The sequence below is a fragment of the Deltaproteobacteria bacterium genome (assembly GCA_016177765.1).
GTDB lineage: Bacteria > UBA10199 > UBA10199 > JACPAL01 > JACOUP01 > JACOUP01.
On sequence record JACOUP010000002.1, the window covers coordinates 1 to 110,044 of the forward strand.

The 110,044-nt window shown below is 52.8% G+C and carries 130 protein-coding genes and 1 tRNA gene (1 of these 131 cut by a window edge); 100 read left to right on the plus strand and 31 right to left on the minus strand.

Annotated features, from left to right (window positions below; genetic code table 11):
* The 48 genes from tuf to recO all read left to right on the plus strand — a co-directional run.
* On the plus strand, positions 1-142 hold a 142-nt coding region (gene tuf, locus HYS22_00710), incomplete at its 5' end, for an elongation factor Tu (protein ID MBI1908678.1).
* A 39-nt stretch (positions 143-181) separates the two neighbouring features.
* Positions 182-517, plus strand: a complete 336-nt coding sequence (gene rpsJ, locus HYS22_00715) for a 30S ribosomal protein S10 (protein MBI1908679.1) — start codon at positions 182-184, stop codon at positions 515-517.
* Positions 514-1,236 (plus strand): 50S ribosomal protein L3, encoded by a 723-nt coding sequence (rplC, locus tag HYS22_00720; GenBank protein MBI1908680.1) that lies wholly within the window; start codon positions 514-516, stop codon positions 1,234-1,236. The genes rpsJ and rplC overlap by 4 nt, the downstream gene beginning before the upstream one ends.
* 2 nt (positions 1,237-1,238) lie before the next feature.
* Complete coding sequence (rplD, locus tag HYS22_00725) at positions 1,239-1,853, plus strand: 50S ribosomal protein L4 (GenBank protein MBI1908681.1); 615 nt, start codon at positions 1,239-1,241, stop codon at positions 1,851-1,853.
* Positions 1,841-2,131, plus strand: coding sequence for a 50S ribosomal protein L23 (locus HYS22_00730; protein MBI1908682.1), 291 nt, complete (start codon positions 1,841-1,843; stop codon positions 2,129-2,131). The genes rplD and HYS22_00730 overlap by 13 nt, the downstream gene beginning before the upstream one ends.
* Positions 2,131-2,964 carry a 50S ribosomal protein L2 gene (gene rplB / locus HYS22_00735; protein ID MBI1908683.1) on the plus strand — a complete coding sequence of 278 codons (834 nt, stop codon included), beginning with the start codon at positions 2,131-2,133 and terminating at the stop codon, positions 2,962-2,964. The genes HYS22_00730 and rplB overlap by 1 nt, the downstream gene beginning before the upstream one ends.
* Positions 2,961-3,317, plus strand: a complete 357-nt coding sequence (gene rpsS, locus HYS22_00740) for a 30S ribosomal protein S19 (GenBank protein MBI1908684.1) — start codon at positions 2,961-2,963, stop codon at positions 3,315-3,317. Before rplB ends, rpsS begins: the two co-directional genes overlap by 4 nt.
* A gap of 22 nt (positions 3,318-3,339) precedes the next feature.
* Complete coding sequence (rplV, locus tag HYS22_00745) at positions 3,340-3,675, plus strand: 50S ribosomal protein L22 (GenBank protein ID MBI1908685.1); 336 nt, start codon at positions 3,340-3,342, stop codon at positions 3,673-3,675.
* Between the two features lie 82 nt (positions 3,676-3,757).
* Positions 3,758-4,429 carry a 30S ribosomal protein S3 gene (gene rpsC, locus HYS22_00750; protein ID MBI1908686.1) on the plus strand — a complete coding sequence of 224 codons (672 nt, stop codon included), beginning with the start codon at positions 3,758-3,760 and terminating at the stop codon, positions 4,427-4,429.
* Positions 4,430-4,870: a 50S ribosomal protein L16 gene (gene rplP, locus HYS22_00755; protein MBI1908687.1), complete on the plus strand. Its 441-nt coding sequence runs from the start codon at positions 4,430-4,432 to the stop codon at positions 4,868-4,870.
* Positions 4,860-5,048, plus strand: coding sequence for a 50S ribosomal protein L29 (gene rpmC, locus HYS22_00760; protein MBI1908688.1), 189 nt, complete (start codon positions 4,860-4,862; stop codon positions 5,046-5,048). Before rplP ends, rpmC begins: the two co-directional genes overlap by 11 nt.
* Complete coding sequence (gene rpsQ, locus HYS22_00765) at positions 5,041-5,328, plus strand: 30S ribosomal protein S17 (GenBank protein ID MBI1908689.1); 288 nt, start codon at positions 5,041-5,043, stop codon at positions 5,326-5,328. The genes rpmC and rpsQ overlap by 8 nt, the downstream gene beginning before the upstream one ends.
* On the plus strand, positions 5,325-5,693 hold the full coding sequence (gene rplN, locus HYS22_00770) for a 50S ribosomal protein L14 (GenBank protein ID MBI1908690.1): 369 nt from the start codon (positions 5,325-5,327) through the stop codon (positions 5,691-5,693). The genes rpsQ and rplN overlap by 4 nt, the downstream gene beginning before the upstream one ends.
* Entirely contained in the window at positions 5,672-6,001 is a 330-nt protein-coding gene (locus HYS22_00775; GenBank protein ID MBI1908691.1) for a 50S ribosomal protein L24, read from the plus strand. The genes rplN and HYS22_00775 overlap by 22 nt, the downstream gene beginning before the upstream one ends.
* On the plus strand, positions 5,998-6,555 hold the full coding sequence (gene rplE, locus HYS22_00780; GenBank protein MBI1908692.1) for a 50S ribosomal protein L5: 558 nt from the start codon (positions 5,998-6,000) through the stop codon (positions 6,553-6,555). The genes HYS22_00775 and rplE overlap by 4 nt, the downstream gene beginning before the upstream one ends.
* Before the next feature lie 33 nt (positions 6,556-6,588).
* Positions 6,589-6,774 carry a type Z 30S ribosomal protein S14 gene (locus HYS22_00785; protein ID MBI1908693.1) on the plus strand — a complete coding sequence of 62 codons (186 nt, stop codon included), beginning with the start codon at positions 6,589-6,591 and terminating at the stop codon, positions 6,772-6,774.
* 12 nt (positions 6,775-6,786) lie between these two features.
* Positions 6,787-7,179: a 30S ribosomal protein S8 gene (gene rpsH / locus HYS22_00790; protein MBI1908694.1), complete on the plus strand. Its 393-nt coding sequence runs from the start codon at positions 6,787-6,789 to the stop codon at positions 7,177-7,179.
* Positions 7,180-7,186: 7 nt separating this feature from the next.
* Entirely contained in the window at positions 7,187-7,744 is a 558-nt protein-coding gene (gene rplF / locus HYS22_00795) for a 50S ribosomal protein L6 (protein ID MBI1908695.1), read from the plus strand.
* Between the two features lie 3 nt (positions 7,745-7,747).
* On the plus strand, positions 7,748-8,131 hold the full coding sequence (locus HYS22_00800) for a 50S ribosomal protein L18 (GenBank protein ID MBI1908696.1): 384 nt from the start codon (positions 7,748-7,750) through the stop codon (positions 8,129-8,131).
* Positions 8,131-8,601, plus strand: coding sequence for a 30S ribosomal protein S5 (gene rpsE, locus HYS22_00805; GenBank protein MBI1908697.1), 471 nt, complete (start codon positions 8,131-8,133; stop codon positions 8,599-8,601). The genes HYS22_00800 and rpsE overlap by 1 nt, the downstream gene beginning before the upstream one ends.
* 25 nt (positions 8,602-8,626) lie before the next feature.
* Positions 8,627-9,088, plus strand: a complete 462-nt coding sequence (rplO, locus tag HYS22_00810) for a 50S ribosomal protein L15 (GenBank protein MBI1908698.1) — start codon at positions 8,627-8,629, stop codon at positions 9,086-9,088.
* Positions 9,081-10,382 carry a preprotein translocase subunit SecY gene (secY, locus tag HYS22_00815; GenBank protein MBI1908699.1) on the plus strand — a complete coding sequence of 434 codons (1,302 nt, stop codon included), beginning with the start codon at positions 9,081-9,083 and terminating at the stop codon, positions 10,380-10,382. The genes rplO and secY overlap by 8 nt, the downstream gene beginning before the upstream one ends.
* A complete protein-coding gene (locus tag HYS22_00820) occupies positions 10,379-10,924 on the plus strand; it encodes an adenylate kinase (GenBank protein ID MBI1908700.1) in 546 nt (181 codons plus the stop codon). Before secY ends, HYS22_00820 begins: the two co-directional genes overlap by 4 nt.
* Positions 10,921-11,667, plus strand: a complete 747-nt coding sequence (gene map / locus HYS22_00825) for a type I methionyl aminopeptidase (GenBank protein ID MBI1908701.1) — start codon at positions 10,921-10,923, stop codon at positions 11,665-11,667. The genes HYS22_00820 and map overlap by 4 nt, the downstream gene beginning before the upstream one ends.
* Positions 11,668-11,685: 18 nt before the next feature.
* A complete protein-coding gene (infA, locus tag HYS22_00830; protein MBI1908702.1) occupies positions 11,686-11,904 on the plus strand; it encodes a translation initiation factor IF-1 in 219 nt (72 codons plus the stop codon).
* A 6-nt stretch (positions 11,905-11,910) separates the two neighbouring features.
* Positions 11,911-12,024, plus strand: a complete 114-nt coding sequence (gene rpmJ, locus HYS22_00835) for a 50S ribosomal protein L36 (GenBank protein ID MBI1908703.1) — start codon at positions 11,911-11,913, stop codon at positions 12,022-12,024.
* 22 nt (positions 12,025-12,046) lie between these two features.
* On the plus strand, positions 12,047-12,433 hold the full coding sequence (rpsM, locus tag HYS22_00840) for a 30S ribosomal protein S13 (GenBank protein ID MBI1908704.1): 387 nt from the start codon (positions 12,047-12,049) through the stop codon (positions 12,431-12,433).
* A 17-nt stretch (positions 12,434-12,450) separates the two neighbouring features.
* Entirely contained in the window at positions 12,451-12,927 is a 477-nt protein-coding gene (rpsK, locus tag HYS22_00845) for a 30S ribosomal protein S11 (GenBank protein MBI1908705.1), read from the plus strand.
* A 3-nt stretch (positions 12,928-12,930) separates the two neighbouring features.
* Positions 12,931-13,557: a 30S ribosomal protein S4 gene (gene rpsD, locus HYS22_00850; protein MBI1908706.1), complete on the plus strand. Its 627-nt coding sequence runs from the start codon at positions 12,931-12,933 to the stop codon at positions 13,555-13,557.
* A gap of 60 nt (positions 13,558-13,617) precedes the next feature.
* Positions 13,618-14,628, plus strand: coding sequence for a DNA-directed RNA polymerase subunit alpha (locus HYS22_00855; GenBank protein MBI1908707.1), 1,011 nt, complete (start codon positions 13,618-13,620; stop codon positions 14,626-14,628).
* A 1-nt stretch (position 14,629) separates the two neighbouring features.
* A complete protein-coding gene (gene rplQ, locus HYS22_00860) occupies positions 14,630-15,148 on the plus strand; it encodes a 50S ribosomal protein L17 (protein ID MBI1908708.1) in 519 nt (172 codons plus the stop codon).
* Entirely contained in the window at positions 15,145-15,663 is a 519-nt protein-coding gene (locus tag HYS22_00865) for a TlpA family protein disulfide reductase (GenBank protein MBI1908709.1), read from the plus strand. The genes rplQ and HYS22_00865 overlap by 4 nt, the downstream gene beginning before the upstream one ends.
* 18 nt (positions 15,664-15,681) lie before the next feature.
* Complete coding sequence (locus HYS22_00870; protein ID MBI1908710.1) at positions 15,682-16,122, plus strand: transcriptional repressor; 441 nt, start codon at positions 15,682-15,684, stop codon at positions 16,120-16,122.
* Positions 16,123-16,181: 59 nt separating this feature from the next.
* Positions 16,182-17,063, plus strand: coding sequence for a hypothetical protein (locus tag HYS22_00875; GenBank protein ID MBI1908711.1), 882 nt, complete (start codon positions 16,182-16,184; stop codon positions 17,061-17,063).
* A 50-nt stretch (positions 17,064-17,113) separates the two neighbouring features.
* Positions 17,114-18,334 (plus strand): hypothetical protein, encoded by a 1,221-nt coding sequence (locus HYS22_00880; protein ID MBI1908712.1) that lies wholly within the window; start codon positions 17,114-17,116, stop codon positions 18,332-18,334.
* A 41-nt stretch (positions 18,335-18,375) separates the two neighbouring features.
* Positions 18,376-19,323 carry a cytochrome c gene (locus tag HYS22_00885; protein ID MBI1908713.1) on the plus strand — a complete coding sequence of 316 codons (948 nt, stop codon included), beginning with the start codon at positions 18,376-18,378 and terminating at the stop codon, positions 19,321-19,323.
* Between the two features lie 11 nt (positions 19,324-19,334).
* A complete protein-coding gene (locus tag HYS22_00890) occupies positions 19,335-19,583 on the plus strand; it encodes a hypothetical protein (GenBank protein ID MBI1908714.1) in 249 nt (82 codons plus the stop codon).
* Positions 19,580-19,981 carry a heme-binding domain-containing protein gene (locus HYS22_00895; GenBank protein ID MBI1908715.1) on the plus strand — a complete coding sequence of 134 codons (402 nt, stop codon included), beginning with the start codon at positions 19,580-19,582 and terminating at the stop codon, positions 19,979-19,981. Before HYS22_00890 ends, HYS22_00895 begins: the two co-directional genes overlap by 4 nt.
* 1 nt (position 19,982) lies before the next feature.
* Entirely contained in the window at positions 19,983-20,528 is a 546-nt protein-coding gene (locus HYS22_00900; GenBank protein ID MBI1908716.1) for an FMN-binding protein, read from the plus strand.
* Positions 20,525-21,016 carry a hypothetical protein gene (locus HYS22_00905; protein MBI1908717.1) on the plus strand — a complete coding sequence of 164 codons (492 nt, stop codon included), beginning with the start codon at positions 20,525-20,527 and terminating at the stop codon, positions 21,014-21,016. Before HYS22_00900 ends, HYS22_00905 begins: the two co-directional genes overlap by 4 nt.
* Positions 20,997-21,629 carry a MotA/TolQ/ExbB proton channel family protein gene (locus tag HYS22_00910; GenBank protein ID MBI1908718.1) on the plus strand — a complete coding sequence of 211 codons (633 nt, stop codon included), beginning with the start codon at positions 20,997-20,999 and terminating at the stop codon, positions 21,627-21,629. The genes HYS22_00905 and HYS22_00910 overlap by 20 nt, the downstream gene beginning before the upstream one ends.
* Positions 21,630-22,031 (plus strand): biopolymer transporter ExbD, encoded by a 402-nt coding sequence (locus HYS22_00915; protein ID MBI1908719.1) that lies wholly within the window; start codon positions 21,630-21,632, stop codon positions 22,029-22,031.
* 30 nt (positions 22,032-22,061) lie between these two features.
* Positions 22,062-22,134, plus strand: a tRNA-Ala gene (locus HYS22_00920).
* 25 nt (positions 22,135-22,159) lie between these two features.
* Positions 22,160-23,185 carry a 23S rRNA (adenine(2503)-C(2))-methyltransferase RlmN gene (gene rlmN, locus HYS22_00925; GenBank protein ID MBI1908720.1) on the plus strand — a complete coding sequence of 342 codons (1,026 nt, stop codon included), beginning with the start codon at positions 22,160-22,162 and terminating at the stop codon, positions 23,183-23,185.
* A gap of 47 nt (positions 23,186-23,232) precedes the next feature.
* Positions 23,233-24,099, plus strand: coding sequence for an S-methyl-5'-thioadenosine phosphorylase (gene mtnP, locus HYS22_00930; GenBank protein MBI1908721.1), 867 nt, complete (start codon positions 23,233-23,235; stop codon positions 24,097-24,099).
* Positions 24,096-25,010 carry a sugar kinase gene (locus HYS22_00935; GenBank protein MBI1908722.1) on the plus strand — a complete coding sequence of 305 codons (915 nt, stop codon included), beginning with the start codon at positions 24,096-24,098 and terminating at the stop codon, positions 25,008-25,010. The genes mtnP and HYS22_00935 overlap by 4 nt, the downstream gene beginning before the upstream one ends.
* Entirely contained in the window at positions 25,011-25,379 is a 369-nt protein-coding gene (locus tag HYS22_00940) for a helix-turn-helix domain-containing protein (protein MBI1908723.1), read from the plus strand.
* 10 nt (positions 25,380-25,389) lie between these two features.
* Positions 25,390-25,953, plus strand: coding sequence for a DNA repair protein RecO (gene recO / locus HYS22_00945; protein MBI1908724.1), 564 nt, complete (start codon positions 25,390-25,392; stop codon positions 25,951-25,953).
* Here the strand turns inward: recO and HYS22_00950 are convergent.
* Both HYS22_00950 and HYS22_00955 read right to left on the minus strand, forming a co-directional pair.
* A complete protein-coding gene (locus tag HYS22_00950; GenBank protein ID MBI1908725.1) occupies positions 25,928-28,348 on the minus strand; it encodes a hypothetical protein in 2,421 nt (806 codons plus the stop codon). The genes recO and HYS22_00950 overlap by 26 nt on opposite strands.
* A gap of 5 nt (positions 28,349-28,353) precedes the next feature.
* Positions 28,354-30,549: a hypothetical protein gene (locus HYS22_00955; GenBank protein MBI1908726.1), complete on the minus strand. Its 2,196-nt coding sequence runs from the start codon at positions 30,547-30,549 to the stop codon at positions 28,354-28,356.
* A 296-nt stretch (positions 30,550-30,845) separates the two neighbouring features.
* On the opposite strand from HYS22_00955, the gene HYS22_00960 reads away from it, so the two are divergent.
* The 3 genes from HYS22_00960 to gcvP are packed head-to-tail and all read left to right on the plus strand — an operon-like array spanning position 30,846 to position 36,165.
* Positions 30,846-32,486 carry an AarF/ABC1/UbiB kinase family protein gene (locus HYS22_00960; GenBank protein MBI1908727.1) on the plus strand — a complete coding sequence of 547 codons (1,641 nt, stop codon included), beginning with the start codon at positions 30,846-30,848 and terminating at the stop codon, positions 32,484-32,486.
* A 26-nt stretch (positions 32,487-32,512) separates the two neighbouring features.
* Entirely contained in the window at positions 32,513-33,298 is a 786-nt protein-coding gene (locus tag HYS22_00965; GenBank protein MBI1908728.1) for an energy transducer TonB, read from the plus strand.
* A gap of 14 nt (positions 33,299-33,312) precedes the next feature.
* Positions 33,313-36,165: an aminomethyl-transferring glycine dehydrogenase gene (gene gcvP / locus HYS22_00970; protein ID MBI1908729.1), complete on the plus strand. Its 2,853-nt coding sequence runs from the start codon at positions 33,313-33,315 to the stop codon at positions 36,163-36,165.
* Here gcvP and gcvH read toward each other — a convergent pair.
* From gcvH to HYS22_00995, 5 genes are read right to left on the minus strand one after another with little or no spacing between them, the layout of a single operon-like run.
* A complete protein-coding gene (gene gcvH / locus HYS22_00975) occupies positions 36,157-36,546 on the minus strand; it encodes a glycine cleavage system protein GcvH (protein MBI1908730.1) in 390 nt (129 codons plus the stop codon). The two genes, gcvP and gcvH, sit on opposite strands and share 9 nt — an antisense overlap.
* A complete protein-coding gene (gcvT, locus tag HYS22_00980; protein MBI1908731.1) occupies positions 36,546-37,664 on the minus strand; it encodes a glycine cleavage system aminomethyltransferase GcvT in 1,119 nt (372 codons plus the stop codon). Before gcvT ends, gcvH begins: the two co-directional genes overlap by 1 nt.
* Complete coding sequence (folD, locus tag HYS22_00985) at positions 37,661-38,512, minus strand: bifunctional methylenetetrahydrofolate dehydrogenase/methenyltetrahydrofolate cyclohydrolase FolD (GenBank protein ID MBI1908732.1); 852 nt, start codon at positions 38,510-38,512, stop codon at positions 37,661-37,663. Before folD ends, gcvT begins: the two co-directional genes overlap by 4 nt.
* A gap of 33 nt (positions 38,513-38,545) precedes the next feature.
* Positions 38,546-39,442, minus strand: a complete 897-nt coding sequence (locus HYS22_00990; GenBank protein MBI1908733.1) for a GGDEF domain-containing protein — start codon at positions 39,440-39,442, stop codon at positions 38,546-38,548.
* Between the two features lie 13 nt (positions 39,443-39,455).
* Positions 39,456-41,234: a serine/threonine protein kinase gene (locus HYS22_00995; GenBank protein MBI1908734.1), complete on the minus strand. Its 1,779-nt coding sequence runs from the start codon at positions 41,232-41,234 to the stop codon at positions 39,456-39,458.
* A gap of 82 nt (positions 41,235-41,316) precedes the next feature.
* Between HYS22_00995 and sctU the strand changes: the two genes are divergently transcribed.
* The 11 genes from sctU (at position 41,317) to tsaB (ending at position 51,258) form a co-directional block, all read left to right on the plus strand.
* Positions 41,317-42,411 (plus strand): type III secretion system export apparatus subunit SctU, encoded by a 1,095-nt coding sequence (gene sctU / locus HYS22_01000; protein ID MBI1908735.1) that lies wholly within the window; start codon positions 41,317-41,319, stop codon positions 42,409-42,411.
* A gap of 66 nt (positions 42,412-42,477) precedes the next feature.
* Positions 42,478-43,359, plus strand: a complete 882-nt coding sequence (locus HYS22_01005) for a hypothetical protein (GenBank protein ID MBI1908736.1) — start codon at positions 42,478-42,480, stop codon at positions 43,357-43,359.
* Between the two features lie 81 nt (positions 43,360-43,440).
* Positions 43,441-44,343, plus strand: coding sequence for a 30S ribosomal protein S2 (gene rpsB, locus HYS22_01010; protein ID MBI1908737.1), 903 nt, complete (start codon positions 43,441-43,443; stop codon positions 44,341-44,343).
* The gene (locus HYS22_01015) at positions 44,343-45,209 is read left to right on the plus strand and encodes an elongation factor Ts (protein MBI1908738.1); all 867 of its coding nucleotides are present in this window, start codon (positions 44,343-44,345) and stop codon (positions 45,207-45,209) included. The genes rpsB and HYS22_01015 overlap by 1 nt, the downstream gene beginning before the upstream one ends.
* On the plus strand, positions 45,206-45,943 hold the full coding sequence (locus tag HYS22_01020; GenBank protein ID MBI1908739.1) for a UMP kinase: 738 nt from the start codon (positions 45,206-45,208) through the stop codon (positions 45,941-45,943). Before HYS22_01015 ends, HYS22_01020 begins: the two co-directional genes overlap by 4 nt.
* 6 nt (positions 45,944-45,949) lie before the next feature.
* Entirely contained in the window at positions 45,950-46,504 is a 555-nt protein-coding gene (gene frr, locus HYS22_01025; protein ID MBI1908740.1) for a ribosome recycling factor, read from the plus strand.
* Positions 46,504-47,238 carry an isoprenyl transferase gene (locus HYS22_01030; protein MBI1908741.1) on the plus strand — a complete coding sequence of 245 codons (735 nt, stop codon included), beginning with the start codon at positions 46,504-46,506 and terminating at the stop codon, positions 47,236-47,238. The genes frr and HYS22_01030 overlap by 1 nt, the downstream gene beginning before the upstream one ends.
* Positions 47,238-48,047 carry a phosphatidate cytidylyltransferase gene (locus tag HYS22_01035; GenBank protein ID MBI1908742.1) on the plus strand — a complete coding sequence of 270 codons (810 nt, stop codon included), beginning with the start codon at positions 47,238-47,240 and terminating at the stop codon, positions 48,045-48,047. Before HYS22_01030 ends, HYS22_01035 begins: the two co-directional genes overlap by 1 nt.
* Positions 48,044-49,180, plus strand: a complete 1,137-nt coding sequence (locus HYS22_01040; GenBank protein ID MBI1908743.1) for a 1-deoxy-D-xylulose-5-phosphate reductoisomerase — start codon at positions 48,044-48,046, stop codon at positions 49,178-49,180. Before HYS22_01035 ends, HYS22_01040 begins: the two co-directional genes overlap by 4 nt.
* Positions 49,181-50,542 (plus strand): RIP metalloprotease RseP, encoded by a 1,362-nt coding sequence (rseP, locus tag HYS22_01045; protein ID MBI1908744.1) that lies wholly within the window; start codon positions 49,181-49,183, stop codon positions 50,540-50,542.
* Positions 50,542-51,258 carry a tRNA (adenosine(37)-N6)-threonylcarbamoyltransferase complex dimerization subunit type 1 TsaB gene (gene tsaB / locus HYS22_01050; protein ID MBI1908745.1) on the plus strand — a complete coding sequence of 239 codons (717 nt, stop codon included), beginning with the start codon at positions 50,542-50,544 and terminating at the stop codon, positions 51,256-51,258. The genes rseP and tsaB overlap by 1 nt, the downstream gene beginning before the upstream one ends.
* 1 nt (position 51,259) lies before the next feature.
* On the opposite strand, the gene HYS22_01055 is transcribed toward tsaB, so the two are convergent.
* Positions 51,260-52,726, minus strand: a complete 1,467-nt coding sequence (locus HYS22_01055; GenBank protein MBI1908746.1) for a hypothetical protein — start codon at positions 52,724-52,726, stop codon at positions 51,260-51,262.
* Between the two features lie 131 nt (positions 52,727-52,857).
* Between HYS22_01055 and ilvB the strand changes: the two genes are divergently transcribed.
* Genes ilvB through murD form a run of 12 tightly spaced genes read left to right on the plus strand, consistent with a single transcriptional unit; the run spans position 52,858 to position 64,852 of the window.
* On the plus strand, positions 52,858-54,558 hold the full coding sequence (ilvB, locus tag HYS22_01060) for a biosynthetic-type acetolactate synthase large subunit (protein MBI1908747.1): 1,701 nt from the start codon (positions 52,858-52,860) through the stop codon (positions 54,556-54,558).
* A 4-nt stretch (positions 54,559-54,562) separates the two neighbouring features.
* Positions 54,563-54,808 (plus strand): acetolactate synthase small subunit, encoded by a 246-nt coding sequence (ilvN, locus tag HYS22_01065; protein MBI1908748.1) that lies wholly within the window; start codon positions 54,563-54,565, stop codon positions 54,806-54,808.
* Between the two features lie 2 nt (positions 54,809-54,810).
* Positions 54,811-55,440: a phosphatidylserine decarboxylase family protein gene (locus HYS22_01070; GenBank protein ID MBI1908749.1), complete on the plus strand. Its 630-nt coding sequence runs from the start codon at positions 54,811-54,813 to the stop codon at positions 55,438-55,440.
* Entirely contained in the window at positions 55,437-56,237 is an 801-nt protein-coding gene (gene pssA, locus HYS22_01075; GenBank protein MBI1908750.1) for a CDP-diacylglycerol--serine O-phosphatidyltransferase, read from the plus strand. The genes HYS22_01070 and pssA overlap by 4 nt, the downstream gene beginning before the upstream one ends.
* The gene (locus tag HYS22_01080) at positions 56,221-57,765 is read left to right on the plus strand and encodes a 2-isopropylmalate synthase (protein MBI1908751.1); all 1,545 of its coding nucleotides are present in this window, start codon (positions 56,221-56,223) and stop codon (positions 57,763-57,765) included. The genes pssA and HYS22_01080 overlap by 17 nt, the downstream gene beginning before the upstream one ends.
* Positions 57,765-57,980, plus strand: a complete 216-nt coding sequence (locus HYS22_01085; GenBank protein ID MBI1908752.1) for a hypothetical protein — start codon at positions 57,765-57,767, stop codon at positions 57,978-57,980. Before HYS22_01080 ends, HYS22_01085 begins: the two co-directional genes overlap by 1 nt.
* A complete protein-coding gene (leuB, locus tag HYS22_01090) occupies positions 57,977-59,083 on the plus strand; it encodes a 3-isopropylmalate dehydrogenase (protein MBI1908753.1) in 1,107 nt (368 codons plus the stop codon). Before HYS22_01085 ends, leuB begins: the two co-directional genes overlap by 4 nt.
* Positions 59,080-60,096: an aspartate-semialdehyde dehydrogenase gene (locus HYS22_01095; protein ID MBI1908754.1), complete on the plus strand. Its 1,017-nt coding sequence runs from the start codon at positions 59,080-59,082 to the stop codon at positions 60,094-60,096. The genes leuB and HYS22_01095 overlap by 4 nt, the downstream gene beginning before the upstream one ends.
* A 34-nt stretch (positions 60,097-60,130) precedes the next feature.
* Entirely contained in the window at positions 60,131-61,963 is a 1,833-nt protein-coding gene (locus tag HYS22_01100; GenBank protein MBI1908755.1) for a hypothetical protein, read from the plus strand.
* The gene (locus HYS22_01105) at positions 61,942-62,589 is read left to right on the plus strand and encodes a hypothetical protein (protein MBI1908756.1); all 648 of its coding nucleotides are present in this window, start codon (positions 61,942-61,944) and stop codon (positions 62,587-62,589) included. Before HYS22_01100 ends, HYS22_01105 begins: the two co-directional genes overlap by 22 nt.
* Positions 62,590-62,648: 59 nt before the next feature.
* A complete protein-coding gene (truA, locus tag HYS22_01110) occupies positions 62,649-63,446 on the plus strand; it encodes a tRNA pseudouridine(38-40) synthase TruA (protein MBI1908757.1) in 798 nt (265 codons plus the stop codon).
* The gene (gene murD / locus HYS22_01115; GenBank protein ID MBI1908758.1) at positions 63,446-64,852 is read left to right on the plus strand and encodes a UDP-N-acetylmuramoyl-L-alanine--D-glutamate ligase; all 1,407 of its coding nucleotides are present in this window, start codon (positions 63,446-63,448) and stop codon (positions 64,850-64,852) included. The genes truA and murD overlap by 1 nt, the downstream gene beginning before the upstream one ends.
* Here the strand turns inward: murD and HYS22_01120 are convergent.
* The 3 genes from HYS22_01120 to HYS22_01130 all read right to left on the minus strand — a co-directional run bounded on the left by HYS22_01120 (position 64,849) and on the right by HYS22_01130 (position 67,996).
* Positions 64,849-66,417 carry a hypothetical protein gene (locus HYS22_01120; GenBank protein MBI1908759.1) on the minus strand — a complete coding sequence of 523 codons (1,569 nt, stop codon included), beginning with the start codon at positions 66,415-66,417 and terminating at the stop codon, positions 64,849-64,851. The genes murD and HYS22_01120 overlap by 4 nt on opposite strands.
* 192 nt (positions 66,418-66,609) lie before the next feature.
* A complete protein-coding gene (locus tag HYS22_01125) occupies positions 66,610-67,443 on the minus strand; it encodes a nucleotidyl transferase AbiEii/AbiGii toxin family protein (protein ID MBI1908760.1) in 834 nt (277 codons plus the stop codon).
* Entirely contained in the window at positions 67,430-67,996 is a 567-nt protein-coding gene (locus tag HYS22_01130; GenBank protein ID MBI1908761.1) for a hypothetical protein, read from the minus strand. Before HYS22_01130 ends, HYS22_01125 begins: the two co-directional genes overlap by 14 nt.
* 125 nt (positions 67,997-68,121) lie before the next feature.
* On the opposite strand from HYS22_01130, the gene HYS22_01135 reads away from it, so the two are divergent.
* Positions 68,122-68,265, plus strand: a complete 144-nt coding sequence (locus tag HYS22_01135; protein ID MBI1908762.1) for a hypothetical protein — start codon at positions 68,122-68,124, stop codon at positions 68,263-68,265.
* Between the two features lie 68 nt (positions 68,266-68,333).
* Positions 68,334-68,582 carry a hypothetical protein gene (locus HYS22_01140; GenBank protein ID MBI1908763.1) on the plus strand — a complete coding sequence of 83 codons (249 nt, stop codon included), beginning with the start codon at positions 68,334-68,336 and terminating at the stop codon, positions 68,580-68,582.
* Positions 68,583-68,602: 20 nt separating this feature from the next.
* On the opposite strand, the gene HYS22_01145 is transcribed toward HYS22_01140, so the two are convergent.
* Together HYS22_01145 and HYS22_01150 are read right to left on the minus strand one after the other, a co-directional pair.
* Positions 68,603-69,244, minus strand: coding sequence for a hypothetical protein (locus HYS22_01145; protein ID MBI1908764.1), 642 nt, complete (start codon positions 69,242-69,244; stop codon positions 68,603-68,605).
* Between the two features lie 194 nt (positions 69,245-69,438).
* Complete coding sequence (locus tag HYS22_01150; GenBank protein MBI1908765.1) at positions 69,439-70,917, minus strand: hypothetical protein; 1,479 nt, start codon at positions 70,915-70,917, stop codon at positions 69,439-69,441.
* 274 nt (positions 70,918-71,191) lie between these two features.
* Here HYS22_01150 and HYS22_01155 point away from each other — a divergent pair, with 274 nt between their 5' ends.
* Both HYS22_01155 and HYS22_01160 read left to right on the plus strand, forming a co-directional pair.
* Positions 71,192-72,454 carry an ATP-binding protein gene (locus HYS22_01155; GenBank protein MBI1908766.1) on the plus strand — a complete coding sequence of 421 codons (1,263 nt, stop codon included), beginning with the start codon at positions 71,192-71,194 and terminating at the stop codon, positions 72,452-72,454.
* 78 nt (positions 72,455-72,532) lie between these two features.
* Entirely contained in the window at positions 72,533-73,393 is an 861-nt protein-coding gene (locus HYS22_01160) for a tetratricopeptide repeat protein (protein ID MBI1908767.1), read from the plus strand.
* A 2-nt stretch (positions 73,394-73,395) separates the two neighbouring features.
* Here the strand turns inward: HYS22_01160 and HYS22_01165 are convergent, their stop codons facing one another.
* The 3 genes from HYS22_01165 to HYS22_01175 are packed head-to-tail and all read right to left on the minus strand — an operon-like array spanning position 73,396 to position 76,449.
* The gene (locus tag HYS22_01165; protein ID MBI1908768.1) at positions 73,396-73,950 is read right to left on the minus strand and encodes a response regulator; all 555 of its coding nucleotides are present in this window, start codon (positions 73,948-73,950) and stop codon (positions 73,396-73,398) included.
* The gene (locus HYS22_01170; GenBank protein ID MBI1908769.1) at positions 73,937-75,199 is read right to left on the minus strand and encodes an adenosylhomocysteinase; all 1,263 of its coding nucleotides are present in this window, start codon (positions 75,197-75,199) and stop codon (positions 73,937-73,939) included. The genes HYS22_01165 and HYS22_01170 overlap by 14 nt, the downstream gene beginning before the upstream one ends.
* Entirely contained in the window at positions 75,196-76,449 is a 1,254-nt protein-coding gene (locus HYS22_01175) for a methionine adenosyltransferase (protein MBI1908770.1), read from the minus strand. Before HYS22_01175 ends, HYS22_01170 begins: the two co-directional genes overlap by 4 nt.
* 132 nt (positions 76,450-76,581) lie before the next feature.
* Here HYS22_01175 and HYS22_01180 point away from each other — a divergent pair, with 132 nt between their 5' ends.
* Genes HYS22_01180 through HYS22_01190 form a run of 3 tightly spaced genes read left to right on the plus strand, consistent with a single transcriptional unit; the run spans position 76,582 to position 78,854 of the window.
* Positions 76,582-77,538 (plus strand): heme A synthase, encoded by a 957-nt coding sequence (locus tag HYS22_01180; protein ID MBI1908771.1) that lies wholly within the window; start codon positions 76,582-76,584, stop codon positions 77,536-77,538.
* Positions 77,539-77,547: 9 nt separating this feature from the next.
* A complete protein-coding gene (gene cyoE, locus HYS22_01185) occupies positions 77,548-78,426 on the plus strand; it encodes a protoheme IX farnesyltransferase (protein MBI1908772.1) in 879 nt (292 codons plus the stop codon).
* A complete protein-coding gene (locus tag HYS22_01190; protein MBI1908773.1) occupies positions 78,426-78,854 on the plus strand; it encodes a DUF420 domain-containing protein in 429 nt (142 codons plus the stop codon). Before cyoE ends, HYS22_01190 begins: the two co-directional genes overlap by 1 nt.
* Here the strand turns inward: HYS22_01190 and HYS22_01195 are convergent.
* A complete protein-coding gene (locus HYS22_01195; protein ID MBI1908774.1) occupies positions 78,832-79,962 on the minus strand; it encodes an MFS transporter in 1,131 nt (376 codons plus the stop codon). The genes HYS22_01190 and HYS22_01195 overlap by 23 nt on opposite strands.
* 55 nt (positions 79,963-80,017) lie before the next feature.
* On the opposite strand from HYS22_01195, the gene HYS22_01200 reads away from it, so the two are divergent.
* Genes HYS22_01200 through hpnD form a run of 4 tightly spaced genes read left to right on the plus strand, consistent with a single transcriptional unit; the run spans position 80,018 to position 82,941 of the window.
* On the plus strand, positions 80,018-80,614 hold the full coding sequence (locus tag HYS22_01200; protein ID MBI1908775.1) for a MarR family transcriptional regulator: 597 nt from the start codon (positions 80,018-80,020) through the stop codon (positions 80,612-80,614).
* Between the two features lie 4 nt (positions 80,615-80,618).
* On the plus strand, positions 80,619-81,662 hold the full coding sequence (locus HYS22_01205) for an HAD-IB family hydrolase (GenBank protein MBI1908776.1): 1,044 nt from the start codon (positions 80,619-80,621) through the stop codon (positions 81,660-81,662).
* Positions 81,659-82,063, plus strand: coding sequence for a hypothetical protein (locus tag HYS22_01210; GenBank protein MBI1908777.1), 405 nt, complete (start codon positions 81,659-81,661; stop codon positions 82,061-82,063). Before HYS22_01205 ends, HYS22_01210 begins: the two co-directional genes overlap by 4 nt.
* Positions 82,033-82,941 carry a presqualene diphosphate synthase HpnD gene (hpnD, locus tag HYS22_01215; protein MBI1908778.1) on the plus strand — a complete coding sequence of 303 codons (909 nt, stop codon included), beginning with the start codon at positions 82,033-82,035 and terminating at the stop codon, positions 82,939-82,941. The genes HYS22_01210 and hpnD overlap by 31 nt, the downstream gene beginning before the upstream one ends.
* Here the strand turns inward: hpnD and HYS22_01220 are convergent.
* Positions 82,873-83,808, minus strand: coding sequence for a squalene/phytoene synthase family protein (locus HYS22_01220; GenBank protein ID MBI1908779.1), 936 nt, complete (start codon positions 83,806-83,808; stop codon positions 82,873-82,875). The genes hpnD and HYS22_01220 overlap by 69 nt on opposite strands.
* A gap of 77 nt (positions 83,809-83,885) precedes the next feature.
* On the opposite strand from HYS22_01220, the gene HYS22_01225 reads away from it, so the two are divergent.
* From HYS22_01225 to HYS22_01235, 3 genes are read left to right on the plus strand one after another with little or no spacing between them, the layout of a single operon-like run.
* Positions 83,886-84,461 (plus strand): cob(I)yrinic acid a,c-diamide adenosyltransferase, encoded by a 576-nt coding sequence (locus HYS22_01225; GenBank protein ID MBI1908780.1) that lies wholly within the window; start codon positions 83,886-83,888, stop codon positions 84,459-84,461.
* A gap of 27 nt (positions 84,462-84,488) precedes the next feature.
* The gene (gene greA, locus HYS22_01230; protein MBI1908781.1) at positions 84,489-84,947 is read left to right on the plus strand and encodes a transcription elongation factor GreA; all 459 of its coding nucleotides are present in this window, start codon (positions 84,489-84,491) and stop codon (positions 84,945-84,947) included.
* The gene (locus HYS22_01235; GenBank protein MBI1908782.1) at positions 84,940-85,662 is read left to right on the plus strand and encodes an HAD family phosphatase; all 723 of its coding nucleotides are present in this window, start codon (positions 84,940-84,942) and stop codon (positions 85,660-85,662) included. The genes greA and HYS22_01235 overlap by 8 nt, the downstream gene beginning before the upstream one ends.
* Here HYS22_01235 and HYS22_01240 read toward each other — a convergent pair.
* Entirely contained in the window at positions 85,654-86,298 is a 645-nt protein-coding gene (locus tag HYS22_01240; protein ID MBI1908783.1) for an MBL fold metallo-hydrolase, read from the minus strand. The genes HYS22_01235 and HYS22_01240 overlap by 9 nt on opposite strands.
* Before the next feature lie 162 nt (positions 86,299-86,460).
* Here HYS22_01240 and HYS22_01245 point away from each other — a divergent pair, with 162 nt between their 5' ends.
* Complete coding sequence (locus tag HYS22_01245; GenBank protein ID MBI1908784.1) at positions 86,461-88,398, plus strand: radical SAM protein; 1,938 nt, start codon at positions 86,461-86,463, stop codon at positions 88,396-88,398.
* Here the strand turns inward: HYS22_01245 and HYS22_01250 are convergent.
* On the minus strand, positions 88,395-89,255 hold the full coding sequence (locus HYS22_01250; protein MBI1908785.1) for a CDP-alcohol phosphatidyltransferase family protein: 861 nt from the start codon (positions 89,253-89,255) through the stop codon (positions 88,395-88,397). The two genes, HYS22_01245 and HYS22_01250, sit on opposite strands and share 4 nt — an antisense overlap.
* A 151-nt stretch (positions 89,256-89,406) precedes the next feature.
* Between HYS22_01250 and HYS22_01255 the strand changes: the two genes are divergently transcribed.
* The gene (locus tag HYS22_01255) at positions 89,407-89,577 is read left to right on the plus strand and encodes a hypothetical protein (protein ID MBI1908786.1); all 171 of its coding nucleotides are present in this window, start codon (positions 89,407-89,409) and stop codon (positions 89,575-89,577) included.
* A gap of 38 nt (positions 89,578-89,615) precedes the next feature.
* Entirely contained in the window at positions 89,616-91,472 is a 1,857-nt protein-coding gene (locus HYS22_01260) for an OmpA family protein (GenBank protein MBI1908787.1), read from the plus strand.
* Here the strand turns inward: HYS22_01260 and HYS22_01265 are convergent.
* Together HYS22_01265 and HYS22_01270 are read right to left on the minus strand one after the other, a co-directional pair.
* A complete protein-coding gene (locus HYS22_01265; GenBank protein ID MBI1908788.1) occupies positions 91,378-91,860 on the minus strand; it encodes a restriction endonuclease in 483 nt (160 codons plus the stop codon). The genes HYS22_01260 and HYS22_01265 overlap by 95 nt on opposite strands.
* A gap of 16 nt (positions 91,861-91,876) precedes the next feature.
* Positions 91,877-92,944, minus strand: a complete 1,068-nt coding sequence (locus HYS22_01270) for a TIGR04552 family protein (GenBank protein MBI1908789.1) — start codon at positions 92,942-92,944, stop codon at positions 91,877-91,879.
* A gap of 90 nt (positions 92,945-93,034) precedes the next feature.
* On the opposite strand from HYS22_01270, the gene eno reads away from it, so the two are divergent.
* Positions 93,035-94,276 carry a phosphopyruvate hydratase gene (eno, locus tag HYS22_01275; protein ID MBI1908790.1) on the plus strand — a complete coding sequence of 414 codons (1,242 nt, stop codon included), beginning with the start codon at positions 93,035-93,037 and terminating at the stop codon, positions 94,274-94,276.
* 26 nt (positions 94,277-94,302) lie between these two features.
* Entirely contained in the window at positions 94,303-94,773 is a 471-nt protein-coding gene (gene rimI / locus HYS22_01280; GenBank protein MBI1908791.1) for a ribosomal protein S18-alanine N-acetyltransferase, read from the plus strand.
* On the opposite strand, the gene HYS22_01285 is transcribed toward rimI, so the two are convergent.
* Positions 94,712-95,575: a hypothetical protein gene (locus HYS22_01285; protein ID MBI1908792.1), complete on the minus strand. Its 864-nt coding sequence runs from the start codon at positions 95,573-95,575 to the stop codon at positions 94,712-94,714. The two genes, rimI and HYS22_01285, sit on opposite strands and share 62 nt — an antisense overlap.
* Before the next feature lie 45 nt (positions 95,576-95,620).
* On the opposite strand from HYS22_01285, the gene HYS22_01290 reads away from it, so the two are divergent.
* The 3 genes from HYS22_01290 to pgeF are packed head-to-tail and all read left to right on the plus strand — an operon-like array spanning position 95,621 to position 97,812.
* Positions 95,621-96,220, plus strand: a complete 600-nt coding sequence (locus HYS22_01290; GenBank protein ID MBI1908793.1) for an HNH endonuclease — start codon at positions 95,621-95,623, stop codon at positions 96,218-96,220.
* An 18-nt stretch (positions 96,221-96,238) separates the two neighbouring features.
* On the plus strand, positions 96,239-97,141 hold the full coding sequence (locus tag HYS22_01295; GenBank protein ID MBI1908794.1) for an RluA family pseudouridine synthase: 903 nt from the start codon (positions 96,239-96,241) through the stop codon (positions 97,139-97,141).
* Entirely contained in the window at positions 97,141-97,812 is a 672-nt protein-coding gene (pgeF, locus tag HYS22_01300) for a peptidoglycan editing factor PgeF (protein ID MBI1908795.1), read from the plus strand. Before HYS22_01295 ends, pgeF begins: the two co-directional genes overlap by 1 nt.
* On the opposite strand, the gene grxD is transcribed toward pgeF, so the two are convergent.
* The 5 genes from grxD to HYS22_01325 form a co-directional block, all read right to left on the minus strand.
* Complete coding sequence (gene grxD / locus HYS22_01305; GenBank protein MBI1908796.1) at positions 97,809-98,129, minus strand: Grx4 family monothiol glutaredoxin; 321 nt, start codon at positions 98,127-98,129, stop codon at positions 97,809-97,811. The two genes, pgeF and grxD, sit on opposite strands and share 4 nt — an antisense overlap.
* 10 nt (positions 98,130-98,139) lie before the next feature.
* Positions 98,140-98,391 carry a BolA family transcriptional regulator gene (locus HYS22_01310; protein ID MBI1908797.1) on the minus strand — a complete coding sequence of 84 codons (252 nt, stop codon included), beginning with the start codon at positions 98,389-98,391 and terminating at the stop codon, positions 98,140-98,142.
* 138 nt (positions 98,392-98,529) lie between these two features.
* Positions 98,530-99,747: a hypothetical protein gene (locus HYS22_01315; GenBank protein ID MBI1908798.1), complete on the minus strand. Its 1,218-nt coding sequence runs from the start codon at positions 99,745-99,747 to the stop codon at positions 98,530-98,532.
* Positions 99,748-99,784: 37 nt separating this feature from the next.
* The gene (locus HYS22_01320) at positions 99,785-101,173 is read right to left on the minus strand and encodes a TldD/PmbA family protein (GenBank protein ID MBI1908799.1); all 1,389 of its coding nucleotides are present in this window, start codon (positions 101,171-101,173) and stop codon (positions 99,785-99,787) included.
* Positions 101,173-102,441 carry a radical SAM protein gene (locus tag HYS22_01325; GenBank protein MBI1908800.1) on the minus strand — a complete coding sequence of 423 codons (1,269 nt, stop codon included), beginning with the start codon at positions 102,439-102,441 and terminating at the stop codon, positions 101,173-101,175. The genes HYS22_01320 and HYS22_01325 overlap by 1 nt, the downstream gene beginning before the upstream one ends.
* Positions 102,442-102,536: 95 nt before the next feature.
* On the opposite strand from HYS22_01325, the gene HYS22_01330 reads away from it, so the two are divergent.
* Positions 102,537-102,860: a hypothetical protein gene (locus HYS22_01330; protein ID MBI1908801.1), complete on the plus strand. Its 324-nt coding sequence runs from the start codon at positions 102,537-102,539 to the stop codon at positions 102,858-102,860.
* On the opposite strand, the gene HYS22_01335 is transcribed toward HYS22_01330, so the two are convergent.
* The gene (locus tag HYS22_01335) at positions 102,831-103,514 is read right to left on the minus strand and encodes a DUF3047 domain-containing protein (GenBank protein MBI1908802.1); all 684 of its coding nucleotides are present in this window, start codon (positions 103,512-103,514) and stop codon (positions 102,831-102,833) included. The two genes, HYS22_01330 and HYS22_01335, sit on opposite strands and share 30 nt — an antisense overlap.
* Positions 103,515-103,666: 152 nt before the next feature.
* Between HYS22_01335 and HYS22_01340 the strand changes: the two genes are divergently transcribed.
* Genes HYS22_01340 through HYS22_01350 form a run of 3 tightly spaced genes read left to right on the plus strand, consistent with a single transcriptional unit; the run spans position 103,667 to position 108,055 of the window.
* A complete protein-coding gene (locus HYS22_01340) occupies positions 103,667-104,818 on the plus strand; it encodes a glycosyltransferase family 4 protein (protein ID MBI1908803.1) in 1,152 nt (383 codons plus the stop codon).
* On the plus strand, positions 104,811-105,653 hold the full coding sequence (locus HYS22_01345; protein MBI1908804.1) for a polysaccharide deacetylase family protein: 843 nt from the start codon (positions 104,811-104,813) through the stop codon (positions 105,651-105,653). Before HYS22_01340 ends, HYS22_01345 begins: the two co-directional genes overlap by 8 nt.
* Positions 105,650-108,055 carry an MMPL family transporter gene (locus HYS22_01350; protein MBI1908805.1) on the plus strand — a complete coding sequence of 802 codons (2,406 nt, stop codon included), beginning with the start codon at positions 105,650-105,652 and terminating at the stop codon, positions 108,053-108,055. The genes HYS22_01345 and HYS22_01350 overlap by 4 nt, the downstream gene beginning before the upstream one ends.
* Here the strand turns inward: HYS22_01350 and HYS22_01355 are convergent.
* Together HYS22_01355 and HYS22_01360 are read right to left on the minus strand one after the other, a co-directional pair.
* A complete protein-coding gene (locus HYS22_01355) occupies positions 108,018-109,166 on the minus strand; it encodes a phosphatase PAP2 family protein (protein ID MBI1908806.1) in 1,149 nt (382 codons plus the stop codon). The genes HYS22_01350 and HYS22_01355 overlap by 38 nt on opposite strands.
* Positions 109,167-109,211: 45 nt before the next feature.
* A protein-coding gene (locus HYS22_01360) for a flippase-like domain-containing protein (protein MBI1908807.1) crosses the window boundary here: on the minus strand, positions 109,212-110,044 show its 3' portion. The gene runs 58 nt beyond the window's last position; only the last 833 of its 891 coding nucleotides appear in the window; the start codon falls outside the window, past its right edge — the gene reads right to left on this strand; the stop codon is at positions 109,212-109,214.

Below are 110,044 nucleotides of genomic sequence, written 5' to 3' on the forward strand. Positions count from 1 at the left end.
GGAGATGGTGATGCCTGGGGACCGTGTGGACATTGATGTGGAGTTGATCACGCCGATTGCGATGGAGAAGGAGCTCAGGTTTGCGATTCGTGAGGGGGGTCATACGGTCGGCGCCGGAGTCATCTCCCAGGTGGTGGAATAGGGATGTAGGGGCGAGGTCACCTCGCCCGTACGAAAAAATATGGCGACACACACAACATCTTACGAGCAGGGGCAGAAGATCCGGATTCGACTCAAAGGATTCGATCACAAGCTGTTGGACCAGTCGACCCAGGAGATTGTCGAGACGGTGAAAAGGACCGGCGCCCGTATTGCCGGACCGATCCCGTTGCCGACAAAGATTGAGAAATACTGTGTCCTCCGCTCGCCGCATGTGGACAAAAGATCCCGGGAGCATTTTGAGATCCGGACACATAAAAGGTTTATCGATATTTTGGAGCCGACTCAAGCGACGATTGATTCACTCATGAAACTGGAGCTCTCGGCAGGGATCGATGTCGAGATTAAAATGATATGATGGGATTGTTAGGAAAAAAATTAGGAATGACCCAGATCTTTGATACCCAGGGGAATGAGATCCCGGTGACTGTCATCCAGGCCGGCCCTTGTGTGGTGACTCAAAAGAAGCTCACCGCCAAGGAAGGGTACGATGCCGTTCAGGTTGGTTTTGAAGAGGTGCCTGAAAAGAAAACGGCCCGGTTGGGAAAACCGCGGGTGGGTCATTTCAAAAAGAACAACCTGAAGGCCCATCGGGTTCTTAAAGAGTTCCGGACAACCGCTGAACCCTACCTCATCGGCCAGGTCCTGACGGTCGGTCATTTTAAGGTTGGGGATGCGGTTGATGTCATCGGGGTTAGCAAGGGGAAGGGGTTCCAGGGGGTCATTAAAAGGCATGGCAAGCACGGTGGACCGGCTTCCCACGGTTCAACCCTCCACCGTTCGACAGGGTCCATCGGTCAAAGGACCTCTCCTGGAGAGGTTTTTAAAAACATGAAACTGCCGGGGCATATGGGGGACGATCAGGTAACGGTCCGCAATCTCAAGGTGGTTCAACTCCGCCCCGAAGAAAATCTCCTCTTCGTCAGGGGAGCCGTCCCAGGGGCCAACAAAGGGTTATTGGTCGTCAAGAATAGGGCGGCTGATTTTGAAAAGAGACTGGTTATTGAGAAAAAAGAGGAGAGCAAGGATGTTTCACCCAAGAGCGATTCGCTCAAGGGTGATTCACCCAAGGCCTAAAAATGTCGAACCCGGTTTATAATCTGCAGAAAAAGAAAGTGGGTGAGCTGGAGCTCCTTTCTGCTGTCTTTGACAAGCCGCTCAAATCGGTCCTGCATCAGGTGATTCTCGGCTATCAGACAAATCAACGACAGGGGACCTCTTCGGTCCTGACACGGCACTTTGTGACCGGAAGTACACGAAAGATTTATCGGCAAAAGGGGACCGGACAGGCACGGCATGGGGATATCAAGGCGCCGATCTTTGTGGGAGGGGGGAACGCCTTTGGGCCTCACCCGCGCGATTGGTCTTCCCCGATACCAGTTAAACTGCGGCATGAGGCACTCCGTGAGGCCCTTTCGCTGAAGAAAAAACAGGAGCAATTAATGATTGTCGATAAGTTTGAACTTTCAAAGGTCAAGACCAAAGAGGCCTTTAAGACCCTCAAAGGGCTTGGGCTAGACAACGCCCTGGTTGTCCTCGATGAGGTGACGCCGGAGGCGGTCAAGTCGGTCAGAAACCTGGCCCATTTCAAGGTTTGCCGATCGACCGATCTGAATGCCCTGGAAGTGATGCGGTATGACAATCTCTTGATGACAGTGGGCGCTGTCGGAAAGGTGCAGAAATGGCTGTCTTGAAGAGACCGCTTGTGACGGAGAAGTCGACCCAGGAGAGGGAGACGGGAAACCTCTACTCTTTTGAAGTCGATTTGAGGGCGACCAAGGGACAGATCCAAAGCGCCGTTCAACAGGTCTTTAAAGTGAAGGTCAAAGATGTCAAAACGATGGTCGTACGCGGCAAGACAAGACGGGTTGGCCGTTATCAGGGTCAGCGCCCCAATTGGAAAAAGGCGATGGTTCGTCTTCAACCCGGGAACACGATCGAATTTGGGGCGCATTCGCCCGAGGCGAAATAATGGGAATAAAAACCTTTAGACCATTGACACCGTCCCTTCGTTACACGACGAGGCTCGACTTCTCGGAGCTGAGCAAAAAGAAAGATCCGGAGAAGAGTCTGCTTCGTTCACTTCGGAAGTCAGGTGGGCGCAACAACAGCGGCCGTGTCACGATGCGATTTATCGGCGGTGGGCACAAGCGCCGGTATCGCATCATCGACTTCAGGCGGGACAAACGGGGTGTCCCTGGACGTATTGATTCCATCCAGTATGACCCGAACCGGTCTTGTTTTATTGCCCTGGTTTTTTACAAGGATGGGGAAAAGAGATACATCCTGGCCCCTCTTGGCTTAAAGGTTGGGGATGAAGTGGTGGCCTCAGCGGAGGCGGAGATTCGTATCGGTAATTCACTCCCTCTGCAGAATATCCCGGTCGGCACAGAGATCCATAATCTGGAACTCTCCGAGGGACGAGGGGGGCAGGTTGTCCGTTCCGCCGGTTCTTTTGCACAGCTTCTGGCCAAGGAGGGGGAATGGGCACAGGTCAAACTCCCTTCAGGTGAGGTCAGGGCGGTCTCCATCAAATGTCAGGCAACGATTGGCCAGTTGGGAAATCTGGATCATGAAAATATCTCGTTTGGAAAAGCGGGAAGGAGTCGTTGGTTGGGGATCCTGCCGCATAACCGTGGCGTGGCAATGAACCCTGTCGATCATCCCCACGGTGGGGGTGAAGGGAAGTCCAAGGGGGGGAATCATCCAACCTCTCCCTGGGGGTTACCAACTAAGGGGTACAAGACGCGTCAAAACAAGAGGACTGAACGTTTCATTGTGAAGGATCGAAGGGCGAAACTATGAGATCGATAAAAAAGGGGCCGTGTGTTGATGAGTCGCTGACAAAAAAGGTGACTGAGGCGATCAACTCCAAGAGCAAGAAGGTGATCAAGACCTGGTCACGAAAATCCACGGTGACCCCCGATTTTGTCGGCATGACCTTCGCCGTTCATAATGGACGGAAGTTCATCCCTGTCTATGTGACGGAGAATATGGTGGGTCATCGGCTGGGAGAGTTCGCCCCGACGAGAACATTCAAAGGGCACTCCGGAATTCGTAAAGAAGCAGCGGCCCCGGGAGGTGCCCCGGTAGCGGGAGCGGTCGGGGCAACGGCAGCAGCACCGGCAGGAGCGGCGCCCGCGGCGGCCGCAAAATAAAAGATATTTTAAGGAGTGAAAAATGGCAGAGGTGAAGGCAAAATTAAATTACTTGAGAGTCGCCCCGAGAAAGGTTCGGTTGGTGGCCGATATGGTCCGTGGCCGGAGGGTTCAGGAGGCGCTGGATCTCCTCCACTTTGCCCAGAAGTCATCGGCGGTGGATGTTTATAAATTGCTCCGTTCAGCGGTCTCCAATGCGACGGTTAAAGGGGGCATTGATGTTGATAATCTCTATGTGAAAAAGATTACTGTCGATCAGGGGCCGACGCTCCGCCGTTTTATGGCACGGGCACGAGGGCGGGCCGACCGGGTCAATAAAAAATCGAGCCATATAAAGGTAGTACTTTCAGAAAGGTAAAGAACGCAAGCCTTGGCAAAGCCTAAGGCGCGCAGAAAAACCGAAGGGTGAATTCACCCAAGGTTTTGCGGAGTAAAAAGATATGGGTCAAAAGACACACCCGACAGGTTTTAGACTGGGAATCACCAAGCCGTGGATTTCTCGCTGGTATGCCCGTGCGGATTACCCCAAGTATGTGGAGGAAGATTTTTACTTGAGACGTCTTGTCAAGGAAAAGCTGGCTCATGCCGGTGTTTCCAAAGTGGAGATTGAGAGAACGGCTGGTGTCATCAAGGTGAACATCTTTACAGCCCGTCCCGGTCTCGTGATCGGAAAGAAAGGGACAGGGATTGATTCATTGAAGGGTGATCTTTCCAAGTTTGCTTCCAAAGAGGTGACGGTGAATATTCATGAGGTGAGGAAGCCGGAACTGGATGCCCAGCTGGTTTGTGAAAATATTGCCCTTCAGCTGGAACGACGTATCGCCTTTCGTCGGGCGATGAAAAAGGCGGTCCAGTCCGCCCGGAAGTTTGGAGCCTTGGGGATCAAGATCCGTTGTGGCGGGCGTTTGGCAGGATCCGAAATTGCCCGTTCGGAGTGGTATCGTGAAGGGCGGGTTCCTTTGCACACCCTTCGGGCCGATATCGATTACGGTCAGGCCGAATCGCTGACGACTTATGGCAAGATTGGGGTGAAATGCTGGATTTACAGGGGAGAGATTTTGACCTCCTCGGCTTTGAGTGAACTTCCTTCGAAAAAAGGGACGGTGGACTAAATGTTACAGCCGGCAAAGACAAAGTACCGCAAGGTTCAGAAAGGGCGCATTCGCGGCAAGGCCTATCGCGGTTGTAACTTGACAACGGGGGAGTTTGGATTGCAGGCCCTGGAATCAGGGTTGGTGACCTCCCGGCAGATTGAGGCCTCCCGTATCGCCATGGCCCGTTTTATCAAGAGGGGGGGAAAGATCTTGATCCGTATTTTTCCTGACCGTCCGGTGACGAAAAAACCGGCGGAAACCCGGATGGGGAAGGGAAAAGGTCCGGTTGAATACTATGCCGCTGTGGTGAAAACAGGACGGATTCTTTTTGAGATGGAAGGGGTAACCTCCGAGATTGGTCGTGAGGCGCTGATGCTGGCGGCCCATAAGTTGCCGGTTCGTACGCAGATTGTTTCACGGGAAAGGGATTTGCACAGAGGAGTTTACCGTGACGCCTAAAGAACTGAGAGAGAAAAAACCGGAGGAGTTGGAGGATTTGGAGAAACAATTCCGGGTGGAGAGGGATGCCCTTGCCTTACAACACAGGATGGGGCAACTCAAGGATACGTCGAGGCTGACAAAGATGAAAAAAGATATCGCCAGGATTTTAACTATTCGTGGGGTTAAAAATGGATAAGGTTATCAAGAAGTTTATCGGGATCGTCGTCAGCAACAAGATGCAGAAAACGGTTGTGGTTGAGGTTCGTTCGCGCGTCCGGGATCGTGTTTTTGGGAAATATGTGACCCACCGCGAAAAGTTCCATGCCCACGACGAAAAAGGGGAATGTCGGCAGGGGGACCAGGTTTCGATTGCCGAGTGCCGGCCTCTTTCCCGGTTAAAGAGGTGGCGTGTGGAACGGGTTGTTGCCAAGTCAGTCGGTGGAAATGATCTGATTACTGAAGAGGTTCCGTCATGATCCAGCCCCGGACCATTTTTGATTCGGCCGACAATTCCGGCGCCCGGAAATTGATGTGCATTCGTGTGCTGGGAGGTTCCAAGCGGAAGTACGGCACGCTGGGGGATATCGTTGTTGTCGCGGTCAAGGAGGCGTTGCCAAACTCCAAGGTGAAAAAGGGGGATGTCAAAAAGGGGGTTGTGGTCCGGACGGTCAAGGAAGTCCGCCGCCACGACGGTTCTTACATTCGGTTTGACGATAACTCGGTGGTGTTGATCAATGAACAGGGGGAGCCGGTTGGGACCCGTATCTTCGGACCGGTGGCCCGGGAACTGCGCGCCAAAAAGTTTATGAAGATTATTTCATTAGCCCCGGAGGTATTGTGATTCGTAAGAATGACACAGTCATGGTGATCGCCGGAAGAGAGAAGGGAAAGACCGGAAAGGTTATTTCGGTGCTGGTCCAGGAAGGACGGGCCCTTGTTGAGAAGCTCAATATTGTCAAAAAGCACCAGAAGCCGACACCGAAAATGAAACAGGGGGGGATTGTCGAAAAGGAGGCCTCGATTCATCTCTCCAACCTGATGATTTATTGTTCCAAGTGTATGAAGCCGGTCAGAACGGGGCTTAAAATTTCTAAAGATGGGAAAAAGACAAGGGTTTGCAAGAAATGTAGGGGGGAGATCGGTCAATGAAGTTTCAAGAACAGTTTCAAAAAAAGTTGATCCCCGAGGTGATGAAAGAATTGGGGATCACGAACCCGATGCGGGCCCCCCGCATTGAAAAGGTTGTCGTTTCTTCATCGTTGAAAGAGGCGGTTCAGGATGTCAAAGTCCTGGATCGTGCGGCCGACGAAATTGCCCAGATTACCGGTCAGAAGCCGGTGATCACCAGGGCGAAGAAATCGATTGCCGCTTTTAAGCTAAGGAAGGGGATCCCGATCGGTTGCAAGGTGACCCTTCGCCGGAGGAGAATGTACGAGTTTCTAAATCGTCTGATCAATATTGCCCTACCGCGCGTGCGTGATTTCAAAGGAGTCCCCGATAGAGGATTCGATGGGCGAGGAAATTATACGCTGGGGATCACCGAACAGATTGTCTTTTCGGAGATCCAGTTTGATAAAGTGGACAAGGTCCGCGGCATGAATGTCACCATTGTGACAACGGCGCATGATGATCAGGAAGCCAAGGTCTTGCTCAAGGCGATTGGGATGCCTTTTTCCGCCAAAGGCGGATCAGCCTCCGGCTGAAGAAGGGGTGGAGGTTTAACAAAGGATTATACTATGGCGAAGAAATCATTGATTGCGAAGGCCAAGCGGAAGCCAAAATTCAAGGTGAGGGGGTATAAACGATGTCCTCTTTGCGGCCGGCCGAGGGCCTTTATTCGCCGCTTTGGGCTTTGCCGGCTCTGTTTCCGTGGTATGGCACTCCGGGGAGAGCTCCCGGGAGTCATGAAGTCTAGTTGGTAGAATGGAGATATTATGGTGACTGACCCGATAGCCGATATGTTGACCCGTTTGCGGAACGGGATGATGGCACGTCACGATAACGTGTTGGTGCCCTATTCCAAGCTGAAGGAGAGCCTGCTCAGCTGCCTGAAGAAGAGCGGGTATATCCAAGGGTATGAAAAAACCGGTGAAAAGGCGAGCAAAATGGTCGTTCATTTGAGGTACACCCACGACAAGCGGCCGATTGTTACCGGGATTGCTCGCGTGAGCACGCCCGGACGAAGAGTTTATAAGGGGTACAGCGAGATTAAACCGGTGATGAGCGGGCTGGGCGTTCTCCTTCTCTCGACACCCCAGGGGATTTTGACCGATCGCGAGGCCCGGGAGAAAAAGGTGGGGGGCGAGGTCCTCTGCAAGATTTGGTAAAAAGGTTATGTCACGAATAGGAAAACAAATTATTAAGGTTCCGGATAAGGTGAAGGTCAACCTTTCTGGTTCAGAGATGAAGGTTCAAGGGCCGTTGGGCGAACTCAAGCTCACCGTGGACCCTCTCTTGGAGGTTATGGTGACCCAGGGACAAATCACGGTGAAACGGCGTGAAGAAACGGATCTGGCCCGCGCCCGCCACGGACTGGGACGGACCCTGATCGCGAATATCGTCCATGGTGTTTCCGAGGGGTTCAAGAAGGAGTTGGAAATCACCGGTGTCGGTTATCGGGCGGAAGTTAAAGGGCAAACCCTGGTCTTGGCCCTGGGGCATTCCCACCCGATTCTCTTTCCCCTCCCTCAGGGGATCAAGGCCCAGGTGGAAAAACAGACCCGGATTACGTTGACCGGTTATTCGAAAGCCGTGGTTGGAGAGGCGGCGGCCACATTGAGAAGGAAATACCGTCCTGTCGAGCCGTACAAGGGCAAAGGGGTCCGGTATGTGGGTGAGGTTGTCATCCGCAAGGTCGGCAAGGCGGCGGTCGGTTCAGGAGGAGGAAAGTAAACTATGGATAAGTTGGAAGCACGACTAAGGAGGAAAGAGAGGATTCGAAAAAAGGTGTCCGGCTCCGCGGAACGTCCGCGGCTTTCGGTCTATCGGAGCCTCTCCAATATCTTTGCCCAGCTGATCGACGATCAGGCCGGACGGACAATTTTAGCCGCCTCGACCCTCTCCAAAGATTTTAAGGGTGGTTCACCCAAGGGTGCTTCACCCAAGAATAAAAAAGATGCCGGAAATCTGAAAGGGGCCAAGCTTTTGGGAACGTTGGTGGCCAAGAAGGCAAAGGCTCAAGGGATTGAAAGGGTGGTTTTTGACCGTGGTGGATTTTTGTTCCACGGGAGAATCAAGGCGTTTGCCGACGGGGCTCGTGAAGGAGGGTTGAAATTCTAATGGCTACAGAAGAATCAGGACTCAAAGAACGAATTGTCAGTATCAGCCGCGTGGCCAAGGTGGTCAAGGGAGGGCGGAGGTTCAGCTTTTCAGCCCTCGCGGTGGTTGGGAACGGGGCCGGTTCGGTCGGTTTTGGGCTCGGCAAGGCGGCCGAGGTGCCGGATGCGATCCGCAAGGCCACCGATCGGGCCAAAAAGAATCTGAAAACAGTTTCCTTAAGAAACCGGACGATCCCGCATGAAGTGGTGGGTCATTTTGGTGCTGGCATGGTCTTTTTGAAGCCGGCCTCTGAAGGGACCGGGGTGATCGCGGGTGGCGCCGTCCGGGCGGTGGTTGAATCGGCGGGGATTCATAATATTTTGACCAAGTGCCTCGGAACCCATAACCCCCACAACGCGGTGAAGGCGACCATGGATGCATTGGAACAATTACGGAACCCGGAAGAATTTACTAAAAAGAGGATGAGTTAAGATAATGCCAACAGCGAAGAAAAAGATGGAAATAGGTTTGGGGAATTTTCCCTCATTTCCCGGGACCCGTTTTAAACGGAAACGGCTCGGGCGCGGGGATGCCTCGGGTCAAGGAAGCACCTCTGGAAAAGGGCACAAGGGACAAAAGGCCCGTGCCGGTGGTTACCACAAGGTTGGTTTTGAAGGGGGACAAATGCCTCTTTCCAGAAGGGTGCCCAAGAGGGGCTTTACCAATATTTTCAGGAAGGAATTTGCCATTGTCAATCTTGGGGATTTTGACAAGATTCCGGCCAACACCGTTGTGGATGCCCAGTTTCTTAAAAAAGAGGGGAAGATTCGCAAGAATTCGGCAAAACTGAAGGTGTTGGGGGGAGGGGAGCTCAAGAAAAAGTTGACGATTCGTGCCGATAGTTTCAGTGCGTCGGCAAGGAAAAAGATTGCAACGGCCGGCGGCAAGGCTGAAACGATTCAGGGCACCAATGGCTGAAGGATCTGTTTTAAATATTGCGAGGGTCCCTGAACTTCGCAAGAGGATTTTGTTTACGTTGGCCCTCTTGGCGATCTACCGGATCGGTGTTTTTGTTCCGACGCCGGGGATCAATGTAGAGGCCCTTCAGAAGTTTATTTCTGGAGGAACGGTCTTTGAAATTTTTAATCTCTTTTCCGGTGGCGCCTTGGAACGGTTTTCCGTGTTTGCCCTGGGGATCATGCCGTATATCTCCGCTTCGATCATTCTCCAGTTATTGACGGTTGTTTTGCCGGGCCTGGAGAGGCTTTCGAAGGAAGGGGCCGCGGGAAGACATAAGATCACCCAGTACACGCGGTATGGGACGGTAATCCTCTGCTTTGTTCAGGGGTTTGGGATCAGCTTTGGTCTGGAGAGTCAGGGGATTCTCCTTCCGGGGGTTGGCGGTCTTTCGTTTTTCGTCGTGACGGTGCTGACTTTGACGGCAGGAACGGTCTTTGTCATGTGGCTTGGAGAACAGATCTCGGAGAGGGGGATCGGTAACGGGATCTCTCTCATCATCTTTGCCGGGATTGTGACTCGGATTCCGAGTTCCTTCCGCGATGCCTGGGGAACCAAAGAGCAGTTTGGAGGCTTTTTCGGTTTTCTGCTGTTGCTCGGGTTTATCTGTGTGGTGATCGGGGTGATCCTTTTCTGTGAACGGGGTCAAAGGAAGATCCCGATACAGTACGCCAAGAGGGTTATCGGGCGGAAACTGTACGGGGGTCAAAGCACGCATCTTCCGCTAAAGATCAACTCAGCGGGGGTTATCCCTCCGATCTTTGCCTCTTCCCTGATCCTCTTTCCGGCCACCATCGGGCAGTTTGTTCATGGGGGGGTGGTCCAGCAACTGGCCAATATCCTGACTACCGGCTGGCTTCATACCGGGCTTTACGTGGCGCTGATCATTTTCTTCACCTATTTTTACACAGCGGTGACGTTTAACCCGGTGGATGTCTCGCAGAATATCCAGAAGTATGGGGGATTCATCCCCGGGATACGACCGGGTCAGAGTACCTCGGATTATCTGGACCGGATCTTGTCGCGGATTACCTTGGGAGGGGCGATTTATATTGCGACGATTTGCATCCTCCCGGAGATTTTGATCACCCGGTTTGGTATTCCCTCGTCACTGGCCTCCACATTTGGAGGAACGTCGCTTCTGATTGTCATCGGTGTGGCGATGGATACGCTGGCCCAGGTTGAGGCGCACCTCCTGACCCGGAATTATGACGGGCTCTTGGGGGACAAGGCCGGAAAGTTCAGGGGGCGGTGATGAATCTGATTCTCTTGGGTCCCCCCGGTTCCGGCAAAGGGACTCAAGGGGCCAGGTTGGCCAAGGTTTTAAAAATCCCCCAGATTTCGACGGGGGAGATCCTCCGTCGGGCATTGGCGGAGAAGACAACGCTGGGACTGGAGGCTGAGAAGTATATGAAGCAGGGGGCCTTGGTCCCTGATGCCGTGATTGTCGGTGTGATGGCGGAAAGGCTGAAGGCCGCCGATTGTCGGGATGGTTATCTGTTGGATGGATTCCCAAGGACGGTGCCCCAGGCCCAGGCCTTGGGGGAGATCCTTGGAGAGACCGGTCGGGTAATGGTTCTCTCCCTGGTGGTTCCGCAGAATGAGTTGGTCAACCGGATGATTCATCGGGGACGGGATGATGACAAGGAGGAGGTGGTACGGCAACGATTGAAGGTTTACGAAGCCGAGACCGCTCCCCTGATTGAGTATTATCGAAAAAAGGGGATTTTAAAAATGGTGGAGGGGACAGGGACGGTTGAAGAGATTACGGAGCGTCTTCTGAAGAGTTTGCGATGATTGAACTAAAGTCACCGCAGGAAATTGAGAAGATGCGCCGTGCCGGCAGGATTGTGGCGGAGATCCTTGAAATTTTGAAAGAAAAGGTGGTTCCTGGCGTTACGACCAGTGAGCTGGACAAGATTGCCGAGGAGTTAATGACCCAGAGAGGGGCAAAGCCGGCATTCAAGGGGTACCGTGGTTATCGACACTCCCTTTGTACCTCGGTGAATGAGGAGGTGGTTCACGGTATCCCCGGGAAGAGGGCCCTGAAAGAGGGGGATATTATCGGTCTTGATTGTGGCGTCATCGTCGACGGTTTTTATGGGGATGCCGCCAGAACCTGCCCGGTCGGGAAGGTGGATGCCGACCGAAATGACTTGATTGAAGTGACCCGGGAGTCTCTGAATAAAGGGCTTGCCCAGGTGGTCATGGGGAACAGGATTCATGATATCTCCTGGGCTGTCCAGTCGTATGCCGAGAAAGAAGGGTACTCGGTCGTGCGTGACTTTGTAGGGCATGGGATCGGCCGGCAATTACACGAGGACCCGCAGGTGCCTAACTTTGGAGAACCCCACACGGGACCGCGGCTCGGTGTCGGGATAGTTTTAGCGATTGAGCCGATGGTGAACCAGGGAGGGCCGGAGGTCAAGATTTTGGAGGATGGTTGGACGGCAGTGACGGTTGACAGCCGTTTCTCAGCCCATTTTGAGGATACGATAGCGTTAACAGAAAAAGGACCAGAAATACTAACGCGAGTTTGAAAAGGAGTTTATTTTTTAATGGCAAAAGAAGGTTCAATTGAGGTTGAAGGGACAGTGATTGAGCCGTTGCCGAATGCCATGTTTCGGGTGCAGTTGGAGAATGGGCACAAGATTTTGGCCCATATTTCAGGAAAAATGAGGATGCATTTTATTAAAATTTTACCGGGAGACAAGGTCAAGGTGGAATTATCCCCCTATGACCTGACCCGCGGAAGGATTACGTTTAGGGCGAAGTGATCTTTTATGAAAATACGATCATCGGTTAAAAAAATATGTGCCAAATGCAGGATCATCCGCCGGCAGGGGATTGTCCGTGTGATTTGCAAGAACCCGAAGCACAAGCAGAAACAAGGATGAGGGTTTTTTAAAGGAGGATTTTATGCCGCGTATTGCGGGAGTCGACATTCCGGCGAAGAAAAGGATCGAGGTGGCACTGACCTATATCTATGGGATCGGTCGGCCGATCTCCAATGATATTTTATCACGGGCCGGGATCGATCCGAATACCCGGGCAGAGGCGCTGTCGGATGCGCAGCTGGCCAAGATCCGCGAGTTAATTGATAGCACCTTCAAGGTGGAAGGGGATCTCCGTAAAGAGATTTCGATGAATATCAAACGGCTGATTGATCTTGGGGCTTATCGCGGGTTGCGTCACAAGGCAAACCTCCCGGTTCGCGGGCAAAGGACACACACGAACGCCCGCACCAGAAAAGGAAAGCCGCGCATTGCGATTGCGGGTAAGAAACAGGCACCGACATCTAAATAAGGAGAGGGCAAGGTTTTATGGCTAAAGAGACAGTAACCAAAGTAGAAAAACCAGGGACCCCCGAGGTTGCCGCATCGGCAACAGCCAAGGGTGATTCCCCCAAGACAGAGGCTCCTGCCAAAAAGGTGAAGAAAAAGGTGAAGAAGAATGTGGCTATTGGGGTTGTCCATATCCATGCCTCGTTTAATAACACCGTGGTGACTATTTCAGATCCTGTGGGGAACACCCTTTCCTGGTCCTCAGCGGGGGCATGTGGTTTTAAGGGATCCCGGAAAGGGACCCCTTTTGCTGCCCAGGTTGCCTCCGAGGGGGCGGCCCGCAAGGCGATGGAGCACGGTGTTCGGACAGTTTCCGTTTTCATCAAGGGACCAGGCGCTGGCCGAGAATCAGCCTTGAGGGCTCTTTCAGTGACAGGGATTCGGGTGACGCAGATTCAGGATGTGACGCCGATCCCCCACAATGGCTGTCGCCCTGCAAAAAGGAGGAGAGTGTAATTTATGGCACGTTATCTAGAATCAGCCTGTCGACTCTGCCGCAGGGAAGGGATCAAACTCTTTCTAAAGGGGGGGCGTTGTTACACCGAAAAGTGTGCTATTGAGCGGAGGGCCTACGCCCCAGGCCAGCATGGCCAGAGGCGGACCAAAAACTCTGAGTATGCTACGCAGCTTCGTGAAAAACAGAAGATGAAGAGACTCTATGGCCTTCTGGAGAGGCAATTCCGTCATTACTTCAGGAGGGCCGAGAGGATGAGGGGGATTTCCGGCGAAAATCTTCTCCTCCTTCTGGAACGCCGTCTGGATAATATGGTTTACCGTTTTGGGTTTGCCAGTTCCCGGGCCGAGGCGAGGCAATTGATCAACCATGGTCATTTTCAGGTGAACGGGAAAAAGGTCGATATCGCCTCTTACCTCGTGGATGTAGGGGACAAGATTCAGGTCAAGGAGCGGAGTCGTTCCGTTGTTCCCATTGTTCAGTCGATGGAGGCGGTCGAACGGCGCGGCGTTCCGGCCTGGCTACAGTTGGACAGGGAGAATTTTATCGGTGTGATACAGAGTTTCCCAGCACGGGAAGAGTTGACAATGCCGATGCAGGAACAGTTGGTGGTTGAATTGTATTCGAAATGACCCCGAAGGGGTCATCCCGAGCGTAAGCGAGGGATCTCTATTTTATAAGGAGGATGTTATATGCATCGCAATTGGCGCAATCTGATCAAACCGAAGGGCCTGGAGTTCGAGAGGGAAGGAGGGACTCCCCATTATGGAAAGTTTGTGGCCAGGCCTCTTGAGCGTGGTTTTGGGCTTACCTTGGGGAATGCTCTTCGACGAGTTCTCCTGTCGTCTCTTCAAGGGGCGGCGATTACCTCAGTCAAGATTGAAGGGGTCCTTCATGAATTTGCGACGATCCCCGGTGTCGTTGAGGATGTTGCCGACTTCCTTCTTAACCTGAAACAGGTTCGCCTCAAACTTCACTCGGGCGACCAAGATACGATACGGATTGACCTGAAGGGAGAGAGGGAGATCAAGGCGGGAGATATCATTACCGGGGAGAATGTTACTATCCTGAACCCGGATCTGGTCATTGCCCATCTTTCTCATGACGGGAAGCTGAAGGTGGAGATGACTGTCAAGATGAACAAGGGGTATGTCCCCTCGGAACGGAACAAGTCCGAGAAGGATGCCATTGGCACAATTCCCGTTGATTCGATCCATTCTCCGATCGTTCGGGTGAATTATACGGTGACCAACGCCCGTGTCGGGCAGATGACCGACTATGATCGTCTGACCCTGGAGATCTGGACGGACGGTTCGATCCAGTCGGTGGATGCCTTGGCCTTTGCCGCCAAGATTTTAAAGGAACAGCTCCAGATCTTTATCAATTTTGAGGAGCTTCCGGAACCGGTTATTGAGGAGATTGTGGAGGAAAGACCTCAGTGGAACGAAAATCTCAATCGTCGTGTCGATGAACTGGAACTCTCTGTCCGTTCCGCCAACTGCCTGCAAAATGCCGCTATTCGCTATATTGGTGAACTGTGCCAGAAAACGGAGGCGGAGATGCTCAAGACAAAAAACTTTGGGCGCAAATCCTTGAATGAGATCAAAGAAATCCTGTCTGAAATGGGGCTGGCCCTCGGGATGAAGCTGGAGGGTTGGATGCCGCCGCCCCAGGACGTGAAACCCAAGGAAGAAATCGAATAATATGCGCCACCTTGTTGACAACAAAAAATTTGGCCGGATGGGTTCTCACCGGAAGGCCCTTTTCCGGAATCTGGCAACATCGCTGATTTTGCACGAGCGAATTGAGACAACCCTGCCCAAGGCGAAGGAGTTGCGCCGCACCGCCGACCGGATGATCACCCTCGGCAAGAAGGGGTCCCTTCACGCCCGAAGACAGGCGCTGGCCTACCTCCAAACGCCTGAGGCGGTGGCCAAGCTGTTTGATGGTCTCTCGGCACGGTTCAAGGACCGTCACGGGGGGTATACCCGGATTTTTAAACTGGGTTTTCGCCGCGGTGACGCGGCCCCGATGGCGATGATCGAATACCTGCCTGGCCCGGAGGGGCGTCTCAAGGGTGGTTCACCCAAGGGTGCGTCACACAATGGTGTGTCACCCAAGGCGGCGCCAAAGCCGGAAAAAGCCAAAAAGGTTAAAAAGAAGGCTGGGAAAAAGGAAGGCTTCTTTTCCCGACTGACAGGGCACAAAAAGAAAGAAGATTGAAGAAACTCCTTGTTTCAGCCTTGGTCCTGATTGCCGGTGTTTTTCTCGTTTATCTTTCAAGTCATTCGACAGGAATCAAGGCCGGTCAGCCGGCACCGGACTGGTCTTTAGTCAATAACAGGGGGAACACCGAAAAATTGTCGGATTACCAGGGGCAGGTGGTCCTGCTCAACTTCTGGGCGACCTGGTGCCCTCCCTGCGTCTTTGAAATGCCCTCAATGCAACGCCTTTACCGCCGGTTTGAGGGGAAAAAATTTAGGGTGCTGGCCGTTGCCGTTGATGAAGGAGGGTGGGGGGCTATCCGCTCTTTTCTGAAGAGGATCCCTGTCGAATTTCCTCTCTTTTGGGATCAGACAGGCTCTGTTGCTGATTTATACGGTGTTTCCCGTCTTCCAGAATCCTATCTTATTGACTCGAAGGGGATTGTGGTGAGGCGTTTTTCCGGCCCTGTGGAGTGGGATTCCCCGGAAATAGTTCGCTTGATTGAACAATTGACAGGACCGTTGCGAAATTGATAACTGTTTTCAAGATCTATGTCGCTCACTGCGGATAAAAAGAGAATTCTTGCCTCCTACCTGAAGGAAAAGGGGCTTCATGCAACACGCCAACGGGACCTGATCATCAAGGAGTTTTTTAAAAAACACCGCCACCTCACGATCGAGGAGTGGCTTGGCCTCTTTCGAAAGAGCGATCCCAAGATCGGTTATGCGACCGTTTACCGGACCCTCAAGCTCCTGGGGGAGTGTGGCCTGGCCCACAAAAGGGAGTTTGGGGGGCAGGTGCGGTATGAGCATGTCACCGATCACCACCATGACCATCTCATCTGTCTTAAGTGCGGGAAAATAATAGAATTTGAGGATGATCGCATTGAGGCACTCCAGAAAACCGTCTGCCGATCCCATCAGTTCCGTCTGATCAATCACAAAATGGAACTCTACGGCTACTGCGCCCGTTGTTCCCATTCAAAAAAGTAGTCCACCTGATTAAAATCATCTTGACAACGTCACTCTTGGTCGGTTAGTCCCTATCAAATATGAAAATGAAAACTATTTTCATTATCGTATTATCTCTTGCCTCCCTTATACGGACACGAACGGTGGAGGCCGGAAACAATGGTTACTTTGTGACCTACAACTCGGAGGTTGAAAAAGGGGAGTTGGAATTGATGCTGATGAATGATATCACGGCCCCTTCCCATTTTCGACGGGAGGAGGGATTTGGAAACTACCTCTCCCATATGATCGAACTGGAGTACGGGATCACCCATCAACTGGCGACGGAATTCATGATTGAGTGGTTTGAAGACCTCGAGACCAGCGATGCCGCCTTTACCGGTTTTCGGTGGGAGAACCGCTTTCGCCTCTTCCGGAGGGAGGTTCCTTTAAATCCGATGATCTATGCAGAATACGAGGATCTCGATCCCAAGACTCGATACAAGATGGAGGTTTCCGGATGGATCAACCCTCCTTATACGGACACGGGAGGGGAACCCGATCGGGAAAGGATCATTGAGAGCCGGCTGGTCCTTTCCGAAGATTTTGGCCCCGTCAATGTTGCCTTTAACTGGATCAACGAGACCGATCTCGGTTCCGGGGGGGCTACGGCCTTCGGGTACGCCCTTGGGACCATCTGGATGCTTCATGGTGGGCATTCTGAGGAATCTCTCGAGTCCTCAGAGGGGGGGCAAGAGAAAGAAGCAGATCACGGGAAAGGGGTTGGGGTCGGGCTGGAGATGTATGGTGCCCTCGGGGATACGAAATCGTTTGGTTTCAAACCGGGTCGACAGGAGCACTACCTCGGGCCGATTATCATGGTCCATTTCAACAAACATTGGATGGCCCATACCCAGCTGGCGATTGGGTTATCGAAGGCCAGTGACAATCTGGTGCGTCTCAATTTCGGGTATGAATTTTGAAAAGAGAGAAAAAATAACACGGTTTCTTAAATAAAAAAGGAGGGAGAATCATGAAGAGGAATCTAGGGTTGCCGGTCCTGATCGGCCTGTTGGTCTTGATGACGGGTTCGGTGTCAGCCGGGGAGAAGAAGGGAGAGGGGCCGGAGATTCAGGTTCCCGAGGCGGAACTGGAATCGGTGGTGAGGGATGAGGAGGGGCTTGAACGGCACGGGAAGTTCGGACCTTTGAGCCTCTTTGGTTACGGGGAGCTTCATTACAACAATCCGATCGGCAGTAGCAACGACCAGATTGACTTTCACCGGATGGTGGTCGGCGTTGGTTATGAATTTACAAAGACAATTCGTTTGAGAATGGAGCTTGATTTTGAGCATGCCTTTAAAGAACCAGAGCTAGAATACGCTTATATTGAATGGCAACCGAAGGAACAGTTCGGGTTGAGAGGGGGGGCGCTCCTTGTGCCGATGGGGGTGATTAATGAGCATCATGAACCGCCGCTCTTCTACAGTGTGGAACGACCGGAACTCTACCGGGTCATTATCCCGACGACATGGCAGGAGGGAGGGGGTGGCTTCTTTGGGAAACTTCCCTTCGGACTCTCGTATCAGGCCTATGCGATCTCGATGCCAACAGCCCTTCAGGTTAGTGGGACGACGGTGACCAGTTTCAACGGTTCCACCGGGATCCGAAGCGGCCGTGGTCATGTCGGGGGGGCACCGGGACGGGACTTTGGCGGAGCGGTCAGGCTCGAGCACAAAGGCCTCCCCGGTCTGAGGGTTGGGACCTCGGCCGTTGTTGGCAACACCGGTCAGGGGAATGGGGCAGTCGGCGGCGGTCTCCTTTCGATGATGGAGGCGGATGCTAAATACAGTATTGAAGGGATTGATCTTGAGGGGATCTTTGCCTTTTCTCATCTCAAGGATGCTGGGAACATCAATGCGGCAGTTGTGGCCGCCAGCCCTACCTTCACCAATTTTGTAGCCAGTCAGATGCTAGGCTTTTATTTTGAGGGGGCGTACCATCTGTTCCATCACCTGATGCCGGAGACCAGGCATGACCTTGTCCTTTTTGGCCGTTACGAAAAATTGGATACCCAGTTCAGCATGCCGGCAGGGTATGCCAAGAATTATGCCAATAAGCGGCAGGTGATTACAGCAGGCCTCTCTTATCTGCCGATCCCCCAGGTGGCGATCAAAGCAGATTACACCTTTAACAAGAATGCCGCCAATACCGGCACGGATCAGTTCAACATGGGTCTCGGTTTCTATTACTAGAGCATTTTGACTCTCAGTTTCAAAATAAAAGGAGGAGTTCCGTGGCCAGTATTGCTTTAGGAGTGTTTTTACAAAGGTTTGATTCTCATCCTGCCGATGGGAGGTTCGACCTTGTGGAGATCAACACCCGTTTTGCGAGGGAGTTTGAAAAACTTCCGATGGCCGATCAGAACAGGCTTCAAGACTACTTTGCCGGAAAAGAGGAAAAGGATTATTTTCAGGCCCTGCAGAGGGCCATTCATCTTAAGGAAAACCCGCCCGCAACCACTGATGCGCGTCGCTTTGCGGCAACCTGTTCCGCCTGTCATTCATTGAGCATCCCTTTGGGTTTCCGCTGGGAGAGTGGAGAAACTGCTCGGGATATCGTTAAAGAGATGACCGCTTTCGCCCAACGGACACTCGTTTATGAGGAAGGTGAGATTACCGAGGAAGATCGTCAGGCTATCGTCCGTTTTCTTCTGACCCTAAAGGACCCGAAGCTGCCTGTTCTCGTGGAGGAAGAGGAGAAAGAGGGAGAATCGAATGAAGTGCCGGAAGGGAAGGAGAGGGCAACTCCTCTAGAAAGAGAGCGGATCCGGGCCACCTGCCGTGAACTGGCCAAAGCCTATACGGACCTTGTCACAAACTTTCCCAAGGTGGCCTGTGGCCAACCCTTGAATTTTAACTATCCGGTGAATAACCGTTGCGATATCCGCGGGTCCGATCTGAAGGTTCAGCAACAGGCCGTCGTCAGGGCCGCCGGACAAATGGCCGAACTGGCGTCAAGGCTTGCTTTTTACCGCCCCTCCCATCATGCGGATGATTATAAAGTCTATCAGGCCTTTTCCAACAATCTGGAGCACCTCGCTCTTTTGGTCGCCGAGAGGATTGAAGCCAACAACTGGATTGGAGGTTACAATATGATTGTCCAGATTGCGCGCCATATGCGAGGCGCCCACGAGGTCTTTCAGCGCGGTTTGTCCCCGGATGACCCGAATCCAAAACCCTAAAGGAGGATTTGATGAACCCAAGCCCCACTCATTCCGCCGGCAGGATAACCACTGAAGACGAGTTTCTTATTCAACTTGCTGAAGCGGCCTATCTGGTTGTTTCAAAATCCGGTTTCCGAGGCTCGTTTCTGGCCTTTTTGTGTGATTTTAAAAAGGCGCTGGATGAGATTCTTTGCAGAAACATCGAAGGGTTGTTCAACCCTCTCCCGCACTCTGATTTTGACATTCCAAAAAATTCTGATAGTCCTTGTCAGGGATGAAGATTCTTGCACTTTTGGGAGGGCTTCTTTTTTTCATGATGCCGTTCAAACTCTCCTTAGCCAACCAGCTCTATAGGCAAAACGTCAGACCGATTTTTGAGACCAAATGTTTCGACTGTCATTCCGATCAAACGCGGTATCCGTGGTATTACCGTTTGCCGGGGGTTCGGCAATTGATGGATCATGATATTGAAGAGGCACGGGAACATATAGACCTTTCCCATGATTTTCCGTTCGGTGGGCATCACCCCCTCAAGGAACAGCTCAAGGATCTGAAAGAGGTTGTTGAGGAGAATGAAATGCCGCTTTGGCGTTACCGACTCCTCCACTGGAATTCTGGGCTCACCGACGAGGAAAGAAGAATCATTCTGGAGTGGCTTGAAAAAAGCCAATTCTAAAGTGAGAAAAAGACCGCTTTTCTTCTTGTGGTTCTTCTTCGTCTGTCCGCTGGGACTCCGGGCTGAAACGGTTTATTTGACCCCCAAGGATGCCTTAAAGTTATTCTTTAAGGATTCTGAGAAAGTGACCAGTGAAAAAAAGGAAATTACCGGTGATCTTAAAGTAAAAGTGGAAAAGGCCTTGGGGGTTTCTCTCCCCAAAGAGAACTACACTTTTTATATTGGTTCCACGAAAGGGGGGACCGATGGGTATGCCCTGATTGACAATCAGATCGGAAAGACCGAGCCTATCACCTTTATGACGATTCTGGATCCTCAAGGAAAAGTTAGAGCAGTTGAAATTTTGGTTTATCGGGAGAGTCACGGAGGGGAAGTGCAATCGAGGCGGTTCTTGAAACAGTTTGATAAAAAGACGGTCAGAGACCCGATCCGGGTTGGCCAAGATATTGATAACATCAGTGGCGCTACTCTTTCCGCCCGTGCCCTGGCTACCGGTGTGAAAAGGGCCGTGATCCTCTGGCAGGCGTTGTATGGAGGGGGGGTATGAAACTTAATCGCCAGCCTCTGGCTGTCAAAGTTTTGATCAGTGGCTTCCTTTTTTCCCTTTTGGTCGGTTTTGGTATCTCTGTTTTTCAGATCCATGACCGGACCGGTTTTAGCGTTGCCAAGACGGTGGTGCATTATCGGGGAGTGGAAGGAGGGTCGCTCGACGGCGAGCTTCACCTCCCTCCGACTTATCAAACCCTCCTTTCGGTGGCCCATGTCCACACGATGAGCCAGCCGGTCATGTTTTTTCTGGTCGGTTTCCTCTTTGTCGGAACCGCTCTTTCCGAAAGACTCAAGATCTTTTTCATCGTTCTTTTATTTGGCTCAAGCCTCTTGTCCAACGCCTCCCCCTGGCTGGTTCGTTATCTGTCCGTCAAGACAGTTGTCCTTTTCCCGTTATCGGCAAGTCTGATGATCGGTTTGTTTCTTTTGATGTCCGGCGTCATTTTTTATGATCTCTGGAGGAGCGATGATGACAGCACTCTTTGAAAGGGTTTTTTATTATTTCCAGGTCGGTGGCTGGACGATGGGGGCCATTTTGGCCTGTTCTGTTTTAGGACTGGCCGTTTCCTTAGAAAGGCTTTGGACCCTCCGGTGGCCAGTGGTGGTCCCCAAGGGGTTGCCGGTAGAGGTGGAGGATCTGATCGGACGCGGGAAGATACCGGAAGCGGTAACCCTGTGCAAAAAGGATGGTTCTCCCCTGGCGGCGGTTATCCGTGCCGGAGTTGACTGTACCGGCAAGAGCCGGGAACAGATCAAGGAGATCATCAATGAGGTAGGGCGGGTGGAGACCGCCTCCCTGGAAAAGGGGCTGACAATCCTGCATACGATTATCGTTTTGTCCCCGATGCTTGGGTTCCTGGGGACGGTCCTGGGGATGGTCGACCTTTTTTCCTCCATCGCCTCTGCCGGTGAGGTTGCCAATATTGGCGTCGTGGCGGATGGTGTCTATAAGGCGCTTTACACCACGGTCTTTGGTTTGACGGTGGCGATCCCGATCACGATTTTCTACAAAATGATCAGCTCCAAAGTGGACCGGTTGGTACTGGCAATGGAGGAGATTTCTCTCCGGATCGTCGATCTGGTTCAGGAGAAAAAATAAATGGCCTTTGGGCAGAAAAAGAAGAGGGAGGTGTTGGAATCCAACACGATCTCCCTCATGGATATCATGTTCAACCTTCTGATCTTTGTCCTCGTGACTGCCCAGTACAGCAATGTGAGCGCCCTCAAGGTAAATCTTCCCAAGGCCCAGAGCGGGATGAGTGTTGAAAAGACAGACAACATCGTGATTGCCGTGACCCCTTCCGAAGAATTGTTCTTGAACGGAAAACCGGTCTCGTTTGAAGGCTTGCAGGCCTCCTTGGCCGAAGCTGGAAAACGGAAAAAGCAACCGTTCGTCCTGATCCAAGCGGATGAAAAGACTTCAACCGGGCAGTTGGTCAAGCTGATGGACACCGCCTCCAAATCGGGGCTTGCAAAAATCTCAATTGAAACCAAGAAATAAACCTGATACACCAAGCTCGTTTAAGGGGATGGGGACGTAGCTCAGCTGGGAGAGCGCCTGCATGGCATGCAGGAGGTCAGGGGTTCGATCCCCCTCGTCTCCACAAATTTTTTTCCTGAAATCTCTGCATGTCACTCCCCAACATCAAAAACCTCTCACTCCCCGCGCTTGAAGAAAAAATTCTCTCCTGGGGGGTCAAGTCGTATGTGCGCGATCAAATTTTGATTTGGCTCTACCGGGAACGGGTGACCTCGTTTGATGAGATGACTAACCTCTCCAAGGAGCTCCGGAGGCGATTGGCCGAGACGTTTGTCATCGACCGGATGGAGGTTGAAAGAACACTCCATTCAGTGGATGGCTCCCAGAAATTTCTTTTTAAACTTGCCGACGGGCAGAAGATCGAAAGCGTCCTGATGCCGCAGAAGAACGACCGGCTTACTCTTTGCATCTCCAGTCAGGTCGGTTGTGCGATCGGTTGTTGCTTTTGTAAAACGGCGGAGATGGGTTTAATGCGCAACCTCACACAGGGTGAAATTTTGGGCCAGGTCCTTGAGGTCCAACAGACCCTTCCTCACAAGAAGCGGATCTCGAACATCGTCTTCATGGGGATGGGGGAGCCGTTCCATAATTATGAAACGGTGATCAGCGCCCTGAAGCTCCTCAGGGACCCACGCTGTTTTAATTTTGGCAAACGGAAAATTACCGTTTCCACCTCCGGGTTGGCGCCGGAGATTGAAAAATTTGGCAAGGATGCCGATGTGAAGCTTGCCCTTTCGCTCAATGCCACGACTGATCCTTCGCGAACTGAGATCATGCCGATCAACAAGGCTTTCCCGATGGAACGATTGCAAAAGGCCTGCCGAACCTACAATGACCTGACCGGCCTCACGATCACGATTGAGTACGTCCTGTTTGCCGGCCTCAACGATTCCAGGGAGGATGCCAAAAGACTCGTCCGGTTTCTCTCTCCCCTGAATACCAAGATCAATGTCATCCCTTACAATGAATATCCCGGTTCCCCCTTCAAGAGACCTTCCGATGAAAAGATCCGCGACTTTCATCACACCTTGGCCGATCACAATTTTCAGGTGAATATCCGGTATTCGAAAGGGCTGGATATCATGGGGGCCTGTGGGCAGTTAGCTACCGCTTAAAAACCGATTGCACTGAGATCCGTGCAATGCTAATCAGTCCCCCCATCATGAAAGACGAAATTATCGGTGTCATCGGAGGCAGTGGCCTGTACGGGATGAAGGATCTGAAAGTCCTGGAAGAGGTAAACCTGGAGACGCCGTTCGGCAAGCCCTCCGATGCCTATCTTGTTGGGGAGTTAGAGGGGAGAAGGGTGATCTTCCTGCCGCGGCATGGCCGGGGACACCGGATCAGTCCCTCGGAACTCAACTTTCGTGCGAACATCTGGGGGATGAAAAAACTGGGGGTTTCCGCCATTGTGGCGGTCTCCGCGGTGGGGAGTCTTAAAGAAGAGATCCACCCGGGAGAGATTGTCGTTGTCGACCAGTTCATCGACCGGACCCGCGGCCGGATCTCCACCTTTTTTGAAAAAGGGATTGTCGCCCATCTCTCTTTTGCCGATCCCCTTTGCCCTTCCTTGAGACAATCCCTGATTCCTTCGGCACGGGAGTCAGGAGCGACCGTGCATGAAAAGGGGACCTATATTTGCATGGAGGGGCCCCAGTTTTCTACCAAGGCGGAATCCCGTCTCTACCGTGCTTGGGGGGCGGACGTGATCGGTATGACCAACCTACAGGAGGCCAAACTGGCCCGTGAGGCGGAGGTCTGTTACGCGACACTGGCCCTCTCCACCGATTATGATTGCTGGCATGAGGGGCACGACTCGGTAACCATTGAAGCGATTATTGCCGTCTTGAACCAGAATGTGACGATGGCCCAGTCAATCATTCGGAAGGTTGTTCGAAAAATTGCCCCGGGAAGGGAATGTGGTTGTCGGGAGGCACTCAAGAACGCCATACTGACTGATCGCCAGAAGATCCCGCAGGGAGTCAAGGAACGTCTCTCTGTGATTGCCGGCAGGTACTTGGAAAAATGAGTCTCCTGGTTGTTGGCACAGTGGCCTTAGACGATCTCAAGACCCCTTTCGGGGAGAGGGCCAATGTCCTGGGAGGCTCGGCCACCCATTTTGCCATTGCCGCCAGTTTTTTCACCGACGTCGCCATCTCTGGCGTGATCGGCGAAGATTTTCCGGAAGAGCACCAAACCTACCTCCGTTCACGCGGGATCAATCTCGATGCCGTTGAAAAGAAAAATGGCAAGACCTTTCACTGGAAGGGGGAGTACGGGTTTGACCTGAACACCGCGATCACGCGGGGGACGGAACTGGGTGTTTTAGAGGCTTTTCATCCCAGGGTTCCCGCCACTCTTCAGGCAACGCCGTTTGTCTTTCTGGCCAATGTGGCTCCAGGAGTTCAAAACGAGTTTTTAACGCAGATCCGTCAACCAAAATTTCTGGCCCTCGATTCGATGAACCTCTGGATCAAAAACTGCAAGGAAGAGTTGATCCAGGTGATCCGAAAGGTGGATGCGGTCTTCCTGAACGAGGGGGAGACGCGCCAATTGACAGAAGAGCCGATTTTGGCCAAGGCGGCCCGAAAGATCCTTTCCTGGGGGCCGAAGGCCCTTTTTGTCAAACAGGGGGAATATGGGGCGCTTCTTTTTCAGGGGAGTCGTGTTTTTTCGGCACCGGGACTTCCTTTGGAATCGGTTTTTGATCCGACCGGGGCGGGGGACAGTTTTGCCGGTGGGGCGATGGGGTATCTCGCACGAACCGGAGACCTCTCTTTTGAAAATCTGCAGAAGGCGGTGATTGTGGGGAGTGTGATGGCCTCTTTTAATGTGGAGGATTTTGGACCGGATCGCTTGCGAACCGTTTCGCTTGCTGAAATCCGAAAACGGGCCGGTGATTTTAGGGAACTCGCCCATTTTGAAGAAGTGGTTTTATAAATGGAAACACTGGGTCAGTATTTAAAAAGGGAAAGAGAGTTTCGCAAGATCACACCGCAAGAGGTAGCGACGGCAACGCGGATCAAGGTTGGTTATCTGGAAGCGCTGGAGGCCGACCGTTTTGCCGAATTGCCGGGGTCTGTTTTTATCAAGGGGTTTTTGAGGTCCTATGCCTGTTTTGTGGGGCTCAATGTGGATGAGGTCCTTCTGCGATACGAAGACCAGTTGCAACATGGCGAGGAGCAGCCTTCGGACAGACCCCCGAGCTACAAGAAGTTTGCCGGCCTCAAACCCAGGAGGAAGGCCCTGGCTATCACCGTTATCCTTTTTCTGCTACTTCTCGTTGCGATTTATGTCGCTTCCAGATAATCCTTAAGTCATGTTGCCTTCGATCACCGAGGCGATTGTCCTCAGGAGCCGCGAATTTCAGGAGGCCGATCGTTTGGTAACCCTTTTTTCACCGGATATTGGAAAGTTTACGGGGATTGCCAAACATGCCAAAAAAAGCGTCAGACGATTTGGCCCTCTTCTGGAATCACCCTTGCTTCTCCAGGTTCATTTTAAGGAGAAAAGGAACCACGCGCTGTTTTTTTTGGAAAAGGTGGCCTTGCAACAGGGGTTCCCCGGGCTCTTTCAGGATCTTAAGAGGATAGCCACTGCCTGGTATTTTTTGGAAATGGTTGATCTGTTGACGGTGGAGAAAGATCCCTCTCCGGGAATATTCGGCCTTTTAAAAACCGGTATTCTTTCCCTGGAGAAAGAAGGATCCTCTTCCATTCTTGTCGGTGCTTTTCAGTACGAGTTATTGAAACTGGCCGGTTTTGCCCCCACTCCCGATCACTGTCTGCACTGTCATCTCCGGGAGCATTTGCCAAGACCTTCCAAGAGTGCCATTTTTCTAGCCCGTTGGCCTGAACTTATTCCCTCCCATCAAAAAAATTGAACGGGTAGATCTGGAGGTCTCCCTCTCCCAGAAACCATCTCCAGAAGGATTGGGGAGAATTGCCCTCCGTTCCCTCTTCGATAATCAATCTTTTGTAGCCATCTCTGTCTTCCACCAAACGGACCCGATTGAAGAAAAGGCGGAAATTTTGGGTCACCTCGGGGGCCACCAGGACGCCGACCGGGCTTCGCCGCCTGCCAATGAAGAGTTCGTTATCGGTACTCCCTGTTTGTGCCGCCATCCTGAGATTGGAACAGTCGAGGTACGGCTCCTCCCCCTTTTTATCGTTGGGTGAATCACCCTTGAGTGAAAAGGAGCAATGATCGATGGAGACATTCAGGGTTGAATTGGCACCGATCTCTGTTTTCAGACGACCCGGCATGGAGAGACCGAATCGGGTTCCGGAAAGATGGATCCCATTCCATTGGGCGCGGGAGAGTGTTCCATGAGGCATGTCCAGTTCTGTGAAGTGATCAATCCCCAGACGACTGGTCATTTCAATGATATCGTCGTTGGGCCGTTTAACCGTTGTAATGTTCTGCGCCTTGACGCGGATGTCGCCGGAGAACCGGAGTCCATGGTTGTTGAAGACGAGGCTTTCGAAACGGCCGGCATACTCGGCATCCACCATTCTGTTGTCAATGGCAACGGGGAACTGGAAGAGCTGTTGGAGGAAGAGGATGCTGAACCAGACCTTTGTCCGGCCTTCCCCCTTCAGTTCGAATCCCCCCTCAGGCAAAGGGTTCAAAACAACGTGTGTGAAAGAGGTTTCTTCCAGGCTGAGTGCCCTTTGGGTCGGTCTCTTGTCGAAATAGAGCACCCCCTTGCCGATGTTGAGGGAGGCGGCTTCGATTCGGGGGAGTTCGGAAGAGAGATCAACAACGACAGGGCCAAGAGAGGCTTCAGAGGCCTCCATGTGAAAATCGGACCCTTTCACAAGAACTCGCGACCCCCGGATCTCCCTCACAGAAAGGACGGAGGTGTCTGTGTCGGAGAGGACGATAGGGTTGTTAAAAACTATCGGCGGGCTCCCCTCAGGTGGTCTGAAGGTGAATCGGGTAGGCTCTTGGCCTTCCGGTTTTTTCTTGAGACTGATTGAATTGGCAGAGAGACTCTCTGCCTGCAGGCGAAAACCAGAGGGACCGAAATGGAAAAAGGCGTTGGAGAATCTCCCTTTGAGTTCGGTCTCAAAATTTTCATCCCTGTCACGATAAGCAAGATTACCAACGGCAACCGAGGGGGCTTGGCCGACCATCCCTTCCTCATTCAGGCTCACCTGTAATTCCGGTGCTTGAGCCTCCCGGATCTTCATGAAGAGGCGGCCTCCTGATTTGCCGATCTGGAGATCCTTGGCGGTCAGTTCCTCGAACCTGAACAAAAGGCCTTCCTGGGGGATTCTTGAGGGGGGATGGGTGAACGGAAGGGTGAGCGAGAGGGAGGAGAAAGAGATCTCTTCCGCCGCCAACGTCGGAAGGACTCCTGTCCCTTCTATACGGACGGATGAGGCGTGGATCTTTTGGCCGTTAGCCGACTTGAGGGTGAACGCCTCACCGGATCGTTCGAACAGAAATTTTTGGTCAGGGGCCGGTTGAATGGTTAAGGCACCAAAACGGATCGGTTTGTCCCGCGTGGTAAAGGTAATCCTTAGTTTCATCTCTCCCCATTCGATGAGGGAGAGCCACTTTTTGAGAGGGTTTTCCTCCACACGGTCCATTCTGGCAAGTACCCACGGGGCTAGCTCGTCCAGCTTTAGGGGAAGTGGTTCCCCGAGAAATTTCTCGGTAAGGTCACGGTCAAACCAGAGGGAGATCCGGATGATAAGCCTTCCGGTTTGGCCGGAGGGGTCTGGCACCAGCTCGATCCCCTTGACGAGGGGGAGACAGAGACACCCGAGACAGGCCCCGAGGGGGTCATGGTACACCGACTCCAATCTTTGAAGATGATCATTGGCCACGGATCCCGAAAGGTGCATATGGGTCGGTTTGGATGGTCCACCCGAGGGTGAACCACCCTCGTCAGAAAACGGTGGGACATGGATCGAGAAGAGCTCTTCAGGGATGTCATGGTGACCTGGTTTCAGAGGGATCTCGACGTCGATCAATTCGGCATTCTCCAGGAGATCGGGATTCTCTTTGAGAAAGGAGACGAGAAACCGGATCATCAGGAGGATCAGATCGTCATTCCCTTTCGGTTTCGTGAAGGCATCCGGGAAGAGGCCGAGAAAGAGGGGAGAGGGGGAGAATGGAGAAAAAGAACCCTTGGGTGACACACCATTGTGTGACGCACCCTTGGGTGGAGCACCCTCGGGTGGAGGGGGAGCTAAGACCGGCTCATCGGTTGTTCCTGTCTGGGCGATGACCGATTGCATGAATTCTTGCAGACCAACAGGGATCATGGTGGCTATTTCTCTCCCGGGGTTCTGATCATTCTTCCTGAGGCCCGGCTTCCTTTTTTGATCCTGATCGGCGGGATTCCGGGTCCTGGTCTTTGCAAAACCACGCCGGTGGCGGTACCACACCAGAGAAAATCAAGGGGCTGGCTCTGATAACCGGATGTCCCTGGGTGAACCACTCTCGGGTGGACCACCCGCCGGAGATCGACAATGATTTTGCTCCTGGCCCTTTCTGTCGCCGACAGGATGGAATCGTGACTGACGCGGAAGCAGCCGTTCATCTCTGAGGTGATGTCCAGGAGGGGAGGGTTGATGCCCCCCCGGACTTCAGTGGTGTTGAAGGAGCCGCTGAAGGTTGTGGTGATCCCCCCGGCGCAGACGTTTCCTTCCTCCACCCGGGAACGGGCAAAGACCTCTGTGGTTTTTAGGTTTGTCTCTTGAGGACCCAAGTGGAAGGAACGGTCTTTTCGGACAACGAGCCTCGCCTTTTTGATTTGGTCAATCCTTCCTTTCATATGGTGGCTGGCCAGGATTGAACCACTGGCATGGTTCGGCTTCAGATAGAGGGCATGCTCCACGGCGACCGGCTGTGCCTCGTTCAAATCCACGATGAACAGGGGATCGGTGGCCCCCGAGGCAAAATGGAGTCCTCCCAGATCGAGAGAGGGGTAGCCTGAAGCGGTCGGAAAAAAACGGACGAGGTCGTTAAAGGCCCCTCCCAGATGGGGAAGGTGGAAATACCCCTCTCCGTAGATGGCTGTCCTTTGGAAATTCCATTCAAAACGGGGCTGGTCTTGGGTGTAAATTCCGTTCATCCCCAGGAATTCTACCCGTCCCCGATCCTCGGTTTCCCGGGCCTCTCGGATTCCGGCGGCAAAGAGGAGACGTCGGTCTGCATTATAGACCTTGAGGGCCCCTCCAAAGATTGTGCAGTCACCATTGAACTGAATGACTTCTCCTTTGGCACTGACTTGAAGGGTCCCGTTGTTACAGGCCGTTTCTGCCCCATCGATGTGGTAGTGCTCGAATCGTCCCTCGTGGATCTTGAGACCCAGATGACCAAAACGGATAGTGTTGTTGTCCCCTTCACGGGCCCACTCAATCTGAACCAGATGAGGATCTTCTACGAGTGACTCGATCCCTTGCGGACCGTTGGGGAGGCGAATGAGGGAGGAGAGTGCCATATGAGGTATTTCCACCAAACTCCTCCCGGTTCCTGTTCCTTTTATAGTGAATGAGGGGAGAGAGACAGGAAGGGGACTGATGCTGGATAGATTATCGTTCAAGGCCCCCTCCGGTGAGAATTCAAATCGGGCCTCGTAGACAGCTTGATCCCACTCAGTCGCCTTCAAAAGGGAGGGACGGTCAGGGTCATCGGCAAGAAACTCCTCGTGTCGTCTGTCCGTCCAGAGTCCAACCAGAAGTGTGAAGAGACTGTCATACCGGAGCGGGATTTCATCGATCCCCTCTTTGAGGAGGGAACCGGTGATCGTTCGTGTGACAATGTGAGGAGGAGATTTTCGATCAGATCTCGTGAAAAACCGGGTGACACCCCTGACCAGCTGATGGGCTCCGTTGATCCAGGAATAAGGGAACCGGTGATCGTCCGGCTCCAGTGAAAAATCAAAAAAGTAGGGAGGGTGAAAGGCAACCTGGACCACCACTGTTCCATCTTCCCGGAGATGGGCATGCCGGATAGTGGCATCCAGCCATAAAAAGGCATCTTCCCGGACCAGGGTTCCCTCGACAGTGACGGTTGCCTTTCTGACTGCCCCCGGTTTTGTCTCCAGGTTAAGGCTGACAACCGCATTTTCATTCCTGACAAAAATGCCGCTCGCCAATTCTCCTGCCTTGAGAGGAACCTCTCCATTCAAGGTCAGACGCTGGAGGTCATTCTGGAGAAAACGGTCCGGGTGAAAATAGACGGTTTTGGGGCCGGAGACGGTCTCCATCTTTCCTATCGGGACCGGGTTCATCCCATTGATGATCTGGTTGAGGAGACTCGCCTCCGATCGGAATCGTTTCCTGACCTCTTCGGACAGTTCTGCGAATTCTTCCGGTTCCACCCTCAGGACCGGTTTTCCATGAGTCGCCTCGACCGGTTTCGGAAAATCGGGAGAGAAAAGCGGTTCGGTATTAGGTCGGAGTGGAGAAGGGATAGGGCAGACGCGCAGGGCGTGGTTGGCGGGACTTGGAGGAGCCATGGCTTTGGCCCCCTTATCGCAGTTAACTAATTGAGGTTGCTTTAAAAACTAGGCCCAAAGGGCCGTTGATTAGAAAGCTCGTAAAAGAGGACCCCCACCCAAAACTGGTAGCTGTTGATCAGAATCGCAAGGGCTAGGTATCGGAGGGCTATTTTGACGATCTTAAATCTCATCTTCTGAACCTATTATCGGCTTCTTGATACAAAAGTTGCTTTTGACGCAATAACTAAAAAATAACCTGAAAACAATAACTTACCAGTTGATTTGGTCTTGACAATAAGGTATCTTTCACCCCCATGTCGACTTCCCAATCTCTTTCCAGTTTCAGGTTTGTCAGGGCCTACCGGGCGACATTCCGGATACTTTCTTCCTACCTTTGGCTTTGGGCCAAGAAGGGGCTTTTTGGAGACCGGATCTCCCCTGAAAAGGTGAGGGAGACCCATCGGCGGAACGCCCTTCGGATTGAAAAGACCGTTTTGGAGCTCAAGGGGATCTTTATCAAGGTCGGTCAGATGATCTCGATCATGACCAATTTTCTCCCTGAAGAGCTGACCCAGGGGCTCGAAAAACTTCAGGATGCAGTTCCTCCCCATCCGTATGGGGCTATTGAAGAGCGGTTCGTTCAGGAGTTTGGCAAGAAGCCGTCAGAGATTTTTGAAAAGTTTGAATCGGTTCCGATCGCCTCCGCCTCCCTCGGTCAGGTGCATACCGCCTTTCTTAAAGAGGGCACAAAGGTTGCGGTGAAGATTCAATACCCGGAGATAGACCGGATCGTTCAGATTGACCTGAAGATTTTGAGGAGGATCTTTGGACTCTTCCATCTCTTCTTTCCCTCCTACGGTTTGAGAGATGTTTTTAGGGAAATTGCCGTCGTGATCAATCAAGAGCTTGATTACCAGTATGAGGGAAAGAATCTTGAGTTGATCAAGAAAAATTTTATTGAGGAAACCGGCTTTCTCTTTCCCACCGTTTGTTGGAATTTCTCCACCAGAAAAATCCTGACGCTCCATTTCATGGAGGGGATCAAGATTTCTTCCCTGGAAACACTGCGGAAGGCCGGCGTTGATACGACTGAAATAGCGACGCGTCTGATTCATGCCTATTGCAAACAGATCTTTCTGGATGGGGTTTATCACGCCGATCCACACCCTGGAAACTTGTTAGTTCAGGTAGGGGCGGACAAGAAAGCCAGGCTCGTCCTTGTCGATTTTGGGGCGACCGCCCGGATCTCGCCGGCGATGCAGCAGGGGATTGTCCAATTTGCCGAAGGGCTGATCAAGAAGGATACCCGGCTTCTCTCCTCCGCCATGCGCCAGATGGGGTTTGTCGCCAAGAAGGGGGACTTTGAGGCGTTCGATAAATTGGTGGATTACTTCTACGAGAAGCTCCGGAATCTGAAGATCGAAAATTTCAAGAATCTGGAAAATTTGCAGAACATTGAAAACCTGTTTGAACTCAAAAAGCTGAACATCAGTTTTCGTGACCTGATGACCTCGTTTCATGTCCCGCAGGACTGGATTTTACTGGAAAGGACCCTCCTTCTGGTGATGGGGCTTTGTGCCCACCTGGACCCCCAGTTGAATCCGGTTCATACGATCCTGCCGTATGTGGAGAAGTTCGTCCTCAAAGACAAATCGTTTACCGATTACTTTGTGGAACTAACCAAGGAGATCGGGATTTCCTACCTTCAACTCCCGCATGAGATCCACAAAACGCTGAAAAAACTAAATGATGGCCGGATTGAGGTCCGACTAGCCGGGCTTAATCATCACACCGAGCGGCTCACCCTTTTAGTCCACCAGCTGATCTATTCCGCCTTTGCGCTTACTGGAACGACCCTTTGGTTTCTCGGGTATGGGGTGGTTCCGGGGTACGGGGCGTTTTTCTTTGGTTGCCTACTTTTTATTTCAATGATTAAAAATCGCCGCCAGTCATGATCAATCACGAGCCCCAACAAAGGAAGGTGGAGATTTTTTTAGTTGTTTCCCTTCTCCTTCATCTTCTTTTTCTGTTCCTCTTCAGTGCCGGCATCTCTCTGCCGGTAGCCAAAAAGCCGCCAGAACTGGAGGTGATCCTTCAAAGGCCGTATCAAATTGCCGATATCGCCCCTCCCTTGAAAGAGGAGAGGCCGGATAAGGCCAAATTTGCCGGGCTTTATGACAGCCGTGTGGAAGAGGAAAAAGTAGCGGTTTCGCCACCTCAAGTGCAGTCTACTCCTTCAAAACCAGCGGGAGAGAAACAGCAAGAAAGGCCGGTCCGGGACAAAGCAAGGGGCGATTCACCCAGGGCCAAAAAAGGGGAGCTGGCGATGAAATCCCCGACGGAAGAAGAAAGCCTTGAGGAAAAACTAAAGAGGGCGGGGGCCGCTGAGTTAGAAATTCCGGAGGATTTTTACCCCAACACTAAAGTCGGGGATCACACTTACCTGAATGTCCTCCGCTTCCCGAATGTCTCTTACTTTGTCCGGTTGAAAAAGATTTTTAAAACTACCTTCAATCCTGTCGCCGCTCTTCGGGCCAGTTCTTTTCAGATCAGTCGGGGGCAGATTGAGGTCGTGTTGGGGGTGGCTGTCGACAGGGGAGGGCAGTTGGCCAAACTTTTTGTGATCCGTTCCTCAGGAGTCTCTGACTATGACCAGGAGGCGCTTCGGACAATCCGTGATTCAGCCCCTTTTTCCGCCCCTCCAGAGGAATTTCTGGATCCTGAGGGTCAGTTACGGATGAGCTGGACATTTACGGTCTATTTGTGATCTAAGAGTCCGCCATGTCCGGTCCCGCGAGTGCCTTAGAAAACAATATTGTCACCAGTGACCAAGGAGAGCAGGCGATGACCAGCGAACTATTTTCTTCTCGTCATATCGGCCCGAATGAACAAGAGATTGAAGAGATGCTCAAGCTCCTTGGGCTCGGCTCTCTGGATGAGTTAATAGACCAGACGGTCCCGAAGCAGATCCGGATGAAAGGGGTTCTCTCGTTGCCCCCGGCTCAAACAGAATTTGAATGGCTTGCCAGCGCCCGGAAGATTGCTGAAGAGAACAAGGTTTTAAAATCGCTCCTCGGTTTGGGTTATTACAACACGGTAACCCCTCCCGTCATTCAGCGCAATGTTTTGGAAAACCCCGGATGGTATACTGCCTACACGCCGTACCAACCTGAAATTTCCCAAGGGAGACTAGAGGCGTTGCTGAATTTTCAGACGATGGTGATGGAGATGACCGGCATGCCGATTGCCAACGCCTCGCTTCTCGATGAAGCGACGGCCGCCGCGGAGGCGATGACAATGGCTCTTGCCGTCCAGACGAAGGAAAACCGGTCCCGTTCCTTTTTTGTCTCAAGTGACCTGTTCCCCCAGACGATTGAGGTCCTCAAGACAAGGGGTGAACCGCTGGGCCTGAAGCTAATCATCGGGGACCCCCAGAGTTTTAATTTCAAGGAGGACTGTTTTGGGGCGATTGTCCAATACCCCAATCGGGACGGGTTTGTTGTTGATTACGAGAATTTTATCCAGAAGGCGCATGCCCGGAAGACCCTTGTGGTGGTTGCCGCGGATATCTTGAGTCTTGCCTTGCTGAAACCTCCGGGAGAGATGGGGGCCGACGTTGTCGTTGGTTCCACGCAACGGTTCGGGGTGCCGGTCGGTTTTGGAGGGCCTCATGCCGCCTACTTTGCGACTCGCCTGGAATACAAACGTCAGATGCCGGGGCGGATTGTTGGCGTCTCGAAGGATCATGAGGGACGCCCCGCCCTCCGTTTGTCCCTGCAGACGCGAGAGCAACATATCCGTCGGGAGAAGGCGACAAGCAATATTTGCACCTCTCAGGTCTTGCTCGCGGTGATGGCCAGCATGTACGCGATCTATCATGGGCCTGAAGGGATCAGGAGGATCGCCACCCGCGTCCACCAGCTCGCCTGCCGATTTGCCGAAGGGTTGAAGCGTCTCGGCATCCCGGTCAAGGGGATTTTCTTTGATACACTTCTTGTTCCACTTCAGAAAGAGGCTACTTTCATCATTCAGAAGGCGAGAGAGTGTGGTTTTAATCTGCGCCGGGCTGATGAGAAAACAGTTTCGATCTCCTTTGACGAAACCTGCACGGAGGTGGAGGTGGAAACCCTGCTAAAGGTTTTTGGTTCTTTGTGTCGGTGGGCCGATTTAAAAGGAATGGATCTCATCCCCTCGTCGCTCCAACGCCGGTCTGATTATCTCACCTCTCCAGTTTTCAACAGTTACCATTCAGAAACAGAGATGCTCCGGTACCTTTTCCGTCTCCAGAACAAGGATTTGACCTTGGCCCAATCGATGATCCCGCTCGGTTCCTGCACGATGAAACTCAACGCGACGACGGAGATGCTTCCGATCACATGGCCGGAATTTTCTCAAATTCACCCGTTTGCCCCAGAAGACCAGACAAAGGGTTATGAAACAATGATCCGGCAGTTGGGGGAGTGGCTTTGCACCATCACCGGATTTGATGCCGTTTCTTTGCAACCGAATGCCGGTTCTCAAGGGGAATACGCCGGTCTTCTGGCGATCCGTGAGTATCACAAAAGTCGGGGGGAGGGAGGTCGCAAGGTCTGTCTTATCCCAAGTTCAGCCCATGGGACAAACCCGGCGAGTGCTGTAATGAGTGGATTTCAGGTCGTGGTTGTCGGTTGTGATGATAACGGCAATGTCGATCTCCATGACTTGAAGGAAAAGGCGTTGGCCCATTCCAAGGATCTGGCGGCCTTGATGATCACCTACCCCTCAACCCACGGGGTTTTTGAAGAGGGGATTCGTGAAATTTGCGAAGTTGTTCATCACCAGGGCGGGCAGGTCTATATGGATGGCGCCAATATGAATGCCCTGGTCGGTCTCTGTCGGCCGGGGGAGTTTGGGCCGGATGTCGCCCATCTCAATTTGCACAAGACCTTTTGCATCCCGCACGGGGGAGGCGGCCCCGGGGTAGGACCGATTGTGGTGAAGAGTCATCTCTCCGGGTTTCTTCCTGGTCCTTCCAGATCTATTTCGGCGGCTCCTTTCGGGAGTGCCGGCATCTTGCCGATCTCCTGGACCTATATCGCCTTGATGGGGGGGGATGGGTTGAAGAAGGCGACCGAGGTGGCGATCCTCAATGCCAACTACATTGCCCAACGACTGGAACGGCATTACCCGGTCCTCTATCAGGGGAAAAATGGCCGGGTCGCCCATGAGTGCATCATTGACCTGCGCGAATTTAAAAAAACCTCCGGTGTGGCTGTGGATGATGTGGCCAAGAGATTAATGGACTTTGGCTTCCATGCCCCGACGATGTCGTTTCCGGTGGCGGGGACACTGATGATCGAGCCGACGGAGTCTGAATCCAAGGCTGAACTTGACCGGTTCTGTGAGGTGATGATTACGATTCGGGAGGAGATCCGGGAGATCGAACAGGGAAAGATGCCGCAGGATAATAATCCCCTCAAGAATGCACCGCACACCTCTCACGATCTGGTACGTGAAAACTGGGACCGTCCTTATTCCCGTGAGAAGGCCCTCTTTCCCCTACCTTGGGTCCGAGAGAACAAATACTGGGTTCCGGTCGGTCGTGTGGACAACGCGTATGGGGACAAGAACCTTGTCTGTTCTTGTTTATTCTGACTCTTCCTTGATGAAGGCCTCGTACTGCTTGGCGGTCATGAGGTCTTTGAGTTCTTTAGCATCGGCAACCTCCATCCGGATCAGCCAACCTTCACCGTAAGAATCCTCGTTGATGATCTCCGGACCGTCGCTCAGAGGATCGTTGACCTCAATAACCTTGCCGCCGATCGGGGCGTAGACATCGTTCACTGATTTTACCGATTCGACGACGCCAAAGACATCTTCCTTACCGAATTCTTCCCCCTCACTAGGGAGTTCCACGAAGACGATCTCTCCCAACTGGTCCTGGGCATAATCGGTGATGCCGATGGTGGCAACACTACCCTCTACCTTGACCCATTCATGCTCCTTGGAATATTTAAGATCATCGGGGAATGTCATCAGCTTTTCTTCCTTATGAAAGGGGCGGTGACGATCTCAGCCCTCTTTTTTTGCCCACGAATATCAACGGCAATTTGGGTCCCTGTCTTGGCCCGTGAGAGTGTGACATAGCCGATCCCAATCGGTTTCTCCAGACTGGGAGAAAAGGTACCGCTGGTGACAACCCCAATGGGTGAAGCTTCCGAGTGAAGAGAGTAACCTTGTCGCGGAATACCGGTTTCTTTCATGAGAAAACAGACCAACTTTCTTTCAATTCCTTTTTGTTTAGAAACTAATTCCTCTTTACCGATAAAATCACCTTTGTCAAGTTTTACTACCCATCCCAGACCAGCCTCAAAAGGGTTCGTCGATTCATTGATTTCATGCCCATACAGACAGTATTTCATCTCAATCCGGAGGGTGTCTCTGGCGGCAAGGCCGATCGGCCGGAGGTCTTCCTTTCTCCCCGATTCCATCAGTAAATTCCACAGGTCTACCGTTTTTTCCCAAGGGGTAAAGATTTCGAACCCATCTTCACCAGTGTAACCGGTTCGTGATAAAAGAACCGGAATTCCCCCAGGGGAACCACCCTTGGGTGAACCACCCCTCAAGGACAATTCAATAAAGGAAAACGGTTTCATGGCGGAGGGCTCGACAGGACTGATCTTCTCCATAATGGAGAGTGCGAGAGGCCCTTGGATTGCAAGCAGGCCGTAGGAGGAACTCTTGTCTTCGATGGTGACGCCTTCGAATCTTGAGGCCGCTATCTTTTTCATCCATTCAAAATCTTTGATGGTATTAGAGGCATTCACACAAAGAAAAAAATCTTCGGGACCGCGACGATAAACGATCAGGTCGTCGAGGGTATTCCCCTCGTGGTTGAGAAGGAGTGTGTATTGGGCGTCGCCATCTTTGAGCGTCCTCACGTCGTTAGTGGTGAGGAACTGGATCGCTTCGAGGGCTTTTTTACCTTTGATCGTGATCTCCCCCATATGGCTGACATCGAAGAGGCCGGCCTTCTCACGGACATGGCGGTGTTCCTCCATGATGCTGGTGTACTGGACCGGCATCTCCCAGCCGGCAAAGTCAACGATCCTGGCCTTCAGCGATTTGTGGATTTCGTAGAGAGGCGTTTTCATGAGGTCTGTTTCCTGGCCGCTTCCAGTGTGTTGGCGAGTAGCATCGCAATGGTCATCGGGCCGACGCCACCGGGGACCGGGGTGATGAAAGAGGCCTTCCCGCCCGCCGACTTTTCTACATCACCAACCAGGGATCCATCAGGCCTGCGGTTCATCCCGACATCGATAACCACCGCCCCCGGTTTGATCCAGTCCCCCTTGATGAATTCGGACTGGCCGATGGCGGCAACCACGAGATCGGCCTGACGGATTTTTTCCGCCAGATTTTTCGTCTTTGAATGGCAAATGGTGACGGTGGCATGCCGCATCAGAAGAAGAACGGCCATCGGCTTTCCGACGATGGTACTCCTTCCGATAACCACAGCTTCTTTTCCGGCGGGGTCGAATGAGATTGATTCGAGCAGACGGATTACCCCGAGGGGGGTGCAAGGGAGAATTTCGGGGTTTCCAGCCAGCAGTTTCCCCAGATTGATCGGATGGAAACCGTCAACATCCTTTTCTGGAGCGACGGCGGAGAGGATCTTTTGCGTATTTAGGAAAGGGGGAAGGGGGAGCTGAATCAGGATACCATGGATCAACGGGTCGAGGTTGAGGTTGTTGATCAGTTCCAGGAGTTCTTCTTCCCGGGTGGAACCTGGTAATTTTTTCTCAATGCTGTAGATCCCGACCTTCTCGCAGGCGATCCGTTTGTTCCGAACGTAGATCTTTGAGGCCGCGTTATCTCCGACCAGGACGGCGGCCAACCCCGGGGTTATCCTTTTCTCTTTTTTGAGCCGTTCAACCCCTTGGGTGATTTCCGCCATCACCTTTTGGGCCACCGCCTTGCCATCGATTATTCTTCCTGACATCCGGAAGGGCTTAACAGGAAATGAAAACGGCTGTCAACCCGCAGTCGTTACCCTATTGCGGCCGCCATTTTTAGATTGATAGAGAAGGGTGTCGGTCAACTTCATCATCGCCTCAGAATCCGCAAAATTCTGCCCCTTGAGGGTGGTGACGCCGATGCTGATGGTGACCCTGATAATTTTGTCATCAAAGGTGAAGTCACATTCTTCAATCAAACGCCTGAGGCGTTCCGCCAGTATGGCGGCGCCTGTCTCTTCGGTTCCTTTGAGGAGGACGCAAAATTCCTCACCACCATAGCGGCAGTAGATATCTTCCTGGCGGATGATGGAACGGGTCAGTGTGGAAATATGGGTTAGGACGAAATCCCCGGCCCGGTGACCGTGGGTATCGTTGATCTGCTTGAAAAAGTCGATATCGAACATCAGGAGAGAGAGGGAGACTTTGTTCCGGAGGCAATAGCTGAACTCCTCCTTGAGACGTCCCTCGAAGAAACGTTTGTTGTAGGCACCGGTCAAGGCATCGACGACCGCCATCTTGTACAGTTCCTTGTGAAAAATATTTTCAATGCTGTCCTGGTGAGCAAACTTGATGATGGTGGAACTGGAAATCTGGATCTTGTCCCCATCCTGCAGGACCTGTTCCTTGACCTTGTGGCCGTTCACGTAGGTCCCGTTGGTACTCCCCATATCCTGGACGGTAACGACCCCCTTTTTACAGTGGAGTGTGATGTGGTGGCGTGAGATCCCGAGGTCGGCGATGGTGATACTGACATCCGTTCCTCGTCCCAAGGTGACATTCCCTTCTTCAAGGAGATGGATCTTACCGACGAGGGGCCCCGAAAGAAAGATAATGTAGGCCTGTTTTTCTTTGTAGGCGCCGGAGGTCTCCGGGATATTGGTGACAACCGTCTGTTCTTTAAATTCTTCTGCCATTCCCTTTAGTTTATCACAGCCTTTCCCCCTTTTGAACCTTTTTGAGGCTTGTATTGATGACCGTTTGCCTTCCAGAAAACACCTTTATATTACTTGAGAAATCATCATATCCTTCAAGTTTTAGTTTAATACTAAAAGTGCTTTCCGGAATCAATTTTTCGTGGACCCAGGGAGTCTTGCCGACCAGGACGTCATTCAAGTAAACGGAGGCCCCTTCCGGGAGGCTTTGAACCGAAAGACCGCCGTAGTTGATTTCCAGTTCGGCCTTCAATTCGTTCTTGGCCCCCTCCTTATAAGGGATCTCTTTTTCCCAGAATTTATACCCTTCTAAATGGAGACCGATCTTGTGGCGGGCCTCTTTTAAGTTTTCAATCATCGTTGGGGTTCGCCACTCCGTTTCCGCCTCGTCGATAAAAACCTTTGCCCCCGGAGGGTTCGATTGAACGACAAGCCCGGTGATGATCGGAGAAGGGGCAGGCGGGGAGGGTGAAGGAGGGGGTGAGGGAGGGGAGAAGGGAGCCGCCACCCGCCCGACAGGTTCCAGGGGAGGTGGTCCTTCTTTTTTTTCTAAGGGATGGTTTCCCCAAGGGTTCGGTCCAAAGAGGAACCAGAGGACCAATCCAAGAATGGAAACGAGTCCGATGGATTTTAACCACTTTTGTCTTTTGTAGGGTGGTGGCAGTACAGAAATTTCGGAAGAAATGCTCAGTTCCTTGACAACTGAGGCAGAGGGTTCTAATTCCTTTAGTTCCCCCATCTCCCTTCGGATGACCGAAGAATCGGCCTGCCCGGTTTCCTCCCCCTCCTTTCTCAGGCGTTCTTCTTCCCCATTGGCAGAGAGGGAGACGCTAGTGGGGGTTTCTTCGGCGAAGAGGCGGCTGACAAAGTTGACCAGGTCCTGCGGTTTGAAATCAGGATAATGGGTGATGAGGAGCCGGGTCAGGTCCTCGCGGAGGAGGCCGGCCTGCTGGTACCGTTTTTCACGGTCCCGGGCCAGGGCCTTGAGCACAATCTCGTCCAGTTCCGGTGGGATCTCGGGCCGGTCCAGAGAAGGGGGGCGGACCTTTGCCTTTTTGACCTTCCGGATCGTCTCCGCGTTGTTTTTCCCCTTGAAGAGGCGCTGACCCACCAGGAGTTCGTCAAGGATGATCCCCAGGGAAAAAATGTCAGACCGGTAATCCAGTTTTTCCCCCTCGGCATGTTCGGGGGACATGTAGGCAAATTTCCCCTTTACCACACCGGAATCGGTAGTGGTCACCTTTGTCTTGGCCTTGGCGATGCCGAAATCAATGATCTTGATCGTTGCCGATTCGGAGACGATGATATTTTGCGGTGAAATGTCCCGGTGGATGATCCCGAGTGGGTTTCCTTCTTCATCCCTTTTACGGTGCATGTAATCAAGCCCCGCCGCCACCTCGCTCACGATGAAACAGGCAACCGGCAGGGGACACGGTCTGACCAGATGCCGAAGGCGACGGGCGATCTGGCTCACACTCTTGCCCGCGACATACTCCATCACAATGAAGTAGTCTTCGCCGACCTTTCCCAGGTCGTAGATCTGGGCGATATTACCGTGGGAAAGCTGGACGGCGATCTTCGCCTCGTCGACCAGCATCGCTATAAATTCGGTGCTGGCGGCGATATGGGGCAGAATCCTCTTGATGACGACGGTCTTTTCCAGGCCGTTCGCATCCACGGTCCGCCCCTTAAAGATCTCGGCCATCCCCCCCTGGGCGATCTTTTCGGTCAGGTGATACTGCCCAAAGGGTGCTCCACCCGAGGGTGCTTCCATGGGAACAATCTACTTGAGAAGGTGGCATAAAATCAATCGATATGGTAACTTGGCAGGGGAGAAAGGACGATAATACCCTTATATGGCCCAGGGTGGCAGTGACAAGGGGAGTCAGGAAAAGACCGAAGAGGCGACGCCAAAACGGCTCCGGGACGCCCGCAAGAAGGGACAAGTCTGGCAAAGCCGTGACTTGACCACCTTGGCGGTGATGATTCTTTCTTTTATGGCCTTCGGGTTTTCCGTTTCCTTCCTCTCCTCTGAAATCAAAAGAATCATGAGAATGACCTTTGAGGCGATCGCCCGGCCAGAGATCCCGATAGAGACACTCTTCAAACTGGCCGAGGCCTCTTTTGTTGTCCTGATCACTGTCTCAGCCCCCGTTGTGGCGGCGGCGGTCCTGGGAGGCCTCGTGGTCGGGTATCTCCAGGTCGGGCCTGTTTTTGCGATGGAGCCCCTGAAACCGGACATCAACAAACTGAACGCCGTTGAAGGGCTGAAGAACATGTTCAAGATGAAGACCTTTGTGGAGCTGGTGAAAAACATCCTTAAGATCAGTTTCATCTTCTTTATTGCCTACTGGTTGATCAAGGGGATTTTAAGTGATTTTCTGATGACGGTGACCCTTCCGCTCGAGCAATCGATCCAGGTCGGTTCCGTTTTGGTGACCCGTTTTCTGATCCGGGTCTTCATCCTGTTCTTGATCCTGGCGATCATGGATATGTATATTCAGCGGCGGGATTTCATGAAACAGCTCAAGATGACGAAGGAAGAGGTCAAGCGGGAATACAAGGAAGACGAAGGGGATCCGCTGATCAAGAGCGCCCGTAAACAGATCCATATGGAGATGGCGATGGGGGATACGCGCCAAGCGGTCAAGACGGCCGATGTGGTGGTGACCAACCCGACCCATCTGGCGGTGGTGATTAAGTACGACGGCCAGGAGATGGCGGCTCCCCAGATTGTGGCCAAAGGACAGCGGCTCTTTGCCGAATATATCCGGGAACTGGCCAAAGAATTCAACGTGCCGGTCATGCAAAACATCCCGCTTGCCTGGTCGCTCATCGAACTGGAAATTGGGGACGAAATCCCAGAAAATCTCTATCAGGCAGTGGCCGAGATCCTGACGTTTGTCTACCAGATGCGGGAAAAGAACCCATTGCCCAGGACCCAAAATTAAGTCATAATAGACCTCATCATGTCATCCGGACTGGTACAAGGCGCGAGGTTTATAGGGGATGGAGTGGTGGCCGGTACCCCGCGGGATGGGGAATCGATGACGGAAGAGGGGGCCCCTTCGAGTTTTAACCGCGTAGATCTGGATCACTATACCAACTCCCCTGATCCCCGTTATGTGATCTGCAAGACCTATTTTGAAAGAATGATTCGCCCAAAAGCGGCTGATCGTAAGGACGGCGGTCCGACCGGTATCGAGGAAGTAGAGGGGCCGTCGATTGAGGTCTTAAGAGGGGAGATCCCTTCTCTGGTTGCGCGATTTGTACAGGGAGGGGAGAGGATGGTAAGCATGCAAAATCTGGACCCCTGGGAGTGGCGCCCCGCGGTTCGGGATCCGTCGAGGGGGCCGAATGGGCAAACAATCTCGATTACCCGGGAGTCTTTGCCCCGTCAATTTGAACACCTCCCAACCCTTACCGATATCCGGGCCTACAAAACCAGTGATTTCTACGCTACCACGCGCCTGTTGAAAACCTGGTTGGAAGATGCCGAGATTCTTCAATTGAGTGCCGACAATCCGGATGATCAGCCTCTCATCGATCAACAGGATCAAGTCCTCGCCCGGTATGAGGCGCTTCGGGTTCAAAAGGATTTTATCGAGGGATTGAGCTACCTCCAGAATCAGTGGATGGAGAGGCTTGATCGTTTATCAGCGAGGCCGGCGATGATGGTCCCGAATGAGGTTACGCCAGAGGAAAAAGATGATTTTAGGAGGGAAGCGGTAGACCTTCTGGAAGCCCTTAAGGCGTTGTCCGATTTCAAAAAGAAGAATCGTATTACAACCCCCATCGATCTGGATGCGGATGGGATAGAGGATACCCGGAGGCTGACGACCAAGATTACCGATCTGATGATCCGGGTGGCCAATATCTCCCCCAAACTCCCCAAATAACCGCTTGCATTTGCAGGGCCTGTCTGCTAAACCCGCCCAGTTTTAAGTGGTTTAAATTCAGATAGTTAAGGAGGCATTTTTATGGTCGAAGGACCAATGAAGCAGATGCTGGAAGCGGGCGCCCACTTCGGGCATCAGAAGGGGCGATGGAATCCGAAGATGAAACCGTACATCTTCGGTGTTCGCGGTGGGATCCATATCATTGACCTGCAAAAAACGGTGCCGATGGCCCACGAGGCCTGCCAATTCATCAGCCGCACGGTGGCCCACGGGGGGGAGATCCTCTTTGTCGGCACCAAGAAACAGGCCCAGGAGATCGTTGAGGCCGGCGCCAAAAGGTGCGGTGCCTTTTATGTCAACAACCGCTGGCTCGGTGGGACCCTGACGAACTTCAAGACGATCAAGAGTTCCATCGACCGCCTGAAGGAGATGGAGAAGAAGCGGGACGAAGGGAAACTGGAAGGGCTGACGAAAAAGGAAAAACTCTGGATCGAAAGGGAGATTATCAAGCTGACCAAGGCGCTGGGGGGGATCAAGGAGATGAACAAGGTCCCGTCCTGCCTCTTTGTGGTAGATCCGAAGAAGGAACATATCGCGCTGATGGAGGCCAAAAGACTGAACATCCCTGTCGTGGCGTTGGCGGATACCAATTGTGACCCTGACGGGATCGATTACCTGATCCCGGCCAATGACGATGCGCTCAAGGCGATCCGCTACTTTGTGGAAAGGGTTGCGGAGGCCTGTCAGGAAGGTCACGAACAGCGGGACCAGGTTTTACGTTCAAAGATAACCCAGGAAATGGAAGACAAGGCGGGCAAAAAGGAGACAGTCATCGGCGGGCGCGGCGTTGCCTACGTTTCCAAACCGGATGAGTATGAAGAAGAGGCCAAGGGGACCTTTAGCTCAGAGGGTGCTTCACCCGAGGGTGATTCACCCAAGGGTGAGTCACACAATGGTGTGTCACCCACGGGGGAGGTTAAGTAATGGTGACCCCCGGATTGATCAGGGAGTTGCGAGAGAGGACCGGCGCCGGCCTGATGGATTGCAAGAAGGCGCTGGGGGAGTCGGCAGGCGATATCGACAAGGCGATCGATTTCCTGCGCCGGGAAGGGATTCTCAAGGCGGCCAAGAAGGCGACCCGCATTACCAAGGAAGGACTGGTGATGGAGGCCCACTCACCGGATGGGGCTGTCGCGGCGCTGGTTGAGGTGAATTGCGAGACCGACTTTGTCGCCCGGACGGATGATTTTAAAAACTTTTGTTTCGTGTTGGCGGAACAGGCGTTCAAGGGGCAGCCGGCCACATTGGAGGCTTTGAAAGAGGAAAAACTTGGTTCCGGGGAGCCCGGTTCCAAAAAAATTGCCGATCTCTTGACCGAGCTTGTCGCCCGCCTTGGTGAAAATATCTCTATCCGTCGTTATCAGCTCTTTCGCGCGAATGGTGGCAAGGAGAAGGTGGGGGTCTATGTCCACCCCGGGAACAAGATCGGTGTGATGGTCCGGATGGCAGGAGAGCCTTCCAAAATGGCCGGTATCCTTAAGGATATCTCCATGCATGTGGCAGCGATGCACCCGCTCTACCTCTCCGGTGAGCAGGTTCCGGCGGCGGTGGCTGAGCAGGAGAGGGGACGGTTGAAGGAATCCCCGGAACTGGTCTCTAAACCAGAGGCTATTGCTGAGAAAATTGTGGCAGGGAAGTACGCCCGGTTTTTGAGTGAGATCTGTCTCTTAGATCAGGTCTTCATCCGGGATATGACCGGGAAGGGGACGGTTCGGGAGACCCTGAAAAAGGTGGACCCCAGTCTCAAGATTCTGGAATTTGTCCGTTACCAGGTGGGGGAATCGGCATGACAAAACCCAAGGGTGAGTCACCCAAGGGTGGTTCACCCAAGTTTAAGAGGATCTTGCTCAAGCTCTCGGGCGAGGCTTTTGTGAAGAAGGCCTGTTTCGGCATTGAGCCGGACGTGATTGCCGGTGTTGCCGAAGAGATCCGGGAAGTCCACGATCTTGGGGTCGAAGTGGCCCTGGTGATCGGCGGCGGCAATATCTTCAGGGGTTCCAGGGAGACCTGGATCGACCGGGCGACGGCCGACTATATCGGAATGTTGGCTACCGTCATCAATGCCCTTATTCTCCAGAGCGCCCTTGAGAAGGAAAAGATTTTCACGCGTGTGTTGACAGCGATCCAAATGGAACAACTGGCGGAGCCGTATATCCGTCGTCGGGCGATTCGACACCTGGAAAAGGGAAGGGTTGTCATTTTTGGTGGGGGGACCGGTAATCCCTATTTTTCCACCGATACCGCCGCGGCCCTGCGTGCCATGGAAATCCACGCCGATGTCATCCTGAAAGGGACCAAGGTGGACGGGGTCTACAGCGCCGATCCGATGAAAGAAAAAGGGGCCACGAGGTTCAAGGAGCTTCCCTACATTGATGTCCTTCAAAAAAAGCTGGGGGTGATGGATGCGACGGCGATCTCCCTCTGCATGGATAACAGCCTGCCGATCATTGTTTTTGATCTCTTTCAGCGGGGCAATATCAAAAGGGTTGTTTTGGGAGAAAAAATCGGGACCCAAGTGAGGTGAACCAAGGTGACTAAAATCCTGTCCGACCTTAAGGTCAAAATGGCCAAAAGTCTGGAGTCGCTCCAGGTGGAGATGGGGAAGCTACGTACCGGCCGTGCCAGTGTGGCGATTTTAGACGAAATCCGGGTGGAGTGTTATGGAAGTGCGATGCCTTTAAATCAGGTGGCGACCCTTTCCGTGCCGGAGAGTCGGCTGATTACCATTTCCCCATGGGACAAGGGGTTGATCCAGGAGATTGAGAAGGCGATCATGAAGTCCGGCCTCGGTCTCCAGCCGGCCAACGATGGCAAACTGATCCGCCTCCCGATCCCGACCCTGACTGAAGAAAGACGGAAGGACCTGGTCAAGCTGGTCAAGAAGGGGGCTGAGGAATCCCGGGTCAGTCTCCGTAACCTCCGTCGTGAGGCGAACGAAACGCTCAAGAAGAATCAGAAGGAGGGGATTATCTCCGAAGACGACCTTCGTAAGGGGGAGACCGAGGTTCAGAAGATGACGGATGAGTTCATTGCCAGGGTCGATCAGACCGTTGCCCACAAGGAAAAAGAGATCATGGAGGTCTGATGGACCTCGATTTCAAAAAACTCCCCCAACATATCGCGATTATCATGGATGGGAACGGCCGTTGGGCCAAGAGGCGGGACCTTCCCCGGATTGAAGGCCACCGGCGCGGGGTCAATGCCGTTGACGAGATTGTCACCGACTGCCGCGAACTGGGGGTCCGGTATTTGACCCTTTATTCTTTTTCGATGGAAAACTGGGGCCGGCCGAGGGATGAGATCGAGGCCCTGATGGAACTTCTGAAAGAGTTTCTTATCGGCAAGCGCGAAAAGATGATCAAAAATGAAATCCGGTTTGAGACGATCGGCGACATCGCCCGTCTCCCCGATTTTATCCGGAGAGAAATCTCGATCACCAAAGAAGCGACGGCGTCGCTGAACAAGATGGTTTTGACCCTGGCCCTTTCTTACAGTGCCCGGGATGAAATTATCCGGGCGGTGAATGCCCTGATCAAGGAGAAAGGTTCGGGGAGGTTCAAGGACGATTTTATCTCGCAGGAACGGTTTGCCTCTTATCTGGATACACGGGAGATGCCTGATCCGGATCTTCTGATCCGAACGAGCGGGGAAAAGAGGATCAGCAATTTCCTGCTCTGGCAGACCGCTTACACGGAACTCTATTTTTCGGATGTTTTATGGCCTGATTTTAACCGTGAAGAACTCCGACGGATCCTTGAGGTCTACCAGACGAGAGAAAGGCGGTTCGGCAAGACCTCCGAGCAGGTGGGAGAGGCCTGATGCTTTTCAAAAGGATTGTGAGTTTTGTGATCGGGGCGCCGGTTCTGCTGGCCACCCTTTTCTATCCTGAACCGGTTCTCTTCAAGGTTTTGGTTGGCCTCTCTTCTCTTTTCGCCCTGAACGAATTTTATACAATGACTTTTGCCGTACGCAGCAAGAGGTTTTTTGGACTGGTCTTGGGGGCCTTTTACGGTCTCACCGTTCTTTTTTCAGCCCGTGGGGAACTGTTTTTCATGGTCCCGGTGGCGTTGGTGATTGTCAGCTCCTTTGCCTACACCCTTCTCGAGGCCCAATCCCCCTCAGAACCGTTGGCCGAGAGTACCCACCAGGTGGCCCTCTACCTGTTGGGGACGTTTTATGTGACCGGTTTTACGCTCTACATTGGCTTGCTTCGAGAACTCCCGATGGGGATTTTTTGGGTTCTTGCGCTACTGGTCGGGACCTGGATGAATGACAGTTGTGCTTTTTTTGTCGGAAAGGGGATCGGCCGCCATAAATTGTCGCCGCGAGTCAGCCCCGGCAAGACCGTTGAGGGTTTTATCGGTGGTCTCCTGGGGACGGCCGCGGGGCTCTTTATCTTGAGAGGCCTGTTTCACGAACCGATTTCGTTTCAACAGACAATCCTTCTTGCGTTGATCATCGGATTTTTGGGGCCGGCCGGTGATCTGGCAGAGTCTCTCATCAAACGAAGTTACCAGGTCAAAGATTCCGGCAGTCTGATCCCCGGGCATGGCGGGGTATTAGACCGGATTGACGCCTTGATTTTTAACGCCCCATTTGTCTACACTCTGGCTCTTATATTAAAATGACCTCTAAACGTCTCGTCATTCTCGGCAGTACCGGCTCTATCGGCACGCAGGCGCTCGATTTTGTGGCGCGCCATCCGGACCGGTTTAAAGTGGCTGGGCTTGTGGCCGGCAAGAATTTAGGCCTTTTGAAAAAGCAGATTCATCTCTTTCATCCCCGCCTTGTTTCTGTTGCCGGAGAGAAAGAGGCCTTGTCCCTGCAAAAAGAAACAAAAGGGGTAGAGATTCTTTTTGGTCAGAAGGGGGCCTGTCAGGTCGCCTCGATGGAAGGGGTCGATCTGGTCCTTTCTGCAATCGTCGGGGCCGCCGGTCTTCTGCCGACTTATGAGGCTTTGAAGAAGGGACGTCCTGTGGCCTTGGCCAACAAGGAGAGTTTGGTCATTGCCGGTGAGGTAATGACCTCGATCGCACGGCAAAAAAAGGTTCCGATTTTCCCTGTCGACAGTGAGCACAGCGCCATTTTCCAATCGATGGTTGGTAATAACAAGGGAGACGTGAAGAGGATCATCCTGACCGCCTCCGGGGGTCCGTTCCTGAAGAAGAGCCGATCGGAGCTTGCCTCCGTGACCGTGGAAGAGGCGCTGAAACACCCCAACTGGAACATGGGGGCGAAGGTAACGATCGACAGCGCCACTTTGATGAACAAGGGGTTGGAGGTGATTGAGGCCTCCTGGCTCTTTGACCTGCCGCCGGAAAAGGTGGCGATTCATATCCACCCGCAAAGCATCGTTCACTCCATGGTGGAATACCGGGATGGTTCTGTGATGGCGCAGATGGGGGTGCCGGATATGCGGTGCGCGATCGGCTATGCCTTGTCTTACCCGGAACGGATCGAGACCGGCGTCGCCTCTCTCGATCTTTTGGCCCTTGAGAATTTGTCTTTTTACAAACCGGACCCCGTCCGGTTTCGTTGCCTGGATCTCGCCTATCAGGCGGCCAAGACGGGAGGCTCGTTGCCGGCGGTCCTTAATGCCGCCAATGAAATTGCCGTGGAAAAGTTTTTGAAGAAAGAGATCGGTTTCTTAGATATTGCGGACCTCATTGAAAAAACCCTCTCCCGTCACTCGGTATCCCCCGTCAGGACTCTCGATGATGTCCTGGAGGCGGATCGCTGGGCCAGAAAGGCGGCTTCTTAAATGATGACTATTGTCTATTTTATCATTTCCCTCGGGCTCCTTGTTTTTATCCACGAGTTTGGTCATTTCCTCGTGGCCAAGTTGTCGGGGATCCGTGTTGAAAAATTTTCCCTGGGCTTCGGACCGAAACTCATCAGTTTTCGAAAAGGGGAGACGGAGTACCTATTGTCTCTCTTACCCCTCGGTGGTTATGTCAAGCTGACCGGAGAGGACCCGGACTCCCCGGAGGCGTCGGCGGCCGATTCCTACAGCCAGAAATCGATTGCCCAAAGGCTTCGGGTGGTTGTCGCCGGGCCGTTTATGAATCTCCTCCTGGCCCTCTTCTTCATGCCGCTGGTTTTCATGATCGGCAAGATGGAGCCGATCTACCTGGACCAAAAACCGGTAGTGCTCGGGGTTTTGGCCGACTCCGCTGCGGCCAAGGCTGGTCTTCAAAAAGGGGACGAGTTTCTCCGAGTCAACGGCAGGGGTTATTCCCGGTGGCGTGATCTGCTGGATTACATCCTTTTGCATCCCGAAGAGGAGGTTGTTGTTGATATTCAACGTGCCGGCGGGACCGTGCAGAAAAAAATTGTTATTGAATCACACCCCTCCAACAGAAGTGGCTTCCTGGGGGTGGAGCCCGGTCAGTTTGTCGGGAATGACCCGGTGGTGGATGAGGTCAGTCCTGATTCTCCGGCGGCAGAGGCCGGATTCCGAAAGGGGGATCGTGTCCTTTCGATTAATGGAAAGTCGGTGATGACCTGGACGGAGATGTCCCAGATTGTCTCCGCCTCGGAAGGAAGGCCGTTGGCAGTTGTGGTGGGACGGTCAGAAGGTCCGAAGGACCTTTCACTCACCCCTTTTCAGGATCAAGCCTCCAGGAAGTGGCTGATGGGGGTCAGGAAGGAGGCCTCGGCTTCCAGCGAAACGATGGTTCTCAAGAAGTACCCGATGGGTCAGGCGGTCGTGAAGGGGATGGAGGAGAACTGGAAGCTGACCAAACTGACCTTTGGCGTCCTCTACCGGCTTGTCTCGCTCAAACTTTCTTACAAGGCGCTGGGGGGACCGATCCGGATAGCCCAGGGGGCGGCGATGGCGGCGGAATCAGGGGTTGCCTATTTCCTCTATTTTATCGCTTTCTTAAGCCTTCAGCTGGCGGTGTTGAATATCCTGCCGATCCCGGTTTTGGACGGCGGGCATGTCTTGTACCTCTTTCTGGAGAAGGTCCGTCGCCGGCCGGTCTCGATGCGGGTTCGTTCCATTGCCGACCAGACCGGGATGGGGCTTCTGCTCCTTCTGATGTTTTTCGTCACCTTCAATGATATTGATGCGGTCTGGGGTCTGAAGAGTTTATTCGAGAAGGTCCGCGGGATTTTCTAATGAAAATCCTGGCCCTGGAGTCCGCTACCCTGACCGGCAGTGTTGCCCTTGTCGACGTAGGGGCGCAGGGCGGTGCGCCCTTACACGTTGAAAAAACCCTGGATGCCTCTCTCCAACACTCCGAGAAATTGTTGCCTGCCGTGATGGAGATTGTCGGTGATCGGTTGTCATCGATCGACCTATTCGCCGTTGATATCGGCCCTGGTTCCTTTACCGGCCTGCGCGTCGGGGTGGCGTTGATGAAAGGGTTGGCATTTGCGACCGGAAAACCGCTGGTCGGTGTTTCGTCACTGGAAGCATTGGCGATGAATGCTGTAGGGGCGCAATTAATTGCGCCCCTACATATCGTTCCGATGCTCGATGCCTATCGCGGTGAAGTGTATACGGCGGTCTATAATGTAGGGGCGGGGTTTCCCCGCCCGGGCGCGGTGACCGCGCCCCTACAACAGATTGAACCGGAACAGGCGACCCCACCGGAGAAATGGTTGAAATATCTTGTAGGGGTCGTTCGCGAACGACCCCTACAATTCATCGGCGATGGCGCTGTGAAATATCAGGATTTAATTCAAAAAATTGTAGGGGCGCGATTCATCGCGCCCGTCAACGATCACCAGATCCATGCTACTAATGTCGCCTTTTTGGCAAAAAAAACAGGGGCGGTGGATCTACCGCCCCTGCATGAATTAAAACCGAGATACTTGAGACCTGGCGTTTGACTTAAGGCGTACAACTACTCGAGACCTCAAAGACAAGGTAGTGCAAGACCCTTTCCTGCGGCCAGAAGCCGGTTGTTGGGCAACTGTGGGAGTTGTGGTAAGAACTGTAGAGGAGACACCCGCCGCTGGAACCAACCTTGCGGCTGGCGGTCAGGGGACGACTGTCCCCGTTGGTGGTGTCGGTGGCGCCGGAAAACTTCACCTTTCCGGTGATCCAGACAAAGGTATCGGCATCATACGCCGCCTTCATCACCCCCCACCCGGAGAGGAAGTCGCCGATCCGGATCGTTCCGTCACTGTTGAGATTTTGACTCCCGGAATTTCCGTTGGCCGTTGTTGTGCAGGCGCTTGAGTTGGGTGATGTCGTGCTGTTGATCGTGTTGGTCTTGATGGACGAACCGGAGACCCAGGATTTCATCGCGGCGTTGTTGAGGGTGGCGTCCGACTTGATGCCGGAGGTCCCGTCCTGAGCGGCATCCTCTGTTTCGGCCGTCGTTGAACTGCCGTCACCGCCATCCTGAAAGTCCATAAAGCCGGGGAAGGTCTGCTCAACGAAGTCGTAGGCCAGGTCGGTGGCATACATCTTCCCGCCGGCATTGACGTAATCCTTGATGTTACTGACGACGGAGCTGTTCATCAGTTTGGTTTTGAGGTATTTATGATATTCCGCATGGGAGAGCTTGGGTGAATCACCCTTGGCGGTCAGCGCCGGTGATTCGGAGGAAGAAGGGGAAACATCTTCATTAGAACCGCAGTTGATGAAGATAATGTCGTATTTTTTCATCTCCGTCAGGCTCCCGAAGAGGGCGGAGCTGGCCTTGTATTTTGTCGTATCCGTGTAACCGCTATAATCCCGGCTTCCACCACCGCGGAAGATGGTGAACTTCTCCGTCCCGATCTTGAGAACCCCTGTCGATGTCTCAAGCTCTCCGAGGCCCAGCTTGGCCAGGGTGTTTTCGATCTCATCGTAGGCGCCGGTCACGACGGCGATGGCGAGGTTCTTGTCCGTTGCGACTTTGAATTTATCAGCGAGTGTACAAACCCCGCTGGTCGTGTTACTGGCGCAATCCAGGGTCTGCTCGCCTGTAAAAGTCCCCTTCTTGAATTTGAGCTTTGTAGAACCGCAGGTCGAGGGGTCCCCGGGGGTCAGCGTGAATTTACCGTTCTCGTCGGTACAGACCGAGCCGCAGGAGGTTTCCGACGGCTCCTCGCAGGTGGCGCTGGCAGACTTGCTGACGATGGCGCTCAGACTGGAACTCTCCGAGGAGTCCTCCGTCGGGATATAAACGACCGCCCCGGAGATCGGGTCAGTCCCGTTGGCGGCATAGACGGTCCCTTCAACCGATGTGGCGTCTCCCAGGCCGCCGCTACTGCTACTCCCCCCTCCACCGCAACTGCTGAACTGTGTCGTGAGAAGGGCCATCAGGCCAAAAACAAACAACTTTCCTGCGGTGAGCTGTTTCTTCATAAGATTATCCCCCTTTTGATCGGGCCAATATCTCACGGTTCGGAGAGAAGATCAACACGATTTTTGAAAAACCGTATCCTGGTCGAACCGCTTGACAAATCGTGCCATTTCCCTCAGCCTCAAAGGCTCCAATGAAAATGACCGGGGCCCAGATTTTTATCAAAACGATGGAAGACCTTGGGGTCGAGTACCTCTTTGGCTATCCGGGCGGGGTTGTCCTCTACCTTTACGACGAACTGTACCAACAGAAAAAATTGAAACACATCCTTGTCCGCCACGAACAGGGGGCGACCCATATGGCGGATGGTTACGCCCGGGTGACCGGCAAGCCGGGGGTGGTTTTAGTAACCTCAGGACCAGGGGCGACCAATACGGTGACCGGCCTTGCGACCGCGATGATGGATTCGATCCCGATGGTTTGTATCACCGGTCAGGTCCCGGTCCATCTGATCGGGAATGACGCCTTTCAGGAGGCGGATATTGTCGGGATCACCCGTCCCTGCACCAAGCACAATTATCTGGTGAAAGAGGTGAACGACCTGGAAAGGATCTTGAGGCAGGCGTTTTATATTGCGACGACCGGCCGGCCGGGACCGGTATTGGTGGATATCCCCAAGGATGTGACGACCGCCACGGGAGAGTATCAGGGGACGAGGAAGGTGGAACTGCGCGGCTACAAACCGCCGGTCCCCCCGAAACCGGAGAATCTGGAGAAGGCGCTCGAACTGATCTATGCCTCCCGAAAGCCGGTCCTTTATATGGGGGGAGGAGTCGTGGCGGCCGGTGCGGGTGACGGGGTCCGCCAGTTTGCCGAAAAATTGGGTTTGCCGGTCGGGATTACCCTGATGGGTTTGGGCGGTTTTCCCGGGAATCATTCACAGTCCCTCGGGATGATCGGGATGCATGGCGGTTACTGGGCCAATATGGCGTTAAACTCCGCGGACCTTTTGGTCGCCCTTGGCCCCCGGTTTGATGACCGGGTGACCGGTGACGTCAAAAAGTTTTCCGTCAAATCCAAAAAAATCCACCTCGACATCGATGCCACCTCCATCGGTAAAAACGTGAATGTCGATCTCCCCTTGATCGGTGATGCCAAAGAGGTCTTGGGCCGATTGAACGACTTGGTCGACAAGGATCCGGCGAGGGCCAAAAAATATCGTGAAATGATCAAACCATGGCATGACCAGATCCGGGAGTGGAAGGAAAAACACCCGATCTATTATGACCAGGATTTCAGCAAACTCCTCCGACCTCAGTATGTCATCCAGAAGATCTATGATGTGACGGAGGGGGAGGCGATTATCACGACCGATGTCGGCCAGCACCAGATGTGGGCGGCCCAGATTTTTCAATTTAACAAGCCACGCCATTGGTGCACGTCGGGAGGGTTGGGGACGATGGGGTACGGCTTTCCAGCGGCGATCGGCGCTCAGCTGGCCCACCCCAAAGAGACGGTTTTCTGCATCTCCGGCGATGGCAGTATCCAGATGAACATCCAGGAGATGGCGACAGCGGTCCAGTACAAACTCCCTGTCAAGACGGCGATCATCAACAATCGTTGTTTGGGGATGGTCCGCCAGTGGCAACAGTTTTTTTATGAGCGGCGGTATTCGGAGTCAGAAATGACAATACTGCCTGATTTTGTCAAACTGGCCGAGGCCTACGGCGCCGTCGGTTTTGCCACCAACAAGCCCTCCGAGGTGGAGCCGATCCTGAAGGAATCGCTCAAGGTAAAAGGTCCTGTGTTGATTGATTTTCAGGTGATTCAAGAGGAGAACGTCCTCCCGATGGTCCCGGCCGGGAAGGGACTCGATGAGATGTTGTTGGCGTAGAAAAATGAAACACACGATTTCCATCCTTGTTGAAAATGAATTCGGCGTCCTGGCCCGAATTGCGAATCTTTTTGCGGCAAAGGGGTATAATATTGACAGCCTCTCAGTGGCACCGACCGCTGACCCGACGCTCTCCCAGATGACGATCGTTACCCACGGGACTGATTCGGTGATCGAGCAGATCCTGAAACAATTAAATAAGCTCATTAACGTCATCAAGGTCGAGAGTCTGAAAGAAGGGGGAGTTTGAAAATGACTATTGCCAAGGAAGGATTCCCCTTTATTGGTGGGGGAGCCTTGCTCACGATTTTTTCCTTTGGACTGATCCATTGGGGTTTGGGCCTCGTTTTTCTCGCACCCACCCTTTTTGCCCTTTTTTTCTTTCGAAACCCGGCAAGGGTTATCCCTCAGGAGCCGGGACTGATTGTCTCACCGGCTGATGGCAAAATCCTGGCGGTGGCAGAGGTGGACGAGACAAGGTACCTCCAGGAGCGGAGGAGAAAGATCAGCATCTTCATGTCCCCGCTGAATGTTCATGTTAATCGGTCACCCCTTGCCGGCAGGGTCAGGGATCTCCATTACAGCCCGGGGAAATACCTGATGGCCTTTCATGAAAAGTCATCCTTGGAAAACGAACAGAACGCCATCATTGTGGATGGTGAAAAATCGGCATCGGTTCTTTTTATCCAGATTGCCGGTTTTATCGCCCGGAGGATCGTTTGTTATCTTAAAAAAGGGGACCCTGTGGAAAGAGGGGCCCTTTGCGGCCTCATCCGTTTTGGTTCGCGTGTGGATGTTTATCTCCCCCTCTCGATTGCTGTTACCGTGAAAGTGGGTGACCGGGTCAGGGGAGGGGAGACTATTTTAGGGAGGGTTCCATGAGACGGCCAGCTCAGTTGCAAAAAGGGGTTTACCTCTTGCCTAATCTTTGTACCACCGCGAGTCTCTTCTGCGGCTTCTATTCCGTTGTTAAATCACTCTCCGGCGATTTTTTCCACGCCACCTGGGCGATCCTTGTCGCTGGCCTCCTGGATTTTCTGGACGGGCGGATTGCCCGGCTGACAAAAACTCAGAGTGCCTTTGGAATCCAGTACGATTCCCTGGTCGATCTGGTCTCCTTCGGTTTTGCGCCGGGGTTGTTGGTCTATACCTGGAGCCTCTATCAATTCAAGAGGGTCGGTTGGCTGGCCGCTTTTCTTTTTGTGGCGTGCGGGGCGCTTAGGCTCGCTCGCTTCAATGTCCAGACCGGCACCATGGAAAAAAGATATTTTCAGGGACTCCCGATCCCGTCAGCCGCCTATACCCTTGTGGGGCTGGTCCTTTTTTACCAGTTCCTCTATGGAGAGGTGGAGGTGAGAGGCTGGTTTCCCCTTTTTCTCACGATCACTCTGGCCCTCCTGATGGTCAGCAAGGTTCGTTACCGGAGTTTCAAGGATATCGACTGGGGAAGCCGCCAGTCCTTTTATTATCTGGTCTTTGGTCTGGCCCTGCTCACGCTGGTGGCACTGGCGCCGGATATTGTCATCTTTTTTGGGGGGATAGTCTTTGCCTCCTCCGGTCCTGTCCTTGAAATTTTAAATCTGAGGAAAAAGGTTGCGGAAGCAGAACAACGGCGGAAGGGAAAAGCCCGGCGTTTTCAGGTTCTGTCGCTTGAGGAAAAACATGACGGAACGGGTTAAGATCTTTGACACCACCCTCCGGGATGGGGAGCAATCCCCCGGGTATTCGATGGACCTGGCGGAAAAGGTGAGAATGGCAGAACAACTCGCCCGGTTGAATGTTGATGTCATTGAGGCCGGTTTTCCGGTCGCCTCGCGCGGCGATTTTGAAGCGGTTAAAGGAGTGGCCGAGAAGGTAAAGGGTGGGGTGGTGGTTGCCGGTCTTTCGCGTGCGAACGCGAAGGATATTGATGTCTGCTGGGAGGCGGTTCGGTCAGCCGTTCAGCCGCGGATTCATACCTTTATTGCGACCTCGGATATTCACCTTCAATACAAACTGCGAAAATCCCGGGAACAGGTTTTGGAAGAGGCGGTCGCGGCGGTTCGCTATGCCAGGAAGTACACGCCTGATGTCGAGTTTTCTGCGGAGGATGCGACACGGAGCGACCCTGATTATTTGGCCCAAGTGATTCAAGCGGTGATTGCGGCCGGGGCGACCACCGTGAATATTCCGGACACCGTCGGTTACACCATCCCTTCTGAATACGCCCGTCTGATCGCCCATCTCAAAAAAGAGGTTCCCGACATCCACAAGGCGGTCATCAGTGTCCATTGTCACAACGATCTGGGGCTGGCTGTCGCCAATTCTTTGGTGGCCGTGGAACAGGGGGCGCGTCAAGTGGAGTGCACCATTAACGGTATTGGGGAGAGGGCGGGCAACGCCTCGTTGGAAGAGATTGTGATGGCCTTCAAGGTGCGCGAAGAAAAACTCGGTCTGGTTACCCGCATCGTGACGGAGCAGATCGTTCCCTCCAGTCGTCTGCTGACGCACATCACCGGCGTGGGGGTTCAGCCGAACAAGGCGATCGTCGGGGCGAATGCGTTTGCCCACGAGTCGGGGATCCACCAGGACGGCCTGCTCAAATCGGAGCTGACCTATTCGATCATGACGCCGGCCCAGGTTGGTCTGACCCGACACCAGTATGTTTTGGGCAAGCATTCCGGCCGTCATGCCCTGCGCAAGCAGCTGGAACAGATGGGACACAAACCCTCCGAAGAGGATCTGGGTAAAATTTTCGTTCGGTTCAAGGAACTGGCGGACAAAAAGAAGCAGGTCTTTGATGAGGACCTGGAGGTGTTGGTGGCTGGTCTCCTTTCTCAGGGACCGGAGAAATTTCATCTGCAGGATGTCATCTTTCAAAGTGGCACGAAAAAAACACCGAAGGCTTATGTGACTCTCCATATCGAGGGAAAGAAGAAAAAAGCCAGTGAAACTGGCTCAGGCCCGGTGGACGCGATTTTCAAGGCGATCCAGAAACTGGCCGGTTTTAAAGGGGCCCTCTCCAAGTTTAGCATCAACGCGATTACCGGCGGGATGGATGCGCAAGGAGAAGTCATGGTGGCGATTACGGAGGAAGGGGGGAGGACGGTCCGCGGGACCGGATCGCATACCGATATTGTCATCGCCTCGGCCCTCGCCTATGTGAACGCCCTGAACCGGTTGGAGTTGTTTAAGAAATTACCTAAAGGGCCCAAACAGGGGGTTTGATGAAGGGGAGTTGTTTTTCCTGCGGCCGGGAAATTGAGTCCAGTGACCGGATTGGCCGTTCAGAATCATGCCCTGGTTGTCATGCGGATCTTCACTGTTGCCGGAATTGCGAGTTTTATGACCCCTCCGCCTACAACGAATGCCATGAACCGGTGGCGGAGAGGGTTTTGGACAAGGAGAGGTCGAATTTTTGCGACTGTTTTAAATTAAAATGACCTACAACATTCTTATTCTCCCTGGTGATGGCATTGGCCCCGAAGTTGTCGGGGAGGCGGTGGCAACGCTCAAACAGGTGGCGTCTTTAAAGGGGTCCGCCTCAGGCGGACCCCTACCGGAATTTGTTTTTGAAGAGGCGTTGGTCGGTGGTGCCGCGATTGAGGCAACCGGCGTACCGATTACCGGAAAGACCCTCGATCTGGCCAAAAAGAGCGATGCCGTTTTGTTGGGAGCGGTCGGGGGACCTGCCTGGGACAATCTCCCCCACGACAAGAGACCGGAACAGGCGCTTCTGAAACTGAGGAGTTACCTCGGGCTTTATGCCAATCTCCGCCCGGTGAAGGTTTATACACCGCTCGTCAAGGCCTCGACCCTCAAAGAAGATGTCGTTCTCGGGACCGATATCCTCGTTGTTCGGGAACTGACCGGTGGGATCTATTTTGGTGAACCTCGCGGCAAGGAAGCAAAAAAAGGGTACAATACGGAAATTTATAGCACGGAGGAGGTGGAAAGAATCGCCTACCGTGCCTTTGAGGCGGCGTTGAAGCGGCGTAAAAAAGTCACCTCGGTCGATAAGGCGAACATTCTGGAGTCTTCCATCCTCTGGCGTGAGGTGGTGACGGAGGTTCACAAGGAGTTTCCCGAGGTGGAACTCTCCCATCTGTATGTCGATAACTGTGCCATGCAACTCATCAGAAATCCCCGCCAGTTTGATGTCATCGTGACGACGAACCTGTTCGGCGATATCCTGTCGGACGAGGCCTCCATGCTGACCGGATCGATCGGGATGTTGCCTTCAGCCTCCGTTGGAGGATTCAGGAACAAGGCCGGCCGCCCTTCCGGCCTGTATGAACCGATTCATGGATCGGCCCCGGATATTGCCGGCAAGGGGATCGCGAATCCGATGGCCACTATCCTTTCGATCGCCATGATGCTGGAGTACTCTTTCGGCCTTTCAGAGGCGGCTGGAAAAGTGGAAAAAGCGGTTGAAAATGTCCTCCATCAGGGGTATCGAACGGCGGATATTTTTGAGGACGGAAAGAAACAGGTGGGGACTCAGGCGATGGGAGAATTAATCCGTCGGGAACTGGAGAAGGGATGAAGAAGGAAAAATACAACATTGCGATTATCGGGGCAACCGGTGTGGTCGGCCGGGAGATGGTCGAAATCCTGGGACAAAGGAAATTCCCTGTGGGGGAATTGCGCCTCTTGGCCTCGGAGCGGTCGGTTGGCCAGGAGATCGGATGGAAGGGAAAACAGATCAAGGTCCGTCTGGCGGAGGAAAAGGAGTTTATCGGGATGGACCTCGTGATGGGAGATACGCCGTCGGAGGTCTCCCGAAAATTTGTCCCGATGGCGGTCAAAAAAGGGGCCATCGCCATTGATTGTTCCAGCGCCTACCGCGCCGATCCGAAGATCCCGCTCATTGTCCCTGAGGTGAACGCCCATGCGATCGCGCGTCACCAAGGGATCATCGCCGGTCCCAACTGTTCGGCGATTCCCGTGGCAGTCGCGGCCAAACCGATCCATGAACGGTATGGAATCAAAAGGATGGTGATTGCCACCTACCAATCGGCCTCCGGTGCCGGCAAGGGGGGAACGGACGAGTTGGCCGAGCAGACCCGTGCCCTGTTTAATCAGGAAGAGGTGGTGATCAAGACGTTCCCGCACCGGCTCGCCTTCAATGTGATTCCCCAGATCGATTCGTTCCTGCCCAACGGTTACACCAAGGAAGAGTCGAAGATCATGGAGGAGCTTCGAAAGATGCTAGAACTGCCGAATCTCGGTCTTGCGGTGACGGCGGTGCGCGTCCCGGTCTTTTGTGGTCATTCAGCGGCGGTGGCGATCGAGACAGAAAAAAAGATCAATGCCGAAGAGGTGCGTCGTCTCCTGAAAGAGTCGCCGGGGATTATTGTGCAAGACAACCCGTCCAAAAAGGAATACCCGCTCCCCTCTCAGGTGGCAGGGACTGATGCTGTCTATGTCGGCCGGATCCGTCAGGACGATTCTGTTCCAAACGGGATTGTCTTGTGGGCGGTTGCCGACAACCTCCGCAAAGGGGCCTCCCTCAACGCGGTCCAGATTGCCGAGATCCTCATTCAAAAATATTTGTAATTTGGTGGGACATAGGTAGAATGGGCCCGCCTTCATGAATCGGACCCTTCTCTTTTTCTCCATTATTTCCCTTTTTGCCGCGGCTGTTTTCGCCTTTCCCAATAGGGAAAAGGCGGCCCTCAATCTTGTCTCGGCACAGGGTGCCTCGCTCCTTGTCTCCGAGGATGACCGGTATCTGTATGTCGGGTTTACCAGTGCCATCAAGAGGATCGATACCGAGACCTGGTTGTTGACCGGTGATCAGGTTCCCGATCTGACGGAGAGTAAAGAGAAAGAGGCCGATCTTGCCGGCAACCTCAAGGGGCTGGCCCTGAGGGGGGGGTTCCTCTTTGCGAGCCAGGATGACGGGGATCTGGTCAAGGTGGACCTCTCGAAGATTGGTGACAAGCCGGTGGTCTACCCGGTCGGTCAGGGGGAGCTGGGGCCTCTGGTGGCCGATCCGGAGACCGGTGGCGAAGATGGCAAGGTTTATGTCGCCGACAAGACGGGAAACAAGATCCAGGTTTTTGATATCAGCGCGGGCAAGGCGACGGCGGTAGAACTCAAAGATTCGCAGAACAAGCCGGTTTCTCCCGTAGCGATCGCCTTTGTCCCGTTCCCGACAACCGCCGGAGAGGGGGGGGAGGCCGACAAGATTTTTGTGACCAGCAACGAGGGACTGGTCTTTGTGATCGGGGAAGGGGGAACCACACCGGCCCTGATTGATGTCGATTTTGCCCATCGCGACGATCTCTCTTCAATCGCGGTGACTCCGGACGGAAACTTTGTCCTGGTGACCAACAGCTCCGATGCCACAGTGCACGTGATCAGCACCTTGACCAACAATCTGGTGGATACAGACGGGAATGCTGCTAACGGGATCACGCCGATCTCCCTGGCCAAAAACGGGTCGCCTGTCGGGGTTGCCGTGGCTTCGGTTTCCAACCCTGAGGATACCTACGCCTTTGTGACAGGGACCAATGGTGTTTCAGTCATTGATCTTGATCTGAGCGGGACCACCTTTGTGAAGGCTGTTGTCACCGACAGGAACGATCAGGGGGCGAGTGACACCGAGGATGACCCCTTGGCTGTTTCGTCAACCCCGGGGCCTGTTGTTGCCAGTTCCGATGGCTACGTTTACACCTCCAACATCAACGGATCAATTTCGGTCATTACCGAAAAACCGTTTCTCACCATCGCCAAGGCGACGATTCTGGATTCCGCCGGGGCGGAAACCGACAAGCTCAAAAGGGGAGGGAGTTTTACGCTGACCTTTTCATCGAGCGATACCGGCAATTATTCTATCAAGGTGGGGGGAAACAGATCAGGAAACGGGACAGAAATCGTCACCGGTACGGTGGACACGGCGGCGACCGATCTGACAACGGCTTCGATCCCGTATGACGCCAATTCGTCAAAATTTGCGGAAGGGGTCAACCGGGTTTTTGTCTTTCAGGCCGGTTCGGGCAACAAATCGGGGTGGGACGGGATCGATATGACCGTGGATACCCCTCCTGCGGTGGTTACCATAACCGGTGTCGATTTTGGGAACGAGAGTATTTACGTCAAATTTACGAGGCTTGATCTGGCGGACATGGATCATTACAACATCACTGTGGACCGTGACCCTGCGGTTGTTTTGACCAAGACCGACGTGGCCTCGGCTGTTTCTCAACCGTCTAGCGGGGATGTTTCGGAAAAGATCCAGTACCTGACTAACGGCGTTGTTTATTACGCGGCTGTCGAAGGGGTGGACAAGGCGGGGAATGTCGGGGCTCGGACCAATACCCTGGCCGATGGGACCCTCGCCTTTAATACCCCGGAGGAGACAGTCGGGCTTGCCGGGGCGAGCGGGGAGGACGGGGGATGCGCATTAATACCCGAATAAAACGGTTTTTGTTTTTTTCCCTCTTCTTTTTTCCGCTTGTCCTCCATGCCGAAGAACGGACCCCCCAGTGGTTTTCCCTGGAGCTGAAAGGGGGGTTCTGGCTCCCGCAGGACAAGACGACAGACTCGCTACTGGGGCTCTGTTGTCATGGGACGATCGGGACGGAGTTCGGATTCTTGTGGCAATCCAAATTCGGGGCTGAAATCGGCGTCGGTTTTCTCAAAGATGGCGGCCATGCCCTTGGGAAGGGCAGCGGTCGTGTTTCCGGCGACACCTTTGATCTTCTTTTGCTCCCGATGAAGAACAATTTCACCTTCCGCGCCGATTTTCAGGAGAACCAGATCGTCGTTCCCTACGTGAAGAGTGGTTTTGATTACGTCTATTATCGCGAGAACCTGGAGGGAAAGGTCACCCAGGGGCTCAAGACCGGTTATCACGGGACGGCGGGGGTCCAGTTCCTGATGGAGTTTGCGGAATCGCTGACCCATGAGATGGAGCAGGAGATGGGGATTAACGACCTTTACCTGACCCTGGAGGGACAGTTTGCCAAGGTGGATAGTTTCGGCAAAACGGGGCTGGATCTTTCCGGCTGGACCTTACAGGCGGGACTCCTCTTTGAATTTTAATGTACGGGCGGCCCCATGTGGCCGCCCTGGGCAGACACGTAGGTCTGCCCCTACAACCAATGGAAAAAACATTCAGGATGATTCTGGAATACGATGGCACCGACTTCAACGGCTGGCAGTCCCAGGCCAGGGGGCGGACCGTCCAGCAGGTTCTGGAGAAAGGGTTGCATCGGCTCCTCCGGCAAAAAATAAAGGTGGTCGGGGCCAGCCGGACCGATTCCGGGGTTCATGCCTTGGGACAGGTGGCGCATTTCAAGGTCAATTGGAGCGGGTCCTGTCTCGGGTTCCGCCCAGCCGTGCTCACCCGTTCCGCTCGGCTGGGCGCCCGACCCTCGCCACCCGCTCCAATGTCTCGCCTCCGCCACTCCCTCAACGCCGTCTTGCCCGACGACGTTGTCGTCAGACAGATTGAAGAAATGGGGGCTTCTTTTCACGCCATCCGGTTGGCCAGGGAAAAGACCTATCTCTACCGGATCTGGAACCACTGGTCTCGCCCGGTCCTGGAAAAGGATTTTGTCTGGCATGTTCGAGAACCTCTGGATTCACGGGCGATGAGGAAGGGGGCAAGGTATTTGGTTGGGCGGCATGATTTCTCGGCATTTAAAGGAAGGAACAGCGAAACCAAAACAAAAGTGAGAACAATTTATAAAATTAAAATATCCCCTTCCCTGATTCAAATCACCGGCAACGGTTTTTTAAAATATATGGTTCGCAATATTGTCGGGACTTTGGTAGAGGTAGGAAAGGGGAGGCGGTTGCCAGCCGAGGTGGGCAAAATTTTGTCGTCGAAGGATCGCAGAAAAGCGGGGATGACTGCTCCCGCCCACGGGCTATTTTTGAAGGAGGTGGTTTACTGATGGAGCTGGCAGGGAAAAGGGTATTTATTTTAGGACTCGACCAAGGGGTTGTTTCTGCGGCTCAGTTCCTGACGGATCAGAAAGTTCGTGTGACTGTTTTTGCCAGAACGCCGCGTAGCATCCATGAAAAGGTCCTCGCTTCGTTAAAAAAGATCTCTTGCGATGTCCAATGGGGAGAGGTGGAGGAAAAGAGATTGTGTGAGGCGGGTCTCTTGGTTGCCGCCCCCGGTTATCGGTTTTACCGCTGGCCGCTTTCATTGGCCCGCCGCAAGGGAGTTCCGATCTGCAGTCTTTTGGAACTGGCCGGCTCCTTTTACAAAAAACCGGTGATTGCCGTGACCGGTTCGAATGGAAAAACAAGCACCATTGTCCTTTTACAGGCCTTTCTTAAAAAAGGGGGGGTCTCCCATGCCGTGGCGGGGGGTAGCTTTGCCTCTTATTTTGATCTTCTGCAGGAAAAGGGGAATGTTGATTATTTTGTTCTGGAAACGGGGAGTTTTGAACTGGAAGGGACGCAGAAGTTCCATCCCTGGATTGCCGTTTTTCTGAATGTCGGCGCCGAACACCGGGACCGGCACGGGACGCTGAAAAAATACCTGGAGGCCAAAGGGAAAATTTTTGCCAATCAGCAAAAAGGGGATTTTATTGTCTACCGCCATGACAGCAAGCTGATTGCCGCCATGCTTTCGGAGAAAAAGGCGGTTGTGACGACGGTCCCTTTTTGTTCGTCAAAAAAGATTTCACCCGGAATTTATCGGGATGGAAAGAAGTTGGTTTATGGTGACAAGGGGAAAGAGGAATCGTATTCACTCGAAGATTTTCAGCTGAAAGGGGTTCATAATATTGAAAACCTGATGGCGGCGATTGTGGTTGCCCGTCTCTGCGGCGTTTCCGCCGGCACGATCCGGGAGACGATCGGTGATCTCCGGTGGTTGCCGCATCGGCTGGAAAGGACGGATGAGATCCAGGGGGTCACCTTTTACAACGACGCCAAATCGACCAATACGGTGGCTACTGCCTGGGCGTTGGGGAGTTTTACCGACAAAGTCATTCTGATCATGGGGGGGCGTTGGCGGGGTGGCTCCGATCTGGAGGGGTTAACTCCATTCATTCGGAGCAAGGTTAAGATTCTTGTCATTATTGGTTCGAATCGGATGGTTTTTCACAAAAATCTGGGGGATCTGGTCCCTACCTTTGTCGTTCCTAAAATAGCCGATGCGGTTGAACTGGCCTACAAGAAGGCGATAACGGGAGATACCGTTCTTTTCTCCCCGGCGGCCCCCACCGAATTTTCGGTTCATCCGGACTTCAGGGCGCGGGGGGAAGATTTCAAAAAGGCGGTCAATTCTCTCAAGGAATCACTGGTCAAGAAGCGTCTGCGGAGTTCCAGGCAGGAAAGGGTCTAAACGTTAGCCACTTCCTCAGTGGGGTAATCCAGTTTTTTGGCAAAATCGATCTGGTCATCCTTGCCGTCACGGGCATCGTCGTTGATCGGCATCGCCCCCGGATTGATAAACTGGTCGTCGCTGGTCTCAACATATTTGATTGTCTCACTCTCATCCTGGCTGTGGTCCAGGTAGCGTGTCCCCGCCCGTTGTAGCTCAAAATTTGGGTCCTCCCAGGTGAGGGAGCCATCTTCCCTGTTGTAGATATCGAATGTTTGCCCGTTAAACGAGATCAGATCGGCACTCCAGTAGTCCTTGTTGGCATTGCCGTCCCGACCACTTCCGCCAGGAAGATCGGCATCGGCTGTCCTGACGTTGGCGCCCGGATAGAGGGTCTTCAGGTAGTCGATGACGGTATCACGGATATCTTGCATCGCCTCCTGTCTTCGATTCGAATTATTATCCTTTCGGTTGATATGGTCCATGGCATCTTCGAAGAGGGCCTTTTCCAGATTGTGCTGGGCCAATTCGGAACTGTCGGCAATGCGCGTTGCATAATCTTCGATTTCGGTCTGGATCTCCTCCATGTCTCCTTCGTAGGCGCCCTTGGCCGCTTGGTCCTTGCCAACGGCCCCCTCTATTTTGGGAGAGTTGCTTTCGGCATCGATGGCCGCAATAAAATCGAGAACCTTCTGATTGGGTGTGGCGGGAAGTTCTCCACGAGGGTCAAGACCCGCCTGCTCCGCAAGTCCGGCGATTGTCTCCTCATCCAATCCTGTCTTTTGCGCCATCGCACCGACCCAGTCGGAATAATAGCTGTTGTTGAAGACCCGTTCCTCGATGGTTTGAAGCTCTGTGACCAGATCCGAGATCCGATCGGGGGCCGATTCGGCCAGCCCGACCAACCGGTCGACATCCGCTTTGAGCTCGTTCTTCATCTCATCCGACATCTCGGAGGTGTCAATACGGCCTTTGATCTCTTCCGCCCTCGCCCGAAACTCTTCCGGCGTATCGATATTCTCGTCACTCGCTACTTCTTCCGCTTCGTCGGCCGCGGCCGCGGTCCTTTCGGCCTCCCGTTCAGCCCGTTCGATCTGAAGACTGATTCTCGCCTTTTCCCTTTCAAGGGAGCTGGCTTCATTCTGGAATTCAGAAAGGCGGGCCTCAATCTGTCGCATCAGCTCTTCCCCCTGGGCCCGTTGGGAACTGGCGGGATCCAAACTATCCAGAAATGCCTGAAGGTTCGCCTTGGTCTCGTTTAATCCTTGGAGTTCAATGTCAATCTCACCGAGCCGGTAATCGATCTCTTCAATTCGCGCGTAGAGGGCATCCAGTTCTTCTGAAGTGGCCGGGGCACCGGCAGTCTCACCGGCTTCCCCATCCTCTTCCGGAGGGGGAACATCACTCGACATCGCGGTGACGCTGACAGAGTTTCCAGTAGAACCTTCGATATAACCGGTCTGATCTGCGGCGATTTCAAGGTCATTGGAGACCTGCGGCCGGGACTCTTCCGTTTTCGGCCGGCTATTGGCGGTCTCGGCAGGCGGCGGTGTCGGACGGGACGAATTGTTGACTCGGATATTCATTTTATCATTCTCTCCCTATTATCGTTTTCTGAGAGCCCCCAAGTTGCTCTTCGAAAGGCCCTTATTGGGTTATCCCCGATAGGTTATTAAGCAAACGGTGTGCCAACTTTTTAGTTAATAAGTATATAATATTATTATACTTTTTAGATAGGGGAGAGGGGTTTTGGGGTTTGAAGACCCCGATTTGAGGGGTCATGTGGTGTGCAGGTTGGTTTTTAGCTGTTCAAAGACTTCCCCGTATCGCTGGATCCAGTTTTCTTCCGCGGGATCTTCCAGAAAGTGTCCGATATCCTTGAGAATCATTTTGGCATCGAAAGAGGCGACCTTTTCTTCCAGCGCCACTGATACTGCTTGGGAATCGACCAACTTTTTTTCTCTTAATCCCCTATTGAGATAATCCAAATCAAGCGGCGTTTTGCGGCCGAGGTACCAAATCAGGTCGTAATAATCCCGGCCGCGCGTGAAAGGTCTTTGCAAAATGGCCAGTACCTTGCCGGCAAACAGGGTGGGGAGTGTCTGTTTGAGAATGGGATAAATTTCGGAATACCGGTTGACAAAAAAGCTCTCCCGCCCCAGTTTTTTAAGATGCGGCGGGTGTGTATCGACCTCCAGTTTGATGTGGAGTTTTTGCTCCCTCCGGAACCCTTTCAGTTGAAGCCCTTCCCCCAGGTCGGAAATTTTTAAAAAGCCCTTCTGCACCGTTTTTTCTTCTTTGGCCGTGGCACGGACTGAAAAACCGAGTAGTCCTGTCTCTCTTTCCAGCAGACGCATCAGATCGGGAAAACGGTAGTCTTTTGACGGCAGGTCGAGGCAGAAGTCGAGATCTTCCGAATAGCGTTTGAGGTCATAGCAGAGCCTGAGGCAGGTCCCCCCCATGAAGGAGAGGGCCGCCCCCTGTCTGGACTGGTAGATCATTTTGAGAATGAGGATTTGCAGATATTCCCTGGCGACATTGAGAATTTCATCTTCCGTTGCCAATTGACGCGAGGCCCTGAACGTCGCAATAATTTTTTTAAGTTTTTCCATGATTTTTTAAAAAGGCAATAAGTGCCTCCACTTTTTTAACGCCTGTTTTTTTCCCGTAACCCGCCAATTTTTTAAAATCAAGGTTTTCCAGATTTTGCCACCGCAGTTCATTAAAACAGTCCGGCGTAAGGGAGAGACGCCCGCTTTCCAGGTAGAAAAAATCGGCCACCGCTTTTTCCTTTTCGGCCATGAGCGTATCGGGGTCGAAGCCAAAAAAGAGCTTGGGCTGGATGTGCCGATAGATAAATTGGCCCAGCGGTGTTTTAAAACGGCGGGTTGTTTTGGGGGTCACCAGCGTCATGGCAAAGACGACATCGGGGATGAGACCATGAAAATGCAGGGCGCTCTCCAGGCTGATGTAGGCCGGTGCATAAAGGGCTCGTGCGGCCTCGGATTGTTCCAGAACGCGGTCCGGAAAGGCATAAATGCCCCTCTTCAGACGAAGGATCTGCCCGGCTTGGCTCCATTGATGGAGTTGCAGGCGCACGGTTGTGTCTTTTGTCACCCACGCCAGCCGCAAGGCCTCCGCCGTACGGAAAACCGCCTTGGGCATCTTTTTTTGAAATTCATTATATTTCATTTAATTATACTTTATTATAATCTAATGAAATTATAGTGCAAGGGAAATTTTTACAAAGGGTTGCTAAAAAAGTGGGTCCGTGTTACCGCAAAGTTAAAGTGGATCTCGCAGGAAAGAAAATTTTTGTACTCGGCCTCGAGGAACAGGCCCTCTCCCTGATTCGGTTTCTCGTTTCCCAAAAGGCCCATGTCACCGCCTTCGACAAGGTATCGGAAGCGGCCGCCCTTGAAAAAGTCCTTTAGGCCGCCGACCTTTATGGAACCACTCCCTTGTGGAAGGCGATCCTTGGCCATTTACGGGGGGGTTTTTCGTGAAAAAAAAGACGGGTCAGCTCCCCGCATGGGAGGAATTGCTCTCGGCACAAGCCGTTTTTCAATCTCGTTTTCCGGAATCCGTTCTTGTTGGCGGAACCGCCGCGGCGCTTCATGCCGGTCATCGCGTTTCGATGGATGCCGATCATGTTTTGCCCGATCTTAAAAAACGATTTGCCAAAATTTTGGCCCAAGTCGAAAAAGAAGCGGGTTGGAAAACAAGCCGGCATTTCGCCCGAAGAATTTAACAACCTCTGATTGTGTCCGGCTATAACTTCATGCCGACGGTCAACACCGCCCCGTTAAGGTTTGCCGTCGGGGCGAACCCTAGCGATAAGTTTCCGGTATCAACATCTTGATAAAGGCCTAATGTGCTGTTGGGATTATCGTGGATACTACCTGTTTCTTGTCCCCGAAGAAGTTGGATTTTTGCTTTGGCGGCATCAAGCTCGCTCTGTGAAGGGTAAACGAGGGCCCCGCTTATAAATGATCCTGCACTGGCAACGCTAAAGCTGGCACCCACGATTGGAATAGAAATGGGTGTTACGTCGTCACCAATCCAGTAGATCAGCAAAGCAGCAGCCGGTATGAGAAAGACTCCGCTTGCAACATAGAGAATCGTACCCGTTGTTTTGGCTCGCTCAAGTCCTGCGAGCTCTTGTTCAGCCTTGATAAGTTGAAGAGAAAATGTAAGCGACTGTCTACCGGAAGTAGCTTCGTCGTGCAAACCTGGGACGCTGTTCGTTTCAACGCAAGAACCTTCCTCACATACCCTTGTGCCCTTGCAATCCGTATCCTTAGTACATCCTTCTGCGGCTGCTAATCTTAAGCGAAACTCTGGAACTTCTGCTTCATGATTTGGGGGAACCCCCGCTGGAAAAAGGGTTGGTAAAGAAAGAGTAAGGGCCATATTTTGCCTCCTTTTTCAGCCTTCCTCGGCGGGGTTGATCAGAAGGTTGCGTAAAAAAGTTTAAAAAAGGGAATCTTTTGAACTTCAGGGGTGGAGGGGGGTTGGAAACAAGTCAATAAGTCAAGTCTGACCCCAAAGGTTTTTTACGTTTAAGAAGAAGGGGAGGGGATTTTTAAAGGGGGTCTTCTAGTGACTTAATCAGTTTCAAATTCATTGGTTGGGACGTTGTTATCCTCTGCCGTATCAGATAATTCACCAGCAAATTCACCGTCGCGTTCATGATCAATATCGACATCAATTGTATTCATATAGTGATCATCATCGACGATAGTGACAGGCTTTGAGTCCCCTCCCTCGACATCACCCCATGTATCTTCAGGAGTGTCCCATTCAGTATATTCGGTATACTTGGAAGTTGTTGGTTCGGCAAAGCGCAATTGGGCCTTGTCGTTGTGGACAACATCGTAGGTCTTGCCGTTAAATTCGATCAGGTCGGCGTTAATCCAATTTTTGTTGATATTTTCTGAGTCAAGGCTTCCCTTTTCGATAGTCGCTCCAGGGTAGAGTATCTTGAGCCCCTCAATAAGACTATCGCGGATCTGTTCTCTGCTTTCTATGTGCTCCTTATCTTTTTCAGTATTTCTTGAAATAACCCTTCCCGCCTCGCGAACCAGTCCTAGATCATAGGAATAGTCATCAGGATCGCTGGCAACATTGCCATTTTCTGATTGAATTCTGTCGTTAACACCATTTCGTTGGTCTTCTAATTCTCCGTTAAGCCGCTTGATGTCGGCCATCTCCGATTTAAACCCTTCTTTTAACTCAGCCAGGAAGAGGATCACTTTTTCAGTCGGAGGATTGGGAATATTTTTAAGGTCGATGTTCTGTTTTTGAGCCGCCTTCACGACTTCTTCGGGATCAACATCGGCCCACTCCGCCAGTTCCCTCGCCTTTTGGGGGAACTCTTTCGTGCCGTCATAATCCACTTTAACTTCGTCCAGCTTGCCGAGCAGTTCGTCCATTTTTTCAGGGTTCGGGTTTCTCCCCAGTTCGGCCAACAGAAGGTCCAGTTTACGGACCTTTTCCTCTTTCTCGTCATCAGAGAGGTTGGCATCGCCCTGGATTTCGGTCCTTAACTGGGCGATGTCTGCGGCGACGGTGGCGGCGGAAGGACCTTGGTCCTCCGTAGTTGCACCCTCTTCCCCGGCTGTTTCCGCTTCAAACGCAATATCCTCCATCCGTTCCTGGATCGCCGTCTGTCGGTCTTCCAGTTCCCGGATCTTGCCGTCCAGTTTGGCGGAGACCGCCTGGTAGACCGGGTTGTTGGAATCCAGACCGGCCGAGTCGAGACGATCCCGGAGCTGATGCAACTTATTCAATTCCTTTTCGACTTGTCTCTGTTCCTTTACCAGGCCTTTTTGTTCTTCATGCAAGGCCCGCGGGTCAGAAGGGGTCGGGTCGCTCCCCGGTTCCATCGGGGGGGGGAGGTCCCCGGGGGCCGAAACATCAAGACCATTGGCCCGCCCTGAAAGACGGTTGTTTAGGGAACCACTATCAACTCGAATCTGCCGACCGGCCACCGTCAGCTCATTTTTTCCCTTCCGTTCAGGGGCTGGCTGTGAGGTACCGGCAGTTCCCGTAACTCGAATCGAAGTCGGTTTGTTCACATTCATAGAGATACCCTTTTCACTTCTATTATCGGGCAACCGGATCAGCCCAGTTGCGCCGCAGGGTGTATTAAAAATCCTCCCACCCTCTCTAAAGCAAGAGACATGCCATGGTTAATAGATTGAATTTATTGTATTATTTTGACACTCCTGAGGTCTATGCCCCTCACTTTGGGGTTAGACCTCTCCCCTTAAGCTACTATCCTTAAAAAGGAGTGAGTAGCTATTAAATACGCTTAATATTTATTGACACTTATTTTTTATCATATATATTAATACTATGATAGAGCGTCAGTTAAAAGCTTGGTTGGGGGAGCAGGTACAGAATCCCCAAGTTGTTCAGATTCAGGGTTTGCGGCAGACCGGCAAGACCACCCTCATGGAACAGTTCCGTGAACAATTCCCCGGATCGCTCCATTATCCGCTCCAAAATTTGGTCATCTTGCAACGTTACCGTGGAGAACCGGAAAGATGGGTTCTCGAAATTGAGCAGGAGCTCTCAAAACGAGCGAAAGAGACCCCTGCTGTTTTGCCTGTTTTTGTTGATGAGGTTCAGAAGATACCGGCCTTCTATCAGGCCATTCAGGGTCTGTATGATGCGCACAAGGGAAGGATCAAGTTCTGGATATGGGGTTCCTCGGCACGGCCCATCAAGAGGAATGGGGCTGAAACACTGGCCGGGCGCGTTTTTACAAGAATTCTCTGGCCGTTTTCACAGTCTGAAGTTTTTCAGAAAGAAAGCGTTGTTTCCCATCTCGCCGCACCGGAGACCCTGTCCTCGTTGGGTAGTGCAGAACCGATCGGTTATTCGGAGTTTCTGACGCGGTTTTTTTCACAGAGCCTTCTCCCCGAACCTTATCTTGAAGAGGTCCGGGAAAAGTCCTTTGCCATCCTCGAATCGTACCAAAGCACCTACCTTGAAAATGAAATAAGACGTGAAAATCTGGTTCGGGATATCGGCCTCTTTCAAAGGTTCCTGGTATTGGCCGCTTCCGAAAACGGGAATAACGCCAATTATGCGGCACAGGCCAAAGTTTTGGGGATTAGTCCGCTCACAGTGCAAAATTACTACCATCTGCTGGAAGACACCTTTGTTTGCAGTCTGCTTCCGGCCTACAGCCAGTCTTTCAGGGTTCAGGTCGCTAAAAGCCCGCGCATTTGCTTTTCTGATGTGGGTCTCGCACGTTTTGTAGCTGGAGAACGAGGCCTCGTTCATGAGGGGACAGCCGCTTATGGCAAGATCTTCGAACCTTTCGTTGTCATGGAGGTTAAAAAACAGATAGACTATCATCAGCTTCCCTGGAAACTGTTTTACTTCAGAACAAAAACAGGGGTGGAGGTCGATCTTGTTGTGAAAGCGCCCGGTCAGACATTTGCCTGTGAAATAAAATCGGAGAAAAAAATCGGGCCGGGTGACTTCCGGGGTATTCAAAAATTGATGAATCTGGATCCAACCATTCAACATGGGATTGTTTTTTCGCTGGATCCTCGAATGGGACCGGTGGCCCCCCGTATTTATAATGTTCCTGTCTGGAATCTTTAAACCGGATCCCTTGGGTGAACCACCCTTGGGTGACTCACCCTTGACAAACCCCCCTTCGATCCCCCATGAAGAGGGGCGATGAAAAAGGCCCTGCCCGTTCTCATTTTCCTTCTTGTTGCCTCTATTCAATTAGAGGCCGCTGAATCCCGGCCGGCCTCCGGGGAAATCTCCACCCCCCCGCCGGAAGAGGCGATCCAGAAGATCCGTGAGGGGTATCAGAAACATGATTATCGAAAGGTTTCACGGTATTGCAAGGATTTGCCAAGTGGGAGGATTCCCTTTTATATCCAGATGATCTGTGCCGAGTCCCATGCGGCGGCGGGAGAGACGGAGGCGGCGATTCGCCTGTTGCAATCCCTCTTGAGGGAGGACCCGCCAGGTCTGGACCGCCTCAAGGCCCAGTACGACCTGGCCAACCTCTATTTCATGCAGGGGCGTTACGCCGAATCGCGAAAGGTCTTTGAGCAGGTTTTAGAAACGGCGACCGAGAGAGAGGAATGGGTCCGGAAGGCCCGCCAGAAGATTGTCCAGTTGCGGCAGAAGGAGGGGAAGTCGAAAGACCAAATTACCCTTCAACTCCTGGAGGTGGAAGAGAGGATTGAAAAGGGGATTGATCTGTATGCCACAAAAGGGGTTTTGAAGGAGATCCTCTCCCGGACGGAGCGGCGGCAACCCCAACAAAATGAACAGGCCAAAGAATTATTGGAACGATTGAAGGATAAAGAGAGCAGTCTGGTCACAAGCGAACTGGCCAATGTCCACCGGTTGTATCGTGAGGAAAAGAAGCTCGCTCAAGCGCGGGAGCTCCTGCAAAAACTGCTTTTGGCCCATCCGGATATGGAAGAACGGCCCCATGTGGAGGCACTTCTTGAAGAGGTGGAGCATGAAGAGGAAGCGGACCAGCTCGATTTGGCAAAAAAAGGCAAGAAAAGACGTTAGTCCTACAGCCTCCTTGTCCAGCTCTGAAGCCCTCGGAGCTGTTTGAGGAAATAGGAGAATTGGGAAGGGGTCAGTTGTTCTATTTCGAAAAGCAACCGGCCCACAATCGACTTGGAAACCGCCTTTGGAAAGTTGCTCGCCTTTTTCTTCAGAAGGGTCCTTTGGATGATTCGCCCCAGCGCTTTGAGAGATTCCCGGCTTTTGACGATATAATCCTCAGCCCCCAGTTTGATCACCTCTGCGGCGATCCGCTCATCTCCACGGCCGGTGATGATGATCAGCGGGATCTGAGGGGTCTCCTTTTTGATCCGTTTGACGAGCGTTGTGCCGGAGGTGTTGGAGAGCGAATAATCGGTCAGGATCAGGTCGTAGTCGGTCTTTGACCGTCTGGATTTCGATTTAGCCAGTTCCTGGAGCGCCATATTCAACGAGGCGACGGTCTTGATCAAGACCCCGGGGATCGATTCCTGGAGGGTTTTTTGGATGAGAGCGGCATGCTCGAGGTTGTCCTCGAGGAGGAGAATACGAACCGGGTTTCTGTTCTTAGGTGCCCTCATTCCAGGAAGAAAGGTATTTGGCCTGTTCCTCAGTCAGCCGGTCAATGGCAATCCCCATGCCGGCCAGTTTCAGGGCGGCGATCGCCTCATCAATCTCACGCGGGACGTTATAGACCTTTTTTTCTAGGGACTTGTAATTTTTGACGATATACTCGGCGGCCAGGGCCTGACCGGCAAAGCTCATATCCATGACGCTCGAAGGATGTCCCTCAGCGGCGGCCAGGTTGATCAGACGACCTTCCCCGAGGATATTGATCCGGCGCCCATCGGCCAGAAGATATTCGGTCACAAATTCCCGGATCTGTCTCCTCTGTCGGCTCATCTTTTCCAGCTCGGGAATTTCGATCTCGACGTTGAAATGGCCGGAGTTGGCCAGAATGACACCATCCTTCATTTTTTCAAAATGTTCTTTTCGGAGGACAGACTTGTTGCCGGTGACCGTGCAGAAAATATCACCGATCTTGGCGGCCTCTTCTATCGGGAGGACCCGGAACCCGTCCATGACCGCCTCGAGCGCCCGGAGGGGGTCAATCTCGGTGACGATCACCTGCGCCCCCAGTCCGCGGGCCCGCATCGCGACCCCCTTGCCGCACCAACCGTAACCACAGACGACAAAGTGACTGCCGGCGATCAGCCGGTTGGTGGCCCGGATGATCCCGTCTAGTGTGGACTGCCCGGTGCCGTAACGGTTATCGAAAAAATGCTTGGTCTGGGCGTCATTCACGGCAACGATCGGGTATTTCAGGACCCCTTCCTTCTCCATGCTCCGGAGGCGGATAACACCGGTGGTTGTCTCTTCGGTGCCTGCAAGGACTTCCTGCGCCAACCCCGCCCTTTTTTGGTGAATGGTTGAGACAAGATCGGCGCCGTCATCCATCGTGATGACCGGCCGGTGATCGAGACAGGATTCGATATGTTGATAATAGGTCTTGTTGTCTTCCCCCTTGATGGCGAAGGTGGGGATCTGGTCGTGGACCACCAGAGAAGAGGCAACGTCATCCTGGGTGGAGAGGGGGTTCGAGGCACAGAGGACAACCTCGGCGCCGCCGGATTTGAGCGTTTTCATCAAGGAGGCGGTTTCCGTCGTGACATGAAGGCAGGCGGCCAGACGGACACCGCGGAACGGTTTTTCCTTCTGGAACCGGGTTTCAATCTGCTTTAAGACCGGCATATTTTGCGCGGCCCATTCAATCCTCAATTTCCCCGATTCCGCGAGGGCCGGGTTTTTGATATCTGCCTTGGTCGTCATGAAAGGGCTCCTGTTCTCAGTTCCTTGCCGTTTTTAGGGAGGGTAAAGATCTTGGCGGTGCCGTTCTTCCCGCCGTTCTTTTTGTTGAGGCCGGCCAGGCTGGCTAATTCCGCGGCCCGGTCGGTCTTTTCCCAGGTGAACTCCGGCAAATTCCGGCCAAAGTGGCCGTAGGCCGCCGTTTTCTTATAAATCGGTCTTAAGAGATTCAATGTCTTGATAATCTGGGCCGGTTTTAGACTCCAGACCTTCAATGCCACCTCCGCCAGCTTTTCGTCCGGAAGGACCCCGGTTCCGAAACTGTTGATCATGAAAGAGACCGGTTCCGGATAACCGATGGCATAGGCGATCTGGACCTCGCAACGGTCGGCCAGCCTGGCCGCCACGATATTTTTGGCGATATAGCGGGCCATATAACAGGCGGAGCGATCCACCTTGGAGGGGTCCTTGCCCGAAAAGGCACCGCCGCCGTGACGTCCCCAGCCGCCGTAGGTGTCCACAATGATCTTTCGTCCCGTCAGGCCGCAGTCGCCATGGGGGCCGCCGACCACGAAGCGCCCCGTTGGGTTGATGAAATATTCGGTCTTGGCATCCAGCATGTTGGCCGGGCAGACCTTCTTGACGACTTCTTCAATGAGGGCTTCCTTGAGTGTTTTGTAGGAGACGTCGGGGTCATGTTGGGAAGAAAGGACCACCGCCTTGATTTTCTGCGGGCGGTCGTTTTCGTAGCGAACAGAAACCTGGGATTTCCCGTCCGGCCTCAAGAAGTTTAAGGTTTTTTTCTTGCGCACCTCAGCCAACCGTTGAGTCAGTTTGTGGGAAAGGGAGATCGGGAGAGGCATGAATTCAGGGGTCTCATTGGTTGCATAGCCGAACATCAACCCCTGGTCCCCGGCCCCTTGCTCCTTGAAGAGTCCTTCCCCCTCGGTGACCCCCTGAGAAATGTCGGGAGATTGTTTGCCGAGGGCGACGAGGACCGAACAGGAACGGGAATCGAAACCGTAGGAGGAATCGGTGTAACCGATCTCCTCTATCGTTTCGCGGGTGACTTTTTGATAATCAATAATGGCGTTGCTCGTGATTTCCCCGGCGAGCACGACAAGGCCGGTGGCCACCAGTGTCTCGCAGGCCACCCGGCTCTTGGGGTCCTCCTTAATAAGGGCGTCTAAAATACCGTCGGAGATCTGATCGGCGATTTTATCCGGATGCCCTTCGGTGACCGATTCGGAGGTAAAGACGAATTTTTGACTCATGGGAGACCCTTTCCTTTGAAGATTTGATTTGAGCCGGCGAATTATAGTGAATAGGGATTCCGAGTCAAGTGCGAAAAAGAGTTCTAGACAAATTGACAGTGGGCTTGCCGGATGTTAGCCTTCGCGCCCGCTATGATCGAACGGCGTCTTTTATATCTCCTGCTTGTCCTGGTTTTTCTGTTGCTCCTGATGGGGGGACTTGTCCACAACACCGGTTCATCGCTCGCCTGTCCCGATTGGCCGCTTTGTTACGGCAGTCTCCTGCCGGAGATGACTGGAGGCATTGCGATTGAACACAGCCACCGGCTCGTGGCCACCGCTGTCGGCCTGATGACCGTTATCCTGGCCCTTTTGATCTGGAAGAGAAGAAAAGGGGATAGAGAATTGCGGCAGATGGCGATGGCCGCTGTTGTCCTGGTCGTGGTGCAAGGTCTCCTGGGAGGAATCACCGTTCTTTACCAACTGCCTCCTCTCGTTTCTATCAGTCACCTCGCTATCTCAATCGTCTTTTTTTCGCTGTTGGTGGTGATGGGGTGGAAAACTAAAGATCCCCTCCCTCGATGGGAGGGGATGAAGGGGAGGGTGGTCACGGGGTCACCCTCTCCCTTACCCTCCCCCCTCGAAGGGGGAGGGAGGATTCAACTCTACCTCCTCATCACCACAGGTTTGGTTTATCTCCAGATCCTCCTGGGTGCCGTTGTTCGACACGGCGGCCTCGGGATTGTTTGTCCGGATCTCCCTTTTTGCTATGGCAAAATCTGGCCGGAAGGGTCACTGTATCAGGGACACATGGCACACCGGTTTGGCGGGATTATTATCGCCCTTTTTGTCTTGGCGATTCCGTTTGTCCTACGTAGGGGCAACCGGCCGGTCACCCCTACCGGTGGAATCATCCGTTGGTTCATCTTTGCAGGAATTATTTTGGTTCTTATTCAGATCATTTTGGGGGCGGCCTGCATCCTGACCGTTTTGGGGGTGGCGTCGGTAACGGCGCATCTGGGGGTGGCGGTTCTCTTGATGGGGACAATGGTCTCCCTGGTTTGTCTGACGAGTAGGGGGCGTCCGCCTCAGGCGGACGCCCCCTACTGAGGAAATCTTATGACCGAACGAGCCCTCTCCTGGACCGATACCGCCATTGACTTCCTGGCCCTGGTCAAGCCTCGTGTGACGGCCTTGGTGATGGCGACAACGGCCGGTGGCCTCTGGTTGACGCCCGGGCCTGTTGAACTCCAGCTCCTTTTTTATACGCTTTTCGGCACAGTTCTTCTTGTTGGGGCGGCGAACACCTTTAATATGTACCTCGAGAGGGACATCGATGCCCTGATGAAGAGGACGCGCGACCGGCCGTTGCCAGCCAAAAGGATGGCCCCCGAAAACGCCTTTGTCTTTGGTCTTGTCCTGGCCGGGATTGCGGTGGTGATCCTGACCCTGAAGGTCAACTCCCTGACAGCCCTGCTGGGGGTTTTGGCCTTTGTGAGCTACGTTCTTTTCTATACACCCCTGAAGCAAAAGACGACGCTCTCCCTACTCATTGGGGCGGTGCCGGGGGCGATGCCCCCCTTAATGGGATGGACGGCAGGAATCGGCTCGCTGGATCTCCCGGGCCTTTTACTTTTTGGCCTCTTGTTTTGCTGGCAGGTCCCCCATTTCCTGGCGATCGCCCTCTTTCACAAGGAGGAATATGCCAGGGCCGGGATTAAGATCCTCCCTTTGGAAAAGGGAGAGACGGCGACCAAGCACTGCATGGTCCGTTATCTGGCTCTTTTAATTCCGGTCTCCCTTTTCCTTGTTCCGTTGGGGATTGCCGGGAAACTCTATTTCTGGACGGCGGTTGTCCTGAACGGTATTTTCTTTCTCTGGGGTTGCTATGGCCTGAGAAAGTCAGCCGGGGTCCGGTGGGCCCGGAGTTTTTTTGTCACTTCGATCATTTACCTGCCGGTTCTTCTCTTTGTTCTCGCCCTTGACAGTATCCATTGATGGGCCTGGATCAAACAGGGTATTATTTGGCCTCCCTGAACGCCTTTCTGAACGGGAGTTCCGCCGTTTTGCTTTTTACCGGCTGGATGGCTGTTCGCAAAAAAAATGTTTCACTCCATCGAAAATGTATGGTGACGGCGTTTCTTATTTCAATTTTATTTCTTGTCTCCTATCTCACCCGTTTTTACCTGACAGGGACCCACCGGTTTGCCGGGAGTGGACTGCTTCGCACTGTTTATTTAACAATTCTCTTGACGCACACGACATTGGCGGCGACCGTTCCGTTTCTTGCCGTTCGCACACTCTTTCTGGCTCTTAAGGGAAGATTGGAAACCCACAAAAAGTGGGCGAGGGTGACCTTCCCGATCTGGATCTATGTCTCGGTAACGGGGGTGGTTGTCTATCTCATGCTCTATTGGCGGAAATAATCAGCACGAGCCCCATCAATCCGGCCGCCAGATAATAAGGAGAGCTGTGCCAGTGGTCGTAGAGGAGACCGGCAAAGACAGGGCCGATAACGCGTCCAAGACTCGTACTCGCCTGGAAGGTCCCCATGACGGCGCCGCGTACCTGCGGCAAGGCCTTTTTTGAAACGAGACTCAACAAGGATGGCTGGCTGATTCCTCTCCCCAGAGAGGCGAAGAGAAGCGGGATGATCAGCAGAAGGATTGAAGGAGCGCTGGGGATCAGGAGAAAGGCGATCGCCAGGATCGAGGTGCCCACCAGGAGCAGTTTTTGTTCGCCAAACCGGTGGGTTAACCGACGGATCAGACCCCCTTGCACGGCAATCATGACCAAGGCCATCAGGGCCAATAACCACCCGACCTGTTTTGCGCTATAGGCAAATCGATCCATCATGAAAAAGGCGAATGTCGATTCCAGTTGGGTGATGGATAGGGTGAAGATAAAATAAATGAGGCACATTCGGGCCACCGAGCGATCGGCAAGAACCGCTGTCTTGATGACCGCTTCCTCTTTTGGATTATGCCGTGCCGGTTCCCTCAGGTACCGGGAAGCATAGACCATATTGATCACGGAGAGCCCCGCCGCGGTGAGGATCGGGATATGGTAGCCGTAGGGCGAAAGGATCCCGCCCAGCATCGGGCCGAGGAGGAAACCGATGCCAAAGGCGGCGCCAATCAGCCCCATCCCTTTGGAACGGTTTTCATCGGTGGTGATGTCAGTGACAGTGGCCGAGGCGACACTGATATTGGCGGCGAAAACACCAGAGAGTAAACGACCGAGGAATATCACCGTCAGCGAATGAGCCAGACCGAGAAGAACCAGCGAAAGACAGGACCCCGCTATGGTCAGGATCAGCGTCGGCTTTCTGCCAAAACGGTCCGAGAATCGGCCCCAGACCGGTGAAAAAAGAAACTGCATGGCTGAATAGGAGGTGAGGAGGAGCCCCAGGACAGCGGCATTCGCCCCGTACTGTTCGGCGTAAAAAGGTAAAATCGGCATGACGATCCCGAAACCGACAAGATCGAGGGCCACGACACTAAAAAGGATGAAAAGAGAGCGATCCTTTGACATGGGCCCGCCCTCATACTTCATTGACAGGTTGTTCGTCCACTGTTATTAGGGGACGATGCAACTGGCTGTCGCCAAGAAGAGTGATTCGCTCAAGAGCGATTCGCCCGAAGGAAAACGGGAAGAACTGGGGCAGGCGAGGGACAGTTTTATTGAGAGTGTTGGCAAGATCACGGCCAACATGCTCGGGATGGTTTCCAAGGTGGGGGGTCAGATTTATGCCCTGCTTTTCCTTTCGCGACAGCCGCTTTCCCTCGATGAGATTTCCGACATCCTCAAACTCTCCAAGGGGAATGTGAGCGTCAACATCCGGCTTTTGGAAGAAACGAAACTGGTTCGCAAGGTCTGGGTGAAAGGTTCCCGCAGGGATTACTATGAGGCCCACCGGGATTACCCCCGCCAGTTTTTAAAGGGGTTTTTCGACCGTGTCCGGGGGGGGATCGAGGACTCCATCCGTTTGTTGCACCGGTGTCACAACCAGTTTGAAAAAGCCTCCGGTCAGCTGACCGGGCCGGATCTGGAAGACGGCCGGTTTATGGTCCAGCAGCTGGCCCTGCTCGCCTCTTTCTATGAGGCGGCCGGAGGGATGTTTGACGATTTCTACCAGGGGCGTTCTGTCGATACCGATCTCCTCCGTCGCGTCATCCTGGAATAGTTTCATGACAAAGCCGATCGTTGCCATCACCAATGACCTCTTCTTTTGGGCCAAGATCAAGACTATTGGAGAGGAACGGAAGATCCCCGTCCTGCAGCAGACCGATTTTCGCAAGGCCTATTCCTGCGTTAGTGCCAAGAGACCTTCCGCAGTCTTCCTGGATCTGGAGGCCCCGTATCTGGACCCGCTCGGAACCATCCTCTCCCTGAAGAGGGACCCCCTGACAACAAGGGTCCCGATTGTCGGCTATCACGGTTCCTCCAACCGGGACCTGTCCCAGAAGGCCAAAAATCTCGGGTGTGATCAGGTGATGACACGCCACGATTTTTCCCAGAAACTCCCGGAACTGATGGGGACCCAGGGTGCCTCTTCGGGACAGACGATTGCCTTTTTTGATGTGGATCGGACCTTGATTAGCGGCTACAGCGGTTTTTACGTCTCTCTGGAGTTGATTCGCCGCCGGGTCATGAAAAAGAGGCGGCTTCCCCTGGCCCTCTTTTACCAGCTGACGAGCCGGTTTCAACACGACAATGTGAAAAAAATGTATGAGACCGCCTGTGGTGACATGGCCGGTTTCGGGATCGACCAGATCATGGAGATCGGTCGCGACTGTTTTGAAAAATCGATCCGCCCCCGTTTTTACAGGGAGGCCCTGGAGGTGGTGGAGGAACACAAAAGAAACGGGCGAATGATTGTTTTGCTGACCTCCGGTCCAACCATGGTCGTTCATTTTCTGGCGGATTATCTTGGTGTTGATCAGGTCTATGGTTCCGGTCCGCTCGTTGTCAAAGGGGTCCTGGAGCCAGAGGTCGGGGAACCGATCTGCTACAGTGAGGGAAAGGTCATCTTTGCGGAGCAGGTGGAAAGGGAACAGGGGGTTTCTTTGAGGCACTGTTATTATTATACAGATGACATCACGGACAAGCCTTTGCTGGAGAAAGTCGGTTTTCCAAGTGTGGTCAATCCCAGGAGAAATCTTGCGAAGATAGCCAAAAAAAGAGGCTGGCCGATCTTGCGTTGGTCGGAAGTCGTCGGGGAGGATGCATGACATCGTCACGAGCGCTTCGACTCCTTTGGTTTTTCGGCATGGCATTGTGCCTGGTTGCGGGTTGTTCCGTTTCCCCCTCCGAAGAAACGGCTCGTCGCTTTGTGGATGTCTACTACCTCCAAATTGATCTCGAAGAGGCCCAAGGGGTCACGGAGGGCCTTGCCCGTGAAAAGATAGAGGGGGAGATCCGGCTCAAGACAGGGCAGACGATTGCGGCGGATACCCGAAAACCAAAGATGAGTTATAAAAAGGCCGGGCACCAGATGGATGGGGAAGGGGAGGTCTATTTTTTTGAGTTGCGTATCCAACCAAAGGATTTCCCGGAGATTCAAAGAAAATTACGGATCGTTGTGAGAAAGGGAGAAAAATCGTGGAAGGTCACACAATTCTCGGAGGGGTGATTCACCCGAGGGTGAGTCACCCCAGGGTGGTTCACCCTGGGGCCGTCCGCCGCTCCAATTTTTATCTCTCCCTCTTTTTTCTTCCGCCGCGGAAACGAAAGGCGATGACCGCCATTTATTCCTTTGCACGGCTTGTGGATGATATCGTTGACGAAGAGGGAGAGAGGGAAGAAAAAGAACGCGAACTCCAGTTCTGGAGAGAGGAGATCAAAAGGTGCCTGGAGGGGGCCGCCCAAACACCGCTGGGACGGGAACTCTCCCTTGTCATTCAGGGTCACCAGCTTTCAGAAGTCTATTTTCAGGAGCTGATCAATGGGGTGGCGATGGACCTCTCCCGGGACCGTTATGCCACCTTCGAGGAACTTTGCGGTTACTGCTACGGTGTTGCTGGCACCGTTGGATCGATTTGTATGGAGCTCTTTGGGCTGAGGCATGAACGGGCCATGGAGTATGCTAAGACCCTGGGGCGGGCCTTTCAATTGACGAATATTCTACGGGACATTATTGCCGATCTGGAACAAAATCGGGTTTATCTGCCGCAGGAGGATTTGAGGCGATTCGGTGTGACGGAAGAGGATCTCCGAGGTCATCGCGATAGCGATGCCTTTCGGACCCTGATCGGTTTTGAGGTTCAAAGGGCCTTCGCCTGTTTTCAACAGGTCCAGGGGCTCCTGACGCCGGAAGAAAAAAGAAAAATTGTCGCCGCCGACGTGATGGGGGCGGTTTATTCCAGGATCTTGCGGGAGATTGCCAAATCCCCTTCCCGTATTTTCAGGGAAAAAGTTTCTCTGGACCCGGTTACCAAACTTTCACTCGCCCTGCAAACCTGGTTTAAGAACCAGTTTACGCAAAAGGGAAGGGGACCAGAAGAGAAATAGGGAGAGCAGTGCGACGGTATAAACCTCTCGTCGTGTCACCTTCTGCCCCTCGGGCAGGCGCAATGTTTTAAACCCGAGGAGGAGAGGAATCAGACAAACTCCCCTCAACCGGACCGACCAGAAAGGGATCTCCTGAATGTAGAGCCATCCCGATTCAAGGAGGTCTCTCGCCTGTTTCAGGTAGACAGCCTGGGATTCTAAGGGGTTGAGGTAGTTGCGGCCCCGTTCCTGATCCCGGTGTTGATCCCTCAGGATGTTCACCCACTGCAACCCCTTGCCAAACCGGATCCCCAGATCGGCCATTCGCCCCAAGTCCCATTTTTTGAGGGAGTTAAAATGGGAAACCAGGACCCGGGTCCAAAATTTTCCGACAACACCGGCAACATAATAGGTGTATTGGTCCAGTTCCCGAGGATTGAGAGATCGTTTTGCCGAATGGCCCTGACCGAAAATTTTTAAATCCATCACCATCCCCAAGGTGAGTTCCAGCACGAGGTCCTTGAGGAGTTGCTGATCGGCCGGGGGGAGTGATTCTAAAAGGGAGAAACAGGCGGAAAGGTTGGCCACCAACTTTTCTTCGTCCGGCAGGCCTCCTCCGGTAACAATTTTTGTGCTGATCTCGCTTAATTCCTGGGTATCGTTTTCCTCGATGAACTGTTTCCGGTAAAGGCTTAATATTTTCAGCCGCTCCTCGGCGGGGATCAGGTCGGTATCGGCAATCGTGTCTGCCGCCCGGCAGAAGAGATACCCGAGCCCCATGGTGTGACGGATTTTTTTGGGGAGGAAGATGAGGCTGAGATAGATCGACCGCGAAACTCCTTTAAGGATTTTTTTGAGGTTGCACCCTTTCTGAACCCAGAAATTCATCTCTGCAAAATAGGACAGGATCCTCAAAGGGGCAAGAAATATATTGAAGGGAACGAGTCAATGGGGTATTAAGCCGCATGCCCAAGATTTACACTAAAACCGGGGATCAGGGAGAGACGGGGCTCTTTGGCGGTCGGCGTGTTTCCAAGGATCATCCCCGCATTGAGGCCTACGGCACGGTTGATGAGCTCAACAGTTTTATCGGACTGGTCCGGGACTTCGATCCTCGCCTGGAAACGGTGCAAAATCATCTCTTTGACCTGGGTGCCTCTCTGGCCGCGCCGGCCGATCAAAAGACAAAGGGTGCTTCACCCAAGGGTGATTCACCCAAGGCGGAAAAAAAGGCGGCTCCTGTGGGAGGGACGGAGATCTGTTTTTTGGAGGGCTGGATCGATGAAGTTGAGGGGAAACTCTCCCCGCTAAAAAATTTCATCCTTCCGGGAGGGACCGTGACGGCGGTTCGCTTTCATCTGGCACGGTCGGTTTGCCGCCGGGCGGAGAGACGGGTGATTTCCCTTAAAGAGAAGGAAGGTGTTTTGCCGGAAATTATCGTCTATTTGAACCGGTTGTCCGACCTGTTGTTTGTCCTGGCCCGGGAGGCCAACCGAAGAGAAGAGGTGGCCGATATTCCCTGGACCAAAAGAGGAGTTTGAGTGATGCTACGCGGTCAGAAGGTTCCGATGACTCCGGATGGTTTTAGGAAATTGCAGGAGGAGTTGAAACAGCTCAAGGCGGTGGAACGACCTAAAGCGGTGCAAGATATTGAAAACGCCCGCTCCCATGGGGATCTTTCGGAGAATGCCGAGTATGATGCCGCTAAGGAAAGACAGGCACTGCTCTCCAAAAGAATCGCCGAGGTGGAAGACACACTCTCCCGCGCGCAGGTGATCGACCCTTCCAAGATGGATCATGAAAAAATTGTTTTTGGGGCCAGTGTCCGGCTTCTCGATACGGAATCGGGGGAAGAGATCAATTACCAGATTGTCGGCGCCACCGAATCCAATATCAAGGCGGGAAAGATTTCCATTGAATCCCCGATTGCCAAATCACTCATCGGCAAGGGGGAAGAGGATGTCGTCAAGGTCACGACGCCGCGAGGGACAAAGGAATTTGAGATCCTTAAAATCCGTTATGGATAAAAAACCAAAGGGTGCTTCACCCAAGGGTGTGCCACCCAAGGGTGTGCCACCCAAGGGTGTGCCACCCAAGGCAATCCTCTTTGATTTTGACGGTGTCCTGGTCGATAACGAACCGATCCACCTCAAAATGTTCCAAAAAGTCCTGGCTGAAGAAGGCGTCCGGCTGACCCGGCAGGATTATTACACGAAATATCTGGGGATGGACGACAAAGGTTGCTTTTCGGCTGTTCTGAAAGCGGCGGGCCGGCCGACATCCGTTGCTTATCTTCATCTGCTGACCCGGAGGAAGACCCGTTGCTATAAGGAGTTTGTCGCGAAACACCTCAAATTCTTGCCGGGGGTCAAAGAATTTATCCAGGAGGCTTCAAAGAATTCTTGTTTGGGGATTGTCTCCGGGGCCCTTCGCGAAGAGATTTTGCTGATCCTTGGCCTCGGGGGGCTGAAAAAATATTTTTCAGTGATTGTCAGCGCAGAAGATGTCAAAAATGGCAAACCGAACCCGGAAGGGTACCTGCTGGGATTAAAAAAACTCTCTGCCTTTCACAAAGAAAAGATTTTCCCCCGTGAAACGTTGGTCGTGGAAGACTCCCTATGGGGGATCGAAGCGGCCCACCGCGCCGGGATAAAATGCCTCGCTGTCACCACCTCGTACCCGGCCAGCCAACTCAAAAAAGCGGATTGGGTCGTCAAGGAACTTTCCCAATTTTTAATTTAAAAAGGGATTGTTGGCCTTTTCAAGGCCGACGGTTGTCTTGGGGCCGTGCCCCGGGATGATGACCGTTTCTTCCGGGAGGATCAGCAGTTTCTTCTTGATCGACCGGATCTCCTGATCGTAATCCCCTTTCCATAAGTCAGTCCGGCCGATGCTTCCGGCAAACAGGGTGTCGCCGGCGAGCAGAAGAGGGGTCTTGCCCCCTTTGGGGAAATGAAAGGCACAGCTTCCCGGGGTGTGACCCGGTGTGTGGATCACCTCTCCCTGAACTTTTCCCGCCTGGAGGGCTTGCCCCTCGGTCAAGTATTCATCCACCGGCACCGGCCTCATGGTTTTGGTCGGTGGAAGACCAAGGTAGGAAGCCTGCTCGGCGATCTTTTCGTAGAGAAAAAGATCTTCTTTGTGGATCAGGACACGGGCATTGGTCTCCCTTTGCAGTTCGGTGGTGGCCCCGATATGGTCGATATGGGTATGGGTGTGGAGGATCGATCGGACCAGGAGTCCCTGTTTTTTGATGATTTTTAGAATTTTCTCAACAGCGTCACCGGGATCGATCACGATCGCCTCTTTGGTCGCCGGATCCCCAAGGATGATGCAGTTACACTGAAAAAGACCGACAGGGATTACTTTGAGGATCATTTTTCTCTTACAACACAATTCTTTTTTATTGACAAGGCGGCCCGGCCTCTGTAGAAGAATTTTAAATTTACTGAGTGTTTTCAATGGTTTAGAACGTTTAGAACAACCGAAATAACATAAAGGAGTCTCAAGATGGCTGTCGCCTACAACGAGCTAGAGAAGATGCAACAAGAAGCGTTGCGGGGTGATTCACCCAGGGGTGAACTCCACTCCCGACCCCTGGAAACAGGGCTGACCCCCCGTAAATACCTTGAACTGGTCTTGAGCCGAACCGCCAAGGTGGCGTGGTATCTGACCCAGTTTGTTAACACCTTAATCGGCGAGGGTCTGTCTTTTCAGGCCAAGTGGATGCCGGCACCGGCTGTGAAGAGCCGGGAAAAGACATTTCCCCAACTCGGATGGCCGCGAAAGACCGACTCGCTCTGTCCCAAGTGTGTTAAGGAGGTGCGGGAGGCGATCATTGCCGGGCATCAGGACTATACGGCCCTGATCCACTCGAAGCCGGGCGAGATCAAGGCGGCCATTGTTGAGAAGGATGGGAAGATCCTGATGGTCAAGGATTGTCCCAAGCATGGCCACTTTGAAGATGTCATGTCGATCGATCCGGAATTCCTGGCAAGGATTGAAAAACTCTACCCAGGGCGGGATTTTAAATCGCCGAAGACAAACCTGCGCAATCATGGGAGCTCCTCGATCCAATACGGGAGAGGGGCTGTTCTGACCGTTGACCTCACCAATCGGTGCAACATGATGTGTGACCCCTGCTTTATGGATGCCAATCAGGTCGGTTATGTCCACGAGCTCTCCTGGGAAGAAGTGCAACAGATTCTGGATAATTCCCTGCAGATCAAACCTCGGCGCCAGATGAGCGTTCAGTTCTCCGGCGGCGAGCCGACCCTTTCCCCCTACTTTCTGGATGCGATCCGGTATGCCAAACAGATCGGCTATTTTTCAGTGCAGGCGGCGACCAATGGGATCCGCTTTGCCGAGGATCCTGATTTTGCCAAAGCGGCCTATGAGGCCGGGATGCGCATCGCCTATCTCCAATTCGACGGCGTTGGCAACCTGAGCAATCAGCATCGCAAGATTTCGAACCTCTTTGATGTCAAGCTGAGGGCTATCAACAATCTGGCAGCCGCAGGGATTGATGTCGTCCTCGTGATCACACTGGTCAATACGGTGAATAATGACCAGGTGGGGCCGATCATTGATTTCGCTATCCAGAATTCGGATAAAATCACCTTCTGTTCCTTTCAGCCGGTTTCCTTCACCGGACGTGATGAAGATGTGGATGATGAGACAAGAACAAAACAGCGCTATACCCTCTCCCATCTGGCCCATGATGTGAAGAAGCAGACCGGTATTTCAGAACCTTTGAGGGACTGGCTTCCCCTTTCAGCGATCGGTCCCTTTTCGGACGTTGCCGATCTGATGAGAGGGCCGGAGAAGGAATGGGGGAGTCTCAAGTGTGGTTGTCATCCCAATTGCGGCATCGGGATGGGGCTTTTGGTCAACAAGAAGACCAAGGAGTGGTTGCCCCTTTCCCAATTCATGGATCTCCCCCAATTGATCAAGGATTTCGAGAAAATCCATGACAACGCCCGTGGCAGCTTCTGGACAAAGACCCAAGTGGCGATGTCGATCCTCCGGAACTACGATCCGATCAAATCACCCAAAAAACTGACCCTGAAAGATCTTCTCAAGAAGATTGACAAGCAGAGCGGCGGCACGGTCGGCGGCGGCGATTATGGTGTCGGGGCGGAGAGAAAGAAAGACACCTGGCTCTTCATGTTCATCGCGGGGATGTGGTTTCAGGATCTCTTCAACTATGACTTCCGCCGGACGGAGATGTGCATTATTCCGTATGCCACCCAGCTGGGGGAGGTTTCCTTCTGTGCCTATAATACCGGTGTCGGCTGGAGGAACATTATTGAAAACATGTTCAAGAACGCATCAGTCGCCCAGTGGTACAAGGAAAAGGGGCGGCATACAGTCTACGCCGGCAACCGGCCAATGTCGATTCCCTCCTGGGAGCATGATGTCTGGGTTCCCGAGGATGCGGATACCAACATCAAAAAACTTCCGGTGTATCCTCACTAGTTTTTTCGCGGCGGAAAGAGTTCATCCCACCAGGCGAGAAACCTGAAGGAAGGGTAGGTGGGCGGGTCGAGCCTCCGGATGATGTAAAACATCCGGTACAAAGCGGTCAGGTTCGTCATCACGGCAATTAATACCAGAACCCCGACAGTTACAAAATCAACGTGGACGTTGATGAAGGGAGAAAGGAAATAGGCCAGGATCGGGCTGAAGACCGAACCGACCCCCAGGTAGACAATCCTCTCGGCCCTCTGCATGATGCCGCCGCGGCACTCAACCCCGACCCCCTCACCCCGGGCACGGGTATAAGAAACCATCATGGAGCCGACAAGGCCAAGAATGACAACAGGCAGGAGCCAGCTGTCCTTATAAAAACCGGCCAGCCCCAAAAAGACAACCGCCTCCCCGAAACGGTCCATCACCGAATCAAAAAAGGCCCCCGATTTGGATTCCCTGCCGGTTAACCGGGCAATTCTTCCATCGATAATGTCACAGGTCGCCCCGAAGATCATGGTCCAGCCGCCGAGTCCCAGCATCCCCTTGTAGAAAAAATAGGCTGAAACGGCTGAAAGAAGGAAACCACAAACCGTGAAAAAATTGGGTGTCAGGTGGAGTTTCACCGCTCCCCTTTCAAACGGCCCGATGAACCAATACCACCATTCCTTGAGAAACCGGCTCAAGAAACGGGAATGGGCCTTGCGGTCGACATCTTCACTGTTCCGAACCCTTTTCTCATAAGTGAGTCCGAAAAAGAGAATGGTGAGCATGAGTGTTACGTTAAAGGCCAGCAACGGCCCGAGAGAGAGCCAGAGAGGATTGCTATTTTTCAAGGCAGTGATTTGGAGGATTTTTTCCAGCATTTGAGGTTTGAAAAATGCCTTAAAGTTATCATTGTGTCAACGGGTTTGCGAGTTACCCTTCGACTTGGCTCAGGGTGTCCGGACATGGTGAGTTCAGTCGAACCATGCGACTTGACGTTATTGTTTTCTTTTGTTACTGGATTGCTCAAGTTTGATGGAAAACATTTTAAGAATCATCACCCAGCCGGATAATATTGCGATCCTTGTGATGTTGATTGCCGTTATCGCCTGTACGGTTGTTGCCTTCAGAGAAGCGATGATCAACGATCGATTCATCAAAAAAGGGGAGAAGGAAAAAATCTACGAAAGAATGACCCGCTGATGCGCTTGTTTTCTTTCAAATTCCCGGTTTATTTTTTTATGCTCTTCTCTTTTTTGTTTTGGCCGGCCGCCTCTTTTGCCAAGAGCGCTTCTTATGATGCCCTCCTCTTCAAGCCGGCTACCGATACCGGACTTTATCTTGGCGTCTACGGGGCCGATAATCTCGACCAGTGGGATTACTCCTTCGGGCTTTATGCGGATTACTCCAAAAATGCCCTCAAGACCTTTACCGGGGCGGGAGCCTTGATCGGTTCGGTGATCGATTATAATATCGTCGGGAATTTCTACGGGGCGGTGGGGCTCCTTCCTTTTTTGAGCGCCGGCCTTGATTTCCCGGTCGCCTTTCTGGAATCATTCAACGACCCGACCTCGGGGGGCAATTCCAAACAGGTTCAGGCGGGCGACCTCCGGCTGGATTTTAAATTAAAGGCCCTGGATCATTATCGGTTTCCGGTCGGGATTGCGATTGTCCCCTTTGTTACTTTCCCAACAGGGTCTGATACCTATTTTACCGGTTCTGGAAAATTCACCGGCGGGGGACTTGTCGTTATCGATTCGCCGCGGCTCTTCGACCGGTTTTCCGTTTCGCTGAATACCGGTTACCTGGCCAGGGCAAAGAGTACAGTCGTTTCCGGGACCACGATGGATGACGAGTTTTTGTACGGCCTTGGGGCCAATATTGCGGTCCACAAGTCGATTGATCTTATTGCCGAGGTTCGCGGCAGTACCCTCGTCTCCAATTTTTTCAAAAAATCAACCCAGTCGCCGCTCGAGGGGGAAGGGGCCATTCGTTACTATATCCCCAACATTCCCCTGGCCCTGACGGCCGGTGGCGGTGCGGGAATTACGAAGGGAGTGGGGACGCCGCAATTTCGGGTCCTTGCCGGTGTTGCCTATGTCACCCCTCGTCCGTTCGGTGTCTCGGAATATTCCTTGTACGAATTCAGGGTTCCCCCAGAATCGGTCTATGAGCTTTCCGACAAATGTCCTTACAGTCAGGGAGATTTTGACACTTCCAAGGACAATCCCCAGTGTTCCGAGGTTTACATCTTAAGAGAACTATCCGCCGAATGTCCTGAAGAGGCGTTGTATGACCCCCAGAGAGACAATCCCAACTGTGCCAAGGTCTATGTTTATCAGGAACAGGATAAAGATCGTGATGGCCTGACAGACTTCAAAGATCAGTGTCCCGGAGAGGCGGAGGTCTTCAACGGTTATCAGGATGATGATGGCTGTCCGGATGACCTGAAGGCGCTTGTCCTGACGGAAGATCAGCTAGTGACACAACGGATCTTCTTCGACTTTGACAAGGCGACCTTGAAGCCGATCTCGGAAACGAATATAGAAGAGGTCGCCAAGGCACTCGTTCTGCATACTGAACTTCTGAAGGTTGAGGTCCGAGGTCACACGGACAATGTCGGCAATTCCGATTATAACCTTGATCTCTCTCAAAGAAGGGCCAAGACAGTTATGGGTCTCCTTGTGGGTCAGGGGGTGGACAAAAAGAGACTCATCTCCAAGGGCTTGGGGGCCACCAAACCTCTGGGGACAAACCGGAACGAAGAGGGAAGGGCCAAGAACCGCCGTGTTGAATTCATCATCCTCAAGAGAGACGAGTCACAACCAGTCGGCGAGAGTGTCCCGGCGCCAGCGCTGTTGCCGGAATCGGTTCCTGAATCACTGCCCTTGCCCCCACCTGAGGCCGGAGAGGTCCCTCCTTCCGGAGGGGGAGATGATGAGGATCTGAAGGAAGAGAAAAAGATTGTGAGAAAGGTCAAGACGATTCACAAGAAGGCTTCCCCTAAACCGCCGATGACGCCGGCAACCGATGCTCCCGCACCAGAGACTGAAAGCGCGCCCCATCCAGAAACTCAAGAGGCGCCAGCTCTCCAATAGCCGACAGGTCGCTGGTAAAAGTGCCTGTGGTGATGAACAAGCCCTTGGAAGCCCGCTCCTGAAGAACGAGGTTTGAAAACTCGATGATCTCGGGGGAAGGGACAACCCCGTTCGGGTCCAAATAAAGGCAATGAATAATATAGCGGCCTCCCGTGAAGGGGGTGTTGTTTTTGGCATAAATGTCCGTTTGCCTTTCGCTGCCTTGGGAGATTTCGCCGACCTCCAGTTTCATCTGCTCCACAAGCTGGAGGCAGAGCTTGGCAAACTGTTTTGGTGTGTAAAGGGGTTCTTGTGATGACAGGTCTTTTTTCTTCTGGGTCCCGATCAACAGGATCAAAAAAGAGCCGACGATGAGGGAAAAGAGGGTAATGAAGAAGACCGATCCCATAGGGGTGGTTTAACAGTCAACGACGCATGACGCGGCGAAGGACACCTGTCTTCTGTCGTTTTTTATACTCAGCATGGCCGTTGACCCCGGTATTATTGATTTCGTTGGTTTCCTCGTCGACAATCTGAAATTCAACAAGAACGTAAACAAGGCTCCCCAGGGCATCTGAAAAGGGGCCTGTTGTCGTGGAAAGAAAACGGTCGAGTCGTATTGGCAGGTCCACGACAAACTTCACAACCCTGTAATTTTTTCCGGAATACTCCCTTTCACTATGCGGGTAGGGGAGTCGGAGCGAAAGGGAGCTGGCCAGTTTCTTGATCCGGCGGTTCATTTTACCGGACAGGTATTCGGAGGCGGTCAGGAGCGGACGGGTGTCGATCAGCTGATTGACTGAGGCCCCGGGAATCAGGTAGTTGAAAGGGAGTATCTCTTTGAAGAGATGAAGAACCATCTCCACAAGGTCTTCCTTTTTCCTAACGACAAGACGGTAACGGACACGGTCGTTGATCTGGGCCGCGATCGTTTCCTTTTTGGAGAGGAGTTTGGTGATCAAACTTTCCTTGGATTTCCGACCCCCCTCGTACTTCAGGAGTGGGGTTTCTTTTTTCAGAACCTTGGTCAGGGCTCTTTCAATCTTGTCTTCCACGAGGCTGTAGACATCTCTCAGGCTGATGGGGCAGTTGTAGAGCAATTCTCTTCCATCGATATGGTTGATGATGTTCATCGTCTTCAAGAGGACACAGGCCTGCTCCGAGAACGGTTCTTCCTTTGATGTGAGAAACAGCGAAAGAAACCGGGCCGGCTCACGAATCTCTCTCGGCAGATCGTATTGAAGCTGACTCTTGAGATAACCGCAGGCCTCGTTGTGGATGGCGGCCAGACGCTCCTGATCTTTGGGTCTGGTGATGTCGTACTCGTTGAGCTGGAGAAATCTCCTGACTTCCTCCTCGGATTGGAAGCGGAAACGTCCGGTATCGATAATCGAGTTTCCTTCAAGGACAAGGGTAAGGATCGATTTTTCAGAATCCGAAAGTTTGTCGAGCGGGACCAGGGTCAATGGCAATAATCCTTGGTTAAAAGGCACCTTAAAATATCAGAAGAGACCAATAATGGCAATGAAATTACCGCTGTTCGATTGACAAGCCTTGGTGGGGATGTTACCGACTGACTACAAATGTCTAAGATTGAAAAAATTTTGAGCCGGGAGATTATTGATTCACGGGGAAATCCTACAGTTGAGGTTGATCTTTTTCTGGAGGGAGGGGCCTGGGGAAGGGGGGTGGTTCCTTCGGGGGCCTCGACCGGATCCCATGAGGCGTTGGAATTGAGGGACGGCGATTCGAAGAGATATCTTGGCAAGGGGGTCCGCAAGGCGCTTGGCAATATCCAAGAGGTTCTTTTTCCAAAGATTAAAGGATTTCCTGCCGGCAATCAGGGGGAGTTGGACCGGATTCTGATTGAGACGGACGGGACAGAGACAAAATCAAAGGTGGGGGCTAATGCCATTCTTGCCGTCTCCCTGGCGTACGCTCGTGCCTCGGCAGTGGTGGCCCAACAACCTTTCTATCAATACCTTGGTCAGCTCTCAGGCCAAATGGGGGAACTCTTGCCCGTACCGATGATGAATCTCGTCAACGGTGGCCGGCATGCCGACAACAACATCGATTTTCAAGAATTCATGATTGTCCCGCATGGCTTCGGTTCCTTTACTGAAGCGCTCCGGGCCGGGGTGGAGGTTTTCCACTGTTTGAAAAAAATCCTCTCGGGGCGTGGTTTATCCACCGCTGTCGGGGATGAAGGAGGGGTTGCCCCTCGTTTGTCTTCTAATGAACAGGCGGTGGAGCTTTTGCTGGAGGCGATCGACAAGTCCGGTTATCAGGCGGGAAAAGAGATCGGCATTGCCCTGGATGTTGCGGCAAGCGAATTTTATAAGGGGGATGCGTCTGAGATGATCAGCCTTCTTTCCCAATGGGCCCAGAAATACCCGCTTGTTTCCGTCGAAGACGGACTGGCTGAAGATGACTGGCAGGGGTGGCAGAAGATGACGGAGATTTTAGGAGGGAAGTTGCAATTGGTCGGGGACGATATTTTTGTGACCAACACAAAAATTTTGGAGAAGGGGATCGCCCAAAAGGTGGCTAATGCCATCCTCATCAAACCGAACCAGATCGGGACCCTCACAGAAACCCTGGAAACGATTGAACTGGCCCGTCGTTCTGGCTACAAAATTATTATCTCCCACCGATCGGGAGAAACAGAAGACACCACCATCGCCGATCTCGCCGTGGGAACCGATGCCGGTCAGATTAAGACTGGTGGGCTTTCCCGAAGTGATCGGTTGGCCAAGTACAATCAGCTTTTAAGGATCGAAGAAAGACTAGGAAAAAGGGCCCGCTTTGCCGGTCTGCCTCATTGATTCCTGACACCCTCCAAATTGTTCCGATGGTTCGTTCCGATCTTTCTCAGGTGATCCTGATCGAGAAGGATTCTTTTGCCCTTCCTTATTCAGAATCCCTGTTCCAGATGGAGCTCAACCTTTCCATTGCGCATCTCTACGCGGCCAAACAGGGAGAGAGGATTGTTGGTTATATTGATTTCTGGCATGTGACGGATGAGATCCATCTGATCAATACGGCGGTTCATCCCGGAGATCGACGGAGAGGGATCGGTTCCCTCCTGATTTCTTTTCTGATCGATTATGCCAAAAGGGTCAAAGCGCGCCAGATCTACCTGGATGTCCGCCGCTCCAACGCCCCGGCGATCGGTTTGTACAAGAAATTCGGTTTTGATCAGGTGGGCTTACGCAAAGGGTACTATCGGGATAACAATGAGGATGCGTTAGTGATGGGGTTCAATTTATACTTCTCATCCAACGTCGGACAAAAAGCGTCGGCCGCCAGGGATAAGGGATAAAAACAGACCCGAAGCCGACTGCCTTCGCCCCCTTGGCAAAAATTTTCTGGATATCTTCATAATCCCAGATCGAGGGACCGATGATCGGAACTCTTGTCGTCTGAGCCATCTCTTCAACCATCTTCCAGGTATAAGGCTGGATAATCTTGCCTGACACACCGCCGCCGCCGAATCGGGCCAAGGGAGAAATTTTGTCGCCGAAAATCGCCTTCCAGGGGACGCTGTTGATCGCGATCGCCTCCACGATCCCCTCCAGCCTCTTGGCGATGGTGGTGTAATCGTGGGTGAATGAAAGTTTGGCGATCAGCGGAAAGGGGGAAAGTTTTTTGGCTTCCTGACAGAGGGTCAGGATCTGTTCGGTATCGCTCCCCCGGCCGGCTGGACTGTTGGGACAAGAGAGATTGAGTTCGATTCCAAGAATTTTTTTGTCTTTCAACAGGGTGATCATCTCACCCAGTTCTTTTTTATCAGAGGCCTCGATAGAGACGATGATTTTATAATCTTTAGGGATTGTTGGTGCGACCTCTCGACACCACCAATCAATCCCTTTGTTGGTCAGACCGATTGCATTGATCGTTCCGACACGGCCGATCCTCTTGGCGACACTCCAAGGATGAGACCAACAGAGGTTTCCTTGGCGAGGAAGTCGGGTGAGTGTCTTGGTAACAATGGTGAAGAGTCTGGGATCCAGAAGTCCGCACCACCGGAGCGGCCACTCCCAAGGCCAGCCCTGCCCGTCAAAGGCGAGGGCCCCGGAGGCGACCATGAACTCAAATGAATGATTATTGGAAAAGGTGATCATTAGTTAAGTCTTGACTCTACAGGCCCTTTTTGAGATTTTTAGTCTATGTTGTCAAGCAATGTTCTCGTCCTGAACCGTTCTTATATCCCGATCCACATTACTACCGTAAAAAGGGCTTTTTGTCTGATTTATCAAGGATTTGCCAAGGCTGTGGATAAACAGTTTGAGACCTTTGACTTCCAGTCCTGGAGCGAGCTTTCCGCCTCAACCCACGACGAGACGGTCGGTCTGGTGGGGCGGATTGTCAAGGTTCCGCGGGTGATCCTGCTGACCGCCTATGACCGAATCCCGAGACGAATCATCCGGTTCTCGCGGTTGAATGTCTACCTGAGGGATAACAATACCTGTCAGTACTGTGGCCATAAGAGGATCCGAGGGGAGCTGAACCTGGATCATGTCATCCCCCGTTCCAAAGGGGGGAAGACCTTGTGGGACAATGTGGTGGCCTGTTGTTTTGACTGTAACCGTCGCAAGGGGGGACGGCGGCCGGAGGAGGCGGGGATGAAATTGATCCGTCACCCGATTCGTCCGAAGTGGACCCCATTCATCGATTTCTCGATGAAGCAGATTCGTTACGAGGAATGGCGTCCCTTCTTTAACATCGTCGACTTTACCTATTGGAATCTCGAACTCAAAGAAGAATAAACAAGGGTGGTTTACCCCATGGAGAGCATTGTTTCCTCCTCTGAAGCGGGTCTCCGTTTGGATCTGTTTCTTTCCACAAAAGATCCCGATCATTCCCGTTCTTTTTTTAAAAAGTTGATTGAAGAAGGGAATGTGCTGGTTAATGGGTTTCAGAAAAAAGTAAATTATTCCGTTAGGGAAGGGGAGGAGATCTCTTGCACGATTCCTCCGTCTAAAAAAGGGATGATTGAGCCTGAAGAAATGCCCCTCACTATCCTCTACGAAGATGAGGACCTGATTGTGTTGGACAAACCGGCCGGTCTTGTGGTCCATCCCGCCGCCGGGCATCAATCCGGGACCCTTGTGAACGCCCTTTTGCACCACTGTCGCGGGCTTTCAGTGATCGGTGGGGTGGAGCGTCCCGGGATTGTGCACCGGTTGGATAAGGAGACTTCAGGCGTTTTGGTTGTTGCGAAGAATGACTTCAGTCATCATTCCCTTTCGCAACAGTTTAAGGAACATCAGGTTCAAAAGGTTTATCTCGCCTTGGTTCAAGGGGAGGTCAAAAAGGAAGAGGGGGTTCTCGCATCCTCTCTGGGGAGGCATCCGGTTCACCGGAAGAAGATTTCCTCACGGGGCCGGCACGGAAAAGAGGCGGTCAGTCATTATAAGGTTTCCAAACGGTTCAAAGGATACACCCTGGTTGAGGTGAAACCACAGACCGGCAGGACGCATCAGATCCGTGTTCATCTCTCGGAGGCCGGTTATCCGATTGCCGGGGATTCCTTGTATGGAGGGAAAAAGAGTCCTTTCCTGAATCGTTTTTTCCTGCATGCCACCTCACTTTCCTTTGATCATCCGCGAGAGGGTAAAAGGATGCAGTTCAAAAGCCCCTTGCCGCCGGAGCTGGACCAGTTTATTAACTCCCTACAAGTAAAGTGATGATTCATTCGAAAATTTTGAACAATATTCCTGGGATCCAACACGGTTTTGGGACGCGGTTTGATGCCGCTCCTCCCAACACCCATCTCTTGCAACAGGTTCATGGCAAAAAGGTTGTTGTGATCAGGAGGGGAGATGAAGCGCCCGTTATTGAATCTAAGGGTGATTCACCCAAAGCGGATGCCTGGGTCACGAACGACCCCTCTCTCATCATAGGAATCAAGACGGCCGATTGCGTTCCGATTCTTCTCTATGACCCGGTCCAGAAGGGTGTGGCCGCCGTTCATGCCGGGTGGAAGGGGAGTTTGGCGAACATCTCCGGTGAGGTCGTAAAAATAATGCAGGAGGAATTTTACTCCAAACCCTCAGACCTTGTGGCGGCGATCGGTCCGGCGGTTGGCTTTCACTGTTATGAAGTCGGTTCTGATGTTGCCGATCATTTTAAGAAGGAATTTGGCGAAGACAGACAAGTTTTACAGAAGTTTGGGAGGAAATTCCTCTTGGATACCCAAGCCGTGAATCGGAGACAACTCCATGAGGCGGGACTCCTGCCTGAAAAAATTGAAATTCTTTCCTATTGCACCCATTGTCGCTCGGATCTCCTGCACTCCGTCCGCCGCGATGGCGACGAAGCCGGCCGGCAGGTAAGTTGGGTTGAATTGTTGGGTTAACCGATCTTATCGATCAGTTTCTTCAATTCCCCGGAGGTGTGCAGGTCGCGGATGATGTCGCAGCCGCCGACGAATTCACCATTGATAAAGATCTGTGGCACAGTCGGCCATTGGGAGTATTCTTCGAGCGCCCCCCAAAGCTCTTCATCGGCCAGGACATCGACCGATTCAAAGGGGACTTTGTAGGTCTTGAGGACTTCGACCGCGGCGGCCGAAAAACCACAACGGGGGGCCTCCTTTTGTCCCTTCATAAAAATGATAACCTTATTTCTTTTGACCTGTTCTTCAACCTTCTTGATCAGTTCGGGTGATGACATGGTGTTCTCCTTATTTTTTTTCTTCTTCCGGTGTTAATGTATTTAACGATAGCGCATGAATCCCCCCTCCTTGGGCCTCCATGGAGGAGTGGAGGATCGTATACATCATCCGGTGCCTCGCCACGAGGTTCTTGCCGACAAATTGAGGGCTGACGACTGTTACCTGATAATGATCCATCGTCCCTGTCAGATCCTTCACCCTCACCTCGGCCCCGGGAAGCGCCTGCTCTACCTTTATGACGATCTCATGAGGGTCCATCATTTTGATGATGTCCAATTGCTAACTGATTTTGTCATACTTGGCAAGGGGGTTTTAATTGAAAAATCTATTTAAATCTCAATGAGTTTCACGCGTGCCTGGTACAAATGACCCTCGTGGTGCCAGGCACCGTTGTAAGTACTAGTATTTGATGGTGAAACCCCCTGTCCCGTCGACGCCGACCTGCGATCCCCCCATGAGCGCCAGTTCCCCATAGACGCCGACGCTGAGAGGACCAGTTCGAACTTCGAGAGCATGCATTCCCAAGGAAAATCGGCCCAAGGGGTCCCAAGATCGCAGGTGCTCCGTTCCATCCGGTTTTTTAACGGCAGTTCTGTTGTACAGGAAACCCATGCCGAGTGTCGCAAAGGGGGCCAATGCACGGATGCGTGGGTGGAGATCCGGGGCGAGCGGTTGTAATTCAAATTCACGGATGATGAAACCCATCGCCGACTGGGAATGACGTTCAAACTTTTCATCCCCCAAAAGATTCCGAAGACTCTCATCCAATGGCAGATCCCTCTTGGGCTGAAAAGAATCAGTGGATTTACCGTACAGGAATCGGACATGGATCGGCCCACGCCCCAAAAACCAGCCGACTGGTCTGGCGGCCCCCCAACCGGCGGTATTCACCTGTAAGTCAACCGCAAGGTCGGCACCGTAGATGAACATGGTATCGTTAGGATAAGCCCCTTCCAGATTCACCGGGTCGTGGCCTACAAAACGGGCAAAACCGGCAACCAGTGGTGTGGCGATGACTCGATGGAATCTTTTGCGATCTGGGGAAAACGGGCTTCCGGTCAGGATTTCGTACCGTTGCTGGATCGGGGGGTGGGCCTGCAGGAGCCGTCCCAATTCTGAAAGGCCGTTGGATCGATAGCGTTGTCGTTCCTGGCCGGTGACGATTCCGGGAGAGGCCTCGTCGGTCAGGGTATCCTGCACAATGGCGACCTGGTCCGGGTGAAGACCGAGTTCGACCAGTCTTTTTTGCTCTTCGTCATCAAACTTACCATCATTCGCGTAGGCCTGCGAGATCTCCCGTGAAACGACCTCGAAGTCGATCAGATGCAGGGCGTGCAGACGACGGAGGAGGGGGGGCTGTTCCCGGAGGATTGCCCCCAATTCAAAGAGATCGGCTGTGATGTAATCAACCATCTCCTCATCGGTCACAATTCCAGGAGAACCGGCATCCTTTAATGATTGTTCAATCAGGACGACCCCTTCCGCCGTGAGGCCCGCCTCCTGGATCCTTTGGATTTCCGCCGGACTGAAAGAGCCATCGTCGGCGTAGGCCTCGGTGATAAGGGCCGCTACTTCAGACGCGTCGATTTTTCTGAGTGTGACCGGGTCATCCGCCATGCACCGGTATTCTTCGGCGGGGGAGCAGATGAGTTGCTTACTTTTCCTGGCACCCTCCGACAGTTAATTCCGGAATCCGAAGGGTCGGTTGAGCGTCTCCTACCGGGACCCCTTGGCCATCCTTGCCGCAGGTGCCGATCCCAAAGCCCAAGTCGGAGCCGACCCTATCGATGGTGCGGAGGACCTCCGGGCCATTACCGGTCAACATCGCCCCACGGACCGGTTCGCCGATCCGGCCATTTTCGATCAGGTACCCTTCGTTGACCTCAAAGACAAAATCACCGTTGACCGTATTCACCTGACCGCCCCCCATCTTTTTGACAAAGAGTCCCTTGGGGGTGGAACGGAGAATAGAGGCGGGGTCATCGGTGCCGGGGGCAATGATCGTGTTAGTCATCCGGCAGATCGGTTTGAAGCGGTAACTTTCCCGCCGTCCATTGCCGGTTGAAGGGACGCCATCCTTCATTCCCATCAGATGATCATACATGTAATTTTTCAAAATCCCTTTGTCGACAAGGACCGTTTTTTCCGAAGGGGTTCCTTCATCATCGAAAAGGAACGAGCCACGACGGGTCGGCAGGGTGGCATCGTCCCAGATGGTGATCTGGGGAGTGGCAATTTTTTGCCCCTTTTTCCCGTGGTAAACGGAGAGTTTTTCACTGGCCAGATCTGCTTCAAGGCCGTGACCGATCGCCTCGTGGACCATGGTTCCACCCGCCTCCGAGGAAAGAACAACCGGCATCCGACCGGCCGGAGATTGCTTGGCCTTGAGGGCTAGGAAGGCCTGACGGACCGCCTCCCTGGCCACCTTCTCTGGTGTTTCTTTTTCCAACAGTTCCAACCCGAGATACCCCCCGACAGGGTAATAACCGGTTTGGATCAGGCCGTTGGTCGCCGCAGTGATATGGACAAAAAAGAGGGTGTAGCTCCTTTCTTCTTCGGTCAAGGCACCCAGCGAATTGGCAATCCAGAGGTTTTTACGATTGTCTCCATAGACCACCTTGACCTGTTTGACCGGACCACCGGCCTCCCACCCGATACGGGCCGCCTCAGTGACAAAACCGACCTTCTTTTCCAGTTCCGTTTTCCAGGGAGGGATTTCAACAGGGAGTGAAAGCCCGGAGGATGTTGATTTGAGTTTGATCGGCCGGCCAAAGGTTTTTGCCTGGACCGCCTCAGAAATCTTCCCGGCCAAGGCGAGGAGTGCTTTTTCAGATATTTCGTTGGTGTAGCCGTAGGCGGTTTGATGATTATGAATAACACGGATTCCCACCCCCCGGTCCACTCCCTGAACGATCTTTTCTATCTTTTTGTCCTCAGAGATGATCTGTGTCGGCTCCGATTCCTCGGCGTAAATTTCAGCAAAATCGCCGCCGTTTTTAAGGGCTGTTTTTAAAATTTTTTGGCAGTCGAAATTTTGAATCATCAGTTGAGAATATCCATAAAAGCAGAGACTGAAAAGAGCGCCTTACCAACCCCTGCCGGGCCATAACCGGGAGGGAGGGGAAGGTTATGCTTATAAAATGTTTCACGGTAAACTTCAAGGAGTCTGAGATAATAATCCAGGGGGGGTGGTTCCGGGTTGGTGGTGTAAAGGGTTGTTCCCGGTTCGACGCACCAGACGGTAAAGCGGGGGGCGATCCCGCGGGACATAAAATAGTTGAGGCCTTCCTCGGTCGAACGGATCGCCTCAGAGACGGTTTGAAAACCGTGGGGTTTTGACATTTCGATTCCAGCTACGAAATTGGGAATCACTTGGGAAGGGCCAAAGATTTCGGCGGCATCCAGAATCCTTTTGATCCATTCATCGCGGCCGATCATTTTTTCTTTTCCAGGGCAAAGTTGGACAAAGAGGTTTTTGTCCCAGACCTCAAAATTGGGGTGGTAGATTTGGTAGCCCGCTTTTTTCAGTTGTTTGACATTTTTTAGAGGAAGGGCCTGAACCACCGCCTTGGGGATCCAGCGCCCTGGGAATTTTGATTCAATCGCCTCGGCATAACGGGCGTAGAATGCCGCCTCATCCATTCCTTCCAGTGTTGAGGTAATGCTGCCGCCGGTAACAGTGTAGGCCTGGCTGACCCGTTCTGTATCTTTCTCTTTGATGATTTTCAGCCCTTCCAGGATCTCTTCCACCTGTTTGACACCGGTGTAAGAACGCTCCTTTTTCTGTTGGCGGTAGTTTTCATTGATATCGCAGAACTGGCATTCTTCTTTTTCCCCCCAGTATTGGCAGAGCCGGAAGGCGGTGAGGTAGATCAGATAACCCCATTCAATCGTTGGTGCGATATCCTGCACCGGTTTGCCGCTTGAAAGTGGTTCGTCGTAGTAAGCAGGACGCGAAGGGGGGAGAACGGTTGCGAGAGTTTCCCCCCCTTGACACAATCGAAACTCTCCCTCCTGCCAGTTAATCTGATAGGGGGAATGGGGATTCAGACGAACGGAGACGATGGTCCTTTTTAAATCATAAGGCCCCCCGGTCAGTGCAATTTCTTCAGGGGCCGCTGTTTTTTCAAGAGGGCTCAACTCTTTTTGCAAAACCCTGTCGAAGGAAAAAATAAAATAGGACTTTTCCTTTTTGCCGGACATCCTTTGAAGGGCCTCTTCCGTAAAGGCGATTCCAAGCCGGAGCAAGTCAGTCTTCAGGATCGCCTCTGGAGGCAGGTCACCGAAAGATTTGATGAGGGTGTCCATCATTCAAAATGATGAAATCATATCCCTTTTTGTGAGTCAATATCTCCGACTTAAGTTTTAGAGATTCCTAAGGCCCTTTTTTCTGGTAGAATGATCCGATGCTGGTACGGGTCCTATTTCTTATTTTTGCGGTGATGATTGTTCTGCCTGGTCTTGGATTTGCGGGATCGGATCTCCTGCCGGATCGGTTCAATGGTCCCCTGGTCTATGAAACTTCTTTGGGGGTTGGTCTGATCAAGGGTTACGATTTTTTTGAGGGGGAAGAATTCAAAAGGGCGATCACCAGTCTGCCGGGGGCAGGACTGATTTGTTCTTATGGGACCCGGGCGGCGCAACCGGGCAACCGTCCTTTGACATACCCGACCCTTCTGCCGAGGCCGCGTTGGAAACGGTCAATCTTTTGCCTCAATATTCCCTTCTGAAATCCGAAAATCGTCGTAGTCGCAGATGGCAGGGGTTTTTGTGCCATCGCCATCGGTCAAAAGGCCGAATCCCACTGGGTCTTTATCAGGACTGGACTTAAAGAGACGCTGGTATTCTTTGACGATGTTGAGAGAGACGGTTTGCCACTGGCCAAGGTTTTGGGAACCACTGGCGGCCGTCACGACATAAAAATCACCGGGGGTATCCTCAGTGACCGTTCCGACCGGGAGATCAGTGCTCCAGACATATTTGACCGCTTTTCCTCCATAGCCGCCAAAGATGATGTAAACGCCGCAGGCGTTATCATTAAACTTCTCGTGGTTTTTCGGAGTGGGGATCGCCTTGGCCCGCCATCGCCAGGAGATGTTGGGCCATCGGGAGAGCTCCCAGTAAAACCGCTTGAAGATCTGTACGCCAATATCTTGAGTTTCTCCTGAGGCCGTCGCGTTGAGGTAGTGATTATCACCCTCTGTCTGGACCGAATAGACCTGCATCGCCTTCCCTCTCTGAAAGGGGTAGGTTCTGAACCTCGTCGGGAACTTGCCGACCGGCTCTGTATTAAAACCTTCTATGACCCGGAGTGGGGGCAATGGTTTGAGGCTGTAAGGGTTCGCCCAGAGTCCCCAAGGAGGGGAAAGGAGAAAAACCGTCACAAAAAAGTAGCCCTTGCAGAGGCGACTTTGTTTGGTTATCTTAGGAGACCTATGTGGCATCAGTGCTTCAAATTTATTTTCAGAGTCGGTCAGGTAATTTCCTATGCTGTCCGGTTCAGTCTACTCGTCTTCATAGGGACAAGCAACAAATTATGGGACGTGGAATAAAAAAGATCGGCATTGTCACGGAATATTTCTACCCGCATCTGGGGGGGATTACCGAGCATGTTTACTATTTCTCCAAGGAACTGGCCAGGAGGGGATTTGAGGTCGTTCTCCTGACAGGATTCAAGGGAGAAGAGCTCGAGGTCGAACTTCCGCCGTCGGTGAGGATTATCCGTTTGGGAAAGAGCATTTCCATTTTTTCAAATAACTCTTATGGCAGGGTGACCATCGGCACCAATCTGGGGAGAAAAATCAAAAAGGTTTTAGCCGATGAGCAGTTTGATCTCCTTCATATTCATTCGCCGATCATGATGACACTCCCCCTCCTTTTCCAGAAATATACCAATACGGTGACTATCGGCACTTTTCATACCTATTTTGACACCCTTTTCCCCTATAAAATTTGGCGGAAGACGTCTCAGCGTTATCTTGACAAACTGGACGGTCGGATTGCCGTTTCGCAATCTTGCATCGATGCAATGAATCGATATTTCCGGGGAGACTATACGATCATTCCCAACGGGGTCGAGACCTCCTGGTTTTCCACCCCTTCAGGCCGGATCCAAAAATATGACGATGGGTCGCAAAATATCCTGTTTCTCGGGCGGCTTGATCCCCGTAACGGCCTCAATATATTGTTGGATGCTTTTCCGCATATTGAACGGAAACTTCCGAATGCCAGACTCATCGTTGTCGGAGACGGGCCGATGCGGCATTTCTTTGAGAAAAGGGCCGGCACCTTGATCAACCGCAAGATATTTTTTGAGGGGCAGATCAATGGAAATCGTCCCGACTATTTTGCCACCAGTCACGTCTTTTGTTACCCGGCCACCAAGGCCTCTTTCGGCATCACCCTCCTTGAGGCGATGGCCGCCGGAACGCCGGTTGTCGCGGCCGATAATCCCGGTTTTAAGGGGCTCATCCGGCATGGGGTCAACGGGTTTCTTGTCCCCAAGGACAACCCTCCCATCCTTGCCGAGGCCCTGGTCAAAATTTTGGACGAAAAGGGCCTCGCCCAGAAGTTGGTTGAGGGGGGACGGGCGGAGGCGGAAAGACATTCTTGGGCCAAGGTGACGGATAGGGTCATCGAGTTCTACAACCAGATTTATTTGCAAAAGAAGGGAGTTCCGTTTGGGTGAACTACCCTTGCCGTTCAGGGTTTACGTCGAGGTCTTCCTTATCGTTCTGGGTGGTGTCGGGCTTGGTTTTCTCCTTCTCATCCGTTTCTTGCGCTCCTTTAAATCAGGCCAACCGATTCGGATCCTCAGGAGGGGGCTGGTTTTTTTATTTTATGGGATTATGGCCTTCTTGGCCTGTTCTGCTTTTATTCCTTGTTTTAATCCCTGGGGAGAAACTCTCTGTCACGGCCCCCGTTCCGAGAAACTGGTGGCTTTAACCTTTGATGACGGGCCGAACGAACCGTACACCTCTCAAATTCTGGATATCCTTAAAGGGTACGACGTCCCCGCGGCATTTTTTGTGGTTGGTAAAAATGTGGAGCGATACCCTGGAGTGGTGGAGAGGATGAACCGTGAAGGCTTCCTGGTAGGGAACCATACCTGGGATCATCGTCCTCTTGTCTGGATGAGGTCTGACGAGGCCGAAAAAGAAATCCTGGGATGGGAAAGAGCGATGAATGGTCTTGGAACACCTCCCGCAAAACTTTTTAGGGCTCCCCATGGTTGGAAGAGTCCGTGGCTGGTTTCTTTGTTAAAGGGGAGGGGGTATCGTTTCATCGGGTGGAGTCGGGGTGTCTGGGACAGTGATCAGCCAGGGGTTGATATTTTGTTCAACCGGTTGACGAAAGAAATGACAAATGGAGAGATTATTCTTCTTCATGACGGGGCCGAGGCTCGCGCGGGGGTGGATCGGAGCCAAACGGTTACCATTCTTCCCGCCGTCATTGAATCGTACCGAAAGAACGGGTTTCAATTTGTTTCCCTGGAGGAATTTTTGAAACGAGCCCCTCGATGAAAGGTCTGCCGCATCTCTATAAAATAGGGATCCGTTACCCCAAATCGGTGATCGGGATAGCGCTGCTTTTTTCCTGCCTTTCGGTTGTCGTGGCCAGAAATCTGAAGATTGAAACCAGCATGACGGCCCTGGCCCCGAAGGATTCCGAAAGTGTCCGGGGGGAGAAGGAGTTCAAACGCTATTTTGGAAGCAACAGTTATCTCCTCTTGACTGTGGAAGGGCCCAACGCGGAGGTGGCAGAACATTTTGCCGACGAATTGTCCTCCCGAATGGAGGGACTCACAGAGGTCGTTTACATCGATTACCGCCGTCCCGTTGACTACTTCAAAAAACGGCAATGGCTCTATCTCGAACTGGATGACTTGAAGGAGATTGAGCGGCGTATCGACCGGACCTTGAGGCTTCAAAAAAAAGGACTCAGTTTTGTTTTTAGCGACCTGATGGATTTTGCCGATGAAGAGGATCGCCCGGACCTCAATTTTGACGACATTTTTAAAAAGTATGAACAAAAACTGTGGCGTTTTTCCAAGTATGAAGCCAATGAGGCGGGCAATTTCATTGTGATGAGGGTCAAGGTCCAGGAGGGGACTGAGGATATTGAATCGGCCCGGAACCTTGTCAACAAGATCAAAAAAACGGAGCAGGAGCTCAAACAGCAGAGAGACAGTTACCAACCGGTCACAGTGGGTTACACCGGCACCTTGCAGACGACGATCGAGGAATCGGACCAGATCAAGAAAGAGATGGCGATTGTCTCCGCGGTGGTTGCCTTCATCCTTATTCTGATCCTCTATCTTTATTTCCGAAGGGGAGAGGCGATCTTTTTGATCGGTCTTCCGCTGCTGGCCGGCATCCTCTGGACAGGGGGGATCATTTACTGGTCTCTGGGGCATCTCAATTTGGTGACCAGTTTTGCCGGCGGCATCCTTGCCGGCCTTGGCAGTGACTATGGCATTTATCTCTTGAGCCGATTTTATCTGGAAAGGGAAGGGGGCAAAGATTTTCAGACCGCCTGTCGTCTGACCTTTGAAAACACCGGTCAGGCCACCTATGGCTCAATGGTGACAACGGCAGGGGCCTTTGTCGCCTTGTTGTTCTCCAAGTTTGGCGTCTTTTTTGAGTTCGGTCTCTTGGGGGCGATCGGCGTTGTTCTTAATTATCTGGCGATGATCATTGTTCTGCCAAGCCTGCTCACCTTTTTTGACCGTCAGAAGGAAAAGGCCGGCGTCTCTCTGTTGAGTGCACGATTCTCAGGCTTTCGTAGCGGCCCCCTGATGAGCCGACCGGTTGCGGTTGTTCTGGCGGCCGGGTTGCTTATCACCGCGGCCGCTTTTACCGTCCCCTCCGGTTCAAAGATCCACTTCAATGAAGATATGATGGTGAATAAAAAACTCCCGGGGAACCGCCTCTATTCAAAAATGGATACGATTAAGGGAACCCCCTTCAGTCCGACAATCCTGATCACCAATGGGATTAAAGAAACCGAAAAGACGGTCAAGACCCTGGATCAGCTGATTGAAAAGGATAAAACCAAGAGACTTGTTTTTGATCAGACTGTCGGTCTGCCCAGCCTGATTCCCCCCGCGCAACCCGAGAAAAAGAAGGTTATTGACTCGATTGCCCACAAGATTGTGGATCTTCAATGGATCTCCAGAAAGCAGAAGCTCGATTTTCTCCTGGGTTTCAAGGAGACACTCCGCTCCCCGCCGGTCACCCGTGAAAATCTCCCTGTTGAGGTGAAGCGGGCCTTTGAATCACCGACCCACAAGGATATTTTTGCCGTCTATCTTTTTCCCGCCTTTTCCCGCCTCTCTTCGGAATCGCTCCGGCGATACCATGACGGGATCGATGCCTTGAAGAGGGAGATGACAGCCCTTCATTTTACGGCGGTCGATGGGACCTTTGTCTATGATGAGATTGTCAAACTGATTGAAAAGGAGTCTCCTCGGGGGATGATGCTGATCGTTCTTCTTTTGACGGCCGTGATGTACCTTTTGAGCCGTTCTGTGGTCAGGACCTTCCTGATCATGTTAAATCTGCTGACCAGCCTTGTCCTTCTTTCGGCAATTCTGGTTATTGCCAATATCCCGCTCAACGTGATGAACATCGCCGCGATTCCTGTCATCCTGGGGACCGGGATCGACAGCTTCGTCCACTTTGCCCAGCGGTATGATGAGAGCGGCGATATGGCGGCTACCCTCAGGGAAAAAATCCCCGCGATTATTTTTTCCAACCTGACGACAATTATTGGTTTTGGCGGTTTTCTGCTTGTCTCGAACCCGGGACTTCGATCCGTCGGGTGGGTCGCCGTCATCGGCCTGACCTGCGTAACCCTCCTTAGCACCTTTGTCTTCCCGCGGTGCCTTATTCTTGAGGGAGGCTCAAGGAGGAGGTGGGGGTAACCTGTTTTTTTTCGTGAAGGTGCGTGCCCAGGTGTTTCAACCAGGACCAGGCCCTGTCGGTTTGTTCGCCAAGGGTACAGGCGATTGGCACCAGAATAATCCCGGCAACGACGTCGATGGTGTAGTGATACCTCAAATAAATTGTTGATACCACCAGACTGGTTGCCGGCAGGAGAAAATACCAGAAGAGCCTTCGTCGGTAACGAAAAGCAAAAACGAGACAGATCAGGGTATTGGCGGTGTGGAGACTGGGGAAGACATCCCTCATGTTGGAAAAACTCTGGTAGAGATGGTTATTCAGTTGCGTCAGGAGGCCTCCCTCCAGAGGAATCATGTACAAATGGGACAGCCCGTAATAAGGGCCGATCCCGGGAACCAGGATGTAGCCGACAAAACCGATGTAACAGCTGTAGAGATAGGCGAGCATGAATCTCCGAAAGGAGGTCTCCCGGTCGACGGGGCTTCTGTAAAGGGAGAACCCCAGAAACATCGGGTAGAGGAGATAGGAATGATAAATGGCCGAGAAAAAGTCGTTGAGACCGGGAGAGACAAGTCTTTCCATCCAGACCGAGAGGTGGGACCCAAACAGGTTCAGGTCCCACTGGATCAGCATTGCATCCATGACCTTGGGGTTGAGGGTGACCACGAGGTCGTGCATATTTTCGTAAATAAGCGCCATGATGACGAAGGGGAGCCATGATTTGACCAGTTGGGTTATGGTGAATCCGGAAATCTTCCGGTGCTGGACAATCCAGGCAAAAGCGGAGACGATTGCGATGTGCAAAAAGAATCGTCCTGCAACGGCGTAAAAATAAGGCCAGTTGAAGGGGCCTGTTGATTGATTCCGGACGTGGGCTGTCAGCGCCCAGAGAATTGTTCCAACCGGGAGGATGGCGAGCAAGACCGCCAACCAGAGGTAAGGGATCAGACGACGGTTGCCGAGCATGAGGACCCAGAAAAAGGCGGCCGGCAGGAGGATCGGCCACTTGAAAGTATCCCAGGTGGTGACACGGGGGAGATAAAGGGCAAGGGCCACCACCAGAAATATCCCCGCCAGGATATACTCCGGCTTCAGGTTCTCAATGGCAATTTTGCGGATTTTCCAGAGCATGAGGTTTGCTGTTTATGCGAAGTTGATTATGATGTCCAGAAGCTTTTAGGAATTCAAGTCGGCTTCTTTGAGGGTACTGTTACGCATCAGGAACCTTCGGCCACCCAGCGTCGCTACCGCAATACTGCCAGCACAGGTGCTGAGGACATAAGAGACAGCTCTTTCCAGGAGTGTAATGGCAATCGCCGTCTCCAAACTGACGCCAAAGAGGTGGAGGGCGGCTGTCAGGCCTCCTTCAGTCGGCCCCAGTCCTCCCAGACTGGGCATGATACTGCAGATCAGGATCACAATGGAAAGCGTTGCCGCTTGAGTGATGGAGAGATGGACTCCGAAGGCGGCGGAAACAACCATCAGCCTCAAAAGATCCTGAAGCCAGACTAGCGAGGAAAATCCGATAGCGCCGCCGAAATTCTTTGGGTTGATACGGAAGGAGTGGACCAGTCTTCGACGTGACAAGACCCATTCACGAAATTTTCCAATAGACCGGTAGCTGAGGAATAGCCCGATCATCAGGACGAGAATGAGAAGGGCGATCAAAATAATGTTATTGAAGCGGTGAAAAAGTCTGAGGAGTGTTGGAAAGGAGAGGGCTACGACAAAGAGCGAAGGGACCAACGCGGCAACCCTGTCGTAGAAGATGGAGACAAAGGCCTTCTTCAGATCGATGGGCGTCCATTTTCGCAAAAGGGTGATCCGGGAGACCTCCCCCCCGATCCGGCTTGAAGGGAGGATGTTGCTCACAAAGATGCCGATGATGATACCGATAGAGGTTTGACTGAGCCGAACGGGGCAGCCGAGACCGAGCAAAATTTTCTTCCAACGGGCCCCGCTGATCACAACGCTGACGGTATAAAGGGCCACCGCAGTCAGGACGTAGG

Bases quoted from the DNA above. Each gene is read 5' to 3' on its own strand.
- rpsJ (MBI1908679.1), top strand. From the start codon at position 182: ATGGCGACACACACAACATCTTACGAGCAGGGGCAGAAGATCCGGATT.
- rplC (MBI1908680.1), top strand. From the start codon at position 514: ATGATGGGATTGTTAGGAAAAAAATTAGGAATGACCCAGATCTTTGAT.
- rplD (MBI1908681.1), top strand. From the start codon at position 1,239: ATGTCGAACCCGGTTTATAATCTGCAGAAAAAGAAAGTGGGTGAGCTG.
- HYS22_00730 (MBI1908682.1), top strand. From the start codon at position 1,841: ATGGCTGTCTTGAAGAGACCGCTTGTGACGGAGAAGTCGACCCAGGAG.
- rplB (MBI1908683.1), top strand. From the start codon at position 2,131: ATGGGAATAAAAACCTTTAGACCATTGACACCGTCCCTTCGTTACACG.
- rpsS (MBI1908684.1), top strand. From the start codon at position 2,961: ATGAGATCGATAAAAAAGGGGCCGTGTGTTGATGAGTCGCTGACAAAA.
- rplV (MBI1908685.1), top strand. From the start codon at position 3,340: ATGGCAGAGGTGAAGGCAAAATTAAATTACTTGAGAGTCGCCCCGAGA.
- rpsC (MBI1908686.1), top strand. From the start codon at position 3,758: ATGGGTCAAAAGACACACCCGACAGGTTTTAGACTGGGAATCACCAAG.
- rplP (MBI1908687.1), top strand. From the start codon at position 4,430: ATGTTACAGCCGGCAAAGACAAAGTACCGCAAGGTTCAGAAAGGGCGC.
- rpsQ (MBI1908689.1), top strand. From the start codon at position 5,041: ATGGATAAGGTTATCAAGAAGTTTATCGGGATCGTCGTCAGCAACAAG.
- rplN (MBI1908690.1), top strand. From the start codon at position 5,325: ATGATCCAGCCCCGGACCATTTTTGATTCGGCCGACAATTCCGGCGCC.
- rplE (MBI1908692.1), top strand. From the start codon at position 5,998: ATGAAGTTTCAAGAACAGTTTCAAAAAAAGTTGATCCCCGAGGTGATG.
- HYS22_00785 (MBI1908693.1), top strand. From the start codon at position 6,589: ATGGCGAAGAAATCATTGATTGCGAAGGCCAAGCGGAAGCCAAAATTC.
- rpsH (MBI1908694.1), top strand. From the start codon at position 6,787: ATGGTGACTGACCCGATAGCCGATATGTTGACCCGTTTGCGGAACGGG.
- rplF (MBI1908695.1), top strand. From the start codon at position 7,187: ATGTCACGAATAGGAAAACAAATTATTAAGGTTCCGGATAAGGTGAAG.
- HYS22_00800 (MBI1908696.1), top strand. From the start codon at position 7,748: ATGGATAAGTTGGAAGCACGACTAAGGAGGAAAGAGAGGATTCGAAAA.
- rpsE (MBI1908697.1), top strand. From the start codon at position 8,131: ATGGCTACAGAAGAATCAGGACTCAAAGAACGAATTGTCAGTATCAGC.
- rplO (MBI1908698.1), top strand. From the start codon at position 8,627: ATGGAAATAGGTTTGGGGAATTTTCCCTCATTTCCCGGGACCCGTTTT.
- secY (MBI1908699.1), top strand. From the start codon at position 9,081: ATGGCTGAAGGATCTGTTTTAAATATTGCGAGGGTCCCTGAACTTCGC.
- map (MBI1908701.1), top strand. From the start codon at position 10,921: ATGATTGAACTAAAGTCACCGCAGGAAATTGAGAAGATGCGCCGTGCC.
- infA (MBI1908702.1), top strand. From the start codon at position 11,686: ATGGCAAAAGAAGGTTCAATTGAGGTTGAAGGGACAGTGATTGAGCCG.
- rpmJ (MBI1908703.1), top strand. From the start codon at position 11,911: ATGAAAATACGATCATCGGTTAAAAAAATATGTGCCAAATGCAGGATC.
- rpsM (MBI1908704.1), top strand. From the start codon at position 12,047: ATGCCGCGTATTGCGGGAGTCGACATTCCGGCGAAGAAAAGGATCGAG.
- rpsK (MBI1908705.1), top strand. From the start codon at position 12,451: ATGGCTAAAGAGACAGTAACCAAAGTAGAAAAACCAGGGACCCCCGAG.
- rpsD (MBI1908706.1), top strand. From the start codon at position 12,931: ATGGCACGTTATCTAGAATCAGCCTGTCGACTCTGCCGCAGGGAAGGG.
- HYS22_00855 (MBI1908707.1), top strand. From the start codon at position 13,618: ATGCATCGCAATTGGCGCAATCTGATCAAACCGAAGGGCCTGGAGTTC.
- rplQ (MBI1908708.1), top strand. From the start codon at position 14,630: ATGCGCCACCTTGTTGACAACAAAAAATTTGGCCGGATGGGTTCTCAC.
- HYS22_00870 (MBI1908710.1), top strand. From the start codon at position 15,682: ATGTCGCTCACTGCGGATAAAAAGAGAATTCTTGCCTCCTACCTGAAG.
- HYS22_00875 (MBI1908711.1), top strand. From the start codon at position 16,182: ATGAAAATGAAAACTATTTTCATTATCGTATTATCTCTTGCCTCCCTT.
- HYS22_00880 (MBI1908712.1), top strand. From the start codon at position 17,114: ATGAAGAGGAATCTAGGGTTGCCGGTCCTGATCGGCCTGTTGGTCTTG.
- HYS22_00890 (MBI1908714.1), top strand. From the start codon at position 19,335: ATGAACCCAAGCCCCACTCATTCCGCCGGCAGGATAACCACTGAAGAC.
- HYS22_00895 (MBI1908715.1), top strand. From the start codon at position 19,580: ATGAAGATTCTTGCACTTTTGGGAGGGCTTCTTTTTTTCATGATGCCG.
- HYS22_00905 (MBI1908717.1), top strand. From the start codon at position 20,525: ATGAAACTTAATCGCCAGCCTCTGGCTGTCAAAGTTTTGATCAGTGGC.
- HYS22_00910 (MBI1908718.1), top strand. From the start codon at position 20,997: ATGATGACAGCACTCTTTGAAAGGGTTTTTTATTATTTCCAGGTCGGT.
- HYS22_00915 (MBI1908719.1), top strand. From the start codon at position 21,630: ATGGCCTTTGGGCAGAAAAAGAAGAGGGAGGTGTTGGAATCCAACACG.
- rlmN (MBI1908720.1), top strand. From the start codon at position 22,160: ATGTCACTCCCCAACATCAAAAACCTCTCACTCCCCGCGCTTGAAGAA.
- mtnP (MBI1908721.1), top strand. From the start codon at position 23,233: ATGAAAGACGAAATTATCGGTGTCATCGGAGGCAGTGGCCTGTACGGG.
- HYS22_00935 (MBI1908722.1), top strand. From the start codon at position 24,096: ATGAGTCTCCTGGTTGTTGGCACAGTGGCCTTAGACGATCTCAAGACC.
- HYS22_00940 (MBI1908723.1), top strand. From the start codon at position 25,011: ATGGAAACACTGGGTCAGTATTTAAAAAGGGAAAGAGAGTTTCGCAAG.
- recO (MBI1908724.1), top strand. From the start codon at position 25,390: ATGTTGCCTTCGATCACCGAGGCGATTGTCCTCAGGAGCCGCGAATTT.
- HYS22_00950 (MBI1908725.1), bottom strand. From the start codon at position 28,348: ATGATCCCTGTTGGTCTGCAAGAATTCATGCAATCGGTCATCGCCCAG.
- HYS22_00955 (MBI1908726.1), bottom strand. From the start codon at position 30,549: ATGGCTCCTCCAAGTCCCGCCAACCACGCCCTGCGCGTCTGCCCTATC.
- HYS22_00960 (MBI1908727.1), top strand. From the start codon at position 30,846: ATGTCGACTTCCCAATCTCTTTCCAGTTTCAGGTTTGTCAGGGCCTAC.
- gcvP (MBI1908729.1), top strand. From the start codon at position 33,313: ATGTCCGGTCCCGCGAGTGCCTTAGAAAACAATATTGTCACCAGTGAC.
- gcvH (MBI1908730.1), bottom strand. From the start codon at position 36,546: ATGACATTCCCCGATGATCTTAAATATTCCAAGGAGCATGAATGGGTC.
- gcvT (MBI1908731.1), bottom strand. From the start codon at position 37,664: ATGAAAACGCCTCTCTACGAAATCCACAAATCGCTGAAGGCCAGGATC.
- folD (MBI1908732.1), bottom strand. From the start codon at position 38,512: ATGTCAGGAAGAATAATCGATGGCAAGGCGGTGGCCCAAAAGGTGATG.
- HYS22_00990 (MBI1908733.1), bottom strand. From the start codon at position 39,442: ATGGCAGAAGAATTTAAAGAACAGACGGTTGTCACCAATATCCCGGAG.
- HYS22_00995 (MBI1908734.1), bottom strand. From the start codon at position 41,234: ATGGAAGCACCCTCGGGTGGAGCACCCTTTGGGCAGTATCACCTGACC.
- sctU (MBI1908735.1), top strand. From the start codon at position 41,317: ATGGCCCAGGGTGGCAGTGACAAGGGGAGTCAGGAAAAGACCGAAGAG.
- rpsB (MBI1908737.1), top strand. From the start codon at position 43,441: ATGGTCGAAGGACCAATGAAGCAGATGCTGGAAGCGGGCGCCCACTTC.
- HYS22_01015 (MBI1908738.1), top strand. From the start codon at position 44,343: ATGGTGACCCCCGGATTGATCAGGGAGTTGCGAGAGAGGACCGGCGCC.
- HYS22_01020 (MBI1908739.1), top strand. From the start codon at position 45,206: ATGACAAAACCCAAGGGTGAGTCACCCAAGGGTGGTTCACCCAAGTTT.
- HYS22_01030 (MBI1908741.1), top strand. From the start codon at position 46,504: ATGGACCTCGATTTCAAAAAACTCCCCCAACATATCGCGATTATCATG.
- HYS22_01035 (MBI1908742.1), top strand. From the start codon at position 47,238: ATGCTTTTCAAAAGGATTGTGAGTTTTGTGATCGGGGCGCCGGTTCTG.
- HYS22_01040 (MBI1908743.1), top strand. From the start codon at position 48,044: ATGACCTCTAAACGTCTCGTCATTCTCGGCAGTACCGGCTCTATCGGC.
- rseP (MBI1908744.1), top strand. From the start codon at position 49,181: ATGATGACTATTGTCTATTTTATCATTTCCCTCGGGCTCCTTGTTTTT.
- tsaB (MBI1908745.1), top strand. From the start codon at position 50,542: ATGAAAATCCTGGCCCTGGAGTCCGCTACCCTGACCGGCAGTGTTGCC.
- HYS22_01055 (MBI1908746.1), bottom strand. From the start codon at position 52,726: ATGAAGAAACAGCTCACCGCAGGAAAGTTGTTTGTTTTTGGCCTGATG.
- ilvB (MBI1908747.1), top strand. From the start codon at position 52,858: ATGAAAATGACCGGGGCCCAGATTTTTATCAAAACGATGGAAGACCTT.
- ilvN (MBI1908748.1), top strand. From the start codon at position 54,563: ATGAAACACACGATTTCCATCCTTGTTGAAAATGAATTCGGCGTCCTG.
- HYS22_01070 (MBI1908749.1), top strand. From the start codon at position 54,811: ATGACTATTGCCAAGGAAGGATTCCCCTTTATTGGTGGGGGAGCCTTG.
- pssA (MBI1908750.1), top strand. From the start codon at position 55,437: ATGAGACGGCCAGCTCAGTTGCAAAAAGGGGTTTACCTCTTGCCTAAT.
- HYS22_01080 (MBI1908751.1), top strand. From the start codon at position 56,221: ATGACGGAACGGGTTAAGATCTTTGACACCACCCTCCGGGATGGGGAG.
- HYS22_01085 (MBI1908752.1), top strand. From the start codon at position 57,765: ATGAAGGGGAGTTGTTTTTCCTGCGGCCGGGAAATTGAGTCCAGTGAC.
- leuB (MBI1908753.1), top strand. From the start codon at position 57,977: ATGACCTACAACATTCTTATTCTCCCTGGTGATGGCATTGGCCCCGAA.
- HYS22_01095 (MBI1908754.1), top strand. From the start codon at position 59,080: ATGAAGAAGGAAAAATACAACATTGCGATTATCGGGGCAACCGGTGTG.
- HYS22_01100 (MBI1908755.1), top strand. From the start codon at position 60,131: ATGAATCGGACCCTTCTCTTTTTCTCCATTATTTCCCTTTTTGCCGCG.
- HYS22_01105 (MBI1908756.1), top strand. From the start codon at position 61,942: ATGCGCATTAATACCCGAATAAAACGGTTTTTGTTTTTTTCCCTCTTC.
- truA (MBI1908757.1), top strand. From the start codon at position 62,649: ATGGAAAAAACATTCAGGATGATTCTGGAATACGATGGCACCGACTTC.
- murD (MBI1908758.1), top strand. From the start codon at position 63,446: ATGGAGCTGGCAGGGAAAAGGGTATTTATTTTAGGACTCGACCAAGGG.
- HYS22_01120 (MBI1908759.1), bottom strand. From the start codon at position 66,417: ATGAATATCCGAGTCAACAATTCGTCCCGTCCGACACCGCCGCCTGCC.
- HYS22_01125 (MBI1908760.1), bottom strand. From the start codon at position 67,443: ATGGAAAAACTTAAAAAAATTATTGCGACGTTCAGGGCCTCGCGTCAA.
- HYS22_01130 (MBI1908761.1), bottom strand. From the start codon at position 67,996: ATGCCCAAGGCGGTTTTCCGTACGGCGGAGGCCTTGCGGCTGGCGTGG.
- HYS22_01145 (MBI1908764.1), bottom strand. From the start codon at position 69,244: ATGGCCCTTACTCTTTCTTTACCAACCCTTTTTCCAGCGGGGGTTCCC.
- HYS22_01150 (MBI1908765.1), bottom strand. From the start codon at position 70,917: ATGAATGTGAACAAACCGACTTCGATTCGAGTTACGGGAACTGCCGGT.
- HYS22_01155 (MBI1908766.1), top strand. From the start codon at position 71,192: ATGATAGAGCGTCAGTTAAAAGCTTGGTTGGGGGAGCAGGTACAGAAT.
- HYS22_01160 (MBI1908767.1), top strand. From the start codon at position 72,533: ATGAAAAAGGCCCTGCCCGTTCTCATTTTCCTTCTTGTTGCCTCTATT.
- HYS22_01165 (MBI1908768.1), bottom strand. From the start codon at position 73,950: ATGAGGGCACCTAAGAACAGAAACCCGGTTCGTATTCTCCTCCTCGAG.
- HYS22_01170 (MBI1908769.1), bottom strand. From the start codon at position 75,199: ATGACGACCAAGGCAGATATCAAAAACCCGGCCCTCGCGGAATCGGGG.
- HYS22_01175 (MBI1908770.1), bottom strand. From the start codon at position 76,449: ATGAGTCAAAAATTCGTCTTTACCTCCGAATCGGTCACCGAAGGGCAT.
- HYS22_01180 (MBI1908771.1), top strand. From the start codon at position 76,582: ATGATCGAACGGCGTCTTTTATATCTCCTGCTTGTCCTGGTTTTTCTG.
- cyoE (MBI1908772.1), top strand. From the start codon at position 77,548: ATGACCGAACGAGCCCTCTCCTGGACCGATACCGCCATTGACTTCCTG.
- HYS22_01190 (MBI1908773.1), top strand. From the start codon at position 78,426: ATGGGCCTGGATCAAACAGGGTATTATTTGGCCTCCCTGAACGCCTTT.
- HYS22_01195 (MBI1908774.1), bottom strand. From the start codon at position 79,962: ATGTCAAAGGATCGCTCTCTTTTCATCCTTTTTAGTGTCGTGGCCCTC.
- HYS22_01200 (MBI1908775.1), top strand. From the start codon at position 80,018: ATGCAACTGGCTGTCGCCAAGAAGAGTGATTCGCTCAAGAGCGATTCG.
- HYS22_01205 (MBI1908776.1), top strand. From the start codon at position 80,619: ATGACAAAGCCGATCGTTGCCATCACCAATGACCTCTTCTTTTGGGCC.
- HYS22_01210 (MBI1908777.1), top strand. From the start codon at position 81,659: ATGACATCGTCACGAGCGCTTCGACTCCTTTGGTTTTTCGGCATGGCA.
- HYS22_01220 (MBI1908779.1), bottom strand. From the start codon at position 83,808: ATGAATTTCTGGGTTCAGAAAGGGTGCAACCTCAAAAAAATCCTTAAA.
- HYS22_01225 (MBI1908780.1), top strand. From the start codon at position 83,886: ATGCCCAAGATTTACACTAAAACCGGGGATCAGGGAGAGACGGGGCTC.
- greA (MBI1908781.1), top strand. From the start codon at position 84,489: ATGACTCCGGATGGTTTTAGGAAATTGCAGGAGGAGTTGAAACAGCTC.
- HYS22_01235 (MBI1908782.1), top strand. From the start codon at position 84,940: ATGGATAAAAAACCAAAGGGTGCTTCACCCAAGGGTGTGCCACCCAAG.
- HYS22_01240 (MBI1908783.1), bottom strand. From the start codon at position 86,298: ATGATCCTCAAAGTAATCCCTGTCGGTCTTTTTCAGTGTAACTGCATC.
- HYS22_01245 (MBI1908784.1), top strand. From the start codon at position 86,461: ATGCAACAAGAAGCGTTGCGGGGTGATTCACCCAGGGGTGAACTCCAC.
- HYS22_01250 (MBI1908785.1), bottom strand. From the start codon at position 89,255: ATGCTGGAAAAAATCCTCCAAATCACTGCCTTGAAAAATAGCAATCCT.
- HYS22_01260 (MBI1908787.1), top strand. From the start codon at position 89,616: ATGCTCTTCTCTTTTTTGTTTTGGCCGGCCGCCTCTTTTGCCAAGAGC.
- HYS22_01265 (MBI1908788.1), bottom strand. From the start codon at position 91,860: ATGGGATCGGTCTTCTTCATTACCCTCTTTTCCCTCATCGTCGGCTCT.
- eno (MBI1908790.1), top strand. From the start codon at position 93,035: ATGTCTAAGATTGAAAAAATTTTGAGCCGGGAGATTATTGATTCACGG.
- rimI (MBI1908791.1), top strand. From the start codon at position 94,303: ATGGTTCGTTCCGATCTTTCTCAGGTGATCCTGATCGAGAAGGATTCT.
- HYS22_01285 (MBI1908792.1), bottom strand. From the start codon at position 95,575: ATGATCACCTTTTCCAATAATCATTCATTTGAGTTCATGGTCGCCTCC.
- HYS22_01290 (MBI1908793.1), top strand. From the start codon at position 95,621: ATGTTGTCAAGCAATGTTCTCGTCCTGAACCGTTCTTATATCCCGATC.
- HYS22_01295 (MBI1908794.1), top strand. From the start codon at position 96,239: ATGGAGAGCATTGTTTCCTCCTCTGAAGCGGGTCTCCGTTTGGATCTG.
- pgeF (MBI1908795.1), top strand. From the start codon at position 97,141: ATGATTCATTCGAAAATTTTGAACAATATTCCTGGGATCCAACACGGT.
- grxD (MBI1908796.1), bottom strand. From the start codon at position 98,129: ATGTCATCACCCGAACTGATCAAGAAGGTTGAAGAACAGGTCAAAAGA.
- HYS22_01310 (MBI1908797.1), bottom strand. From the start codon at position 98,391: ATGATGGACCCTCATGAGATCGTCATAAAGGTAGAGCAGGCGCTTCCC.
- HYS22_01315 (MBI1908798.1), bottom strand. From the start codon at position 99,747: ATGGCGGATGACCCGGTCACACTCAGAAAAATCGACGCGTCTGAAGTA.
- HYS22_01320 (MBI1908799.1), bottom strand. From the start codon at position 101,173: ATGATTCAAAATTTCGACTGCCAAAAAATTTTAAAAACAGCCCTTAAA.
- HYS22_01325 (MBI1908800.1), bottom strand. From the start codon at position 102,441: ATGATGGACACCCTCATCAAATCTTTCGGTGACCTGCCTCCAGAGGCG.
- HYS22_01330 (MBI1908801.1), top strand. From the start codon at position 102,537: ATGCTGGTACGGGTCCTATTTCTTATTTTTGCGGTGATGATTGTTCTG.
- HYS22_01340 (MBI1908803.1), top strand. From the start codon at position 103,667: ATGGGACGTGGAATAAAAAAGATCGGCATTGTCACGGAATATTTCTAC.
- HYS22_01350 (MBI1908805.1), top strand. From the start codon at position 105,650: ATGAAAGGTCTGCCGCATCTCTATAAAATAGGGATCCGTTACCCCAAA.
- HYS22_01355 (MBI1908806.1), bottom strand. From the start codon at position 109,166: ATGCTCTGGAAAATCCGCAAAATTGCCATTGAGAACCTGAAGCCGGAG.